Raw genomic sequence first — 115,343 nt, forward strand, 5'->3', positions numbered from 1 at the left:
TAAATTGTTATTTTATAAGCGAATTGACTTCGCAATGTTTAATTCTTACAACCAAGTTGTAAGTTCCTTACACATCATCGATTATCAATCTTATTCAGTTTTCAAAGATCTACCTTTTAATATCAAGCGTTGTCTCAATTGACAACTATTTAATATTACCAAATTATCAACACTGTGTCAATAACTTTTTTTATTTATTTCGTTGATGAATGTTTTCACATCAACGTTTGTCGCTCATCGACAACAATAAATATTATGCCATCTTGTTAACGTAAAGTCAACAGTTTTTTTATTGATTTTTTAACGTTTTAACGAGGTTTTTGACCGCCTCATCAACAGCAATATTTATATTATCAAAATATCGACACCGCGTCAACATTAATTTAAAAATAAAAAGGACGACTTTTAAAGTCGTCCTTTTGTTTTGAAACTATTTTAATTCAGGTGCGTCTGTCTTGTATAAGTTCAAAGTATCTTTCTTCTTCAACTTATTCAATAGATCAGTCTTCTTCTTTTTATCCATTTCCTTAAGAAGCTTCATTCCGTCAGCGTACTTGTAACTGTATGACTTCTTATCTACCTTCTTGAAGTCCTTAGGGTTGTAGAAACGTAGTAAGTCACCTAGCACTACCTTATCTGACAGAGATAGTTCAGTTGTAACGTGGTTTTGCATCTTCTTGATTTCAGCAGCTTGCTTCTTGTTTGGTGTAATTTGTTTACCAGTCTTAGTTAGGTATACACTTCCACCTACTACTGTGTATTCTGGAGATACAAAGTCTCCGTTTCTGAATGCAACAACTTGGTTTCTCTTCTTAGATAACAAGTCATTACCGAATTGGATAGTATTATCATCCTTTACCCCTAATAGATGTAATAGTGTTGGTAATACGTCAATTTCTCCACCGTAAGTGTGGTCAATTCCACCCTTTAGTCCGTCCATGTGAATCATGAATGGAACCTTTTGGAATTGCGCTAAGTCGAAGCTGTTAATAGACTTCTTGTGTAGTAATTGAGCAATAGCTGGTCTATGGTTGTTTGAAATACCATAGTGGTCACCATATAGCACAATCATACTGTTCTTCATTAAACCTGTCTTAGTTAGGTAATTCATAAATTCACCAAAGGCTTGGTCTAAGTAGTGAGCAGTTTGTACATATGGATCAACAGTATTGTCACCAGTCTTAGTTGCTGGGAATGATACGTTTTGCTTATCCAATTCATATGGATAGTGGTTAGTTAATGTAATTAGTTTTGCATAGAATGGTTGTGGTAATTGTTGGATGTATTGTGCAGCATCCTTGAAGAAGATCTTATCCTTCAAACCATAACCAACACTGTATGATGGTTTTTCAGTGTAGTAGTTTGAATCAAAGAAGTATTGGTATCCCCATGACTTGTATGCATTATCTCTATTCCAGAAACTAGGCACATCCCCATGGAATGCAGCAGTACTGTAACCCTTTTGAGCTAAAATAGCTGGAGCAGCTTGGTATGTGTTTTGAGTACCATAAGTAACCATTGCTGATCCTTCTGGTAGACCGAATAGTGAGTTTTCTAACATCATTTCAGCATCAGAGGTCTTACCTTGTGCTACTTGGTGGTAGAAGTTATCAAATGATAATGTATTTTGGTTATGGTAGAACTTGTTTAGGTTTGGAGTTACTTCCTTACCGTCAACTTTGTAATCAATTAAGAATTGTTGGAAACTTTCCAAATGAATGATAAAGACATTCTTACCCTTAGCCTTACCGTAGTATTCAATATTAGACTTACTACGATTATGCTTTAGATATGTAAGGACACTATTTAAATCAGATGGTTTAGCTTCAGCTCTAGTTTCACTTTCCTTGTGAGTTTGATATGCATTAAATGCTGCATATTCATTTAAACCAAGGTACTTAACAATGTAGTTGTTATCAAAAGTTCTTGTTAATAGACCTGATCTATCTGCATTAGATACACCAAATTCAGCAAACATCAATACTAAGGATAAGATGGTAATTGCAAAGGCATTTCTCTTCTTAAATGGAGCATGGTCAACCTTAATTACTCTGAATAGTAGTAATAAAATCAATACAATGATATCGATAAATACGAAGAAATCTAATGGATGTAAGATTTCAGCTAAACTCTTACCAAGGTTGTTTTGAACAGTACCTGAACCCTTAATGATTCCAAATGATAGGAAGTCAGAGAATTCACGGTAGTATAAAACGTTGGCAAAAATCCAAATTGATTCGATTAAATCAATGATAATCATTAGCCAGTATGCTAGCTTACCTCTAAAGTACAAAGCAATCCCAAAGATTAGTAATGCAGCTGGTAGTGGGTTAACAGCCAATAGGAATTGTTGAATACCACCCTTTGCACCTAAGGTAAAATCAATACGGTATGAAATATATGTTTTTAACCAGAATAAGGCCACAATTAATACAAAAAAGCCAAATTTTGTATTAAAGAACCTTCTGGTGTTCTTAATATGACTAGACATTTCTATGCCTCCAAAATAAAAAATATAAAGTGTTAGTAAATTTACTTATCAATCTTATTGGGACGAATAAAGAATGCTACCGCCCCTAAAATCATTCCTAAGTAATAAGTTATCAAGCGCCAAGCAATTAACGCGAGAATTAACTTCGTGTTATTGGTGATAAAACTCTTGAACAGTGTTTCAAAACTGTACTCTGCTCCCCCAGCTCCTCCTGGAATTGGGAATAGTGAGATTATCATAAAGATTAATACGTGTAAGCTAACAATCATGATGATGTTAACTTGATCAAATCCTAATGCCAAGATGATGAAGTATGGAATTAGGTAGTAGAAAGCTAGTTGGAAGAAAGTAATAACAATAATCTTTAACATTAGCTTCCATTGTTTAGCGATTCTGATGCTTTCCATATGGAATGTATCTATTTTGTTGTCTAACATCTCTTTGAATGAAAGATACTTTTCATCCTTCATAAAGATTTTAAGTGGTTTTACCAAATTATCAACCAGTTTCTTAGTAAATGTATACCAATACATGATTAATAACAAGGCGACAATTACAAATAGGTGAACGAAGAAGCCGAACAGTACCAGCCAAGCCAGATAGTGTAGCTTTTCTTCCACATATTGGAACCCGACAATAAGACTCAAAATGAAATTAATCACTATCATGGTTTGAAAGACAACAAACTTCATCAATAACGTTGAACCGGCCTTACCAGCATCCACGCCCGTTTGAACCATTACATATAGTTGACCTGGTTGTCCACCTGATGAGAATGGTGTGATTCCGTTGAATAGTTGTTCTACCAATGGGACTCTAATTGCATCCCACCAAGTAAAGTGATCAACTTGGGTATCAACGATTGTCTTAGTAACCACCGCTTCTAGTCCTAGGTATAGCAACATACATAGGAAGGCAACGGCAATCCACCACCAATTAATAGTAAAAAAATCTGCAATCAATACATCCATATTGATATCTCTGATGAAATACCAAAAAATCAGTATTCCAATTAGAAACATCATAAAGAACGTTATTACATTTCTCTTCGACATTACTATCCCTCTTTTATCTGACCTTTATAGAATTTATGCCAAATTGAAGCTAGATGATCTTCTGAATAGTAATCAGATGCAGCTAGTGCTTTATCAGACAATTCTTTTAGTTCATCTCGATTATCAATTAAGCGATGTAAACTATCATTCATTTCTTCAAAAGTAGTAAACGGTTCATAGTAACCACTGATGATTTCTTTATATAAATCTAAACTTCTAAGCATTACTGGAGTTCCACAGGAGAATGCTTCCAGTACTGACATTGGGAACAATTCGTTAAATGATGGTAGTAAGAATAAATCAGCAACGTTGTAGTATTGAACTAATTTATCACGATCCACAATTCCTGGGAATTTTAGGTTTGCGGGGGGATTATCTACCAATAGTTTTAAGTTCTTGTATCCATCAGTAATTTTACCAAATGAAAAACCACCTGCCCAAATAAATTCGACATTTGGGTTTTCTTCTGCTAGTTTGGCAAAATCAAGGATTCCCTTTCTAGTTTGCACCTGACCAGTTCCTACTACTACGAATTTATCTTTATCAATACCAAGTTCTTTTCGAGCAGCAAGCTTTTCGTCTTCGGTGAAAGGATAGAATTCCTTTTTGCTAACGAAGTTTGGAATGTAAGTAATTTTATCACGATTAATCCCATATGCTTCCAACTTAGGTATAAAAGTTGGATTAACTACTACAATATGTTCCATTCGTTTGTAAAACGCAATTACATACTTATAAAAAATCCATTTGATTGGCTTGGGTAGACTCAAGCTTCCTTCCAGTGTTTCTGGTAGAAAGTGTACGTACCCAATTCTTCTTCCACGTTTCTTTTGGAAAGTAGAGAAGTAATATCTTAGATTAATTGTATGGTAGTGAGTAATATCAGATTTCTTTGGATCATTGATTTCAATGTCAAACTCATCTGAAAAACGCTTTTCCATTAATTTAATTAACTCTAGATAGGCACTACCAACTCCTTGTCCCTTTACCTTGTCGGCAGTTGAAAACATATCTATTTTTATCATAAATCCTCCTAGTCGCTTATCCCATTATCATCGCTAAATTCTTTGTTGAAATCTAATTGGGCACTCTTATAAAAGGCCACAATTCGATTGGCAAAGTTTTCAGATGATATTTCATGTAACTTAGTTCGTCTAAGTTCTTCCTTTGATTGATCTGGTTTAGCTTTAGTTTGATTCAAGTATTCCAACACGCTTGAAACATAGCCATCTTTATTTGAGAAGGTCATCCCTAATGCCTTATCACTTAATAGGTCCTCAGTATATGGACTTGATGCAACCACTACCTTCACTCCGGCAGCCATTGCTTCAATATAAGTTAAACCTTGTGATTCAGAATTAGATGTCGATACAAACAAGTCGGCATCTCGGTAATATTTATATACCTCATCGTTGTTAATTTCACCAACAAATTTAACGTTGGCATTTAGCTTCATGTCATCGACTTGTTTTTTCAAGTCATCTCCGGCTGGACCATCTCCCACAATTACTAATTGGGTTAATGGTTTGTCAGCCAAGATTGTTGGCATGCAGTTAATTAATTCTTTGATGTTTTTTTCGTAAGCCAAACGACTCACTGATAATAACACAGGAGCGTCTTCATCGACCCCTAAATATTTACGTAAATCAAAATCAGATTGAGTCGCAAATTTATTGATATTAATTCCGGTTGGGATAATCCTAATCGGACTCTTTACCCCGTATCTAACTAATGTATCTAGTACTTTTTTACTTGGCGCCACTACCCCTGACATGTTGTGACAAAATGCTAAGGTTGCATCTTTAACATGTACCGGTCTTAATAGCTTACCCTTGGCTACGTAATGTAAGTAGTCTTCATACATTGTGTGATAAGTATGTACACATGGGATTCTTAAGAACTTCGCCACGAACTTACCGATAATTCCCATTGAGAACTCAGTCTGTGTATGAATAATGTCCAAGTTAAGTTTCTTAGCAATTTGATAAGCTTGAATCATTCCCCTTACCGCGATTCTGCGGTCAGTAAAAGAAATAAAGGGGATACTGGAAAATCTAAAAATATTCTTTTCGTATGTGGCCTTATCAACGTGAGGATCAGTTGTAGTAAAGATATACACCTGATGACCATCTTTTTCCAATTGATCTTTTAATGTCTTAATGGATGTGGCAACCCCACTGACCTGTGGAAAATAAGTATCCGTAAAAATTCCAATATTCATAGTAGCACCTCCTTTTCTTTTATTATTAATTATTTGTAATTATATTGTTTTGCTGTTTGCATTGCAAACTCATGTGAATGCCATAATTCCCTATTTTAATAAAAAAAACGAGCCAGAACAATTCTATCGAAGTAGTTGTTTCCATATTCGTTCAATAATGACAATGAACTATTATGACAACCAAACATAAAATATTTCTGACTCATTATTTTAATAGACGTACCATATATAACTTGTAATTAATCAGTTAATCCTTCATCTTTGAATGACTTTGCAATTGCTTCAATTGCGTCTTTTTCATCAGGACCATCAGCAATAACAGTTACTTCGGCGTTTTGACCAACACCTAATGACATAACACCCATGATTGACTTTAAGTCAACAGTGTTGCCAAGGTATTCTAGTTTTAATTCTGATTTGAATTTAGTAGCAGTTTGAACTAAAAGTGTTGCAGGACGAGCATGGATTCCAGTTTCAGAAACAACTTTAAATTGACGTTTTTCCATTTTGAAAATCTCCTTTTATTCTTATACTAATTTTAGAATATCAATTAATGTGATAAAACTCAACATTTTTAACTATTGGTACCACTATCAGATAGGTAAGTATACGTAATTACACCGTTCTGATCGGCCTTCCCTATCACGCGCTTTCTGGTATCAAAGTTCATATATGAAACTTGAAACTCAGCGAACTCGTCGGGTTTGACTACCAATTCTTTGATTTTGTTGTCTTTTAGGTCATTTAATAATTCAGTATAATTCTTATCTGCGATAATTATATTCCCTCTTTCAATATATATTATATACGATTGCTACTAATTAAAACATATCATAATTAAAAAATATGAAAAAAATAGCCATTATTTTAATCTAATCAAATTGCTTGCACTAAATTTACGATGAGTTATAATATTTTTACAAATGGTCAGTAAAGGTCAAAATAATCTTTAACCATTTAGTTGTTTTCAGAAAGGAGCAGTCGTATGAAATGTGAAAACTGCCATATAAATGAGGCAACCATTCATTTACTCGTCAATTTCAATGGCGAAAAAAGACATATTGATATTTGTCAGGACTGTTACCAAAAATTGAGTCAGCAATCCGAACAATATCGTAATAACGGAGGTGTTGATATGATGAATGATCCATTTGGTTTTAGTAGCTTAGATGACTTATTTAACGCGATGAATCAAAGCAATCAAAATTCTATCCGCCGTCCTGAGAATAATCAGCAAAAAAATAACAATAACAACAATTCCAACTCTGTGTTAGCAAAGTATGGATATGATTTAACCGACTTAGCAAAAAAGAACAAGATTGATCCTGTTATCGGTCGTGATAAGGAAATCGATCGTGTGATTGAAATCCTAAACAGAAGAACCAAGAATAACCCTGTTCTAATTGGTGAAGCCGGTGTTGGTAAGACTGCTGTGGTCGAAGGACTAGCACTAAAGATTGCTCATCATGACGTTCCAGATAAGTTAAAGAACAAACGTGTCATCAGATTAGATGTTGTATCCATTGTTCAAGGAACATCTATGCGTGGTCAATTCGAACAAAGAATGCAAGAACTAATCAAGGAAGTTCAATCCAACAAGAACATCATTTTATTCATTGATGAAATTCATGAAATTATGGGTGCTGGTAATGCCGACGGTGCCATGGATGCAGGAAACGTTTTAAAGCCTGCTTTAGCTCGTGGTAGTTTCCAATTAATTGGTGCTACTACCTTAAATGAATATCGTGGTATCGAAAAGGATTCAGCACTTGCTCGTCGTTTCCAAACTGTCCAAGTTGATGAACCTTCATTAAAACAAGCACTTCATATCTTAAACGGTATCAAGGGGCGTTACGAAAAGTATCACCACGTTAAATACAGTGATGATGCCATCAAGGCTGCGGTTTACCTATCAAACCGTTACATCCAAGATCGTTTCTTGCCAGATAAGGCCATCGACTTAATCGATGAAGCTGGTTCTAAACTTAATATCAAATCAGACGTTAAGTCACCTGACGATTTAAAGGAAGAACTAAGCAAGTGCGAAAGCGAAAAAAAGGATGCCCTACAAAAGGAGGACTATGAAAAAGCCGCCTTCTATCGTGATAAGATTGAAGAACTTAACTACAAGTTAAAGGACTTCGACGAATCCGATAATACCTACCCTACTGTATCTACGAAGGATATCGAAGGAATTATCGAATCAGTCACCAAGATTCCTGTTGGGCAATTGCAAGAACAAGAACAGGATAATTTAAAGGACTTAGACAAGAAACTTGCTGGTAGCGTGATTGGACAAAATCAAGCAATCGAAAAGGTTGCTCGCGCTATCAAACGTAATCGAATTGGTTTCAACGGAACCGGTCGTCCAATCGGATCATTCCTATTTGTAGGAACTACCGGAATTGGTAAGACTGAACTTGCAAAGCAATTATCTAAGCAACTATTCGGTTCCAAGGAAGCAATGATTAGATTCGACATGTCCGAATACCGTGAACCACATTCAATTTCCAAACTAATCGGTTCTCCTCCTGGCTACGTTGGTTACGATGAAGCCGGTCAATTAACCGAAAAGGTAAGAAGAAATCCTTACAGTCTAATTCTTTTCGATGAAATTGAAAAGGCTCACCCAGACGTTTTACACGCCTTTCTCCAAATCCTAGACGATGGTCGTTTGACCGACTCTAAGGGAAGAACCGTATCATTCAAGGATACTGTCATCATCATGACAAGTAACGCCGGTACCGGTGCTTCCACTGCTAGTGTTGGTTTTGGTGCCGAAGCTAATAACAAGACTCATTCGGTATTGAATAAGTTAGGTGATTACTTCAAACCAGAGTTCCTAAACAGATTCGATGATATCGTCGAATTTAACCAACTAAGCAAGGATGACTTGAAGAAGATTGTCAGCTTGATGCTAGACAACGTTAACAAGATGCTTGAAAACCGTGGTATCACCATCGATGTTTCTGATGCTGCCAAGGATAAACTAGTCGAAAAAGGTTACAACCCAGAAATGGGTGCGCGTCCACTTCGCCGTGTAATCCAAGAAGAAGTTGAAGATAAGGTCGCTGACTATTATCTAAACAACCCAAGTAGCAAACACCTAAGCGTTGAGGTCAACGATGAAAACAAAGTATTCGTTAACGCAAAATAATTGAACAGATATAAAAAACAGCTAAGACTTATTCTTAGCTGTTTTTTTAACTTTTTTTGTACTATCATATGTTAATATGGTTATTAGAGAGGAGGAAAAGGTATGTTTCATTTTATTCATGACATCATTCGTTTGTTTAAACCCAAACGTCAACCAGATGAACAACAAGCAAATGACTTCACAGATTTCACAACGCAAACCGTTGATGAACCCGTAGAAGCCCATGCCGATAATATTGAAAAAAACCCTTCTCCTTCTCCTAAACCAAGGGCAAAGATGACTATCTACTATGTAGATGAAGATGGTCACTATCTTCACGAGTTCAACGTAATCCACGGGTTCGTCGGTGATCCAGTCAGTTTCATCATCCCCGATTTTGATCACTATGTTTTATTCAAAATAATGGGTGTTTCCACCTACATGCAAAAAGAAGATAACCAAGTCACCCTTCAATATAACCGATTGAATGGAAAACCAGTTAATATTTTCTTCATTAACTATGATACATATTCAATGATTCGTCTTCCTCAAATGGCAATCGGTAAATATAACAACGAATTTCAAATTAACATCCCAGAACTATCTGGTTTTAAACTAATCAACTATTCAGGCGATTCAAATGGTATCTTTGATGACTATATGAAGCATTTAATCATCTACTACCGTCGAAATGATTGGCACAGCGTCCAAAAGGACACTTTCTACATTCGTTTAAGAGAATACACCAGAGTCTACAGTGATACTAATGGTGATGTGCTTCACGTCTTATTACCAAAGAAAAGTATTTGGAAGGTATTCTATCAAGTCACCACTGACGACGCTCTGTGGTTAAACATCGGGCCAAACCAATGGATTGTCGATAGAAACTTCTACAGAATGCAATATCCATTCGCAAAAGAGTTAACCAACACAGATTCTTGGAAAATTAAAAAGGTGCACTACACTGCAACGATTGAAAATGATAACCACCAGAGCGTGGCTGTTTACAACTTCCCTTACGGTAGCTGTATCGGATTCTTGCACAATGGTAATTCCTTCTTCGTTACCCAGGAAATTGTTGATCAAAACAATGTCCAATGGGTCGAAATTAATAATCTTCACTACATCGTTTCCGATGACGTAAAAAAGAGCTTAGATAATATCTAAGCTCTTTTTGTTTTATAGTTTTGAAGTAAGTTCTACATCAGGATACTTTTCCTTAAACCAACGTTCAGCAAATGAGTTTTCGAATAAGAACAATGGATCACCATGACCATCTTTTACCAAGATGTTTCTAGATGAAGACATCTTTTCGTCTAATTGGTCTGGGTTAATCCAACGAGCAGTCTTGCTACCCATTGGTTCCATTACAACTTCAGAATTGTATTCGTTTTGCATTCTGAATTGGAAAACTTCGAATTGAAGTTGACCCACGGCACCTAGGATGTAGTCACCGGTAGTGTAAGATGTGTAAAGTTGAACCGCACCTTCTTGAACTAGTTGTTGGATTCCCTTGTGGAATGATTTTTGTTTCATAACATTCTTAGCAGAAACCTTCATGAATAGTTCAGGTGTAAATTGAGGTAACTTGGTGAACTTAACATCACGTTTATCAGAGTAAATGGTATCACCGATTTGGAAGTTACCAGTATCATATAAACCAATGATGTCACCAGCTACGGCATTTTCAACGTTTTCACGAGTGTTAGCCATGAACTCAGTCACGTTAGATAGACGTAGTTTCTTTTGGTTTCTTTCCAAAGTAACGTCCATACCACGTTCAAACATTCCAGAACATACACGCACGAATGCAATACGGTCTCTATGCTTAGGATTCATGTTAGCTTGAATCTTAAAGATGAAACCAGTGAATTGTTCATCTTCAGGTTCTACTTCAACGTCGTTTTCAGTTTCGTGTTCACCTGGTTTTGGCGCAAAGTTTAGATATGCATCTAAGAAAGTCTTTACCCCAAAGTTAACCAAAGCTGAACCGAAGAATACGGGAGTTTGTTCACCATTCTTAATCTTTTCTTCGTCGAATGGATTACCCGCTTCAGTGATTAGATCCATGCTTTCTTTAGCATCTTGGTAAACACTGTCATCAGCTAACTTGTTGTCTTCTAACAAGTTACCGTCTTCATCCAATGGTAAGTATGGATTGTTTTCATCTTCTGGACGGTATAGTTCGACACGTTTGTTGTATCGATCGTATAGTCCTCTTAGAATTTTTCCAGAACCGATTGGCCAGTTCATTGGGTATCCTTCGATTCCCAAGACATCTTCTAGTTGACTGATTAATTCCATTGGGTCTCGACTATCACGGTCAAGTTTGTTCATGAAAGTAAAGATTGGAATTCCACGCATCTTACAAATTTGGAATAATTTCTTAGTTTGTGGTTCAATCCCTTTGGCAGCATCAATAACCATGACTGCAGAGTCAACGGCCATCAAAGTACGGTAAGTATCTTCTGAGAAATCTTGGTGCCCTGGGGTATCCAAGATGTTGATACGCTTACCAGCGTAATCAAATTGCATCACTGAACTAGTAACGGAAATTCCACGTTTCTTTTCAATTTCCATCCAGTCAGACTTTGCAAAGTTACCTGACTTCTTAGCCTTAACAGTACCGGCTTCACGCACAATTCCACCAAACAATAGTAATTGTTCAGTAATTGTAGTCTTACCAGCATCCGGGTGAGAGATGATGGCAAAAGTACGACGTTTATCAACGCTTTGCTCTATTTTTTTATTACCCATTATTCGAATCCTTCCGTTTTATAATATATAAATACAATTGTAACATATTAAAACAATCTTCCATATGTGAATTAAAAAACATCCCCGATTAAATCGAGGATGTCTTTTTTATTTCTTCCAATCGTCTTCGTCAGTAAGACCTAAGTCTTTCTTGATCTTAGAAGTTGAAATACCTTCAGTTCTTGGTAGGTAAACGACTTTACAGTAGTCCTTTAGGAAGTCGAACTTGCCTTCCCAATCATCTCCCATAACGAAGATGTCGATGTTGTTATCAACAACGTCTTTAATCTTTTGGTCCCAGTTGTTTTCTGGAATCACGTGATCAACGTAACGAATAGCTTCTAAAACATACTTTCTGTCTTCGTATGAAGTGTAAGCCTTCTTACCCTTTTCAGCGTTAAATTCGTCGGTAGAAACACAAACTGTTAAGTCGTCCCCTAATTCCTTGGCACGTTTTAATAAACGAACATGACCCTTGTGTAGTAGGTCAAATGTTCCATAAGTAATTACTTTTGTCATATTATCTCCTGCTTTGTCTCTCTTTGTTTTTGCTAACTCATTTGTGTGATTGTTCAATCATCCAAATACTGTAGATGTATTGCACGACCACTTTCACAACGGCATATAGTGGAATTGCTAGAATCATTCCCATTAAACCAGCAATATTTCCGGCAGCCATTAAGATAATTATAATGGTAAGTGGATGAATATTCAAAGACTTTCCGATTACATTTGGATAAACCAAGTTACCGTCTAGTTGTTGAACAATGATTACCACGATTACCACCCATACTAATTCACTGATACTGGTAGAAAGTGCAACGAATACTGATGGCATAATTCCAATGTATGGACCAACGTATGGAATAATGTTACAGATTCCGGCAAACACCCCTAGTAGTAGTGCATACTTTTGGCCGATTAGAACGTATCCGATGGATGTAAATACACCAACGAATAAACATTCAATCATTTGACCACCAATGTAATGAGAAATGGTGTCACTCATCTTGCCTAATAGTTTGATGGTTCTACGACGACTTCTTGGTGGTAGCATCTTAGCGATGTTTGGAATCATCTTGTGACCATCTTTTAACATGTAGAACAGTACCACTGGAACGGTAATCATCACAATCACGGCTGAAGCAGCGGTTGAAATAATTGATCCGACACTAGAAGTAATTCCACCTAAGCTGTGTTGGAAGTAGTTGTAAACGTAATTTTGTAAAGAAGAAATGTATTCAGATGAATAGAATTTCTTAAAGATACCCTTTTGACTGTGCACTTCCACATAGTGGTTAATGTCGTCTGCAATCTTTGGTAGGTTCGTAACCAGGTTGGTTACCTGGGTTACCAAACGTGGTAGAAATGATGAAAATACATATACGATTATTCCAATTAGAAATATGTATACAATCAAAATTGCCCAGTTACGGGAAATTCTTTTGGTTTTACTAATTTTGATTTTCATTAATAGGTTAACCACTGGGTTTAACATGTAGAACAATACCCCAGCGATTAGGATTGGCATGAATACTGCTGAGATAAACATCCCAATTGGGCTGAAAATAAACTCAAGTTTTGTACATATCCAGATAATGCTTACGACCAGTAGCAACTCCACTGTCCATAGTACTATCGAGGAATTTTTAATTTTATTAAACATATTCGAAACCTCCAATAACCATTATACCATTTTATTCATCCATATTTTTATCATCTATGAATGAATTGATATCATCCATATCAAAACCTTTACGGTAAAGTGCTTGCTTGGTCTTCATGACTCTTTGCATCCCATCGTACTTACGATTACGATGCCAAATCTTGTCACCTTGTTGTCTCAATAAGTCCATTTGGTCTTCTTCATCGACTTGAAAGTCCATGTCCTCCATAACGCTTAAAACAACGTCGGTTGGATAACCCTTCTTCATCAATGCTATTTTGGTTTTATCCAAACGGTTCTTATAAGCGTCACGTTTATGCTTTTTGAAAATTTTGTCGGCTTGAATTTGGCAGTTTTCAACCATTTCTTCGTGTGAATAGAAGTTATTCAAGGCGTTTTCAATCAAGTTTTCGTTGATTTGTTTTTCCTTTAGCTTATAAAAGACGTTGGATGGTCCCTTATCCTGCTTCTTTACTTCTGTTCGCACGTAACTGTCAGCGTAGCTTTGATCATTGACCAGTTTTAATTCAACTAGCTTTTGCATGACTGCAGCAATGTGTTGTTCGTTTTCACTATAGGTTTGCAGTTTCTTTACGACTTCGTTTTCAGTTCTTAATTGGTGGGATAAGAAGTTAATCGCCTTACTGTAAAGTTTTGAAATATCATCGGCATTGACTAGCTCTTCTTTTAGCTCGTCGTCGATTTCCATTCCCTTAAAGATACGATATTTAATCATTACGTTTTCACTGATTGGAAACGCGTATACCCCGTCTACATAAACATTAAAACGCCCTTTTCTTTTTTGGGCTTCAATCATGGTGATTTTAGATGCCATTACTCTCACTCCTTTATTTAACATCCCATTTTACATTTGGTATAATTAGTTATCAGATTGCGAAAGGACGTATATTACTTTGAAAGCACATGTAGTTTTTGCAACCATCACAGGTAACAACGAAGACGTCGCTGATATCGTTACTGAAGGCCTAGAAGATTTAGGCGCTGAAGTTACCCAAACCGAAATTTCACAAACAGATGCGCAAGATTTTGAAGATGCAGATATCTGTGTCGTTTGTGCATACACCTACAACGAAGGTCACCTTCCAGAAGAAGGATTAGACTTCTTCGACGACTTAGGTGACTTAGATCTTTCAAACAAGGTCTTTGGTGTTGCCGGTTCTGGTGATATCTTCTACGAAGAATTCTTCAATACTTCAGTTGATGACTTCATCAACCAATTCAAGAAGACTAACGCCACTCAAGGTTTTGAAGGTGTTAAAATCAACTTGGAACCAGATGAAGACGATATTGAAAAACTTGACGAATTTGCCTCAAGTTTAGTTGATACTTACAAAAAAATAAATGGTTAAAAAGAAAATCGTTGATGTTTATCAACGATTTTTTTGTTTTGCAATCTTATCTCTTCTTGTTTGGAATAAATGATTTGATGCTAGGCTTTCTACCCTTAATCTCGACGTTCTTCACATCTTGCACGGATGCATTAATGACAGCCCCTAAAATCAATATCATCCCAATAATGTATAACCAAAGCATTAAAATCACAAAGGTTCCCAATGCTTTATAGGCATCGACACTACGAGCGAAGTAGTGAAGATAAATGGAGAATCCTTTGGATAGACCAATCATACCGATTGTCACAATCAATGATCCCATCCAAACATAACGCCACTTGGTGTTTACGTTTGGCACGAAATAATACATCAATAGCACCAATAGGAATACCCCAATGATGGTCAATGGATATCTCAACAGGATAAATAGTCCCACATTCATCTTGGATAGTCCCATTAGGTAAGCTGAGTAGCTAATGATGACCTTTCCAAAACCAAAGAATAATAGAAAAATCCCTAACGATATTACCAACAATAGCATCCAAATAAACGAAACAATTCGATTCATCAGATTACTTTCGTTTTTTATTCCATACGATGAGTTAACCGCACGTTGAAACGCTGCTAAGGCTCGACTGGCTGACCATATGGCCACGATTAACCCGATTGACAACTTATCGGCATTGGCACCCTTCAAGGCGGAAATAACGATTGGACTAACTGTCTTGAAAACCGTTGATGGTAACAATGGTTCTAGATAGTCTAGGATTTCGTATTGGTTAACGTGTAACAATTCCAGTAGGTTTCCAACAATGATGGTCGCTGGAAATAGTGATAGCAAAGAATAAAAGGCAATCACAACTGCTGAATCGGATACGTTTGATTCTTTATAGTGCTTTTTTATGACTAGGAAGAAATGCTTCCATTTTCTAGCGGTGTCTTTATTAAGCTTCATTATGATCACCACTTAGTTTATTAGTAGCAAACACTTCTTTAATCGCTTCTAGGATTTGCTTAGAAGCAGTTCCATCCCCATATGGGTTCTTGGCAGTGGCCATCTTCTTGTATTCTTCTGTATCGTCTAGTAATTGGTCAATGCTTGCACTAATCTTTTTTGGATCAGTTCCCACAAGCTTAAGGGTTCCTGCATCGACTCCTTCTGGACGTTCGGTCGCTTCTCTTAGTACCAATACTGGTTTACCTAATGAAGGAGCTTCTTCTTGCACCCCACCTGAGTCAGTCATGATGAAGTGACTGCGCGCTGCCATGTTATGGAAATCAACCACATCCAATGGTTCGATTAAGTGCACGCGGTTCACCCCATCGAAAACGCTGTGAGCGACAGATTGAACTGCTGGGCTCAAGTGAACTGGATATACGACTTCGATATCCTTTCTGTTCAATACTTCGTTTTTGATTGTTTCAAATGTACGACGCATTGGTTCACCTTGGTTTTCACGACGGTGCATGGTTAATAGAATAATCTTGTGGGTCTTATCGATATCATCTAACACGCTGTGGTGATAGTTTCTATCAACGGTTTGTTTTAACGCATCAATTGCGGTGTTCCCCGTAATATAGATACGGTCTTCTTTTAGGTTTTGTTTTAATAAATTCTCTTTACTTAATTCAGTTGGTGCAAAGTACACATCAGAAAGAATGTCGGTCATTTGACGGTTCATTTCTTCAGGATATGGTGAGTACTTGTCCCAGGTTCTAAGGCCCGCTTCAACGTGACCCAGTGGAATTTGGTGATAAAATGCGCTGACAGCAGCGGCAAAAGTGGTTGTGGTATCACCATGCACCAAGATGATATCTGGTTTGGCTTCGTTAATAATACTGTCTAGTTTGTTAATGACAGTGGTTGTAATTGAACTTAATGTTTGTTGTGCTTTCATTACGTGTAAATTGTAATCAGCTTCAATATGGAAAATATCCATAACTTGATCTAGCATTTCTTTATGTTGGCCAGTCAAAACTGTGATGGGTTGAAACTCATCTAAATTATTTTTCATTTCTAGAATGATTGGAGCCATCTTAATAGCTTCTGGACGAGTTCCAAAGATGGTCATCACTTTAATCGGTTTTTTCAAGATTATGCCTCCACAAAAAAGTATATTTATCTAATTATAACAAAATAATGCCGCGGTTGCCGACCTAAATACATCTTAATAAAAATTTAGTGCTATCTATGAAAACCTTTTTGAAGTATTATGATAAAATATAAATAATTATGGATTAATGAAGGAGGTTACAATTATGGAAACTATTGGTTTAATTGTACCCTGTTATAATGAGGAACCTTCCATTAAAATCTTTTATGACGAAGTCGAACGTGTCTTCAGCGAAATGCACGCTAACCACGTTGACTACAATCATGAATACTGGTTTATTAATGATGGTTCTTCTGACAACACTTTAGAAGAAATTAAGAAGTTACGCGAAAACGATGAAAACGTTCATTACGTATCATTCTCACGTAACTTTGGTAAGGAATCTGCAATGTCAGCTGGATTAGAAAACGTTGGTGGTGACTATGTCGCCGTTATGGACGTGGACTTACAAGATCCACCTGCACTACTTCCTCAAATGATTAAGTACATAAAAGAAGACGATTACGACGTCGTTGGCTGTGTGCAAAAGAGTAGAAAACAAAACTTTGTGAGAGCTTTCCTATCTTCAAGTTTTTACAAGGTTATCAATAAAATGTCTGACGTTGAAATCAAACAAAACGTTAGAGATTACCGTCTAATGACTCGTCAATACGTTGACAATGTTTTGAAATTAACTGAATACAACCGTTTCACTAAGGGAATCTTTAGTTGGGTCGGTTTTAAAACTAAATACATCGAATACGATGGTGTTGAAAGAGCTGCCGGTGAATCGCACTGGTCTCTATACCAACTACTTGAATATTCATTGGAAGGAATCGTCGACTTCTCAGATGTCCCACTTAAAGTGGCAACCTGGGTTGGTGGTGTTTCATTCTTCCTATCATTGATTGGACTAATCTTTGTTATTTTAAGAGCTATTTTATTCGGCGGATCCGTATCTGGATGGCCATCACTAGTATCAATTATTCTATTAATCAACGGTGTTCAACTATTCTGTCTAGGAATCGTTGGTAACTACATCGGAAAGATTTACTTAGAAACAAAGCATCGTCCTAAATATATTGTGAAAGAGAAGAAATAATGAAAAATTTGTGGAATAAATACAAACAAGTAATTGCTTACTTGTTTTGGGGTGTATTAACCACTGTTATCGACATTGCCGTTGCATTAGTGCTTTATCACCTAGTACCAAACATGTATGTATTCTGGAACACATTTATCGCTTGGGTAGCCAGCGTATTATTCGCCTACTTCACCAACAGAAAATGGGTATTTGAATCAAAAGCAAGTACCGCAAAAGAATACATTTCCGAAATGATTTCGTTCTTCCTTGGCCGTGTGGCTTCATTAATTTTAGAAGAAATCATCCTAATGATTGGTGTTAACATCATCAGTCAAAATAACTTTGATTTGCTAAAAATCTTTGGTCAGATTGTTGTAATTGCCTTTAATTACTTCTGGTCCAAGTTCGTGGTTTTCGTTAACCACAAAGAAAAATAAAAAAAGCGATGAGATAAATTTTATCTCATCGCTTTTTTCGTATCTATATTTATTAGTGAATGAATAGACTTAATAGAAGTACCATCAATAATCCAGTTACGGAAATGATTGTTTCTAGCACAGTCCAAATCTTCAATGTTTGTTTTACGTTTAAGTCAAAGTATTCTTTGAACATCCAGAATCCAGCATCGTTAACGTGTGATGCGGCAAGTGATCCGGCACCAATTGCTAGTGCCATTAATACGGGACTTACGCTCATTGAGTGCATTAATGGAGTTACTAGTCCAGCAGCAGTCATACCTGCAACAGTAGCTGAACCTAATGAAACACGTAGGATAACAGCGATTAACCAAGCCAAAATGATTGGTGATAGGTTGGCGTGGCCCATTACGTTTTGAACAGCTTTACCAACACCACCATCAATTAATACTTGCTTGAATGCTGATCCACCACCGATAACCATTAGTAGCATTGCGATTGACTTAATGGCTTCAGTAACAGTGTTTGTGATGTCTTCCATCTTCTTACCGCGGTGGAAGCCCATTGCCCAGATAGCAAATAGTAAAGTAACAATCATGGCGATAACTGGGTTACCAAACATAGCAACAACAGCACCAATACCATGTGGATTTTCAACGGCTTTACCACCGTTAAATACCATGTCGTAAACAGTTGAAATAGCCATTAGGATAACTGGTAGTAATGAAGTAAATGCGGCAATTCCAAAGCTTGGAGTGTCTTTTAAATCATACTTCTTCATCTCACCAAAGGCTGGTAGAGAAGTCTTAACAACGAATGTTTCTGGAGCAACCTTTTTAGCAATCTTTGTGTATAGCGGACCGGCTACGATCACACAAGGAATAGCAACGATAATACCTAATAGAAGTGTTTGACCAATGTTTGCGCCTAAAGCAGTAGCAACTGCAGTTGGAGCAGGTTGTGGTGGTAGGAATCCTTGAGTAGCTGATAATGCAGCTGCCATTGGAATACCTAGGTAAACGAATGGAACTTCAGCTTCAAGTGCAACGGCGAATACGATTGGAGTTAATAGAACCAATCCAACTTCGAAGAATAATGACATACCGATGATAAATGAAGCAACAACAATTGCGAATTGAAGTTTCTTTTTACCGAATAGATCGATTAGTGTTCTGGCAATTCTGTAAGAACCACCGGCATCAGCAACTAAACGACCAATCATTGCTCCAAATCCAAAAACGATAACTAGTTCCCCCAAAGAACTTCCGATACCGTTTTTAATGGAAACAGCAATGTGTGCTGGGTTCATCCCTAAACCTAACGCAACAATAACAGATGTAACAATTAATGAAATAAATGTATTTAATTTACATTTAATGATTAGGAACAAAAGCAATAATATTCCTAATACCAATACAACAAATGGCATATTTTAATACCCCTTCTTTTATTAAAAATATTTTTTATGTTTCATGAATGTAAGCGCTTTACTTTTCCGTAGAAATAATATAACATACTTCTTGGAAAATGAAAACGATTTCATTACACTTTTTAAAACATAGTCCCTAATAAATATGTTATATTACTTTAGGCGTTTTAAAACTTAAGATTTATTTAAGTTTAAATGAAATTCGCTTGTTTTCTAACCATGGTAACTTTACTTGTGGTAAATTGTTAATTATAGAAATAATATATAAGGATAAGGAGGACACGCTTTGAACGCTGTTGCTTTATTAATTGGACTAGGTCCAGTTCTAGGTTGGGGTCTATACCCTACAATTGCTTCATTATTTGGAGGCAAACCTACTAACCAAATTTATGGTTCCACTCTAGGAACACTTATTTTCGCTGCTATTTTTCTTTTAATCTCAGGTAAGTCAATTCCGACTGGTATGGATTTTGCACTAGCATTACTATCAGGTGCTGGTTGGGCTTTCGGACAAATCATGTCATTTAAAGCTTTTGAATTAGTTGGATCATCAAGAGTAATGCCTATCACCACTGCGTTACAATTAATTGTAACTGCTCTATGGGGTGTATTCGCATTAGGTAACTGGCACTCAGAATCACACCGTATCATTGGTTTCATTGCTTTACTAGTAATCATCATTGGTGCTACTATGACTGCTTGGCAAGAAAACAAAGATACTAAGGGATCTGCTGACTTAAAGAAAGCAATTGGTCTATTAGTAATCGGTGTTATTGGTTACTGGGGTTACTCAGCTGCACCACAAGCATCAAGTCACTTAGACGGTATGCATGCGTTCTTCCCACAAGCTCTTGGAATGTTCTTAGTTGCTGTTGTATACTGCTTGTTCCACGTTAAGAACAACAATGTATTTGCTACTAAGTCTTCTTATCTACAAATCATTTCAGGTTTCTTCTTCGGATTTGCAGCTTTAACTTACCTAATCTCTGCAGAACCTAAAATGAATGGTCTAGCTACTGGTTTCGTGCTATCACAAACTTCTGTTGTATTAGCTACCCTAACTAGTATCTACTTCCTACACCAAAACAAGACTAAAAAAGAAATGGTTGTTACAATAATCGGTTTAGTTATCATTATTCTAGCAGCTGCAGTTACTGCATTCTTAAACTAATAAAAACCAAAACAAAAATCCCGCTTGGAATATCCAAGCGGGATTTTTTTATTGTAGTACGTATCCGAATCCACGAACCGTTTTAATTTCAACGTCGTTTCCGGGTAAGTCTTTGAGCTTATCTCTAACGTGACTAACGTGCATATCAACGATTCGAGATGATATAAATGCATCCCCATCGTCTCGATCTTCACGCCAGACACCGTTAAAGATTTGTTCTCTACTTAATACCTGGTCATGATGTCTGATTAGGTAATAGAAGATGTTAAATTCCTTCGGTGTGAAGTTTAAAACCTCACCCTGATACTTTACCTGGAAATGCTTCAAACTAATCTCAAAGTCCTTAAAATGCTCTTTGCGCTTAGCCTTGTCGGTATCCTCTAACATCTCATCGTAAATTTTGACACGTTTTAATGTTCTTAATATGATTCTTTGGGCGTCAACGTAATCACTGAAGTAATCGTTGACCCCTAATTCAAAACAATCTCTTTCTTTTTGATCATCATAGTGATCATCAAAAGTAACAATAGGGCCTGAGAATGTCTTAGTAACTTGTTCAATCAGCCTTTTGACGTGATTAAAGTCATCAAAGATTGATAAATCGATAATGACCGCAAAGACGTTATCCTTCTTAGCCATGATTTCGATATCTTCATCATCACTAACGCTGTTAACAAAATATTCATCTTGCAACGCCAATTGACTTACATCAGCGGCTAATCTTAATTGTTTTGTTACTAGCAACAGACTTTGCATCCCATCTAAACCTCCCTATTTTGGATTGTTTTTTAGTTCTTTGGCAATCAATTCTGGTTCAATCTTACCAGGGTTCAATTCGACAATCTTACCAGTAGCATTATATACAATCCATTCTGATAAGTTAACGATATGATCTCCAATACGTTCTAGGTAACGAACTACCATTAGGTAGATAGTTGCTAATTCAATTTTATCACTATTCTTTTCCATTTCAGCAACGATTAGGTTTTTAGCTAAAACAAACTTCTTATCGATTAAGATATCTTCTTGAGCGACTAGTTTAGCAGCTTCTTGATCAGAATGAACGTAAGCATCTAATGATGATTCTAGCATTCCCCTAATCTTTAAGGCCATTTGGTTAATGGCTTCGTTAACTTCTGGAATACGACTTTCTGTGTTAATACGAAGAGTTTCTCTGGCGATTGATGATGCGTGATCCCCAATTCGTTCCAAATCAGAACTAGCCTTTAATAAAGTGATGATTGAACGGAAGTTAGAAGCAACTGGTTGTCTTAAAGCAATTAAGTTTAGTGCTTCTTTTTCTAAGTCCACTTCTTCGTCATTAACCTTGCTATCGCGATTAACAATTTCGGTAGCTAGTTTTTGGTCGTTTTCAGTGAAGGCCTTGATTGATTGGTAAATTTGATCAGACACATTAATTCCCATCTTCATGTAGGTCTTTTGTAGTACTTTTAGTTTGTCGTTAAATGTTTGACTCATAATCAGCTCTCCTATCCGAATTCTCCATTTAAGTAGTCACTAGTTTGTTGCTTGTCAGGATTTAAGAACATCTTAGAAGTCTTGTTGTATTCGATTAAATCCCCGTTTAGCATGAATGCTGTCTTATCAGCAATTCTTGATGCTTGTTGCATGTTGTGAGTAACGATGATGATTGTAAAATCTTTCTTTAATTCTAACAGAGTATCCTCAATCTTGGCACTTGAGATTGGGTCTAGCGCACTGGTAGGTTCATCCATCAAAATAATCTTAGGTTTTACCGCCAACACTCTGGCGATACAAATTCTTTGTTGTTGACCACCTGAGAATGATAATGCGTTCTTGTTTAAGTCATCCTTTACTTCGTCCCAAACAGCAGCTTGCTTTAGACTCTTTTCAACTACTTCGTCTAATACCTTTTTGTCCTTAACACCGGCAATTCTTAGGCCATATGCCACGTTGTCGTAGACGGAGAAAGGAAATGGGTTTGGTTGTTGGAATACCATTCCGATTTCTTTTCTTAATTCGGTCATGTCAGTAGTTGGTGCATAGATGTCTTGATCACCAATTTTAAAACTACCAGTAACTGTTGTGTTGTTTCTTAAGTCATTCATACGGTTTAAACATCTTAGAAATGTTGACTTACCACAACCGGATGGTCCGATTAAAGCAGTGATTTCGTTTTGTTCAAACTCGATGTCAAAGCCATGTAAAGCTTCCTTTTCACCGTAGTATAAATGAACGTTTTCTGTTTTTAAAATAGAAGTCATGTAATTCACCTACCCGAAGTTTCCTGAAATGTAGTCTTCTGTTGCTTGCATCTTTGGTCTGGTAAAGATGTGAGAAGTCTTGTTGAACTCAATTAAGTGGCCTTGGTGGAAGAATGCTGTGTAATCACTCATTCTAGAAGCCTGTTGCATGTTATGAGTAACAATGATGATTGTGTATTTTTCCTTCAAACGGTTTAGTGTATCTTCAATCTTTGAAGTTGAGATTGGATCAAGCGCTGATGCTGGTTCATCAAGTAGTAACACATCTGGTTTCATGGCAATCGCACGTGCGATGCATAAACGTTGAGCTTGACCACCTGATAGTGATAGCGCGCTTTCGTCTAGTTTGTCCTTTACTTCATCCCATAAAGCGGCTTCTCTTAGACTGGTTTCAACACGTTCGTCTAGCTCCTTTTTGTCCTTGATACCATGCTTTTTAAGTGCAAAAGTGATATTTTCACGAATTGACTTAGCAAATGGGTTTGGACGTTGGAATACCATTCCGATATGCTTTCTTAATTCATAAACGTTAATCTTGTCGTCGTTGATGTTAACGTCTCGGTACATAATATCGCCGTCGACAGTCGCCACGTTGTCATTCATTCTGTTGATTGAACGTAAGAAAGTGGACTTACCTGATCCTGAAGCACCAATCATGGCAGTTACTTTAAAACGAGGAAATGATAATGATACGTCAAAAATTGATTGGTGTTCACCATAAGAAACGTTTACATGGTGAGCTTCAATTGCGTTTTCGACCGCGAAGTCACGTACATATTGTTGATTTAAATTGTAGTTTTTCATGTTAAACCTTCCTTACTTACTAGAAGTCATTTTCTTGTACAAACGGTTTCCAATCCAGTGCGCGAAAATGTTAAATAGTAGAATTACAATAATTAATACGGCTGATGATCCACTTGAAATGGCGTTAGCATCAGGAGTGATTCCTTCTGAGTTAACCTTCCAAATATGAACGGCTAGTGTTTCTGCCGGACGTAGTGGGTTTAAGAAACTAGTGTCTGAGAAGATGTTCCAATTAGTGTAATCCACGAATGGAGCACTTTGACCGGCTGTGTAAATCAATGCAGCAGCTTCACCGAATACTCTACCGGCACTTAGGATAATCCCTGTGATGATTCCAGGAACTGCGGCTGGTAGGATGATACCAGTGATGGTCTTCCATTGTGATAGACCTAATGATAATCCAGCTTCTCTTTGTAGTGATGAAACTGATTCTAGTGATGTTTCAATGTTTCTTGTTAATAGCGGTAAGTTGAAGAATGTAAGTGCAATCGCACCTGATAAGATTGAGAATCCCATTCTCATTTGAACAACGAATAATAGGTAACAGAATAGTCCCACAACAACTGATGGAAGAGAACTTAATACTTCGATGGTTGTCTTAATGATTTCAGTAAACCAGTTTTTAGGAGCGTATTCAGCTAAGTAAATTCCGGCACCTAAGGCAATTGGAAATGAAATGATTAATGTAAGAACTAATAGGTAAATTGAGTTAAATAGTTGATCTCTAATTCCCCCACCAGCTAAGAATGATTGAGCTGGGCTGGTTAAGAAGTGCCATGAGATGTGAGGCACACCGGTTACTAAAATGTAACCAATTAAGGCTGCTAGAATTGCAACGACTAGAATTACTAGACCGTAAATCACACCGGTCGCAATTTTATTAACTACTTTTGGATTCATAATTAGAACTTACCTCTCTTTCCAATTAACTTAACCAAGATGTTGAAGAATAGTGACATTAGAAGTAGAACCAAGGCTAATGACCATAGGGCATTGTTGCCTAGAGTTCCCATGACAGTGTTACCAATTCCGGTAGTTAATTGACTGGTTAATGTTGATGATGGTGTAATCAAGTTCTTAGGCATCAAGATGGCGTTACCAATTACCATTTGTACGGCTAAGGCTTCACCGAATGCTCTAGCCATTCCAAAGATGATGGCTGTTAAGATCCCTGGAGTTGCTGATCTTAAAATAACTTTGTAGATTGTTTGCCAACGAGTGGCACCTAAGGCAAGTGATGCTTCAGATAAATGCTTTGGTACGGCGTTTAGACTATCAACTGTTAGTGATGTGATGGTTGGTAACACCATTACGAACAATACTAATGTTGCTGATAAAATCCCAAAACCAGTTCCACCGAATAAAGTTCTTACGATTGGAACGATAATAGTTAATCCAATAAAACCGTAAACAACTGAAGGAATTCCAACTAGTAATTCGATAACAGTTTGTAGGAATCCGCGACTCTTCTTAGGACCGATGACTGTCATGTAAATACCAGCGGCAATCGCAAATGGTGTGGCAAGTAAGGCAGATAGGAAAGTAACACTGAATGATGTCACAATCATAGGTAGTGCCCCTACTTCTGGCTTACCATCTTTTCCGATGGTTGAAGGTGACCAATCTTTTTTACTGATAAAGTCCCACAAGTTAACGTGGTTGTCAGTAAAGGTAGAAATCCCTTTTGAGATGATGAAGTATAAAATCAAAGCCACCAAGATGACAATTGCTGAAATACTGATAAAACTTAAAGTACGACCAAATTTTTCTTGGCGTGTTTCCTTGGATGGCATTAATATTTTCTTATTAATTTCCATGAGTCTTCCTCCAATTAGTTGATTACTTTGTTGTTAGCATCCCTTTTCACTTTCATATCGCTGATACTAATGTAACCTAATTTCTTTACTAAACCTTTTTGTACTTCTTCTGAATTCATATATGCCAAGAACTTCTTAGTGTTATCACTAACCTTCTTAGCTGTGTACATGTGTTCATATGACCAGATCTTCCAAGCGTTGGTTTCAACGTTTTTATCAATTGGTTTTACGTTATCAATTGATAGTGATTGGATGGTCTTGTCGACAAACGAGAATGATAGGTAACTGATTGCTCCAGGAGTGGTAGCAATGATTCTTCTAACTGTTCCGTTTGAGTCTTGTTCCTGTGCCTTTACGGTGCTGTGGCCGTCCATCACATTTGCTTCAAATGTATTTCTGGTACCACTACCCTTAACACGGTTAATAACTTCGATTGGTAGGTTCTTACCACCAACTTGTTTCCAGTTGGTAATTTTTCCTTCGAAAATCTTTTGTAAATTTTTCATGCTGATGTTTTTAACTCCAACACCCTTGTTAACAACGGGTGTGATTCCGACTACCGCCACTTGATGATCGACGATGTCTTTGGCTTTAATTCCCTTTTGGTTTTCAGCAAACACGTCTGAGTTCCCAATTGTAACGGCTTTTGCTTGTAATTGACTCAAACCGGTACCAGAACCCCCACCTTGAACTGTAATTGAAAGTCCTTTGTGGTCCTTTTGGTAATCGTTTGCTGCTTCTTCTACTAACGGTTGTAAAGCAGTTGATCCAACCGCTGTAATTTTATCGTTTGACGCAGAGCTTACTCCACACGCAGTTAGTACTGTTCCAGCGAATAAGACTGCCGATGTCATCATCGCTAATTTTTTAATTTTTATCATAATACAATCATCCTTTTTTAATTTACAAATATAAGTATACCGATTTAATGTAAATCTAATTTAGATTTTTTGTAAATTTTATGTAAATTTTAGAAATTGGTACAAAAAAAGAGACCAGTTTTATTAAACTGATCCCTTGTAATTAGTTTATTTTACGATTTTGTTGTTACTGTCTTTGGTTACTTTCATGTCTGAAATGCTGATGTAACCTAGCTTGTTAACTAAAGTCTTTTGAACTTTACCAGATTCAACGTACTTGATGAACTTAGAAGCGTTCTTGTCAGCCTTCTTTGGTGTGTACATGTGTTCATATGACCAAATCTTCCAAGCGTTGGTTTCAACATTCTTGTCTGTTGGGGCAACATTGTCAATTGATAGTGGTTGAAGACTACTGTCAATGAATGAGAATGCTAGGTAACTAATTGCTCCAGGGGTAGTCGAAACAATCTTCTTTACTGCACCGTTAGAATCTTGTTCTTGGGTTTGGATAGCTGAAGCACCCTTCAAAACGTTACTTTCGAAAGTAGCTCTAGTTCCACTTCCCTTTACACGGTTGATAACATCAATCTTTTGGTTCTTACCACCAAGTTCTTTCCAGTTGGTAATCTTACCAGTGAAAATCTTCTTTAGGTTTTCTAGTGAAATGTTCTTAACACCAACACCCTTGTTAACAACTGGTGCCATCCCAACTACGGCAACCTTGTTATCTGTTAACTTGCTAGCGTCAATTCCACTTTGGTTTTCGGCAAACACATCTGAGTTACCGATTGAAACACTCTTGGATTGAACTTGGCTTAATCCTGTTCCAGATCCGCCACCTTGAACAGAAATGTTAACACCTGAATTATCCTTTTGGTAATCCTTTGCAGCTTGTTCGACTAATGGTTGTAAAGCAGTTGAACCGACAACTGATACATCCCCGCTAGCTTGTGAACCGCTTGTGCTACCACAGGCAGCTAATAATGAACCTGAAACTAAAACAACTGAAGCAATTGATAGAACCTTATTCATTTTAATCATATCAATATCTCCTAACCAATATTTTATGTTACAAGCTTAGTATATCGATGGTTTGTAAATTTAAAGTTATTTTAATGTAAAAGTTATGTAAATATAAAAAAAGTACTCACTTTTAAAAATGTGAGTACTTTTTTATGACCCCACTCGGAATCGAACCGAGATCAGCCGCTTAGGAGGCGGTCGCCCTATCCAGTTGTGCTATGGAGTCATTAAACGACAATTAATATTGTCGCATTTTAGTAAATTATTGTAAAGTTCTTTAACCCTGCTTGTTGTTGTTTTTACGCCATTTGTTACGCATTCCCTTGTTCTTGGTATGCTTGTTTTTCTTAACGCGTTTTTTAGGTGCTGGGTTAGAAACCACTTGTTTTTTAACCTTCTTAACACGAGGCTTGCTTGACTCATCCTTAGAAGATTTATCGTTATTAGCTGTTTTTTCTACCACTTCAACGACTTTTTCGGCAGTCTTCGGAACAGACTTTACAATCTTATTCTTATAGAAGTAACTTGGTTGGAAGTCAAAATCATAATCAGATAATAAGTTCTTCAAATCTCTTAGGTCATGGTCATCACCAAAGTTAATCACCATTCCGTCTTCACCCATACGACCAGTTCTACCAACACGATGAACATAGTCGATGGCTTCATCAGGTAAATCGTAATTAACAATTGCCGGTAACTTTGCAATATCCAAACCACGAGCGGCAACATCAGTGGTTAATAATAACTTGATACGTCCCAATCTGAAATCGTCCATCGCCTTTTGACGCTTGGTTTGATTTTGATCAGATGTTAGTTTGGCCACACCTTGATAGTGATTATGAACAAAGAAACTATAAGTCTTATTCAAATCAACTGTTTGGTTGAAGAATACTAATGCTTTGAACCCAGCAACGTGTTGCAAACGTGCCAACATCTTGTTTCTATTCTTACGTAAGACATTCATCATGCCGTGTTCGACGTGACCTTGGGTCTTGTCTTCAGCACGGACGTCAACCTTTTTGATGTCACGGTTACCAAACCAACCTGATAATTGATCTAGAATTGGTGTCGCTGTAGCTGAGAAGAATTCCAATTGAACATCTGACATCATGGAAGAAACAATGTCTCTAACCGTGGTCAAAGTTTCACCTTGTAATAGGTCGTCAGCTTCATCAATTATAATAGTAGAAAAAAGATGTGTTTTTAACTTTTTGTCATCAATTAAGTTCTTGATTCTACCTGCAGTACCAACGATTACTTCAGGATGCTTCTTCAAGCGTTCCATTTGACGTTTGATGTTGGCACCACCAGTTAAAGCCAACACTTTCATTCCACGCAAATTAGCCCAGTTTCTAGCTACCTTTGCGGTTTGAATTGCTAGCTCTTGAGATGGTTCGATGATTAGTAATTGTGAACCACCTTCAGGTTCTAGAATTTCGATACTTGGAGTTAAAAATGCAACTGTTTTTCCAGATCCGGTTGGTGATAGTCCTAAGACACTATCATGGTTCTTGATAATTGGATAGACACGCTCTTGAATCAGCGTCTGTTTATCATATCCAAGCTTGTTAAAATACTTTTGAAATTGTTCTAACATTCTGGGTTCCCCTACTTAAATTCGAATTAATATATGTTCTATTTTAGCAAATATCTTCATTAATATCGATGTTTATTAACGGTCTTGATTCTTCAATAGGTACTGTTGCCAACCTTTCTTGTTACCATTAAAGGCAATTTGATTAACATAGACGTTTGAACCATCAATATTAATTTTCCTATTATTCTTCACTTCGATAAAATTGGCCCGTTTATTATTAACGTTTCCGCTAAAGAACTGCACATCATGTTCTACTTTCTCGTCTAATCGATTGAAGACACTCGTGCTACTTCTTACAACTACGTTGGTGTCATAGTATTTATGAACCATGTAAATGAAATCAGAAAGTCGATGAACTTGATCATCAGATAAAGGTGAAATCACCTCTACTAATGGCGGTAATGTTCCGTAATCATCGCCAACTTCTCGTGTAAAGTTCTTCAATTGATCCTTAATCGCCGTTTGTGTACTAAAAACGTGGTAAGAACCAACTTGCAAACCCGATCCCTGGCTGCGTTGAAAATTATCACTAAAGTCATCATCTGTATATGTGGCACCTTGACTGGCACGAATATAGACAAATTTTTGGCCGGTATTGGCTAAAGTCACAAAATCAATGTACCCATTAGATTGGCTAATCATGATTCCCTTAACTTGATACTTATTAATCATATTATTCTCATAGTTTTGATATGAAACATAGCTAAAGATGGAACCAAATAACACAATTAAAATTGCGATTAACCATGCATATTTTTTGAAAAACTGGCCGTATTTTTTTGTAGGCTTTGGTTTTTGATGATACAAAGACATTCTGGTATCCATTCACTCACCTCTTTTGTACAATATCCTTATTATAATCATAATGACTGCAAATTACTATAAAACACGTTAAAACACTTGAATCGACCATTTGTTTTCAATATAATGAAAGCGGTAACTAAATAAATTAGTGATGACTTTTTATGTGGATTTTATTATAATAGTTAACATTATTAAAAAATAAATTAAGTCTCTCTTTTTAGATCGAAAGGAAGTTATGTTATGAACTACATCATTGGTGTTGATATTGGAACAACCAGTGTAAAAACTGTTTTGTACGATACCGATGGAGAAGTTAAGGGATACTCAAACGATGGTTATCCTTTATACCAAGATACTCCAGATATGGCCGAAGAAGATCCAGAAGAAATCTTCTCTGCCATGCTTGCAGGTCTAACTGAAGTTTTACGTAAGGCTGACCTAAAGAATGGTACATTGAAGGGTATCTCATTCTCATGTGCTATGCACAGTTTGATTTTACTTGATGAAAACCACAAACCATTAACTCGTGCTATTACATGGGCTGATAACCGTGCCGTTAACTACGCTGACCAACTAAAGGAAAGCGGTAAGGCTAAGGAATTATACGAAAAGACTGGTACTCCAGTTCACCCTATGACTCCTCTAACCAAGTTAATGTGGTTGAAGAATGAAAGAAAAGATGTATACGACAAGGCTGCCTACTTCGTAGGTATCAAGGAATACATCCTATACAAACTATTTGGTGAATTAAAAGAAGATTACTCAATTGCCAATGCTACTGGTATGTTCAACATCTTCAAGATGGATTGGGACGAAGAAGCACTTGAATTAACTGGTGTATCACGTGACCAACTTCCTGAATTAGTTGACACTACATACCAATTCAAGGGACTAAACAAAGCTTACGCTAACGTAATTGGTATCGATGAAGATACTCCATTCGTTATCGGTTCTTCAGATGGTCCATTAGCTAACCTTGGTGTTAATGCTATTAAGCCAGGTGTTCTAGCTGTTACAATTGGTACTTCTGGTGCCGTTCGTGTCGTTACTGACAAACCTGTTATTGATCCTAAGGGTCGTGTTTTCTGTTACTACTTATCAAAAGACAAATGGGTTGTCGGGGGACCTGTTAACAACGGTGGTATCGTCTTCCGTTGGGTAAGAGATCAACTATGTGCACCTGAAAAGGTTACTGCCGAACAAATGCACATGGATTCATACGACCTATTAACTGAAATTGCTTCACAAATTCCAGCCGGTTCTGATGGATTACTATTCCACCCATTCTTAGGTGGTGAACGTGCTCCTATCTGGGACGCTAACGCTCGTGGTTCATTCTTTGGTTTAACTCGTATCCACACTCGTGCTCATATGATTAGATCAGCTTTAGAAGGAATCGTATTTAACCTATACACTGTTAGTCTTGCCCTAGAAGAAGTTATTGGTAAGCCAACAAGTATCCAAGCTACTGGTGGTTTTGCTCGTTCAGAACTATGGCGTCAAATGTTAGCTGACATCTTCGAACAAGATGTTACTATTCCAGAAAGTTTTGAAGGTACTGCTTTAGGTGCTGCTACATTAGGTATGTACTCATTAGGTATCATTGATGACCTAGAAAAGGTTAAGGACTTCGTTGGAGTAACTAACGCCCACAAGCCAAATCCTGACAACTACAAAGTTTACCGTGAATTAGCTCCTATCTACATTCGTTTGAGTCGTCAACTTCAAACTGAATACAAGAACATTGCTGAATTCCAACGTAAACACGATGTTGAAAGCGAAGACAAATAATAACTAATATTATTTACGAAAAAGGTTGGGTGTCTATTTAGACCCCTTCCTTTTTTATATTAAAAATTATCTAGGAGGATATTCGTCATGCATGAAAACGAATTAAAACGTGGAATCGGCATGATGGCTGCTCTTTCAACAGTTATGGGAACTGTTATCGGTGCCGGTGTGTTCTTTAAGACCGCCAGTGTTGTTAACAGTACTCATTCATTTACCCTAACCGTTTTAGCATGGATTGTTGGTGGATTACTAACTATCTGTGCCGGTTTGACTGTATCTGAATTAGCAGCTGCCATTCCTAAGACTGGTGGAGCCATCAAGTATCTTGATTATACTTATGGTCCGCTTACTGGTTTTTCAATGGGTTGGGCCCAAATTTTGGTCTACTACCCTGCCAACATTGCCGCTGAAGCAATTATTTTCTCAACACAATTAATTAACCTATTCCATTTAAACCCAAACATCCTAAACCCAATGGCAATCATTGTGGCATTGAGTGTGTTATTCATTAACTTATTGGGATCAAAGATTAGTGGAAACGTTCAAACAGTTGCCCTTATTTGTAAGCTAATTCCAATTATTCTAATTGCTATTTTTGGTCTATTTATTCCTGGTGCTGTTCACGTTTCATTCTTACCAATTAGTCCAAGTGATCACGCTAATGTCTGGACTGCTTTTGGTTCAGGTTTACTAGCAACTATGTTTGCTTACGATGGTTGGATTGGTGTTTGTGACGTTGCCGGTGAAATTAAGAACCCTAAGAAGAACTTACCAAAGGCTATCATTATCGGTCTAAGTTTGATTATGGTTATCTACACATTGGTAAACGTTGCCTTCCTAAAGACACTTCCAATTGACCACATCGCTGGTAACCAAAACACCGCTTCAGAAACTGCTATCAAGCTATTCGGTGAATTCGGTGGTAAGTTAGTTACTATCGGTATTCTAGTTTCTGTTTACGGTTCATTAAACGGTTACACCCTATCAGGTATGAGAATTCCTTATGCCATGGGTCAAAGCAAGTCACTTCCATTTAGTGATTGGTTCGCTAAACTTTCAAAGAAGACTCGCGTCCCTTACACTTCTGGAATCTTCCAATTTGTAATCGCAATTCTAATGATTTTTGCTGGTAGTTTTGACCTATTAACTGACATGTTAGTGTTCGTTATGTGGATCTTTAACTGTCTACTATTCGTTGCCGTATTCAAGCTTCGTCGTAAGGAACCAGAAATGATTCGTCCATACAAGGTGCCATGGTACCCAATCGTACCAATCATCGCCTTAGTTGGTGGTATCTTCATCCTTGCCGAAACATTGATTACTCAAACTGGTTTGGCATTAATCGGATTACTATTAACATTAATCGGTATCCCGGTTTACTACCTACAACAAAGACATTTGAAAAACAGTAAATAATAAAAAAGCATTCGATTAAGTTCGAATGCTTTTTTTCGTATTAAATTATTGTTTAAATCAATTTTAATGGACGTTGCGTCTATTTATATTAATGATAAATAAAGTTCCTAATATAGCGATTATTTGCCATGTGTGATGTAATCTAAGATTGCATACATCACTTGTTTGTTTTCTTTTGGAACTGGTTTAGCTAAGATATCTTCATTGGTTTGATTCAAAGCTGATCCTTCAACGTACTTGTTGTCGTTGGTAACAATCTCTCTGACTTCGTCGGTACCTAATTCAAAGTGGAATTGTAAACCAACAATTCTATCACCAATGATGAATCCTTGGTTTTCCACCAAATCACTGGAGAATAATAATTCACCGTTCTTTGGAATTTCAAACATTTCACCGTGCCAGTGCATTGCAGTAAGCTTGTTGTAAATTCCAGGAATGCGTTCTGATCTTAAGTATACTGGTGCCCATCCCACTTCCTTGGCTGTTGAAGTGGTAATCTTGGCACCGAATGTTTTAGCAATTTGTTGCGCACCAAAACAGGCACCATAGATTGGAACGTCTTTTTCAGCAAGTTCTCTAATAATATCGCGTTCGAATTCAATCCAATCAATATCATCGTTAACACTCATTGGACCACCCATGATAACTAACATATCTGTTTCATCTACCTTTGGTAGGATACCAAATTGGTATGGATGGTAAATATAAACATCATGTCCCCTGTCATGTGCCCAATCCAAAATCGAACCTGGTCGTTCGTTTGGAGTATGTTGAATAATATTAATACGCATAATTTTTCGCCTACTTTTATATTTAATTTTTTATGTTTTTAATAAAAAGTAATATATACCTAAAATGTGGGAAGTGCAAAAAAAGACACCTGGAGAAGTGTCTTTTTAATTAATTTTTATCAGTGTAAAAGCTACCAATTTTATATGTAGTAACAGGTTGGACATAATATTGGTATTTAGCAACAAGGTCACATATCTTATCACCATTAATTAAAGTAATCACTCTTGTTCCTTGTCTAGCGACTTTAATTGCTTCTCTTGTAAAGTCTGAGGTGGTAATAAAAATACCAAACTCCGCATTATATTTATCCATTGCGCCTCTAAACTTATCAATTTCAGGTGTTGAAACTTTGTTTTCCCATCTTTTAGATTGTAGTGCAACTCTAGTAGTTCTAAAGTCGTCAGATGTAATGTATCCAAATCCATCTAATCCACCGTCAGCAACATATTGGATGCCAATTTCATCATCGATATCGACCCCCATTTGCTTTAATAAGCCTCGGCTAAATAGTTCAAACTTTTGTGGGCTCATACTTATCAATGCATTCAATAATTGGTCTCTCCAAGGTTCATTATCTACTGAATCATCATCAAGATCATCAACAATTTCATCAACCTTAGCCTTCGATTTCTTATCATTATTCAAAAATGGCAATACATCCCTACTTCTGGAAAAGTTATTCAGGTCAACAGTTCTTCCACTTTCAGACAATTCTAAAACTCTATTATCTTCAGTTATAAAATAGCCTGATTTTATTAACTTCTTAACCGCATGATTAAATAGGTATTGGAAAGGATGATATTTAGCGCCAGATTTTTTTGAAACCTTTACTTTGTCGACTTCGTCTTCAGAAAATACATCAGAATTATCTCTAATTTCACCCCTAATTTCTTTTCGGGTCATTTTCCCTCCGAGAGTTTGCATAACTTTTAGGGCTTCTATCATTGCCTTTTCTTCTTCAATATCCTGCTTAGTTTTAGACATAAGAAAATGCCTCCATGTTTTTTATTATAAGTTTAATTATAAAGCTTAGATTAACTGTTAACAATGTCAGTTAATGAGAAATAAAAAGACACCCTGTCGCAGGGTGTCTTTTTTCTTACCTATTTCTTTTCAAATACAGTCACTGATTCAACGTGAACAGTTTGTGGGAATTGGTCAACCGGTTGAACTGGTTGAGTAATTTCATAACCGTATTCAGCTAAACGACGAGCATCACGTACTAATGTTGATGGGTTACATGATACATAAACAATCTTCTTAGGTGCTACTTGAGCAGCACTGTCGATGAATGATGATGCAAGTCCCTTACGTGGAGGATCAACCATGATAACATCTGGTTTCAATCCTTGCGCTTGCCATTTTTCCATTTGATCTTCTGCACTACCTGTTACAAAAGTAGTGTTATTGATGTGGTTCTTTTGAGCGTTAATTTTAGCATCTTCGATGGCTTCCTTAACGATTTCCACACCGTAAACCTTCTTAGCATGTTCAGCAACGGCTAATGAGATAGTACCGATACCACAGTAAGCATCAATTACTGTTTGAGTACCATCTAGTTGAGCCTTTTCAATTGCTAGAGAGTAAAGCTTTTCAGTTTGTTCCGGGTTAACTTGATAGAATGAGTTCAATGAAATAGCGAACTTCAATCCAAGTAACTTGTCTTCGATGTACTTCTTACCATCTAGGCAAACAGTACTCTTACCTAACAGACCGTTACCATCTGACAAGTTGATGTTTTGCATGATACTTGTTACTTCTGGTAAGGCTTCCTTGATTTCACGAACAATGATATCAACCATCGGAATCTTCTTGGTACGAGTAATCAAACCAATCATCATTTCGTTAGTGTAGTGACCTCTTCTAACCATGATGTTTCTAATCACACCACTGTGCTTAGTTTCATTGTATGGTTCGATGTGGTACTTACGTAGGATGTCTCTAACTACTACGATAGCCTTGTCGATTTCAGGATCTTGGATGTAGAAATCTTCAATGGTTACTAAGTCGTGTGAATGCTTACGGAAGAAACCAGTTTGTAGTTTTCCATTAATTGAGCGAACTGGAATTTGTGCCTTATTTCTGTAATGAGTTGGGTTATCCATCCCAATAGTTGGCAATACTTCAACATCCATCTTGGACTTATCGAAAAGTTCTTGGATTTGGTGTTGTTTGAATTCCAATTGTGCATCGTATTTTAGATGTTGTAATGGAGCGATTCCTGTACGAGTGTAGTTTCTGTCGATGTTTTCTACACGATCTTCTGACTTAGTTAGTAACTTTTCTAACTTTGCGAAACCAAAGTTTTGGTTAACTTTGATTACCTTAATCAAAGCTTTTTCGCCTGGAAGAGTGTCTTCAATAAACAAAGGATAATCCTCAATCTTGGCTACTCCCAAGCCTTGGTAAGTCAAGTCGACAATATCGACTTCATATTCTTCGTTCTTTGTAACTGGTGCTTTAAATTTCATATTTACCCCTTTTTCTAAACAAAAAAGTTTTGTTGTAATCTTCTAAAATAATCATACAACAAAACTTTTCGTTTTTAAATTCTACTATGATAATTTATCAACTTTATCGACGAATTCTCTTTCGGCCTTTTCAGCATCAAAACTGATAGACTTCTTTGGCATTTCATCGACATTAGCAAACATTTCGATGTGTTGCTTTAAATCAATAAACGTCATTGGTGCGTCGCCACCATATTCACCATCCAAGTTAATTTGCATCTTGTCTTCGACAGGATTAGCAACTAACTTGCTGGTCTTCTTGTAAATGATTCGAGGGTCATTGATATGGCGACCACCACTTAAGACTTTAGCAAGTAGTTGAACAATTTCAACGATGTTACTGGTCTTAACAATAATCATTGTAAACTTACCATCATCTAACTTGGCGTCAGGAACGATTTGTTCCAAGCCACCGATTGAGTTAGTCATAGCAAGTAAAAACATTGAAGCTTTACCTTTGAATTCTCCACCATCATATTCAAGATCCATTTCAATTGGCTTAATTCTTGGAAGCAATTCAGCTCCACGAACTAGATAAGCCAAGTAACCAAAAATGGTCTTTAAATCTGAAGGAACATCGTAGGTTAATTCGGTTAACAAACCTCCACCAGCGATATTCATGAAGTATTTTTCTCCAGCTTTACCAATGTCCATGTTGAAAGTTTGACCTTTCAAAACAACTTTGGCCGCCTCAATTGGATTTTCTCTTGGAATATGCAATGCACGGGCAAAGTCATTGGTAGTCCCAGCTGGAATAATTGCTAGCTTAGGACGTTTTTCTAGTGGTGCAATCCCATTAACTACTTCGTTAATAGTTCCATCCCCACCAGCAGCAACAATCAAGTCAAAACCATCTAATGATGCTCTCTTGGCTTCATCGCGTGCTGAGTTAGGTTTAGGAGTGGTTGCGTATGCACTAGTTTCATAACCAGCTTCTTCGAAAACAGCGAGAATATCAATCAGGTTGCGTTTCAAAGCCTCACGGCCAGATGTTGGATTGTATATTACACGTGCCCTTTTTTGCATTTCCAAATTCTCCTAAACTTTATTTATTAATGGATGCCATTAATAACTTGTTAACAACTTGTGGGTTAGCTTTACCACGAGTTTGTTTCATAATTTGACCAACTAAGAAACCAATAGCACGGTCTTTACCATTATGGAAGTCTTCCACAGATTGTGGGTTGTTTGATAGCACTTCATCAATAATTGGTTGTAGTTGTGCTGGGTCTGATAATTGAACCATTCCGTTGTCTTCAACGAACTTCTTAGGTTCTTTACCTTCAGTAATACCCTTGAAGACTTTCTTAGCCATCTTAGATGAAATAGTACCGTCTTCAATTAGCTTAATCATTGTAGCTAAGTTTTCTGGTGTAATTTCAGTTTCAGATAGGTCTTTTTGTTCATCATTCAAGTAAGCGTTAACGTTAACTTGTAGGTAGTTAGATGCCATCTTAGGATCTGCACCTAATTTAATCATGGCGTCGAAGAAGTCAGCCATTTCCTTAGTTTGAGTAAGAACCATTGCATCGTAGTCCTTCAAACCAAAGTCGTTAACGTAACGTTGACGACGACTAGCTGGCATTTCAGGCATTGAATCGTTGATTTCATTAATCCATGCATCTGTAATGTCTAGTGCTGGTAGGTCAGGTTCTGGGAAGTATCTGTAATCATCCGCACCTTCCTTAACACGCATTAAGACAGTTTTACCAGTTGTTTCATCGAAACGTCTAGTTTCTTGTTGAATTTCGCCACCAGCCATGATTACACGTTGTTGACGTTTTTCTTCGTATGCAAGACCTTTTCTTACGTAGTTAAATGAGTTCAAGTTCTTTAATTCGACCTTAGTACCAAATTCTTTTTGACCGTATGGGCGGATTGAAACGTTAACGTCCACACGCATTGAACCTTCTTCCATCTTAACATCAGAAATTCCTGTAAATAGGATTCTTTCACGTAAAGCTTCAAGGTAAGCATATGCTTCATCAGGTGAAGCGATATCTGGTTTTGAAACAATTTCGATAAGTGGAGTACCTTGACGGTTCAAGTCAACGTAAGAGAACTTGTTTCCGTGGGTATTCTTACCAGCATCTTCTTCAATGTGCATTTCTTCGATACCGATTTTCTTCTTCTTACCGTCTACTTCGATTTCAATCCAACCATCATGCGCATCAGGAGTATCCTTTTGTGTGATTTGATAAGCCTTTGGATTATCTGGGTAGAAGTAGTTCTTACGATCAAAGTGAGGGTGTTTTTCAACTTCAGCATGTAATGCTAAAGCAGCCATAATACCTGATTTAACGACACCTTTATTGGTTGATGGTAATACCCCTGGGTATCCCCAATCAATTACGTTGGTGTTTAAGTTAGGATCAACCCCGTATTGTACGGGAGATGGACTGAAAATCTTAGAGTTAGTCTTTAATTCAACGTGGACTTCTAGTCCAATTGTAGTTTCAAAGTTCATTATTGTGCTCCCCCCATCTTTGGATCTTGCTTATGGAAATCAGTGTTTTGTTCGAAAGCGTAAGCAGCTTGGTATAGAGTTGATTCATCAAATGGCTTACCGATTAATTGCATACCAATTGGTAGTCCGTCTGAGAAACCTGCAGGAACTGACATTCCTGGAAGACCTGCCATGTTAACAGGAATGGTTAAAATATCATTCATGTACATAGCGATTGGATCTTTTTCATCCTTCAAGCTGTAAGCTGGAGTAGGAGCTGTTGGAGTTAAGATTACATCGTAATCTTGGAAAACCTTCTTGAAGTCGTTAATGATTAAAGTACGAACTTCAGCGGCTTTCTTAAAGTAAGCATCAAAGAAACCAGCTGATAGTGAGTAAGTACCAACCATGATACGGCGTTTAACTTCATCACCAAAACCTTGTGAACGACTCTTAACGTATAGTTCTTCTAGGTTCTTAGCATCTTGAGATCTGTAACCATAACGAATACCATCGAAACGTTGTAAGTTTGATGATGCTTCTGAAGGAGCAATGATGTAGTAAGCTGCTACACCGTACTTACTGTTTGGAAGAGACACTTCTTCAACAGTTGCACCTAATTCACGGTACTTATCAGCAGCGGCTAGAATAGCGTCTTGAACATCCTTATCAACACCTTCACCTAAGTATTCCTTAGGTAAAGCAATCTTCATACCTTTAACACCCTTATCGATGTTTGCAGTAAAGTCAGGAACTTCTTTGTTTGAACTTGTCATATCATGTTCATCTTTACCGGCAATGGCATTTAGAACTACGGCGTTGTCCTTAACAGTTCTAGTCAATGGACCAATTTGGTCTAAACTTGATGCGAATGCAATTAATCCCCATCTAGATACACGACCGTATGTTGGTTTCATACCAACGATACCGTTAAATGATGCTGGTTGTCTGATTGAACCACCAGTATCTGAACCTAGTGATACTAAGACATCCCCTGCAGCAACAGCTGCAGCAGCACCACCTGATGATCCACCAGGTACCTTGTCTAAGTTCCATGGGTTCTTAGTCTTACCATGGAATGAAGTTTCGGTTGAACCACCCATGGCGAATTCGTCCATGTTGGTCTTACCAATGTTGATAGTGCCAGCTTCTTTCATCTTAGCAACAGCCGTTCCATCAATGATTGGTTTGAAGTTTGATAGCATCTTTGAACCTGCAGATGTTAATACACCCTTGGTTAGCATGTTATCTTTCATTGCAACTGGAATACCTGATAATACGTTATCTGGATCAATTCCGGCCTTATCAATTTCTTGGGCTTGCTTAATTGCATTTTCTTCATCGAAAACGACGAAAGCGTTAATATCTTCATCGTTCTTTTTAGCATTTTCAATTGTTTGTCTTGTTAATTCTTCGGCGGTAATATCACCATTAACCAGGCTTTCGTGAATGCTAAAAATATCTTTTCCTAAATAGTCCATCTTCACTAGTCCCCGCTTTCATCAATGATTGTAGGTGTTCTAATTAATCCGTCGGAAACGTCTGGTGCATTATTCAATAGTGCATCCCTTTGTCCCCAATTATCAGCAACATCTTCTCTCATAACGTTAATTTGATCAGTAACACTAAATGTTGGTTCGACATTGCTAGTATCTACATCATTTAAGGAATCAAAAATTCCCATGATACTACCTAATTGGTCAGTAAAGTATGGTAGTTGTTCATCGGTTAATTCCAACTTAGCCAATGATGCAACGTGACTTACTGTCTCTTTACTAATTTTTTCAGACATCGTTGTTCCCTCTTTCTTATATATATTGATAATACGCTACCAGTATTTTAACACATTCACATTAATAACTGGTAAAAACGTGAGTATAGAAATTCTTTGATCCAGTTTTTCTTGATAGGAAGCTTTGAATTCCTTCTGAAGAAGAAACCTGGATATCAATTGGAATATTGTTTGGTAAGTACTTCTTGGCCGTAGAAGCGACGTATTGGGTGAAACTAATGATTTCACTTTGTCCATAGAATTGTGTGGTGATGTTAACGTGTAAGCCACGTAGAGTTCCGTCAACGTAATGTGCTTGAGCGGTAACACCACTTAAGTTAGGGAAGAACTTTTGCACTTGGTTCTTGAAGTTTTCAAAAGCATCTTCGTCATTACTATTAACTTCACTAGTTGAACTATCTGGTAAGACATAGTTCTTAATATCTAATGACTTCCAGTTATCAACACTAGTTGTTCCAGCCTTGTTAACTGAGTATGAGTAGAAGTTACCACCTACTAGACTATCGTTAGATGCTTGTTTGTATAACGCAATCACGATTGGAATGTTCTTTAAGTCTTTCTTTTGTCTTAAACGTTGTAATACCTTATCAGCAATTTCCTTACCTTGTTTTTCAATATCACTATCGCTTAATTTCTTTTGGTAGACAGCACCATAAGCTTCCTTACGGTAGTAGTAAACAGAATTAATTCCAAGACCAACCGTCATCCCCTTAATCTTTAAAGCGCCATGACTTTGTTCCATGAAATCTTGTTCATCCATTTGTTGTAAGTAAAGTGGTTCTTTGGCGTCACTACCCGCTGGGTTTAAACCATCAGGGTTATTCTTACTCTTACGACCCAACCAATCTTCGGCAGTACTAGTATCGATGTATTGGCCTTCTTGTAAGATGTATGTATCTGTTGGGAATTGATCCTTTGAGATACTTAGTAATCCATTTTCAAAACCTTTTAGATTTAATTGGTTATCATTTTGTTGAACGGAAACCCCTCTGGACTTACTTGTTAAGTAGTGGCCATTCTTAATTACACCTTGATAATAATTGCTACTAGTTTGGGAAATAACTTTAGTACCAGATGAGCTGCTACTATCATCGTTGCTTCCACAAGCTGCTAACACTAATGCACTTAGTAGTGCTACAAATAAAACGTTTAATTTTTTCAATTTGCTTTCCTCCACAAATTACTTAGTTTCATTAACTACAGCAATAAAATCTTGTTCGGTCCATACATCTACACCAAGGCTTTGGGCCTTTGTTAGCTTGCTTCCCGAATCTTCACCGGCGATTAAAACATCGGTCTTCTTAGAAACACTTCCGGTAACTTTAGCTCCGTGGTTTTCCAACCATTCACTAGCCTTTGGACGTGTCCATTCTGAAAGCTTTCCAGTTAGGACCATTGTCTTTCCAGCAACTGGTGAATCTGAATTATCGATATCAGATTGGGACGCTCCTAGATATTGCATATTAACACCCAATGATTTGAACTCATCAATTAGTTTTTGTGCTTCCGGATTTTCGAAGTAAGTAACAATGCTATCAGCGATTGTTTGACCCATTCCGTTAATCTCAGCAATATCGTTAGCACTTGCTGCCATTAGCTTATCCATGTCACCAAAGTGTTCGGAGATACTTCTAGCGGCCTTAGCACCGACGTGTCTGATTCCAAGACCAAATAATAATCTTTCAACAGAATTACTACGGCTATTATCGATTGCAGATAATAAATTCGTTGCAGATTTGCTACCAAATTTATCTAAAGTTTCAAGTTCTTCTTGAGTTAGCTTATACAAACTTGCAGCATCGTCTAGCATATGACGATCAAAAAGTTGTTGAACAATTCTAGGTCCCAATCCATCAATATTCATCGCATTCCTAGAAGCAAAGTGATTAATTTGTTCACTCAATTGAGCTGGACACTTTGGATTAATACATCTCAAAGCAACTTCATCATCCAAATGAACTAGCTTGTCACCACATGATGGACAAGTGGTTGGAATGACATATTCCACACTGTCATCTGGACGTTTGCTTGGGATATATTCAGAAATTTCTGGAATGATATCTCCGGCCTTGTGCAACTTAACAGTGTCACCAATGCGGACACCCTTTTCTTCTAAATAATCGGGGTTGTGCAATGATGCCTTGGAAACCTTGGTACCGGCTAGTTGAACTTCATTCATGATGGCAGTTGGTGTAACAACACCAGTTCTACCAACTGTCCATTCGATATCTAGTAATTTAGTTTCAACTTCTTCTGGTGGGAACTTGTAGGCAATCGCCCACTTTGGAACCTTCACAGTGGTTCCGATTTGTTCTTGTAAAGATAAATCATTTTCCTTAATAACAATTCCATCGATACCATAGCTTAGTTCATCACGACGCTGTGTGTAATATTCGATGTAGTCATGAACATCATCCATGTTCTTAATCACACGGTATGTGGGATTAATGGTGAAACCCAAATCCTTAAGTTCCTCCAACAATCCAGCTTGGGTATTAGTTTCTAAATCATCGTAATTTGCAACGTTGTACATAAAGGTACTTAGTTTACGATGCGCGGTAACCTTTGAGTCTAATTGTCTTAGACTTCCAGCTGCCGCGTTACGTGGATTGGCGAAAACTGATTCACCATCTTTTTCACGTTGTTCATTTAGTTTTACAAAAGATGACTTAGGCATGTAGCATTCACCACGCACCTCGATGTCGATTGGACGAGTCAACTTTTGTGGAATTGATTCAATCGTCTTTAGGTTGTTGGTGATGTCTTCACCAATTGTTCCGTTTCCACGAGTTGAACCTTGAACTAAAATCCCGTTTTCATAGCGAAGTGAAATTGCTAAACCATCAATCTTTAATTCGCAGTTGTACTCGGTGATTTCTGGATAGTTCTTATCCAAGCGGTCGATGAAGTCCTTTAGTTCTTCTTCAGAGAAGACATCCCCTAAAGAAAGCATTGGAATTTCATGATTGACCTTATTAAAACCAGGTAAGGTTTGTCCCCCAACGTTTTGGGTTGGTGAATCACTAGCGATTAAATCAGGATGGTTAGCTTCGATTTCTTGAAGTCGACGGTAGCTGATATCATAAACATGATCTTCTACACTGGGACTATCTTCTTGATAGTATTGACGACTCCAGGTCTTTAGTTGGTCTTTTAATTTATTGTATTCAATTTGAATATCGTTACTTTGATCAGTCAATTAGCTCACCTCTATTGAACTTTTTGAATTGGTGCGAATGCAGCTAATAGTCTCTTTAATCCCTTGTCTGGGAAGGCAATATCTAGTTCCATATCTTCACCAGTACCGTTAACCTTAACAACAGTACCAGTTCCCCAGGCCTTGTGTTCGACCTTGTCACCAACAGTCCATGCCTTCTTGTCAGCACCAGTTCCTTCAGGCTTTTGAACCTTCTTAGCTGGTTGCTTGTATGCACGTTGTTGTGCAAAACGCGCATTACGTTGGTTTCTATTTGAATCAAATGGTGTCTTTACAGTACTGCTTTGTGCAAAGTTGTTTTCTGATTCAATTAATTCAGGTGAAATTTCGTTTACAAAACGAGATTCAGGATTAGTTTGACGACGACCATATAACATTCTTGAGAACGCGTTGGTTAAGAATAGTTTCTCTTGCGCACGGGTAATTCCCACGTATGCTAAACGACGTTCTTCTTCTAGTTCCTTTTCATTTTCCATTGAACGACCTAGTGGGAAGATTCCTTCTTCCATTCCCATTAAGAATACGACTGGGAATTCTAGTCCCTTGGCAGCGTGAAGTGTCATTAGGGTTACTTGTGGAGAATTTTCTTCAACGTCGTCTTGTGCGGAAACTAAGGCTAAATCTGCTAAGAAGTCGGTTAATGGTTCGTTACCATCTTCGTTGTCTTCTTCGCTTCTGTTGGTATCGAATTGTTGAGTTACTGAAATAAATTCTTCAATATTTTCAATTCGTGCCTTGTTTTCAAGTGAGTTAGTCTTCTTTAGTTCAGCTAGGTACCCAGTGTCATCCAATACGTGTTGGGCAACATCAGTTACGCTACCTTCTTTGGCAACCTTTTGAATCTTAGTCATCACGTTGGCAAAGTCGTCAATTGAGTTTCTAGCACGACTTGAAAGTGTGTTATTTAAATCAACGTTCTTAGCAGCTTCTAGCATTGACCAACCGTTTTCACCGGCGAAAACTCTTAGTTTATCAACACTTGATGCACCAATTCCACGTTTAGGTTCATTGATGATACGTTCTAAACTCATTGAATCACTTGGGTTAGCGACTAGTGTTAGGTAAGCCAAGATGTCTTGGATTTCCTTTCTGTCGTAGAACTTGTGTCCACCAACAATGTTGTATGGAATGTTTGATTTTAGAAGTGTTTCTTCAATGATACGTGATTGAGCGTTTGTACGGTATAGGATAGCAAAATCGTTGTATGAATAATGCTTTTCATCCATAATCTTTTGAATTTGGGTAACTGCGAAACGCGCTTCATCAATTTCACTTTGGCCACGGTAGTATGAAACCTTGTCCCCTTCTTTGTTTTCGGTCCAAAGGTTCTTGGCCTTTCTAGCAACGTTGTTTTGAATAACGTCGTTAGCAGCACTTAAGATGTTCTTAGTTGAACGGTAGTTTTGTTCAAGTAATGTTGTGTGAGCATCGTTGTAGTCATCTTGGAAGTTCAAGATGTTGTTCATGTTGGCTCCACGCCAACCATAAATACTTTGATCAGAATCACCAACAACACAAATATTTCTGTACTTCTTAGCAAGCATAGTAACAAGTTTATATTGCGCTTCATTGGTATCTTGGTATTCATCAACGTGAATGTATTGGAATTTGTTTTGATAGTATTCCAATGTTTCCTTGTCAGATTCAAACAATTGGATGGTTAACATGATTAAATCATCAAAGTCCAATGCTTGGTTTCCGTGAAGACGTTTTTGGTATTCTTCATAAACCTTTGATACAGTTTCTTCAAATGGACTGTTATGGTCAATTGATTCACTGTATTGAATTGGGTCTAATAAATCATTTTTAGCGTTTGAAATAGCTGAAAGAATTGCTCTTGGGTCGTTCTTCTTAGGATCAATATCGAAGTCCTTTAGAATTCTCTTTACCAAGGTTCTTTGTTCACTACTACCGGCAATGGTAAATGCACGGTTAAAACCAATCTTATCGATGTGTCTTCTTAAAATTCTGACACATAGAGCATGGAAAGTTGAAATCCAAACGTCGTTTCCACCGTAATCTAGTAGGTTAGAAACACGTTCTTTCATTTCACGAGCTGCTTTATTGGTAAAGGTAATTGCTAGGATATTCCATGGCAATACGTTTTTTTCTTCGATTAAGTAAGCAATGCGATGAGTTAAGACACGGGTCTTACCACTACCTGCACCGGCCATTATCAATAGAGGACCTTCGGTACATAATACTGCTTCTTTTTGTTTATCATTCATTCCTGAAATTAAATCGTTTACTGGCACAAAAAACACAATCCTCTCAAATTTATATATAGTTTAATTATATCATAGCTGGGCATATTTTCATTTAGCACCAAATAAAAAAGTCGGCAAATTATGCCGACTCTTTTTAATCTTCTACAAAAGTGACTTTGTCGTTATCTAGTGATTTAATTCTGGCAAGTGATTCTAGATGAATCCCTGTCTTTTCAATCAAATCGTGGCCCTTTTGGTATGATTTTTCAATTACAATACCAATTCCATTAACTGATACATTAGCTTGCTTTGATACGTCCAATAATCCTTGAACGGCTTGGCCATTGGCTAAGAAATCATCAATGATTAACAGACGGTCATTGGGTTGAATAAATCTTTTATCGATACTAATTTGGTTGCTGGTTTGTTTAGTGTATGAATATACCTCACTAGTATATACGTCATCTGTTAGTGTTAAACTTTTATGTTTTCTAGCAAACACAACTGGGACATCCATGTATAATCCAGCCATTACTGCAGGAGCAATTCCGGAAGATTCAACAGTTACGATTCTAGTAATGTTGTCGTCCTTAAATAGTCTGGCAAATTCCTTACCCATTTCAGCCATCAATCTAGGATCAACCTGATGGTTTAGAAATGCATCAACTTTTAATACATCCCCTGGTAGTACACGACCGACTTCTTTAATCTTATCTTCCAGTAGTTTCATTTGATGTTCCTCCTGTAGTGGTAGTTTGTTTATCATATTGATATAGCTTGTATTTACGGATGATTTCAATAATCTTATTGCGATATGTTGGATCTGTCGCATATCCGTCAACTTGTAGACCCTTGGCAGCAGCAACGTAATTATCTGAGTCAATTACATCCTTATACTGATTTGGGTTCCAATCAGTCCCATTTACGAGCAATAACGCGTGGCTTTCGACTGACTCGGACCAACTGTTATATACTCTAAAACGACCAGTGATGGTGATAAATTGGCCGTTTACGAACTCTTGGGTAGAAAGATTCACAGATGGTTGGTTTCCAGACGCTTTAACACCGTATAAGTTATTATATTGACTAGATAATTGACTAGTTCCCCAGTTTGACTCAAGGATTGCTTGGGCCAAACTGATACTAACTAGGATGTTGTAACGCCTTTGCACATCATTTGCAGCCGGTAATAAAGAATTGATAAACTTACGATGCTTCTTTAACACATTCTGTTGTGTATATGAATCATACGTGTAAATTCGATCAAATATCTTCATTCCGACTGCGAATAACAGCACGCCAACGATTAAAATAAAAATAAGACATCCAAAGTTAGATGTTTTCTTCTTTCTTCTTTTTCGATATCTTCTTTTACTCACAGAACCTCTCCTTATATTATTTAATATTCTAAACTATTCGCTAAAAAAAAGAAAATCAAATTTTAACTTAAATATTGTTTAATTGACAAATGACTCATTTTTCTGTAATTTTAAGGTATAAGTTAGGAGATGTATGCTTTTGGTAAAAGATAAATTAACAAGCAATGACAAATCACCATTTGATGTTGGTGACCAAGTTTCATTCATGCTAGAAAAGAAGAAATTCCAAGGAATCATTGAAAAAGGATACAACAACTCATACATGATTGGTTTCCAAACTACCGATCCTGCATTAGAGGACAAATACCACGGAAAGATCGTTATTAACAACAAGAACATTACCATGGTAAAAGAAGGACCTCACAACTCAAAAGGGAAAAACAAAGATAGTGAAGCCGACGAAAATTAATAAAAAAGCACTGATGACATTAGTCATCGGTGCTTTTTTTACGTATTTTCAATAGTGGTGAACCAATCACTGGTACCAATGCACCAGATAGAATGGCTTCCACTAGTCCGTTGGTTGCTGCTACGAACAATAAGTATGGTAGTAATTGATCAACATTAATTTGGTAAATATTAAATGCATCCCCACGATAGAATACATAGATTAATCCTAACACCACAATGGTATTAACTAGTGAACTAACAAAACCAGTGATTGCCATGTACATACGATATGGCTTGTTAGGTTTGTATAGACGTTTGAAAATTAATCCAGCGACTAAACCAACTAGAATTCTTGGTAGAACAGAGACTAGTGGGTTGGTAAATACATAGATTGCTAAAGGACTGGTTGGCCACCAGAATGCACGGACAAATGTGATTAATCCCCAAACACCACCAACAATTGCACCATCTTTAGTGCCAAGCAAGATTGCAGCTAATACAACTGTGATTGGAATGATGGTAACGCTAAGTGGTCCAATTGGAATGTTTCCCAATCCAGGGATACTTGTTTGTACGATAATTATTGCGATAAACACGGATAAGATGTTCATCTTATAAGCTTTATTTCTAATGATTATCATCTCCTCTTTGAGATTTTACTTTCATATAAAACAACATTGAATATTAAACACTATTTTAATTAATAAGTCCACTTATGTATAAAAAAAGAACTTCCACACGGGAAGTTCTTTTGAAAACAAAAAGATAAGTGTATCTTAACGTTTTGAGAATTGACCAGCTTTACGAGCTTTCTTAAGACCTGGTTTCTTACGTTCTTTCATACGAGCGTCACGAGTTAATAAACCGGCACTCTTTAATGAAGCACGGAAGTCAGGATCTACTTCTAGCAATGCACGAGCGATTCCGTGACGAGCTGCACCAGCTTGTCCTGAGAAACCACCACCGTTAACATTGATTAAAGCATCGTAGTTACCTGATGTTTCAGTAACATTGAATGGTTGCATTACCACTGCTCTTAAGTTAGGGAATGGAATGTAATCTTCAATATCCTTTTTGTTCATAACAACTTTACCAGTACCGGGTACTAAAATTACTCGGGCTACTGAGTCTTTACGACGGCCTGTGCCGCGATATTGTACTTGAGCCAATTAAGTTTCCTCCTTAAATTAGGTTATTAATGTCTAATACTTCAGGGTTTTGTGCTTGGTGAGCATGGTTAGCATCAGCGTATACGTGTAAGTGTAGTAATTGCTTGTGAGCTAATGTACCACTTGGTAGCATACCTTTAACTGATGTTTCAACTAACTTGTCTGGAGTATCATTTAACATTTGACCAGCAGTTTTTTGTTTTAGACCACCTAAATAACCTGTGTGGTGGGAGTATAGCTTATCGCTAGCTTTACGACCTGTTAATGCAACTTTTGAAGCATTAATAACAATAACGTTATCGCCAGTATCTACATGAGGTGTAAATGTTGGCTTGTTTTTTCCTCGTAAAATAGAAGCAACGACAGTTGATAGACGACCTAAACTGATATCAGTTGCGTCAATGATGTACCACTTGCGTTCTACTTCACCTGGTTTTGCCATATATGTTGTACGCACTTTAATCTTCCTCCATGTTTCTGTGTTTGTTCGACACCAATATAAGTTTCCGGGGCTTATTGTGGGGCAAACAATACCATGCTTTATACTACAATTTTTTAATTATAAAGTCAACCTAAAATCATCTTTGATGATGAGGTAGTTTTGTAGGATGAGCAGGATCATCTCCCTCATAGTATACATGTTTTAAGTATAGTCCGCTAGCGGGAACCGTTCTTCTTGCTTCAGTACGATCCTTAACTTCGTATAGTCTTAAAATATCATGTACATCCCTTGAACCTGAACCAATTTCAACTAAAACCCCTACCATGATTCTGACCATGTTATATAGGAAACCATTACCGTAAAATTCGAATATCAATTCATTTTCTTTTTCATCAATTCGACATTTTGCTTCGTAGATGGTTCTGACATTGGTTCTAGCTGATGAACCTGACGCAACAAAACTAGTAAAGTCATGTTCACCAATCAAGTCCTTTAGCGCAATGTTAATCTTGTCGATATCAACCGGGAATCTCCATTGAGCTGTATATCTACGTTTAAATGGATTACGGAATTCACCCATATCCATTCGATACATGTATCGCTTACCTGATACATCGTATCTAGCGTGAAAGTCGCTTGGGACCTTTTCTACCTTTTTAATTTGAACATCCAAAGGTAGCATACTGTTCAATGCCTTTAGCATGTTTTCTTCAGGAAGGTCGTATGGAAAGTCAAAATGAACGACCTGTCCCAATGCATGGACCCCTGCGTCTGTTCTACCGGATCCATAAACAGTAATCGCTGGGTCCGGATTTTTGGCCATCTTATTAACAATCTTGGTTAAGATTCCTTCGATGGTTCTTTTCTTTGGCTGACGTTGAAACCCATAAAAGTCGGTTCCATCATAAGCCATCGTGATTTTATAACGATATGACATTTCTATTATCTAACTCCTATATATAAATATAACTATCGCCATGACTAAAATTAATAGCATGCATACAAAATCATTTGGTTTCCATTTAAATGTATGAAAGTGAGAACGTTCCTTGTTAGTCTGATATCCCCTTGCTTCCATCGCGATACTTAAATCATCGGCATGCTTAAAGGCACTGACAAACAAAGGTATCAATAATGGGACAAACGCCTTAACACGTTTGATTAGTCCCCCATCACCGAAGTCGACACCACGAGAACGTTGTGCATCCATGATTAATTTAGTTTCATCCGTTAAGGTTGGCACGAATCTCAATGAGATTGAAATCATCAAAGAGAAAGTTTCAACCGGGAAATTAAATCGCTTTAGTGGTTTTAATAACGAACTAATACCTTGTGAGATTTCAAGTGGTGATGTCGTTAGTGTCAACACAGTCGACATCGCAATGATTAGCATAAAACGAATCGTTAATACGATTGCGTTTAAAATTCCATAGCTTGTTAGTTTAACAATTCCCCATGAGAAGTAAACGTGACCACCTGATCCAAAGAATACCTGAATCATGACTGTGAAGATAATTACCCACAGCATTGGCATTAATCCCTTGATGAAGTATCCAAAAGAACACTTTGATAACAAGACGAATAACAACACAGTTGCTGCCATCACGACGTATGTAATTAAATTGTTGGCAAAGAAAACCATGATGATATAGGCAAATGCGATTAACATCTTGGCGGCTGGATTCATTTTATGAATTAGTGAGTTACCAGGAAGGTATCTTCCAAATATAAAGTTATTCATCCTTATCTTCATTCCTTAATTTATTAATGATGCCGTTAATTAATTCGTCCGCGTCTAAAGATAACTTATCAAGTTCTACACCTTTATCAGCCAAATCCTTGGTAATCTTAACAGTCTCAGGTACTTGTAAATCATACTTGTTCAAGAAATCCACATCCGTGAATAGTTCGTCAGGATAACATTTTTTAACAACCTTACCGCCACTCATCACGACTACTCGATCAGAGTATTTGGCGACGTCATCCATTTGGTGACTAACTAAAACGATTGTCATGTTTTCTTCTCGATTAAGTCTTCTAATCAAGTCGAGGATATATTGTTGTCCCTCTAAATCTAAACCAGCTGTTGGTTCATCTAACACTAGGATTTCTGGGTTCATTGCTAAAACTCCAGCAATCGCTACCCTTCTCTTTTGACCACCCGATAAATCAAATGGTGACTTCTTCAATAGGTCATGGTCTAAATGCACCAAGTCAGATGCATGCATCACAGTATCGTTTAGTTCGTCTCCGGTAACGCCAAAGTTACTTGGACCAAAGGCAATGTCTTCCTCCACTGTTTCCGCAAACAGTTGTTGTTCTGGAAACTGGAATACCATGCCAATCTTTTGACGGAGTGGCTTTAGGTGCTTGTTATTAGTACGACTTGTGATTTCCTTATCACCAATTGTGACACTACCACTAGTTGGCTTTAATAAGGCATTGATGTGTTTAATCAATGTCGATTTTCCACTACCAGTCTTACCGATAATTGAAACAAAAGAACCACTCTTTATCTTCAATGAGACATCTTCTAGAGCATGAAATTCTAATGGCGTGTTTTCTTGATATACGTGGCTTACATTTTTGAATAATATTGCGTTATCCATTCTACAATCTCCTCGTCATTCAAATAGTCATCAGAAATATCAAAGCCCTCTTCCTTTAATCTCAAACGTAGTTGTTCTGAGAAAGGTAGCTTCAAACCATATTCCTCGACATTGTCTAATTCAGTGAATAGCTTTTGTGGAGTGGTATCTAATACCATCTTACCGTCACGAATTAGAATCGTACGATCTGATTTTTCGATTTCGTTAATATCGTGTGAAATCGATAATACAGTTAGATTATACTTTGTTCTAACCTCATTAATCAAATTTGTTATTAAGTATTTTGCTTTTGGATCTAACATGCTAGTGGCTTCATCCAAGATAATAATCTTTGGATTCATGGCTAGAATCCCCGCAATGGCAACACGTTGCTTTTGTCCACCTGACAATCTTGTTGGGTCCTTTTCAGCATAGTCCAACATATCAACGTCAGTTAACGCCTTTTCAACCGCAGCCTTCATCTTATCCTGTGGCATGTTTCTGTTTTCTAAACCAAATGCGATATCATCTTGCACCGTTGATGCCACAAACTGGTTGTTAGGATCTTGGAAAACAATCCCAATTCTATCTCTTATGTCATTAACAGTATCTTCGTTTAATTCAATTCCATCAACTTTGATACTGCCGCTTTGGGCCTTTAATAAACCATCTAGTAAGCTAATTAGTGTCGATTTTCCACTACCGTTTTTTCCGATAATGGATACCCATTCACCTTCATTAATATCAAAGGATAAATCATTTACAGCAAAGTTGGTTGAATCAGTATATTTAAATTTTAGGTTTGATACATTGATAATCTTACTAGACACTTCATTCACCCCGTTTAAAATTATGTATAAAAAAATCACTAATAGGCTATTGATGCGAAGCAAAGCTCCATTCAAGCTAGACTTGGGGCTTGCCCATCATCATAACGCTTTATATCAATAGCCCTAGTGATTTGTTGTTACTATTTAATTAAGTTTACGATTAATTAATCAACTAATTGTAAAATAACCATTGATGCACCGTCACCACGACGAGGCATAGTCTTTAGAATACGAGTGTAACCACCGTTACGTTCTGCATACTTAGGAGCAATTTCATCAAATAGCTTTTGTAATGCAGTAGTAACAGTTACGTCATCACCATCTTCTTTAGCGTCAGCAACTACGTTTTGTAGGAATGCTGCAGCTTGACGACGAGCATGAAGATCTCCACGCTTACCAAGAGTAATCATCTTTTCAGCAGTTGAGCGTACTTCTTTAGCACGAGCTTCAGTGGTCTTAATTTCACCGTTTACTAACAAGTCAGTAGTTAGGTTACGTAGTAATGAACGACGGTGTGCACTAGTACGTTGTAATTTACGGTAACTCATAAATGGATATCCTCCTTTATACTAATCTTCTTTACGCAATGACAATCCAAGGGCTTCTAACTTATTCTTTACTTCAACAAGTGACTTACGTCCTAAGTTACGAACCTTCATCATGTCTGCTTCGCTTTTGTTGGTTAATTCTTGAACAGTGTTGATTCCTGCACGCTTCAAACAGTTGTATGAACGAACTGATAAGTCCAATTCTTCAATTGTCATTTCAAGCATCTTTTCTTTGTGTGTTTCTTCCTTTTCAACCATAACTTCAGTGTTCTTGGCTTCATCGGTAAGATCAACAAACATAGCAAGATGGTCGTTTAGAATCTTGGCTGCTAAACTAATTGCTTCACTAGGAGTGATGGAACCATCAGTCCAAACGTCAAGAGTTAGCTTATCAAAGTCAGATCTTTGACCAACACGTGCGTTTTCAACTTGATAATTAACACGTTCGATTGGGGTATAAATGGAATCAACTGGTAAGACACCGATTGGCATTCCATCATTACGAGCCTTATTCTCATCAGCAGAAACATATCCGCGACCCTTGTTTGCAGTCATTCTCATGTGGAATGTAGAACCTTCAGCAACTGTAGCGATGTGTAAGTCTGGATTTAAGACAGTTACATCACCATCAGCCTGAATGTCTCCAGCAGTTACTTGAGCTGGACCTGTAACATTGATTTCCATTTCTTTGTCTTCGCCATCTTCGGCATCCAACTTCAATGAAATCTTCTTAACATTTAAAATAATTTGAGTTACGTCTTCTACAACACCAGGTACTGTAGAAAATTCATGTAAAACATCATCAATTTGAATGCTAGTTACGGCTGCACCAGGTAAAGATGAAAGTAAAATTCTACGCAACGAGTTTCCAAGAGTTGTTCCGTATCCACGTTCTAGTGGTTCAACAACAACTTCTCCATAATTATCAGTTTCATCAATCTTATGAATATTAGGTTTTTCAAATTCAATCATTCTTATCTTCTACCCCTTTCAAAACGCTCTGAGTTAAATATTAATTAGTCCATCATACAGAGATGAGAATAAATTAAACTCTACGACGCTTTGGAGGACGAGATCCATTATGTGGAACTGGAGTAACATCACGAATAGCAGCAACTTCTAAACCAGTTGATTGAAGTGCACGGATAGCTGATTCACGACCTGAACCAGGACCTTTAACAGCAACTTCAACAGTCTTCATACCATGTTCCATAGCTGTCTTAGCAGCGGCTTCTGAAGCCATTTGTGCAGCAAATGGAGTTGATTTACGACTTCCACGGAATCCTAAAGCACCAGCAGATGACCAAGCAATTGCATTACCTTGCATGTCGGTAATCATAACTAATGTGTTATTAAAAGTAGAGTGAATGTGAGCAACACCAGATTCGATGTTCTTCTTTACTCTACGCTTACGAGAACCTTTCTTTTGAACCATGATTTACTAACCTCCTTTATTTATTATTTTTTCTTACCAGCAATAGTTACTTTTTTACCCTTACGAGTACGGGCGTTGTTCTTTGTGTGTTGACCTCTAACAGGTAAACCACGACGGTGACGCATTCCACGGTAAGAACCAATTTCTTGAAGCTTCTTGATATTCATTCTTACTTCACGACGTAAGTCACCTTCAATTTTGTAATTGTCAACAACTTCACGGATTTTATCTTCTTGGTCTGGAGTTAGATCACGAACACGAACATCTTCTGAAACGCCAGCCTTTGAAAGGATTTCAGCAGCTCTGCTTTGACCGATTCCAAAGATGCTAGTTAGACCAATAACGATACGCTTATCACGTGGTAAATCAATTCCGGCGATACGAGCCATTCAAACACACCTCCTGTTTATATAAAATTACTTACCTTGTCTTTGTTTATGTTTTGGATTTGAGCAAATGACCATAACACGGCCTTTTCTCTTAATTACTTTACAATTTTCACACATTGGTTTTACTGATGGACGAACCTTCATTATATAACCCTCCTATACTTCAAGACAGTATCCTTACTTATAACGGTAAGTAATACGTCCCTTGCTTAAATCATATGGTGACATTTCAACTGTGACACGATCACCAGGTAAAATACGAATGTAATGCATTCTAATCTTACCGGAAACGTGAGCTAAAATTTCGTGACCATTTTCTAGTTCAACACGAAACATAGCATTTGGTAAGGTTTCGCTAACCTTACCTTCAATTTCAATAACATTATCTTTAGACAAAGAATTTTCCTCCTCGAAAAATACGATTACTACATAAAGGTAGCCAAATGCCAAGATATTATCGACAAAGACCGCCATGTAGCTAATCGCAAATACACATGGGTTAGTTTATCACACAAACATACTTCCAGCAACAAATGCTAGCCGCAGAAGCAATTACTAGAATTGCTTAAGTATTTTGTCAATGTCTTTAGTAACATCATCAATATCTTGACCACCATCAACAGTGAATAATAAATCACGTTCTTTGTAAAAATCAATTAATGGTGTATTCATCTTGATGTTTACATCTAAACGATTCTTAACTGTTTCAGGCTTGTCATCACTACGTTGATAAAATTCATGGCCACCACAAATATCACAAGTATCTTCAACTTTTGGCATTTTGTATAGCTTGTGGTAAGTGGCACCACAGTTCTTACAAATAAATCTACCAGAAAGTCGATCAACAAGAACTTTAGGGTCAACGTCAATATTTATAACAGCATCCAATGGACGATCAAGCTCTTTACAAATTTCTTGTAAAGCATTTGCTTGTTCGATAGTTCTAGGAAAACCGTCTAACATATATCCTTTTTTAGTATCATCTTGTGCAAGACGATCTTTAACAATTCCACATGTTACATCATCAGGAACCAAGTTCCCTTTGTCAATATATTGTTTTGCCTTTAATCCCATTTCAGTTTGGTCTTTTATAGCGGCACGAAAGATATCTCCAGTAGAGATATGTGGAATACCATAATTTTCAATAATGGATTCAGCTTGTGTACCTTTACCAGCTCCAGGAAGCCCCATTAAGATTAAGTTCATTGACATATTTAATTACCTCCATTCACACTTTTATAAATCATTTGGACGAGGTGATTGAATGAATCCAACATATTCTTGTTTCATCATTAAACCACGAATTTGTCTAATTGTTTCGATGGCAACACCAACAACAATTAGTAAACTAGTACCACCTAAACCGATGGATTCGTCTAAGCTCCAAACGTTTTGTGCAATTAAAGGAATTAAAGCAACAATTCCTAGGAATAGGGCTCCAACTACGCTAAGTCTCATTAAGACTTTTGATACGTAAGTTTGAGTTCCATTTCCTGGCCAAACACCTGGAATATAGCTTCCTTGTTTTTGCAAGTTTTCTGAAAGTTTTTCAGGGTTAACTTGAACAAAAGCGTAAAAGAATGTAAAGACAACAATTAATACAGTGTATAAGGTAGCACCTGAAAGAGTTTGCATATTAAATACGTTACTCAATACTTGGTACCAACCATCACCAGAATGTTTACCTGCAAAGAAAAGCAAGATTGCTTGTGGTGTTGAGATAAACGAACTGGCGAAGATAACAGGGATAACACCGGCAACGTTAACCTTTAAAGGTAGGTAACTATTGTCACCCGCGCCTGTTTCTCTTCTAGTATATTGAATTGGAATCCTACGTTCAGCTTGTTGGAACCAGGTAACAAAAGTAACAATTATTAGAATTACAACGAATAGCGCAGCTAAGAATAAGATAGAAGGCCATAATTGTGAAGAAGTATCTCCAACGATGTATTCCTTATATAATTGTTGAACTCCTGTAGGAATTCTTGCGATAATACCGGCGAAGATGATCATTGAAACACCTTGACCGATACCACGATCAGTAATCATGTCACCCATCCAAGTTGTTAACATTGAACCACCGGTTAAAATTAAACCGATACTCAAATAAGTAGCAGGACCAGGATTTTGAACAAGGTTCAAACTGCTTAAAGTGTTAAATCCGGCTGTAATTCCAATAGACTGCACGAAAGCAAGAAATACTGTAAGTATTCTGGTAACTTGGTTCAACTTACGTCTACCCACGTCACCTTGTTTGCTCCATTCAACAAAACGAGGAACGATGTCCATTTGTAATAGTTGAACGATGATTTGCGCAGTAATATATGGTGAAACACCCATAGCAAATAGTGAATAGTTAGTTAATCCACCACCACTAAAGGTGTTTAAAATGCTAACCAAGCCAGATGAAGCAACGCTTTGGAGTGCTTTAGCATTTATACCAGGAACTGTAATATAAGCACCTAATCTAAAAACAATCAATACTCCCAAAGTAAACATGATTTTATTTCTAATATCTTTTACCTTAAAAGCGTTTTTCAAGGCTGATAGCATTTAGATCACCTCGATCTTACCGCCAGCATTTTCGATGGCTGATTTAGCAGCATCAGAAAATTTGTTAGCCTTAACAGTTAGCTTCTTGTTAAGTTCACCGTTACCTAGAATCTTAATTCCATCCTTGGCACTCTTAACGATACCAGCTTCCATTAAAGTTTCTGGTGTAACTTCAACACCGTCGTCAAATTGATCTAAAGTAGATAAGTTAACGATAGCGTATTCCTTACGGTTAATGTTAGTGAAACCACGCTTAGGAATTCTACGGTAGAAAGGCATTTGGCCCCCTTCGAATCCAACACGTGTCTTACTACGAGCCTTTTGACCCTTTTGTCCACGACCAGAAGTCTTACCTTTACTTCCTAATCCACGACCTAGACGTTGTCTTGATGAACGTGAACCTTCGGCAGCTTTTAATTCATGTAATTTCATTTGAAGTGCACCTCCTTGTTATTTATTACTTAACTTGTTCAACTTTAACTAAGTGTGCGATATGGAACAATGCTCCACGAGTTGCTTCGTTGTCAGGTTTAACAACAGTACTGTTAATACGACCTAAACCTAGCGCCTTAACAATTTTACGTTGTTTGGGGAGACGGTGTTCTGCACTGTGAGTTAAAGTAATCTTTAATTGAGCCATCTTCTAACCCCTCCTTATTCTGCTAAATGTTGAGCAGAAACGCCACGTAAAGTAGCAACTTTTTCTGCACTCTTCAATGCTTTTAGTCCTTCAAAAGTAGCACGAATAGCATTGATTGGAGTATCTGAACCTAAACGCTTACTTGTAACATCGTCAATACCAGCTAATTCCATAACTGAACGAACGGCACCACCAGCGGCAACACCAGAACCTTCTTCAGCAGGTTTTAACATGATCTTACCACCACCATAAGTACCGATAATTTCATGAGGAATAGTAGTACCAACCTTAGGAACACTAATTAAGTTCTTACGACCATCTTCAACAGCCTTACGGATAGCATCTGGAACTTCTTGAGCTTTACCAGTACCGAATCCGACGTGACCATTTCTATCACCAACAACAACTAAAGCAGCAAAACGTAGACGACGTCCACCTTTAACAACCTTAGTAATACGGTTGATTGATACGACAGTATCTTCAAGTTCTAATTTATTTGGATCAATAAATTCAGCCATTGCGGTTATTCCTCCTTTTATTAAAATTCTAGTCCGTTTTCACGTGCAGCTTCAGCAAGAGCTTGTACACGTCCATGGTATAAGTAACCACCACGGTCGAAAACAACATTTTTAACATTTTTTTCAACGGCACGTTTGGCAACTAAAGCACCAACATATGATGCTTGTTCAGTCTTGTTTGAACCGTTAACTTCTTTGTCTAGAGTTGAGGCACTAGCAAGCGTAACACCCGCTACGTCATCAATAACTTGAGCGTAGATGTTTTTGTTAGAACGGTAAACGTTCAAACGTGGGCACACAGCAGTACCAGAGATTTTGTTACGGACACGCAAGTGACGACGTTGACGTGTCTTGTTTTTATCTGGTTTATTAATCAAAATAGTCACCTCTTAAATATTAATTAAAATAGTTAAGCAATGAGATCTAACTCATTACTTACCTGTCTTACCTTCCTTACGACGTACAACTTCGTTTTCGTAACGAATACCTTTACCCTTGTAAGGTTCAGGTGAACGAACAGCACGAACACGAGCTGCAAAGTCACCAACGTGTTCTTTGTTGATACCGCTGATAGTAATAGTTAAACTATCTGGAGTTTCAACCTTAAGATCATCATTGATTTGCATTTCAACAGGGTTGGAGTAACCAACGTTTAATTCTAGGACAGAACCTTTAGCTTGAGCACGGTAACCAACACCGACTAGCTTAAGTGTCTTAGTAAAACCATTTGATACACCTTCAACCATGTTGTTTAAGTTAGCACGCATAGTACCGTGCATTGCACGGGTCTTGTTATCGTATCTAACTGCTGGTTCAAAAGTTACAACGTTATCATTAACGTTCATCTTGATAATTGGTGAGAATTCACGAGTTAGTGAACCCTTAGCACCTTTAACAGTTACGTTGTTACCTTCAGTTGATAATTCAACACCTTCAGGTAAAACAATCTTTCTGTAACCAATACGACTCATTTCATTACACCTCCAATTCAAGCAAAAAGTATTACCAAATGTAAGCTAATACTTCTCCACCAATTTTTTTAGCACGAGCTTCTTTATCAGTGATAACACCTTCAGAAGTTGAGATAATTGCAATACCTAAACCATTTAATACCTTAGGAATTGAATCAGATTTTACGTATGAACGTAGACCTGGTTTTGAAATACGCTTCAAACCAGTGATAACACGTTCATTGTTCTTACCATATTTTAGGAATACGCGGATAACGCCTTGTTTGTCGTCTTCAACGTATTCAACATCGCGGACGAAACCTTCACGTTTTAAGATTTCAGCAATGTTGTTTTTGATTTTTGAAGCTGGAACTTCAACTGAATCGTGACGAGCCATGTTGGCGTTACGAATTCTAGTTAATAAGTCAGCGATTGGATCTGTCATGGACATTAACGTAGACCTCCTATCTAATTATAGTTAATTTTACCAACTTGCCTTCTTCATACCAGGGATTTGGCCTTTGTGCGCAAGATCTCTGATGCATAGACGGCATAAATGAAACTTCTTGTAAACTGAATGAGGTCTACCACAGCGTTCGCAACGAGTGTAATTTCTTGTTGAGAATTTAGCAGGACGTTCACTTTTTACAACTAATGCTTTTCTAGCCATATTATTTATACCCTCCTATTATTTTGCAAATGGCATACCGAATTGAGTTAACAATTCTTTGGATTCTTCGTCAGTGTTAGCAGTTGTAACAATAACGATGTCTAATCCACGTACACGGTTAACGTTATCGTAGTTAATTTCTGGGAAAATTAATTGTTCACGAATACCTAGAGTGTAGTTACCACGACCGTCAAATGAACGGTTGTTAACACCATGGAAATCACGAACACGTGGTAATGAAACGTTAACTAACTTGTCTAAGAAGTCATACATACGTTCACCACGTAGAGTAACTTTGGCACCAATTGACATACCTTCACGTAAACGGAAGCCGGCGATTGATTTCTTAGCCTTAGTTACTAGAGGTTTTTGACCAGAAATTAGAGTTAATTCTGAAACAGCTTCGTCTAAGTTCTTAGCGTTAGTAACAGCGTCACCAACACCCATGTTTAGAACGATCTTTTCAATTTTTGGAGCTTGCATAACTGAAGAGTAGTTAAACTTTTCAACTAATGCTTTTGTAATTTCATTTTTGTACTTTTCTTGTAAACGGTTTGACATGGAAAGGTATCCTCCTTTCAATTAAATTTTAATCGATTGATTTGTTTGATTTTTTAGAAATACGAACTTTCTTACCATTTTCAATTTTGAATCCAACCTTAGTTGGTTCGTTAGTTGATGGGTCAATTAACATAACGTTTGAAACATGAATAGGAGCTTCAACTTCATTAATGCCACCTTGTGGGTTAGCTTGTGAAGCTTTTTGATGTTTCTTAACAATGTTAATGCCTTCAACGATTACGCGATCTTTTGAAGCGATAGTCTTGGTAACAGTACCTTCTTTACCTTTATCCTTACCACTAATAACGCGAACTTTGTCACCGGTTTTAATAAACATTTCTTGGCACCTCCTTGGTTGACATTGATTAATTAAAGTACTTCAGGGGCTAGAGAAACGATCTTCATGAATTCGTTGTCACGTAGTTCACGCGCAACTGGTCCGAAAATACGAGTTCCCTTTGGACTTTTATCATCTTGAACAAGTACGGCAGCATTTTCATCGAAACGGATGTATGAACCATCTGCACGACGTGATACTGACTTAGTTCTTACGATTACAGCCTTAACAACGTCACCCTTTTTGACAACGCCACCTGGTGTTGCTTGTTTAACAGTAGCAACAATGATATCACCGATACCTGCATATCTTCTGCTTGATCCACCTAAAACTTTAATAGTTAAAAGTTCACGAGCACCTGAGTTATCAGCAACTTTCAAACGACTTTCTTGTTGAATCATTAGCTAATACCCTCCTTCCGGTATTTACTCAGAATACGATAAAATTCTTATGTTAGATAATAACAGCTTTTTCAACGATATTAACTAGACGGAAATTCTTAGTAGCTGATAGCTTACGTGTTTCCATAATTTCTACAACATCGCCCATTTTAGCTTCATTGTTTTCATCATGAGCCTTGTACTTCTTTGAGTACTTAACACGTTTTCCGTAAGTAGGATGTGTTTTGTAAGTTTCAACAACAACAGTGATGGTTTTGTCCATCTTGTCTGAAACAACACGGCCTCTGTAGACCTTACGCATATTACGTTCCATATTACATTGACCTCCTATCGTATTCTATTTGTTTAGTTCTTGTTGACGCAAAGCAGTTTTGATACGTGCAATGTTCTTACGAACTTGCTTCAATCTTGCAGTGTTTTCCAATTGACCAGTAGCTAATTGAAAACGAAGGTTGAATAGTTCTTCTTTATAGCTTTGTTCTTTTTCATGCATTTGAGCAGTGGTTAGTTCATTAATTTCTTTAGCCTTCATTTGATTCGCCACCTACTTCCTCACGTTTAATAATCTTTGTTCGAACAGGAAGTTTAGCTGAAGCTAAACGTAAAGCTTCTAGAGCAACTTCTTCAGAAACTCCACCAACTTCGAATAGGACTTTTCCACGTTTAACTGGAGCAACCCATCCTGCTGGAGAACCTTTACCATTACCCATACGAACCCCTACACCTTTTTCAGTGTATGACTTGTGAGGGAAAATCTTAATCCAAACTTTCCCACCACGCTTCATATGTCTTGTCATAGCAATACGACAAGCTTCGATTTGACGGTTAGTGATCCAATGTGAATCGATTGATTGTAAACCAAATTCACCGAATGAAACAGTGTTTCCACCCTTTGAATGACCACGTAACTTACCACGGTGTTCACGACGGAACTTAACACGTTTTGGTACTAGCATGTTTATTTCCCTCCTTTATCGTTTTCTTGAGCATCGTTAACTGCTTGTGGTAAAACTTCACCACGGTAGATCCAAGTTTTTACACCAATTGATCCGTAAGTAGTGTGAGCTTCTTCCCAAGCGTAGTCGATGTCTGCTCTTAGTGTATGCAATGGAACAGTTCCTTCAGCGTATGCTTCCACACGTGACATATCTGCACCATTTAGACGACCAGCAACTTGAGTTTTGATACCCTTAGCACCGGCACGACGAGAGCGTTGCATTGATTGACGCATTGCACGACGGAATGCTACACGGCCTTCCAATTGACGAGCAATGTTTTCACCAACAAGTTTTGCATCTAAATCAGGTTTCTTGATTTCGATGATGTTGATGTGAACTCTCTTACCTGTTAAATTGTTTAATTCTTTACGAAGATTTTCGACTTCTGATCCGCCTTTACCGATAACCATACCTGGTTTAGCAGTGTGAATTGAAACGTTAACACGCTTTGCAGCACGTTCGATAACAACTCTTGATACGGAAGCGTCAGCGAGTCTCTTACTAATGTATTCACGGATTTTTAGGTCTTCGTTAAGATCGTTAGCAAAGTCAGCTTTTTCAGCGTACCATTTTGCGTCCCAATCGCGAATAACTCCGACACGTAATCCAGTAGGATTTACTTTTTGACCCACGGCTAATCCCTCCTATTTTTCTGATACTACAACTGTGATATGACTAGTACGTTTGTTGATTGGAGAAGCAGAACCTTTTGCTCTTGGACGGAAACGTTTTAAAGTTGGTCCTTCGTTAACAAAAACTTCGCTTACTACCAAGTCTTCACGATCTAAATCAAAATTATTTTCTGCATTTGCTACAGCTGACATTAAAACTTTTGAAACAACTGGTGAAGCTCCTCTTGGAGTGAACTTCAAGATTGCAGCTGCTTCTGAAACGCTTTTACCTCTAATAAGATCAACTACAAGGCGGACCTTACGTGCGGCAATGCGAACAGTTCTAGCAGTAGCTTTTGCTGATGTAACTTGTTCAGCCATTTGTTATCCTCCTTGCTTAAACAGTTTTCTTATCGTCGTTTCCATGTCCATGGAAAGTACGAGTTGGTACGAATTCACCTAGTTTGTGACCTACCATATCTTCTTGAATATATACTGGAACGTTCTTTCTTCCATCATAAACAGCGATAGTGTAGCCAATGAAACTAGGGAAGATTGTTGAACGACGTGACCATGTCTTGATTACGTCTTTCTTGTCTTGGTCTTTTTGAGCATCGATTTTCTTTAAAAGATGCTTATCGGCAAAAGGTCCCTTTTTTAAACTACGAGACATTATGAAACCTCCTCTTCAAAATCTGTATAGGGAAGTGTATACCCGAAGGTATAACTTAGTTTATTACATCTTTGATCCCTTACGACGGCGAACGATGAACTTGTTGGAACGAGCCTTCTTACTACGAGTCTTCTTACCAACAGTCTTCTTGTGCCATGGTGATAATGGTGATGGGTAACCAACTGGAGCTTTACCTTCACCACCACCATGAGGGTGATCGTTAGGGTTCATTACAGAACCACGAACGTGTGGACGTTGGCCCTTGTAACGGTTACGACCAGCTTTACCAATGTTAACTAATGAGTGTTCTTCGTTACCAATGCTACCAATAGTTGCACGGTTTACTGAAAGAATCATACGAACTTCACCTGATGCTAGACGAACTAGTACGTATTTTCCTTCCTTACCCAATAGTTGAGCTGAAGTACCAGCAGAACGAACTAATTGTCCACCCTTACCTGGTTTTAATTCGATATTGTGAATAACTGTACCTACAGGGATATCCTTTAATGCTAATGCATTACCTGGTTTGATATCAGCGTTTGGTCCTGATTGAACCTTGTCGCCAACTTTTAGACCCTTAGGTGCTAGAATGTATGACTTGATACCGTCAGTGTAAACAACTAACGCAATGTTAGCAGTACGGTTTGGATCGTATTCGATAGTCTTAACGATACCATCAACGTCGTCATGGTTACGCTTGAAATCAATAATACGGTATTGATTCTTGTTACCACCACCACGGTGACGAACAGTCATATGACCATAGTTGTTACGACCAGCAGTGTGTGACTTAGGAGCCAATAATGACTTTTCAGGTTTTGAAGTAGTCAAAACACTGTAGTCAATGCTAGTCATGTTACGACGACCATTACTGGTTGCCTTGTATTTTTTAATAGCCACGGTGTTTTCCTCCTAAATTGATATTTTATTTATTGCTAAATAAGTTAATTTCTTTTGAATCATTTGATAAAGTAACGATCGCTTTACGACGCTTCTTAGTGTAACCTGAGAAACGACCTTGGCGCTTTAGCTTACCTTTAAGATTCATAATATTTACATTTGCAACTTTAACATCAAAGATGTCTTGAATTGCGTTCTTCACTTGTGTTTTAGTTGCTCGTAAGTCAACATCAAAAGTGTATTTCTTTTCGTCCATCATAGCAGTTGATTGTTCTGTAATAACGGGACGTAGGATAATATCACGTGATTCCATTATGCGAGCACCTCCTCTACTTGAGAAAGAGCAGCCTTTGTGATGACAATCTTGTCACTGTTTACAACGCTCAATGTGTTTAAACCTTTAGCTGAAACGATTTCAACGTTCTTTAGGTTACGAGCTGATAATACAGCGTTCTTGTTGTCTTCTTCCAAGACTACTAATGTCTTAGTTGAAGCATTTAGCTTGTTTAGTGCTTCTGAGAAGTCTTTAGTCTTAGGAGCATCGAAGCTTAATGAGTCAACAACTACGAAGTTGTCGTTAGCAACCTTTTCTGATAGAACAGACTTGATAGCTAGACGGCTAACCTTCTTTGGTAAGTGGTAGCTGTATGAACGAGGAGTTGGTCCGAAGACAATTCCACCCCCACGCCATTGTGGTGAACGGATTGAACCTTGACGAGCACGTCCAGTACCCTTTTGACGCCATGGCTTCTTACCACCACCTCTAACAGCGCTTCTGTTCTTTACAGCGTGTGTACCTTGGCGCATTGATGCTCTTTGCATCAAAACAACGTCAAATACAACACTGTCGTTTTGTTCGATAGCAAAGATTTCATCGTTTAATTCAACGTTTCCGTTCTTGCTACCATCTTGTTTGTATAATGCTACGCTTGTCATTTATGGTTCCTCCTTTCTTATTTTTGTGATCCGCGAGCTGCAGATTTAACAGTTAGGAATGACTTGTTGGCACCAGGAACGTTACCCTTAATTAGGATTACGTTGTTGTCAACGTCAGCCTTAACTACTTCAAGATTTTGAATAGTAACTTGCTTGTTACCCATTCTACCTGGTAATTTCATACCCTTAGTAACACGGTTGATAATTACACCAAGTGAACCAGGACGACGGTGGTATCTAGAACCGTGAGTTTCAGGACCTCTAGCTTGACCATCCTTATGAATGTTACCTTGGTAACCATGACCCTTTGTGATACCTGTTACATCTACGATGTCACCGGCTTCAAAAATGTCTGCCTTGATTTCGTCTGCTACATTGTAATCGCTAAGCTCAACATCTCTGATTTCTTTAATGAAGCGCTTAGGATTTGTATTTGCTTTTGCTACATGACCTTTTTCTGGTTTGTTACTTAAAACATCACGTTTGTCTTCGTAACCAAGTTGGATAGCGTTGTATCCATCAGTTTCAGTTGATTTAGTTTGTAGAACAACGTTTGGAGTTACATCTACAACAGTAACTGGTACTAATTCACCGTTTTCAGTGAAAACTTGAGTCATTCCGACTTTTCTACCTAAGATTCCTTTTCTGGTCATGAGTACACCTCCGATATATTGTAATTTTGATTAATTATAGTTTAATTTCGATATCAACACCGCTTGGTAAATCAAGCTTCATTAGTGAATCAACTGTTTTTGGTGTTGGGTTTAAGATGTCGATAAGACGTTTGTGAGTCAACATTTCAAATTGTTCACGTGACTTCTTAAACTTATGTGGTGAAGCTAGAACAGTATAAACAGTTCTATCTGTTGGCAATGGAATTGGACCAGAAACACTAGCACCAGTTCTTTGCGCAGTAGCCACAATCTTTTCAGCTGATTGATCTAAAGTACGGTGTTCATATGCCTTTAAACGGATACGAATCTTTTGCTTTGCCATTATTTTCCCTCCTCGTCTGTATTTTAAATACGACTAACTCCGTGGAAATTACCGGCGCACCCTTCATGACAAAGTGGCCGGGTGTGTCGCAACCTCCCACATCAACGCTTTTCTCATATCTGCTTGAGAGCATACTAATCCCTCGAACAGGTACTTGTATATAATACTAGATTTTCTGCGGTGTTTCAAGGGTTTTCACTCATTTTATTGAAATTATTTTTAAATTTTTTAATTCAAACTTTTTTCAAAAAATTGAAATTTTTTTATTTTTTCTTCCATATTATGTTTATTCGATCATAAAACTAAATTATCAAATCAAATAAAAAAACAAAAAAATATTATTAAATTTATTTTTTATCTATATTTATAGAAGAAATCCCATTTTTTATGAATAATTTTTTTATGTACAAAAAAAGAAGCGTTGAAATTAATCAACACTTCTTAATTTAGAAACACTAATTACTTGTTTCCACCGTTCTTTTCAATAATTTCTTCTTGAACTGCGGCTGGAACTGGTGAGTAGTGATCGAATGTCATTGAGAAAGTACCTCTACCTTGAGATGCTGAACGCAATGTAGTTGCGTAACCGAACATTTCTGATAGTGGAACCATAGCATGGATTAGTTGAGCTTTGTTTCTAACTTCCATACCGTCAACGTTACCACGACGTGCAGTAACTTGTCCCATAACATCACCCATGTATTCTTCTGGAACCACGATATCAACTTTCATGATTGGTTCTAGGATAACTGGGCCAGCTGACTTAGCAGCATTTCTTAATGCTAATGATGCAGCAACCTTAAATGCAGCTTCTGATGAATCGACATCATGGTAACTACCATCATATAACTTAGCCTTAACGTCAATCAATGGGTAACCAGCAAGAACACCGTTTGCCATTGATTCTTTTAGACCTTGTTCAACTGAAGGAATGTATTCACGAGGAACAACCCCACCAACGATAGCATTTTCGAATTCGAAACCTTTACCAGTTTCATTTGGAGTAAATTCAATCCAAACGTCACCATATTGACCTTTACCACCAGATTGACGAACGAATTTACCTTGAGCCTTAGTTGGCTTAGTAAATGCTTCTCTGTAGGCAACTTGTGGTTGACCAATAGTAGCTTCAACCTTGAATTCACGTTTCATACGGTCAACGATGATGTTCAAGTGAAGTTCACCCATTCCGGCGATAATAGTTTCACCAGTTTCGTTATCAGTTTCAGCCTTAAATGTAGGATCTTCTTCTGATAGCTTTTGTAGGGCAATGTTCATCTTGTCTTGGTCAGCTTTAGTCTTAGGTTCAACAGACACAGAAATAACTGGATCTGGGAATACCATTGATTCTAGGTGTAATGGGTGCTTTTGATCAGTTAGTGAGTCACCAGTAGTGGTGTTCTTCAAACCGATAGCGGCAGCGATATCACCAGAGAATACTTCTGGGATTTCAGTTCTATCATTTGAGTGCATTTGTAGTAAACGACCAACACGTTCACGTTTGTCCTTAGTTGCGTTAAGAACGTATGAACCTGATTCTAGAGTACCTTGGTATACACGAATGAAAGTTAAACGACCAACGAATGGGTCAGTTGCAACCTTAAATGCTAGGGCAGCAAATGGCTTGCTGTCATCAGCCTTAAGTTCAACATCTTCACCTGATTCAGGGTCAGTAGCCTTGTATGGACGAACATCAAGTGGTGATGGTAAGAAGTCCAATACGGCGTCCATTAACATTTGGATACCCTTGTTCTTGAATGCTGAACCAGCTAATACTGGGTAGTATTCTAGGTTAAGAGTACCTTGACGGATGGCAGCCTTGATTTCAGGTACAGAAATTTCTTCACCTTCAAGGTATTTTTCCATGATTCCGTCGTTGATGTCAGCAAGTGATTCGATTAAGTTAGCACGTGCTTCATCAGCTTTTTCTTTGTATTCGTCAGGAATATCAACGATATCGTAGTTTGAACCATTTTCATCTAGATCGTAGATGTATGCTTTCATTTCTACTAAGTCGATAACACCTTGGAAAGTGTCTTCCTTACCGATAGGAATTTGGATAGCGTGTGCGTTAGCATCTAGACGTTCGTGTAGAGATTCTACAGAAGCTTCGAAGTCAGCACCTAGCTTATCCATCTTGTTAGCGAATACGATACGAGGAACTTCGTATTCTGAAGCTTGACGCCAAACAGTTTCTGTTTGAGGTTCAACCCCAGCAGCAGCATCCAAGATAGTAATTGAACCATCTAGAACACGTAGTGAACGTTCAACTTCGGCAGTGAAGTCCACGTGTCCTGGTGTATCGATGATGTTGATACGAGTATCTTTCCAACGTGCAGTAGTAGCAGCTGAAGTGATAGTGATACCACGTTCTTGTTCTTGTACCATCCAGTCCATTTGTGAAGCACCATCATGAGTTTCACCAATTTTGTGGATTCTACCAGTGTAGTACAAGATACGTTCAGTAGCAGTAGTCTTACCGGCATCAATATGAGCAGTGATACCGATATTACGAGTTTTTTCTAATGGGAATTCACGTTTGTTAGCCATTATAAAAAGTTTCTCCTCTCAAAAATAAATCTCTTTTGTAAAAAAGTGGCTAATATAATAACACATTAGCCACTCAATTAAATGTACAAATAAGTTTGTACGTTTATTTTACCAACGGTAGTGAGCAAATGCACGGTTAGCTTCTGCCATCTTATGAGTGTCTTCACGTTTCTTAACTGAAGCACCTGTGTTGTTAGCAGCATCCATAAGTTCACGACCTAGGCGTTCAACCATTGTGTGTTCACCACGTAGACGTGCGTAGTTTACGATCCAACGTAAACCTAGAGTAACACGACGGTCAGGACGTACTTCGATAGGAACTTGGTAGTTTGATCCACCAACACGACGAGCCTTAACTTCTAGTACAGGCATAACGTTGTTCATAGCTTCTTCGAATACGTCAACTGGGTCATTTCCAGTTTCTTTCTTAATAAGATCAAATGCACCATATAAAATTTCTGATGCAGTTCCTCTCTTACCATCTAACATCAAACGGTTAATTAAGCTTGAAACCAATTTTGAGTTGTAGATTGGATCAGGAAGAACTTCACGTTTTTGAACATTTCCTTTTCTTGGCATTTAAAAATCCTCCTTGTTTTCTTATAGCGGAATAAATGTTTTAGTCTTTAGGCTTCTTAGTACCGTATTTTGAACGACCTTGACGACGGTCAGCAACACCGGCAGTATCTAGAGCACCACGAACGATGTGGTAACGTACCCCAGGTAAATCCTTAACACGACCACCACGAATTAAAACAACACTATGTTCTTGAAGGTTGTGACCAATACCAGGAATGTATGCAGTAACTTCAATCAAGTTTGAAAGTCTAACACGGGCGTACTTACGTAGAGCTGAGTTAGGCTTCTTTGGAGTCATAGTACCAACACGGGTAGCTACTCCACGTTTTTGAGGAGCAGGGTTGTTAGTTTGCTTCTTCTTGTAACTGTTGTACCCATGGTTTAAAGCTGGGGCTTTTGATTTAGAACTTCTAGAATGACGACCTTTACGTACTAATTGGTTAATAGTAGGCATCTAAAAATTCCTCCTTCCAATAAAATTTATTTTTAAGTCCACACATCCAGGTGGTTCTTTTTTATGTAAAAGTTCACCGGATGAATAAGCACTTAATAATATTATCACGACGTCTCATTTGTGTCAATGAAACTTAGGAATTCTTTCGTAAATAATATTGGAGGTTTTAAATATGTTTTTATTCATTTTATTTATCCTGGGTTCTTCCTTTGGATCGTTTCTCACTGCCCTATTCTATCGACTAGAACATCAAGAAAATCTACTCGGATTTTCTCATTGTGATGTCTGCAAACATCCACTAGAAGTGATTGATTTAATCCCTATCTTCTCTTATCTACTCAATCATGGTAGATGCAGGTACTGTCATAAGACCTACTCGAGTTTCTCGTTTGTAAACGAAGTGTTCTTAGGCACAATCTTTCCATTAATATTTATTGAAACCAGAAGTATGCTGCCATTGCTTATCATTGTTTATCTTTTCTACTTAAGTCTAGAAGATATGCACAAGCAAATGGTTTCAAGTATTATTCTACACTCACTGCTATTAATTGTTTTTATTTTTGCTCTCCCCTTCTCTAGAATTTTGATATTAATGCCAATTTATTTTTTCTTCTACCTTTTAAACTACAACTATCACTTCATCGGTGAAGCAGATATCGATCTGTTTGCGATTTTGTTTCTGTTAACCGGTAATCATATTCTATTAATTATCTTTGTAGCCAGTCTCTTTGCCTTAGTCGCCTATCCGTTTATCAAACAAGTCAGCGGTAAAATCCCGTTTATTCCATTTATATATCTATCCTATTTGATGTTTCTATGTATAAAAAAATAGCAACCGCTATTCAGCGATTGCTATTTTTAAGTTGTAAATTATTGGTTATTTACGTCTTCTTCATTCATACGTTTTTCAATTTGGCTAATTGAGTAAACGTCGTTTGAATCAACTTTTGGTGATTCTTGTTCTTCAACTTTAGCGTTGATTTCACCGTAAGTCTTCATTCCAGTACCAGCTGGAATTAGCTTACCAATAATAACATTTTCCTTAAGACCAACTAATGGATCGTTCTTTCCACGGATGGCAGCATCTGTTAGAACACGAGTAGTTTCTTGGAATGATGCAGCTGATAAGAAACTGTTAGTTTCTAGGGCAGCCTTAGTAATACCTAAGATAACTGGACGTGCAGTTGCTGGAATCTTACCAGAAATAACTGCGTCAGCATTAGCTTCCTTAAAGTCGTTAATATCCATTAAAGTACCTGGAAGAACGTCAGTGTCACCTGAGTCCATGATTCTTACCTTACGTAGCATTTGACGAACCATGATTTCAGCATGCTTATCACTAACTTCTACCCCTTGCATACGGTAAGTCTTTTGAACTTCACTTAGCAAGTATACTTCAGTTGATAGTGAGTCACGAACCTTGATTAGTTCCTTAGGATCAATTGAACCTTCGTTAATAGCTTGTCCACGACGGATGAAGTCACCTTCAGCCACGTTCATACGAGCATTAATTGGAACTTTGTAAGTTCTAGTGTCGGCGTCACCCTTAACAGTAACTTCCTTCACTCTTTCAGCAGGGTTTTCTTCAATTAGAGATACAGTACCTGTAACTTCAGTAATTTCTGCTTTACCTTTAGGGTTTCTAGCTTCGAAGATTTCTTGAACACGAGGAAGACCTTGTGTGATATCGGCGTTACCAGCAACCCCACCGGTATGGAAGTTACGCATAGTTAATTGAGTACCAGGTTCACCAATTGATTGAGCAGCAACAGTACCAACTGCTTCACCAACTTCTACAGGTGAACCAGTAGCTAAGTTACGACCGTAACATTTTTCACAAACCCCGTGAACTGTGTTACAAGTGAATGCAGAACGAATTTCAACTTCTTCAATTCCAGCAGCTTCAATTGCTTCAGCTTCAGGTTCGTTAATCATTTGGTTATGCTTAACAATTACTTCACCAGTTTCTGGGTTCTTAACTGTCTTCATAGCATATCTACCAATGATTCTATCGTATAGAGGTTCAATCATTTCGTTACCTTGCTTCAATGCAGCAACGATAACTCCACGGTCAGTGTTACAATCTTCTTCTCTGATAATAACGTCTTGAGCCACATCAACTAGACGACGAGTTAAGTAACCTGAGTTGGCAGTCTTCAAGGCAGTATCAGTCATACCCTTACGGGCACCGTGGGTAGAAATGAACATTTCAAGAACTGATAGACCTTCACGGAAGTTAGCAGTGATAGGTAGTTCCATGATTTCACCATTAGGTGCGGCCATCAAACCACGCATACCAGCTAATTGAGTAAAGTTAGAGATGTTACCACGGGCACCAGAGTCACTCATCATAAAGATAGGGTTTTGAGGATCGAAGTTCTTCAACAAGTCGTTTTGAATTTCATCCTTAGCATCACTCCAGATACCGATAACTCTTTCGTAACGTTCTTGGTCAGTAATTAAACCACGACGGAATTGTTTTGTAACGTTTTCAACTTTTTTGTGTGAATCAGCAATAATTTGAGGTTTTGACTTAAGGTCAGTAACATCAGTGATACCAACAGTTAAACCTGACTTAGTTGATTCGTTGTAACCTAAGTCCTTCATTCTATCTAGTAGTTGTGAAGTTTCAGTTACCTTGTATTGCTTGTAAACTTCAGCAATGATGTCTGATAAGAAACCTTTCTTGAAGGCACCGTTTAGAGGGGCATTCTTCAAGTGTTCATGGATATCTTCACCAGGTTCTAAGAAGAAACTGTCAGATAAGTGACCATGTAGGTTAGTATCAGTTGGTTCGTTCAAGTATTGGAATGTCTTTGGAAGAATACCGTTGAAGATAATCTTACCAATAGTTGTTACCAAAATCTTGTCCTTTTGTTCGTCAGTGAATGGCTTTTCGCTCATTGATGAAGCGGCAATACCAACACGAGTGTGCCAGTGAGTTAAACCACTTTGGTATGAAAGTTTAGCTTCTTCAGGTGTGTTGAAGATCATACCTTCACCTTCACGGCCTTCTTCTTCCATAGTTAGGTAGTAGTTACCGATAACCATATCTTGAGAAGGAGCAACGATTGGGTTTCCATCACGAGGGGCAAGAATATGAGTAGCAGCTAGCATCAATAGTCTTGATTCAGCTTGTGCTTCGTCTGATAAAGGAACGTGGATGGCCATTTGGTCACCATCAAAATCGGCGTTGTAAGCTTCACAAGCTAATGGGTGAAGACGCATTGATTTACCTGAAACCAATACTGGTTCGAATGCTTGAATACCTAATCTATGCAATGTAGGCGCACGGTTAAGTAATACTGGATGTTCCTTAATTACGTCATCCAATACATCGAATACTTCTTCATCTTTACGTTCGATTTGACGTTTAGCAGACTTAATGTTTGAAGCACTACCACGTTTTACAAGTTCTTTCATAATGAAAGGCTTGAATAATTCCATGGCCATTGGAACTGGAAGTCCCATTTGGTTGAACTTCAAGAATGGTCCAACATCAATAACAGAACGACCAGAGTAGTCAACACGCTTACCAAGTAAGTTTTGTCTGAAACGACCTTGCTTACCTTTAAGCATGTGTGATAGTGACTTAAGTGGACGGTTACCAGGACCGGCAACAGGACGACCACGACGACCGTTATCGATTAAAGCATCAACAGCTTCTTGTAGCATACGTTTTTCGTTTTGAACGATGATACCAGGAGCATGTAGATCTAACAATCTCTTTAGACGGTTATTTCTGTTAATAACACGACGGTACAAGTCGTTTAAGTCAGAAGTGGCGAAACGGCCACCTTCTAGTTGTACCATTGGTCTTAAGTCAGGTGGAATAACTGGAATTGCTTCCATTACCATCCATGACAAGTCATTACCTGATTGTAGGAATGCTTCTAGAATATCTAGACGTCTAACCGCTCTAACACGCTTTTGACCAGTAGCCTTCTTTAGTTCATCTTTTAGTTCAGCAACTTCTTTATTGATATCAACATTGTTCAATAAAGTTCTAATTGCTTCAGCACCAATCTTAGCTTCGAAACGGTTACCGTATTCAAGTTTCTTTTCACGGTAATCTTGTTCTGAGATTAGTTGCTTGTTTTCTAGTGGAGTATCACCAGGATCTGTAACAACGTATGAAGCAAAGTAGATAATTTCTTCCAAAGCACGTGGGCTCATGTCTAATACAAGACCCATACGACTTGGAATTCCTTTGAAGTACCAAATGTGAGTTACTGGAGCAGCTAATTCAATGTGACCCATACGTTCACGACGTACTTTAGCACGTGTAACTTCTACTCCACAACGATCACAGACGATACCCTTGTATCTAATACGTTTATATTTACCACAAGCACATTCCCAATCCTTTGTAGGACCGAAAATTCTTTCGTCGAATAGACCATCTTTTTCTGGTTTTAAAGTTCTGTAGTTGATAGTTTCTGGCTTTTTAACTTCACCAAATGACCAACTACGAATTTTATCAGAAGAAGCTAATCCAATTTGCATGCTTGAAAATTTGTTTACATCGACCAATGGATAGTCCCCTTTCTTTATTCCTTAAAGTTGGTGTTTGCTTTGTCGTCTTGTTCAGACTTTTCTTCATCTTTTTCTTCTTGTTCTTTCTTTTGCTTTTCAGCTAGTTTGCTTAAAGCATCAACGTTAACAACACCGTCGTCTTCTTCGCTGTCTAAGTCACGAAGTTCGATTTCTTGGTTGTCTTCGTTAAGAACCTTCATGTCTAATCCTAGAGCTTGAAGTTCTTTTACAAGAACACGGAATGATTCAGGAACACCTGGCTTAGGAATTGGTTCACCCTTAACAATAGCTTCGTATGTCTTAACACGACCAACAACGTCATCTGACTTGTAAGTCAAGATTTCTTGTAGTGTGTATGCGGCACCATAAGCTTCTAGGGCCCAAACTTCCATTTCACCAAAACGTTGTCCACCAAATTGTGCTTTACCACCAAGTGGTTGTTGAGTAACTAGTGAGTAAGGTCCAATTGAACGAGCATGGATCTTATCGTCAACCATGTGAGCAAGTTTCAAGTAGTGCATTACACCAACTGCAACACGTTTATCGAATGGTTCACCGGTTCTACCATCGTAAACAACTGACTTACCGTCTGAAGCCATACCAGCTTCCTTAACAGCGTCCCAGATATCTGAATCACGAGCACCATCGAATACCGGAGTACTTACGTGGATACCTAGTTTTCTAGCAGCCATACCTAAGTGTAATTCAAGAACTTGTCCAATGTTCATACGTGAAGGCACACCCATGGGACTCAATAGGATGTCAATTGGAGTACCATCTGGTAAGTAAGGCATATCTTCTTCAGGAATAACAATGGAAACAGTACCCTTGTTACCGTGACGACCAGACATCTTGTCCCCTACTTGGATCTTACGTTTTTGAGCAATGTAAACTCGAACCATCTTGTTTACACCTGGTGCTAATTCATCACCATTTTCTCTAGTGAAGACCTTAACGTCTTGAACGATACCGCCACCACCGTGAGGTACACGTAGTGAAGTATCACGGACTTCTCTAGACTTTTCACCGAAGATAGCATGTAGTAAACGTTCTTCAGCTGATAATTCTGTTACACCCTTAGGAGTAACCTTACCAACCAAGATGTCACCATCATGTACTTCAGCACCAATTCTGATAGTTCCTTCTTCGTCAAGGTTTCTTAAAGCGTCTTCCCCAACGTTAGGAATTTCTCTAGTCATTTCTTCAGGTCCAAGTTTGGTATCTCTAGTTTCTGATTCGTATTCTTCAATATGAATTGAAGTGTATACATCTTCTCGAACTAATCTTTCTGAAATACCAATGGCATCTTCGAAGTTGTAACCTTGCCAAGTCATGAACGCAACAACTGGGTTTTGACCTAAAGCAAGTTCTCCGTTTTCCATTGAAGGACCGTCAGCTAGAATTTCATCAGCGTCAACCTTGTCGTTTACACGAACGATTGGACGTTGGTTGTAGTTCTTACCACCGTTTGAACGTTGGAACTTCATTAGCTTGTAAGTATCTAATGAACCGTCTTCTCTTCTAACACGTACTTCGTCAGCGTCAACGTATTCAACAGTACCTGGGTGTTTACAGATTAAAGCAACACCAGAGTCATGAGCTGCCTTGTATTCGATACCAGTACCAACTAGTGGCGCATGTGGGTTAACCAAAGGAACAGCTTGACGTTGCATGTTGGCACCCATCAAGGCACGGTTGGAGTCATCGTTTTCCAAGAAAGGAATACATGCAGTGGCAACTGAAACTACTTGCTTAGGAGAAACGTCCATGTAGTCAACGTTTTCAATCTTAGTTTCAATATTGTTTGACTTGTATCTAGCCATAACAACATCGTTCTTGAATGATCCGTCTTCATTTAATGGAGAGTTAGCTTGAGCAACTACGAAGTTATCTTCTTCGTCAGCTGATAAGTAATCAATCTTATCAGTTACTTTGTGAGTATCCCATGATACACGACGGTAAGGTGTTTCCACGAAACCGTACTTGTTAACCTTAGAATAACTTGAAAGTGAGTTAATCAAACCAATGTTAGGACCTTCAGGAGTTTCAATAGGACAAATACGACCATAGTGAGTGTAGTGAACGTCACGAACTTCATATCCGGCACGGTCTCTGGTCAAACCACCAGGTCCCAATGCAGATAGACGACGTTTATGAGTTAATTCACCCAATGGGTTAGTTTGGTCCATGAATTGTGACAATTGTGATGAACCAAAGAATTCCTTAATTGAAGCTACTACAGGACGAATGTTGATTAATTGTTGTGGAGTAACAGTAGTAGTATCTTGAATTGACATACGTTCTCTTACTACACGTTCCATTCTTGCTAGACCAATTCTGAATTGGTTTTGTAGTAATTCACCAACAGAACGGATACGACGGTTACCTAAATGGTCAATATCATCAGGTTCACCAATTCCTTCTTGCAAGTTGAAGAAGTAGTTGATAGCAGAAATGATATCTGCTGGAGTGATGTGATGGTAATCCAATGAGATGTTGTCGTTTCCAATCATGTTAACAACATGATCTGGATCTTTTTCTGATTGTACTTTGATGATTTGCACAGTCATTGGTTCTGGAACAACTGATTGTTCTGAAGGGTTGAAAGTGTATGCCTTGAAGTCTTCGCGGTCCAAGTAAGGAGCTAATTCCTTCATGACATTCTTATCAATTACAGTACCCTTCTTAGCAATAATTTCACCAGTATCTGGATCAGCTAAAGTTTCAGCAAGGGTTAATCCTAGTAAACGAGTCTTTAGGCTTAACTTGTTGTTAGTCTTGTATCTACCAACAGGAGCCATGTCGTAACGTTTTGGATCGAAGAAACGAGTAGTCAATAGGCTACGAGATGAATCAGCAGTCTTAGGTTTACCCGGACGTAGACGTTCGTAAATGTCCTTTAATGCTTCTTCAACACGTGAATCTTCAGTGTCTTTGTGGACATCTTTTTCAAGAGTCAATGAAAGACTATCATTGCTACCCAAAATTTGAGTAATTTCGTCATCTGAACCGAAACCTAATGCACGAACTAGTTCAGTAATTGGTAGCTTTCTAGTTCTATCAATACGAACGTATGATAAGTTCTTTGCGTCAGTTTCGAATTCCATCCAGGCACCACGGTTAGGAATTACAGTAGTACCATAGCTGATACGTCCATTCTTGTCTTCTTCTTTGTGGAAGAATACACCAGGAGAACGAACTAATTGTGAAACAATTACACGTTCTGCCCCGTTAATAATGAAAGTACCTTGATCAGTCATCAATGGGAAATCGCCAAAGAATACATCTTGGGTCTTAATTTCACCAGTTTCATGATTGGTCAATTTCAATGTAATATGAAGTGGAGCTGAGTAGTTAGCCTCATGATCTCTTGCTTCATTAACAGTGTACTTAGGTTCTAATAATTGGTAATCAACGAATTCTAAGGATAGTTTTCCTTGGAAATCATCAATTGGCATAATGCTGTTAAACATTTCACGCAAACCTTCATCTAAGAACCACTTGTATGAATCGGTTTGAATTTCAATTAAATTAGGTAAATCAAGAACTTCCTTGATTTGAGAGTAACTTCTACGAATACGGTGTTTACCATATTTAACTAAATGTCCTGCCAAGTTCTTCACCCCTCCAAAAATTTCTACGCAAGTGAAATATTACAATTGTGTTACAAATGCATTTTTTTACCCTTTTTATCTAAAAATGAGCAAAAAAAAACCAAAATAAGCAATTCAAATTGAAGCTTATTTTTGGTTAATATAGGCGTGTCTGACGGACAATAGATCGCCGACACACATTTCACTTCGTAGTTATATATCTGTATGATACTCTCGAAGGTATATAAAGTCAAGATTTAGACAATAAAAAAGAGGGATGATTCCCTCTTTTTTATTATGCCTTAACGGCTTCTTTTTTAGTGATTGTAATCTTGCCTTTAGATGCTCCAATTGAAACGTCATCCCCTGGTTTAATTTCACCAGAAAGAATTTCTTCAGAAACTTTATCTTCGACATCGTTTTGCAATGCGCGACGAATTGGACGAGCACCGTATTCAGGATTGAAACCATTCTTAGCAATCAATTCGATTGCTGCTGGGGTCATCTTCACGTTGATGCCTAAGTCGTGAACTCGTTTCAACAAATCGTTAGACATTAATTTAACAATTTCTTGAACTTGTTTTTCGTTTAGTTCGTGGAAGATGATTGTTTCATCGATACGGTTTAAAAATTCTGGTCTGAAGAATCTCTTCATTTGTTCTTCGACTGTCTTTCTCATTAGCTTGTAGTTTTCATCGTCATGATCTAGTTCAGCACCAAAACCAACAGTCTTCTTATCACGTAGTGTTCTAGCACCTAAGTTAGAAGTCATTATTAAGACAGTGTTTCTAAAGTCGACATGTCTACCCTTAGAATCTGTTAGGTATCCATCATCTAATACTTGTAGTAGCAAGTTGAAGACATCTGGATGAGCCTTTTCTACTTCATCGAATAGAACAACTGAGTATGGATGTTGTCTTACCTTTTCAGTCAATTGGCCACCTTCATCGTATCCAACGTATCCTGGAGCTGAACCAACCATTCGAGAAGCGGATTCTTTTTGCATGTATTCTGACATATCAATTCTGATAATGTCGTCCTTTGAACCAAACATTTCTTCAGCTAAGTCCTTAGCTAATTCAGTCTTACCAACACCGGTAGGTCCTAAGAAAATGAATGAACCGATTGGTCTGTTTGGATCCTTGATACCACTTCTAGCACGTCTAATTGCACGTGATACAGCAGAAACGGCTTCGTTTTGACCAATAATCTTCTTGTGTAGGATTGATTCTAGGTTAACCAAACGCTTGCTGTCAGCCTTGGTCATCTTAGTTACTGGAACACCAGTCCATTCTGAGACAACTTTAGCGACATCTTCACCAGTTTCTTCGATATCGAAGTTGTGGTCTTCTTGACGTTGCTTTTTGATATCAGCGGTTTCTTGACGCTTAGTCTTTAGTTCTTCTTGTAGTTCTTGTTCCTTTTGACGAAGTGAAACAGCATCTTCGAAGCGTTGTTCTTCGATGGCGCTTTCCATTTGAGTACTGTATTCGTTGATTTTGTTTTCTAGTTCTTCTAATGGATTGTTTTCGTCTAGGTTATTGATTTTAACCATTGCAGCAGCTTCATCCATCAAGTCGATTGCCTTATCAGGTAGGAAACGGTTGCTGATGTATCTGCTTGATAAATCAACGGCCTTTTCGATTGCGTCATCGGTAATCTTTACTTGGTGATGGCTTTCGTACTTAGGACGAATTCCCTTTAGAATTTCGACAGCTTCATCTCTAGTAGGTTCATCAACTGAAACAGTTGCGAATCTTCTAGCCAATGCACCATCTTTTTCGATGTACTTTTGGTATTCATCCAAAGTAGTAGCACCGATTGTTTGAAGATCTCCTCTAGCAAGTGCTGGCTTTAGGATGTTAGACGCATCGATAGCTCCTTCAGCACCACCGGCACCCATTAGAGTGTGTAGTTCGTCAATGAATAGGATTACGTTACCTACTGACTTGATTTCACTGATAATCTTCATTAGACGTTTTTCAAACTCACCACGGTACTTAGTACCAGCGACTAGAGTTCCCATTTCAAGCATCATGATCCGTTTGTTTTGCATGTCTTCTGGAACTTGTCTGTGAGCAACCTTTAATGCCAAGCCTTCAACAACGGCAGTCTTACCTACCCCTGCTTCCCCGATTAGCACTGGGTTGTTCTTAGTACGACGACTAAGAATTTGAATTACACGTTTGATAACATCGTCTCTACCAATAGTAGGATCGATTAGACCATCCTTGGCTGACTTAGTAAGGTCAGTCGCAAGTGAGTCTAATGTAGGAGTAGTTCCGTTGTTGCGAGCTGCTTTAGTTCCTGGTAGTGGAATGTTCTTTGAGTTTGAACTTGAATCACCTGGAAATCCCATCTTACGTAATAGTACCTTCTTTACCTCATTTACTTCGACCACGTTTAGTGCCACTAGAATTCTAGCAGCTAAAGTGTCTGGAGTATCTAGGATGGCAAGTAATAAGTGTTCTGTTCCTATCTTAATTGCACCGTATTTCTTCGCAATTTGACCAGATAAGGTCAAGATTGCTTCAGCCTTAGGTGAGTATGGTAGGTATGTGTCCTTGTCTGAATCTGTTAGGTTACCGTATCCAACCAAGATTTCCATTTCGCCTTTAATATCATCTTCGTGAACATCGCATTGCTTTAAGGCTGACTTTGCGATGCCGTTATCTTCCATTGATAAAGCTAGTAATAAGTGTTCTGTCCCAATCCCTTGGTGGCCAAACACTTTGGCTTGTTCTTGTGCCAAAATCAATACGTTCTTTGCGCTTGGAGTAAAAATGTTATCCATATCGTGCCTCACTTTCTAGCTTTTGTATCTTAAATGATCAAGTATTGCGACCATTATATTCGCTCTAATTTCATTTTCAAGTAGTTTGTTGCCGACAGCTAGTGTCTGCTTCTTAATAGATGCTAACACTAAATCAGCTTCATTGTCAGTAATTAGATTATTTAACACCAAAGTGTTGATAATTGCCTTACCTTCACGTTGAGTTAAACCGTCGCCAATGGCATTAATCAGCGTATCTAAAATATCTATATTATCAAGCAGCTTCACCTTTTCAATACGAATGTATCCACCGCCTCCACGCTTACTTTCGACTACGTATCCATTTTGAATGGTAAACCTAGTCTTAATAACGTAGTTAATTTGTGATGGAACCACATCGAAATGGCTGGCAATATCAGATCTACTTATTTCGACTCTCTCGTCTTCAGCAATCATTTCCTTTAAATACTTCTCAATAATATCTGAAATATTCTTACCCTGCATAATACCACCTCTTTCTTTGACTAATTCTGACTATAATTATACGGACTTATATTGAAAATGCAAAGATTTTTAACGAAAAACAAAAAAGAGAAAACAAATTAATGTTTTCTCTTTGGGTTATATTATCGGGAAGACAGGATTCGAACCTGCGACCCCCTGGTCCCAAACCAGGTGCTCTACCAAGCTGAGCTACTTCCCGAAAATAAAAAAATGCACCCAGTAGGAGTCGAACCTACAACCTTCTGATTCGTAGTCAGACACTCTATCCAGTTGCGCTATGGGTGCATAATAGTATTAAATTATTTGAAATGCCGAGGACCGGGATCGAACCGGTACGGTTATCACTAACCGCAGGATTTTAAGTCCTGTGCGTCTGCCAATTCCGCCACCCCGGCAGAACTATGCAAAAGCGGAAGACGGGATTCGAACCCGCGACCCCCACCATGGCAAGGTGATGTTCTACCACTGAACTACTTCCGCATAATGCCGACTAGATGATTCGAACACCCGACCTCTTCATTACTAGTGAAGCGCTCTAGCCAACTGAGCTAAGTCGGCAGCAATTATGCAAATTGCAAATGCGGGCGAAGGGATTCGAACCCCCACTTCCATAAGGAAACTAGAACCTAAATCTAGCGCGTCTGCCAGTTCCGCCACGCCCGCATGATTATATTAAAATGTATATGGCATAGAGCCAATGAGCCGTGGCAGGTTCGAACTGCCGACCCTCTGATTAAAAGTCAGATGCTCTACCGGCTGAGCTAACGGCTCATATGGAGGATACAGGGCTCGAACCTGTGACCTCCTGCTTGTAAGGCAGATGCTCTCCCAACTGAGCTAATCCTCCATGAGGTCTTTCAAGTTATCTCTTAACAAGACAACTATTTAATAATATCATTTCTAACAAGCAATGTCAACAAGAAATTTTACTTAATTGTTGATATGACTCGCTTCTGAGCCGTTCTCTTTAACTCAACAAAAAATATTATATCTAAATTTCTGCTGTCTGTCTACCCCTTTTTTCAAAAAAATAAAAAAGCGACAATCTTTAGATTATCGCTTTAGTTATAACTATTCAATTAGTCTTCTTTTTCAATCTTAGTCTTACCACCCATGTATGGTTGTAGTACTTCTGGAATGTTGATTGATCCATCTTCATTTTGGAAGTTTTCTAGGATAGCAGCTACAGTTCTACCAACAGCTAAACCAGAACCGTTTAGAGTGTGAACGTATTGTAACTTGCCGTTTTCATCCCTGTATTGGATGTGTGCACGACGTGCTTGGAAATCGGTTGTGTTTGAACAACTTGAGATTTCACGGTAACGACCTTGTGCTGGCATCCATACTTCGATGTCATGAGTCATTGCAGCAGTGAAACTCATGTCACTAGTAGTTAGTGTAATTACGTGGTAAGGAATACCTAACATCTTCAATAGGTCTTCAGCGTGTGCAGTAATGCTTTCTAGTGCATCCCATGATTGTTCAGGCTTAGTGAATTGAACCATTTCTACCTTATTGAATTGGTGTAAACGAATTAAACCTCTAGTATCTCTCCCGGCACTACCAGCTTCTGATCTAAATGCTGGTGATAGTGCAGTGAACTTAACTGGGAGTTTGTCTGCATCCATTACTTCATCTCTGTAGTAGTTTACCAATGGTACTTCGGCAGTAGGAATCATTGTTAAATCACTGTCAGCGATTTCGAAACCGGCCTTTGTTTCCTTAAACTTAGGGAATTGACCAGTACCAAACATTGATGCTGAGTTCACCATGTATGGTGGTAATACTTCCTTGTAACCAGCCTTAGCGTTTTGGTCTAAGTAGAAGTTGTAGATGGCACGTTCTAGTTGTGCACCTGCACCCATGTAGTAAACAAAACGACTACCAGCAACCTTAGCACTTGCTTCGAAGTCTAAGATGCCTAGTTTTTCACCTAGGTCCCAGTGATGGTTTGGTTCGAAGTCAAACTTACGAGGTTCACCGTATTTTCTTAGTTCAACGGCACCTTCTTCAGTCAAACTAACTGGAACTTCATCGGCTGGAATGTTTGGTAAGTGTGCAGCCAAGTCTTGTTGATCTTGTTCAACCTTTTCAAGTTGTTCATCTAATTCCTTAACTTCCTTACCTACTTGTTGCATTTCAGCAATGGCATCAGCAGCGTCTTCCTTGTTACGCTTTGCTTCCGCAATCTTCTTTGATACTTCATTCTTCTTAGCTTTTAATCCTTCACTTTTTACGATTAGTTCACGACGCTTTTCATCGTAACCTAATAGTTCATCGATTGTTTCAGCTTTGATATTTCTAGTAGCTAACTTTTCCTTAACCCAGTCAGCGTTTTGACGAATCATTTTCATATCTAACATAGTAAATACCTCCAATTTTGCAAATAAAAAAGAAGACCTCCATCCATTGGGACGAAGGTCTTCTTTTCGCGGTACCACCCAAGTTCTTAGCACATGCTAAACACTCGTTTGGAGATAACGGTCACCTGCCGTGTAGCATTACCTACCCGCTTTTGCGTATGCCGGAATTTCGACTTGCAATTCACACCAACCATTGCATCTCTTTACTGTCTACTTAAAAACATACCTTGCGTTTATTTGTTGACTCAATAATATTATAAAAAAATGTGATTGGCAACTATTTTAAGTTCAATTCAGCAATTTTTTCGTCAATTTGTTTTAGAACTGCTGCTAAGTCTTCATCGTTTTCGATAAAGTCAAACTTGTCACCGTCAATTTGCATCTTAGGAGATAAGTCGTAGTTGTCATACCAGTCGTTATAACGACTATTTAAGTCTTGGTAATAGTTGTATAGTTCTGGATCTTTATCAACTTGTTCATAACTTCTACCACGTTTTTTGATTCGTTTTAACATGGTATCGAACGAAATGTTGATGTGGATTAATAAGTCAGGATTTTTTTGGTTCAATGAACCAGGAATTTCTTCCATCATATTTTCCAACAACGAATCGTAGATATCAGCTTCAGTTGAAGTAGCACGTTTCATATCAGCATTCAATCTAAATAGTAATGAATCTTCGTAGATAGAACGGTCCATAACGCTTAACTTTTCGTTGTGGGCCTTTTCAATATTGTTTAGGCGAGTATTTAAGAAGTAGATTTGCAATAAAAATGCATACTTCTTAGGATCCTTATAAAACAAAGGAAGAATTTCGTTATCGTCCACTGATTCGTAATATCCTGTTGAATCAAGATGAGCAGATAGGATCTTAGTTAAAGAGGTTTTTCCGGCTCCAATGGTTCCAGCAAGTACTATCATAATAATCTCCTTAATTTCGTTTTCTAATATACTATTCTAATACATTCAGGTCGTTTTGAATATGAAGAAATTGATGGCAAACAAAAAAGATGCCGTTAAAACAGCATCTTCATTATATTATTTTTCTTCGTCTTTTAAATCAGAAGGAGATACATCAACCTTGTCTAGCGGAATTAGATGAGTCTTGTACTTAATCTTGTAACCAATGTATAGGATTAATACAAGTGGTACTGAGATGTAAGTAATTCCGATTTGTTCCCAATCCCAGTTAGCAAATGAGGTTACGTTTTGACCACAGATAACCAGGATACATAGAATTAAAGTAATGATTGGTCCAATTGGGAACCAAGTAGCATGATACTTCAATTCGTCTAGTGAATGACCTTGCTTGATGAAGGCTCTTCTGAAACGGTAATGTGATAGTGCAATTCCGACCCAGGCGATAAAACCAGTAAGACCAGAAGCGGCAACTAACCATAGGTAAATTTGTGGACCTTCGATACTTGTAATGAAAGTAAGTAAGGCAATCACAGTAGTTACAGCTAAAGCACCAACAGGAATACCGCGACGATTAGTCTTACCCATAGCTTTAGGAGCGAATCCTTGGTGAGCCATTGAGTAAAGCATTCTAGTTGAAGCATACATTCCTGAGTTAGCTGATGAAATAACTGAAGTTAAGATAACAGCGTTCATAACAGAAGCAGCGGCAGCTAAACCGGCACGCTTAAATACGATTGTAAATGGACTAATTGCAACATCGGTGGCACTTGATCCCAATAAATCAGGGCTAGTGTAAGGGATAATTGCACCAATTATGAAGATTGCTAGGATGTAGAATAAGATAATTCTCCAGAAAACATCCTTGATGGCACGTGGAACGGCTTCTCTTGGGTTATCTGATTCACCAGCAGTAATACCAACCAATTCAGTTCCTTGGAATGAGAAACCAGCGACAACGAATACCGCTAAAATCATTGGAATACCACCAACAAATGGGGCTTGTTTATATGTGAAGTTAGATAGACCAATGTAGTGGCCACCCATAATACCAAAAATAGTCAAAACACCAACAGCTAAGAAGATAAAGATTGTAATAACCTTAATCAATGACATCCAGAATTCTGTTTCACCGAATGACTTAACTGATAATGCGTTCACACAAAGGATTAGTGCTAAGGTAATCGCACTGAAAATCCAACCTGGCATGTGTGGTAACCAGAACTTCATTACTAATGCTGCAGTTGAGATATCAACGGCAACGGTAATGGCCCAGTTGAACCAGTAGTTCCAACCCATCGCAAATCCAAGAGCTGGGTCGACGTACTTACCTGCGTAAGCCGCGAATGAACCAGAGACAGGTGTGTTGGTTGCCATTTCACCTAAACTGGTCATTAAAAAGTAAACCATCAGTCCCATTAATAAATAAGCAACTAATGCTCCACCAGGTCCAGCTTGACTAATAACTGAACCAGAGGCAACGAATAGACCGGTACCGATTGAACCACCTAAGGCAATCATAGAAACGTGTCTAGTCTTCAAGCCTCTCTTTACACGATTATTTGAGTTTTCACTCATGATGTATTTCACCCTCTATAAGTATTTCTAAGAGGTGCCGATAATAACTAAAAAAGTCCCTTCCTGTAAACACAAGAAGAGACCATAATAATTTCTTTTAATTATTGATCACAAAGCACTCCGTGGAATTAACCACGACAGTCTCTAGCCTCTTAAGCTAGAACCCAACGAACTCGTCTAATAAAGGAAACGGTCGTTTCGGCAGGCATCCCCTTTCACCTTCAATCATAGTCGCTTTATCGACTCATGATGGCTACTCTTGTCAGCTGCGCCTCTTCTTAGATTTCTAGAATATTATATATTAATGTGGACTTGATTACAATACTATTTTACTTTCATTTCAAAAACGAGATTGTCATCGTATTCATCCACCTGTGAAAAACCTAAACTGTACAAAACTTTTTGTGAAGGTAAATTACGGGCTTCAACTGTTGCTTCAACTACCTTTACAGATGCCTTCAAATGATTTAAAACTTCGCCCAATGCATATGTCATGTATCCACGCTGTTGATAACTTGTGTTAATAAAGTAACCTAATTCGATATTTTCGTAATCTGGTTCAAAGTTATACCCAATTTCCGGAAAAATATTGATAATTCCAATTAGTTTTCCACCGTTGATAAGTCGAATTGCATATGTTTTATTCGTATCATTTTCAGATTCAAATAACATGTGGGCCTTTCTTTCATCGTTAACTGGCTCAAAGCCGGTATTTTTTGCTAGTTTTTCGTCTCGCATCATTTCATAATAGTCGGCAAAGTCATCTGTGCGTAACTCAGTTACTGCCACTTCTTTTTTTGGTGAATTGTTCTTTTCATCCACAATCATTATCTCCTTGCGTTAAAATGTATGTAAAACATATTTGAGAGGTGCTTACATGAGAATCATCAGAGAATCGATTCGTCAAAACTCAAACGCTTTTCTTCAAGGATATCTTAAATCTGCAGATGTGCAAACTAATCAATACAAATATCCTGCCGTAATCGTTGTTCCCGGTGGATCTTACACCCACATTTCACTCCACCAAGCGGAAAGTTTCGCACTTAATTTTAGTGCCAACGGTTACCAAAGTTTCTATCTAAGATACACATTCGAACAAGAAGCAATGCCACTAATGCCAAATCCACTAGAGGAATTGTCCAACAGCATTAAATACATTCGAGAACATGCCAATGAATTCAATATCGATGAAAACCGCATCGTAATTGCCGGCTTCTCCATTGGCGGTCATATTTGTAGTCTCTATAATGACTTTTACCACACCGATTGGATGCAAAAACTAGCCGGTGTGGATAACGCAGATATTTTAAAACCAAACGCGGTTATCTTAAGCTACCCTGTGACTAACTTAACCTGTGGTTTCCCCAAGGATAAGGAAAGTATCCTAAATTGGGTATCAGATGACCAACAAGTAAAATCTGACGAACACGTTTCATCTAAAAACATGCCAACATTTATCTGGCACACCGCCGACGATCCATTCGTTCCTGTGGAAAACGCACTTAAGTATTCCATCAAGTTAAATGAATACAATGTGGATAATGAATTACACATTTTCCACCACGGTCCTCACGGAATGGGACTCGCCAATAACATTACATCCTGGAATGAAGACTCCAATAACGCCCGTGTCGCCAAGTGGTTTGACCTAGCCATCACCTGGTTAGACGAAATCTGGGGAAAATAAAAGAACTGATGAATTTCATCAGTTCTTTTTTATTATAGGTATGAATGTAAAACTGGACGCCAGTGTTGTTTTAATCTTGGCGCATATCTTACATATAACATTTCAGATACTTGTACCCAAGTGTAGCCGATAACTACGGCACCAACAGTGTCTGTTGGGAAATGGGCATTTAGATAAATTCTAGATACCATTACCAATAGTACAAATAGGAATGTTAGTACATATAGTAATCTTCTGATTAAGTTACTTTGGATATGTGGAAGAATGACAATCCATACAACCGCAATGACGATGAAGATACCTAATACGTGTCCACTTGGGAAACTAAATCCGGTATCAGATGCGCTGTGGAATACTGGACGATCACGTCTAACAATGTTTTTAACGATGAATCCAATTACGTCAGCACCAGCTAAAGTAAAGATTCCCCATAGAGCTTGAAGCTTAAACTTGAATCCCCACATAAAGAATGCCAAAACGAAAATCCAGATGATATCCATCTTGGGACTAGCTAAAGTGGTAGCCATGTGCATGATTGTATCCTTCAATCCGCCAGTAGTTTTTTGGATTTGACCGATAAAGATTGAGTCAAGAAATCTTAGGTACCCTGAGTCAATCATTACCGATGCAGTAATAAATAATGATAAAACTAACCCAACGAAAAGTCTAATGCCGCGGGTGTAATCCTTATCGATGATCATAATGCATCGATCCTCCTAATCACTTTTTAATGCCATTATACCACAGCTAACGCTATTCTTAAGGGTATTTTCTAATTTTAGAACTTGGAATAGGTGCAATGAAACTAATAATTGTTATAATATTAAGTAATTTATAATTTTAGGAGGAGCTATAAATGATTGAAACAGTCATTCTAATGATTGTCATCGGTGTCCTAGCGGGTATCGGTGGCGCTGTCCTAGGATTGGGTGGTGGAATTATCGTCACCCCCGTCCTAACACTCTTCTTCCATTTAGATATTAAATACGCCATTGGGGCCAGTATCGTTGTGGTTATCGCCACTAGTTCTGGATCTACTATCGCTTATCTAAAAGATGAAGTTTTAAACTTACGTGTTGCAATGTTTTTAGAAATTGCCACTACTATTGGTGCACTATCTGGGGCCTTACTTACAGGAATTCTAGAGCCTAAATACCTTTACATACTATTTGGACTATTACTACTATTCTCAGCATTTAATATGGTCAAGAAATTATTGAACAAAAACAAGTCCAATCTAAGCACCAAAGATGATAAATTAGCTGAAAAACTTCGTCTTAACTCAAGTTACTACGATAAGGCTGAAAAGAAACAAATCGACTACAAGGTGGAAAACATCCCCGGTGGTCTATCCGTAATGTTTGGTGCCGGTCTTGCTTCCGGTCTGCTAGGAATTGGTTCAGGTGCTTTCAAGGTAATCGCTATGGATACCTTCATGAAGATGCCTTTAAAACCATCAAGTGCAACTAGTAACCTAATGATGGGAGTTACTGCAGCAGCTTCTGCAACTGTTTACTTCTTCAACGGTTCAATCTTGCCACAAATTGCCGTGCCATTAGCACTAGGAATTCTAGTCGGTGCGACAATTGGTTCTCGCATCATGCAAGTGCTTCCTGCTAGATGGATTCGTATTATCTTTGTCCCTATCATGTTCTACATCGCATGTAGCATGTTATACAAAGGATTCTAGGAGGTTAGATCATGAATACACAACAACCAGCAACTAAAGAAGAAATGAATCGTATCGAATTAGTAATCGGAAAGATTTTACGTGTCGGTGTTGTCATCTCAGCTACCATCATGATTATTGGTCTACTATTACTTCTAATCACCGGTAAATCTGGATATGCTCACGACGCCTTCCCTACTACTTTCAAAGCAATCTTTAGTGGGATTGCGACATTAAAGCCATATGCGATTATGATGCTTGGAATCTTCTGTCTAATCCTTACTCCCGTATTACGAGTAATCGTATCAATCTATTCCTTCTACAAGGAAAAGGATATGCTATACGTTTGGATTACCACTTTTGTTCTAATCGTTTTAATCATCAGTTTCTTCTTCGGATAAAACGCAAAATAAAAAGCAACGAGATTATCTCGTTGCTTTTTTTGTTCTCAAATATGTTTTCAATCTTAAGTATAGTTGGTTTAAAAATTCCGCAAACAAGAAACCTGATGCGATTCCACCAGCGATGAAGATGACTTGGATCAAGTTGGACTTGGCTAGCGCATAGTTACCAATTGCTAGACACTTCATAACTTGATAAGCCTGTCCCCCGGGAACTAGTGGCACCAACGCTGGAATGTTGAAAATAATAACTGGCATCTTTTTGTAGCGCGATGCGAAGATACTCAATATTCCAACAGTGAAGGTTCCTAAAATATCTGCGGCTAAGTATCCGCCCATGTGAACGTTGACGGTATGAAAGACTAACCAGCCAATCAAACTAACGATTCCGGCCATGTTCAATGCTTTTCTGGGTAGATTAATTAATAAACCAAATCCGATGGTGGCGAAATAAACGCACACACTATAAACAATTACGGTTACCAATATAAATCACCCCAAAATCTTAATTGCCATTGCCACACCAAAGCCTAATGCACAGGCGCTCATAATCGCTTCAATCCCTCTAGATGGTCCCGATACCAAGTTACCGGATAACGTATCTCTTACCGCGTTGGTAATTGGTACTCCGGGAACTAGTGGCATCAAGCCCCCGATGATTAAATCATCGGCACTCTTTGCGATGCCGGCTCGAATAATTAAAATCGACATAAAGCCGATACAAATCGCCGCAATAAATTCATTTAAGAAACGAATGTCCGTGTAGTGATCGGTCAAACAATATATGCACCAACCCAACATCCCAACGAATCCGGCTGCCCAGAAATCGGTGTAGTTACTTCTAAATACCACTTCTAGAGTGGAACTAACCATAAAAGCACCAATCATTTGAAGCCAGAATGGGAATGGTCTAACATCCTTATCCATTCGTTTTAAACGGCGATAAAATTCACCAAGTGAGATTTTCTTATCAGCGAACTGACGAGAGTAATCATTAACCGTTGATACCTTCTCCAAATCAAACGTTCTTTTATCAATTGCTGTGACCTGCGAACCCATGTCAGGCGTTGCTGACATGATAATCCCAGTCAAAGTAACGTACGCCCTAGCCTCGGTAGCCCCGGCATTTCTTGAAATTCGATCAATGGTATCGGTGACTCTGACCATTTCAGATCCATTTTCAATCATAATCTTTCCAGCAAGGAGACAGGTCTCAACGACTAACTTACTTCTTTGTCTTTCGTTCAACCATCTCACCTCCGTGTCATCTAATGTTTTTCTAATTATAACATTGATTATGATGATAATAAAAAAGACTGAATTTTTCAATTCAGTCTTTTAATTAATCAGCATTTCTTATAAATACGTAGTGAGAAGCCTTGTAGCTAATGTCACTTTCTTGATTATCAGTTAGATTTTGGACTGTTACCGGTCCTTCAAATGGTGAATGCTTAATTACCTTAAGCTTGTCGCCAATATCTAATTGAATGTCGCCTAAATATGTTAGTAGGTCGTGATTATCGATGAAGCGGTCAACAACAACTGTTTCGCCGTCATCGGCATCATTTAATAGGCGATGGCTATCTTCTTTATAGTGTCCTGACATGTTTGGAATAACTCCTCCATGTGGACAGTGAGATGGGTTCCCCAATTTTTTGTACATTGCTTCTAGCAATCTACCACTGGTAGAATGTTCCAACACTTCAGCTTCTTTATCAACATCTGGAAGTGGATATCCTAGTTCGTTTACTAAAAAACTTTCCCAAATACGGTGTTTTCTAACTAGGACTTCAGCTAACTTGATTCCGTCGTCAGTTAAGGACACTCCAGAGTATGGTTCGTGTTCAACTAATCCTTCATCTAATAGCTTGTTAACCATTTCAGTAACTGATCCTGGTGCAATGTCCAAACTAATGGCAATCCTCTTGTTGGATACCTTTTCTTTGGTTCCACCTAGCTCAAAAATAATTTTTAAATAGTCCTCTTTTTTTGGGGTCATTTTTATATCCATGTCTCCTAAATTCAAATCTACTAAAGAGTATCTTACAACTTTATATACTATTTTACCATTTTTATTTCTATTTTTCGGGGAAAATTATATAATTAGGGCGAGATATTAAATATTAATATCTACGATACGAAAGTGAGGCGTTTTTATGGGAGAAAAGTTATTCCATTTCGATGAGCTTAGCGAACAAGCCAAAGTTATTAGTATCAAGTCATTCAGCGAATTTTATGTTCGTTGTTACAGAAGCCAAAACATGGAGATTTTAAGTCAGGTTCCTGACCAATCAATGTTATGGCAAATCAATCAGGAGGTCTATCGCAACAAGTTCGAATCTTTAGAACATGCTGCTAAGGACACCATCATTTATTGTAGTCATAGCTATGCCAAGTTATTGGGCGAATTAGATATGCAATACTTCGCCAATGGTAATAGTGAAATCACTTGGAAAGAGTGGTATGACAGACAATTTGTAGCTGCTCCTCACGGGGTATAATTTAAAAGGCCGTTTTTCAAAACAAAAAAGACTCTTTTCGTTTTGAAAAGCGTCTTTTTTTGCATAAAATTGTAAAATAAACTTTACATTATTTTTTATTAGTTTATAATCATTTGTAAAGTTAACTTTACATGATATATGAAGGAGGAAAATATTGTTAAATAATTTAGAAAAATTGCGCAAAGTACGAAAAGTTAATCAATCCGAATTTGCTGAGTATTTAGGTGTTACTAGACAAACTATCAGTTCACTTGAAAACGGTAGATACAATCCATCAATTATTTTAGCAATTAAAATAGCAAGATATTTTAATGTTGCTGTAGAAGATATATTTATATACACGGAGGAAGATGAAAATCATGAAAAAAAATAATAAATCAATTAACTATCCAGAAATTATAATTTTTGCCCTTATTTTACTAGGTTTAGTGTTACTATATTTGAAAGTATTCCCCGATTCCATGAAAAATGCAATCATTACAGTTACTGGACTATGCATGGTTACTTCACCACTAAGATCAAAGAAACTAGTTGATAATGATGAAAGAAATAATTATATAGACTTAAAATCAAAAGCTTTTGCGTATAATCTATCTAATGTAATTTTCGGTGCATTGATTATTATATTTAGCTTCATCCATGCTCCATTCATAATTTTGTTATTTACGCTTATTGGCTTCTTAATTTTACAAGCCAGTGAATTACTAGCATTTTCTTACTACCATAAAAACAATTAAAAAAAGACGCTTTTCGTTTTGAAAAGCGTCTTTTTTTATTTTATCGATTAATCAATATCGTTTCTGGAATCGAGATATAAATCCTCTTTCTTCCCGCGTTCCACTTCGGCTTGAAGTGTAACGTGTTCGATGCCGTACTTATCATGTAAAAGTTTGGCAACCGGATCATAAATCTTTTCGGCCTCAGAAATTAGCATGTCTTGCATGTTAATGTGGGCTGAGAATACGATGCTGTTTTCATCTACCGACCAGATGTGAACGTGGTGAACTCCGGTGATTCCTTCAATGTTCATCATATCCTTTTGAATTGCATAGCAATCCACCGTTGGTGAGCCCTGCATCAAAATCTTAACGGTCTTTTTGATGATTGGGTATGCTTCAGCTGAAATGTATAGTGCCACGATGATGGTGATGATTGGATCGACTAGCACCCAATCGAATAACTTAATTAAAATTCCACCTAGGATAACACCAAGTGAAGCTAAAGTATCACTCAATAGATGTAGATATGTAGCTCGAATGTTTAGGTTATGCTTTGAACCACGACTTAGTAGTAGTGTGGATAACAAATTAGCAACTGTCGAAACCACAGCAACAATTAGCATTAAGTTTCCGTTAATCTGTTCTGGTTTAAATAGTTTTTGCACCCCTTCGACGATTAAGACAACGGAGATAATCACTAGAAATAGTGAATTTAAAAACGCTGAGATAATCTGAGCTCGCTTGTATCCAAAGGTATTCAATTGATTTTGGGGTCTTTGACTAATTCGATGCGCATAATAACTACCGACTACTGATGCCGAATCCGCAAAATTGTGAAAAGCATCTGATAATAGTGACAAACTTCCTGAAAAAACTCCCCCTAAAAACTCAATTAAAGTAATTAATGAGTTTAAGATTGTCACTGTAAAGAAACGACGTTGCGACATGGCGTTAACATCGTTATGTTCATGTTCGTGCATGATGACACCTCCTCTGTTCAATTTCATTATACCTTTTGTCTGAAAACAAAAAAAGCTGATTTAAAAAAATCAGCTTAGGCAATTAACATTGGTTGTTTAATTACTCTTTCGTATGCGTAGTTCATTACGACGTTTGATGGATCTGTTGCAGAGATTGGAACTACTCTGCCGGTTTCTACAAAGCCAGCTTTCTTGATGACATGTTGCATGCCCAAGTTAAGTGGGTTTGTGTCAATACGAACACTTTGAACGTTGTCCATTTTTTCCACTGCATTGAAGATGCCTTCAAATAACTTTTGAGCCAATCCTCTGCCGTGGTGTCTGTTGGAAACTGCAACGCGGTGAATTGATAGGTAAGGGCCGTCAGTCAACCATTGACCATCAAGATTTTCGTAACTAGTGTCTAGTCCGTCAATCACGGCAGCTGTGCCTAAGATTTCACCATCTTCTTCAAGTACAACAGTCCATCCGTTTACGATGTCGTTCATTAATGATTCTGCATTTGGGTAGCCTGTTTGCCATTGGTTCACACCCTGTTTGGCAAGCAATTCCTTCCCTTCGAAAATAATTTGTTCAATTGCGTTAAAATCTTCGATTTGTGCTCTTCTCATTAACATGATCTAAGCCCCCCTTTTTGTGTTTGATTTAAATATTTAGCATTTTAGCGACTAGAAAATATTACCACCATTTTTCCAAAAAGCAAAGACTTTTTTACAAAAAAATGGACTTTTATAAAAACTCTCATAAAGCCCATCATGACGCACCTTGAGAACACGTTAAAAATGAAAGATTTTAGTCCTCAATCATTCGCCAATTTCCTTCAGCTGCTTTGGAAATTTGGTTTAAGAAATGAAGAACTGAGGCCGCTCTTTTTTCATCATGTTCGTTTAAAATATTAAGTCCCTTTCCAGAAACCATTGGTTCTCCTAATGAGAAGTTACCATCTTGTAGACTACCTTCTGAGAACGCTACGACTGTTTCACCACTTTCGATTTCAGTGATGATGAAGAACATTGAGAAGTCATCGTCTTCCTTCATGTATGCAGGCATTGCCCAGATGTTGTCGGCAATTTCTTGCATTTCTTGATCCATGAATTTGTAGTACTTGTGATTGTCTTGTGTAACTGGTGTTTCTAGCACAAACATCATCTTGTTGAAGACGTCTGCACCTAATTGAATGTTATCTTCCATTATTGATTCTCCTGTTGTTTTAGTTTTTCTTTTAATTTAGTGTTTTCGTCACGCAACTTGGCTAGCTCACTTCTAACTTCACCTAGGATTTGTAATTGTAGTTTTTCAACTTCCAAATCATGAGGCAATTGGTTTTGAGTTAAGTGATCTAGCTTAGCGTGAATAATTCTTAGTTCATGTTCTGACTTTAAGTTAACATGAAAATCATTTTCTGAGTGCAAACGGTCACGTTCAGCGGCACGGTTTTGACTCATCATGATGATTGGTGCTTGAATTGCTGAGAAACAACTCAAGAATAAGTTCAATAGAATGTATGGATATGGATCAAAGTGGACACCGAAGAGTGCCAAACCATTAATGACCATCCAAATAATCAAAATGACGATAAAGATGAAGATAAAGGTCCAACTACCACCAAATCTAGCGACCGCATCGGAAATCTTTTGACCAAAGGTTAGGCTTTGTTGTAAGGCTTCGTTAACATCTCTGATTTCATAGTTATCGCTTTGGAGTGCCTTGGTTAGTTTACGATTAATCTTTTGACTTTGTTTTAAGTCAGCGTTGATTAATGAGTCCACCCTAGACATTCGATACTTCAATAGATGGTGAGAACAGATAAAACTGGTGACCTTAGCTCCTGGATAATCAGACTTGACCGCATTGGAAATCGGTTGAGCCAAGTCTCCTAGGTAGAAACCTTCATCAGAATATAGTTGTGCATCATCGACAATACAATGTACTAATTTGGCTTTTTCAGTCATTATGATCCTCCTTCACCACAGATTTCATATCCGCTGGTAATTCAATTTCAAAAGTACGAACTTGATTTGCTAATTCATCATTAAACTGTAAGTAGTAAGCGTGAAGTGCTTGGCGGTCAATGCCCCTATCAAGTGGGCCTTGGTATAATTCATCCCCCAATAGTGGATGCCCTAGTGATGTCATGTGAACTCTGATTTGATGAGTTCGACCAGTGTGGAGTTTCAAACGCACTAATGTGGCATCATCAAATTCTTCGACCTTCCAGTATTCGGTCTTGGCCTTTTGACCGTCTTCGATAACCTCTCTTCTAAAGTTGTCACCGACACGACCGATTGGTTTATCAATCATCCCGTGATCATCTAAACCGGTACCGTCCACAACGGCATAGTACATCTTATCAATCTTGTGTTGGGCCACCTGTTGGTTAGCTAGACTATTGGCCAAACGGTTCTTGGCGACCAAGACAATCCCGGATGTAAAACGATCCAATCGCGTGATTAGGTGCGGTCTCAAATCGGTACTACCCTGTTTTTTCAAATAGCCCTTAATGCGGTTGACCAACGTATCGACACGATTAGATGGTCCTGGTACACTGGTTAGACCAGCTGGTTTGTTCACCACCAGCCAATTATCATCTTCATAGATGACATCGATTGCTTCATCGCTGAATGCAACCTCATCATCACTTGTTTCCGGTGGAAAGATTACCGTCACTTCATCGCCCACGGCAAGCTTATAATCCAAGCCAACTGCGTTACCATTCACTAGAATTGTCCCAGTTGATTTAACATCATTATACATCCGATGAGAGACGCCATGGGCACCTAAGAACTTCTTGATACCAGCATTTTGTTCATCTTGATTTTGCCATGTGAATTGCACAATAATTTCCTCCGAGTTGTATTAATTACCATGTATGTTATATTAACATACTAGAAAAGCAAACTCATATTATTAATGGAAAGAAGATACATATCATATGTTAGATTATAGTGAACAAAATAATTGGGAGAATGACTTTGGTAACCGCCAATCACCAATTATGCTATCAACTCATGACAGTCAACATTTTGCTGATTATCTGCCAATTCATGCCAATGAGTTCTACCAATTAAATACAGAAATCGATGACCACACTACCATTCGTTTGACAGGAATGGGCTATGCCACCATCTTTAATCGTGACTTTAAGTTCAAACAGGTGCACTTTCACGCCCCAGCAGAACATATCGTCGACGGTAAGGTTAATCCGATTGAAATTCATCTTGTTCATGAAAATGAAATCGGTCAAACCGTTGTGGTGGCAGTATTTCCTACCTTAGGCAATGCCAATTCTGAGTTACAAGATATCATCAATAACTTTGAAGAAGGCAATCGCCACAGTGTATCATTAAAACTAACCAACTGGATTTCCAGTCTATCTACAGGTTTTCACTACCAAGGATCACTAACCACACCACCTTTAACCGAAGGGATTGAATGGTTAGTCATCGATAATTCCAAACTAACGGTGAGTCCAAAGCAAGTCGATTGGTTCATCGCTCAATTTGGTAAAAACAATCGTGATTGCCAACCACTAAACGAAAGAAACGTTCAATATTACAACAAATAAAAAGAAGCCGTAAATGCGGCTTCTTTTTTAGATTTCATCAATTTCACGTAGTAGCTTTTTGATTTGACCCTTTTGTTCAGCGCTTGGTTTACCATCACTGATGTTTAAGATATCTAGGATCTGTTGACCATCATTAATGACGTCTTCTGTCTTAGAATTCATGTTCTTTAGATAAGCGGTCATTAGGATGGTTTGTAAATGTTCCATCGCATCATCGTCGCCGTTCATCGCACGTTTTCCCATACGATGAATCAACATCTTAACGTTGCGTAACTTACGCTTATTTTCAACGTGTTGGTTGTAGTAAGGAAGAAATAATGCGACTACGACTGAAGATGCTTCGGCAATCGCTGCGACCCATTCTGCAATTTCTCCACTGTGCATATGTAAACCTCCTTTATTTATTTGTATCTATATTATTTGTTTAAATACTTGAAAACTTGTTGGCCAGCTTGGCGACCAAAGACGACGGTTTCGGCGATTGAGTTACCACCGATACGGTTGTTACCGTGCAAACCACCCGATGTTTCTCCCGCCGCAAACAAACCATTGATCACGTCATCGTTATCGTCTAGGACTTGGGTGAAGTGGTTAATCTTAATTCCACCCATGGTGTAGTGAACGGCTGGCGCAATGTGAATGGCCATGTAATCTGGATGGGTTAATTGACGACTCATGCCAGTGGTACGACCTAGGCCATCCTTGCCGCTTTCAACAGCTTGGTTCCACTTAGCAATCGTATCTGCTAATGTCTTTTCGTCAGCACCAATCTTTCCGGCTAGTTCTTCGATGGTATCACCGTGAATAACCATTCCCATGGAATCGTAGAACTTCACCGCTTGGGCGTGGTTAACGACTTCTTCATCTAAGATTAAATATGCATGCTTGGTATCTTGTTGGTTGATTGCGTCGGTCACCTTTTGTCTGGTGTCCAATTCGTTAACGAAACGTTCACCCTTGGTGTTTACCAGGATGGCACCTTCGCCACGAATGGCTTCACCAATTAAGAATGCGTGATCGTTGTCCTGTTGAACGGTTGGATGGACTTGAATCTTGTCCATATCGACCAATGCGGCACCAACGTCGGTAGCTAGTTTCAAACCATCACCGGTTGCTCCTTCTTGGTTAGTGGTACGGTAGTGAGTCAAGTCATCACGGTATTGACCGATTAATTGCTTGTTAGCACCAAAACCACCGGTAGCTAGAATAACCGCGCTGGCATTGATTGAGTGTGCATTGCCATCAGCATCCTTGACTTCGACACCTGAGATGTTGGAACCATTCTTATCAATCTTTGTAACATCAACATTGTTGTAGACTTCAATGCCCATCTTTTCGATGATTTGTAGGAAACTAGTGACCAAGTAAGCACCGATTGGAGCTTGTGAGCTTGGGCGGTGTGTACGCTTAGTATTCATCGCACCGGTAATCGTTAAGTCATCTAGTTTGATATCATGTTGAGCTAACCAATCAACGGTTAACGCAGCGTGTTCAGTAAAGTATTTCAATAAATCAACGTTATTTTGTTTACCACCACCGATATATGTATCGTTGTAGAAGTCTTGGAAACTATCTACCACGTGGTGTTGTAATTGAACGGAAGTTTCAGCAGCATTCATTCCAGAAGAAGCTCTGGTTGAGTTACCACCTAACTTGTCCATCTTTTCTAATACGACTGGTTTTAGACCCAGTTCTGCAGCTTGAATTGCACTAATTAATCCTGTGGCACCTGAACCAACGATTGCTACATCATAATTTTCCTTTAGTTCTTTGATGTCATTTGGATGAAAAATATATTTAGCCATAACCAAACCTCCTAATGTCATTATTTTAGTACAAAAAAAGCATTGTCCAAAAGACAATGCTTTAATTAGTTCAAAATTATTTAGTAAAATCGATAACCATTCTACCAACAATCTTACCGTTCTTCATTTCGTCGATAACATCGTTGATTTCTGATAGCTTTCTAGTGTGAACGATTGGCTTAACCTTACCTTCAGCACCGAATTGGAAAGTTTCACGTAGGTCTTCTCTAGTACCAACTAGTGAACCTTCAACGTGGATTCCGTTTAATACAGTTTGGGCAATGTTTAGGTCCATGTTACCTTTTGGTAGCGCAACGGCAACTAAGTGACCGTCTGGACGTAAAGCATTGATAGCTTGATCAAAGGCGATTGGGTTAACAGCAGTGATAACTGAAACGTGTGCACCACCGTTAGTTTCTTCCTTAACCTTTTCTGATAGGTTTTCAGAACGGTAGTCGATACCCTTCTTAGCACCTAATTCTTCGGCCTTTTCTAGGTTGTTACCACGAGCAACGGCGATAACGTTAGCACCGAAAACGTTATTGGCGAATTGAACACCTAGGTTACCTAAACCACCGGCACCTACCATTTCAACCCATTGACCTGGCTTAGTGTGACCAACTTTTAGTGCCTTGTACATAGTAACACCGGCACAAGTTAGTGAAGTAGCTTCGATTGGGTCCAAACCTTCTGGAACCTTAACAGCGTACTTAGCATCAACAATTACTTGTTCAGCCATAGCACCGTCAACAGTGAAACCAGCATTCTTAACTTCACGACATAATGTTTCTCTACCACTTAGGCAGTATTCACAGTGACCGCATCCCTTGAAGAACCAAGCGATTGATACACGATCACCAATTTTTAGATTATCTACATCATCGGCAACTTGAATAACTTTACCTACACCTTCGTGACCGATAATACGGCCAGCTTGGTCACCAAAGTCTCCGTTGGCAACGTGTAAGTCGGTGTGGCATAAACCACAGTATTCAACTTGAACTAAAGCTTCACCATTTTCAATTGGGCGAAGTTGAACATCTTTAACATCTACATATCCATCTGAGTTGTCTCTTACTACTGCAGCTTTCATTGATAAAATCTCCTTCATAAATACAAACTTGATATTGTTTTCACATATAATGTAACACCTTATTGTCCGATAATAAAGCGGAAAATAATAAATTTTTAATGACATTTTTATCATTTAACTCTAAGATTGTGAAAGATATCACTATTCATAAGGGCTCTATCATTTTTTAAAATTTTTATTCTAATTTATTTTTCTGTGGTAACGCTTGAACAAATGCCATCATTAAAATTAATGCCCCACCGATTAATTCGACAAAGGTCAACTTTAGATGCAGAAATGATACGGATAAAATCGCAGCAGTTAGCGGTTCAAATGAACTTAAGTTTCCGGTCACCGCAGGTTCTAAATAGTTTAGACTCGCAACGTAGAATAAGTATGCGACCATGGTTCCTACGATTGTAATGAAAATCAATTCAAATATTAATGTTGGATTGATGTTTATGTGTGGTGTGTCGATAACGACAATTGGTTGAATCGGTAAGCTACCAAGTAACATCGCCCATCCACAGACTAATCTTGGATCGTATTTATTTAAGAGTTTGATTGGAATCAGCGTACAGTTTGCACCCGCAATTCCAGCAGCGATTCCAAAGAATAGTCCCAACTTGGAGATGGTTAATGATCCAAAATCACCTTTTGTCGCTAGTAAATATGTACCAGCTGCGGCTAAAATAATTGAAATAACATCTAATCTGATAGGCAATTTTTTCCTCGAAATTGAATAATAGAGGATAATAAAGACAGGGGCAGTAAATTGTAGGACGGTTGCGGTCGCTGCGTTCCCGTACCTGACTGCTGATAGGTAGCAAACTTGTGACATCAACATCCCAAAAATCGCAAAGCTAATTAATAAGAGCGCTTGGCTCTTGCTATGCCAAATCGTAAAGATGGAGCCACCAACGGTAAACTTGTATAACAATAATAGTAGAATTCCCGCTAAAAACATTCTAATACCGACGACCCAAAGTACAGGTACATGTTGTGTTAAAAACATGTAGTCAGCGAGTGTTCCGGAAGCCCCCCATGAAATGCTACCTACAATTACCAATAAAAGCCCAATTAACTTTCCCTTGCCTGCCATAATTAGCCCCCTTAATTTATATTAATGATTACAATACATCTAATCTATCTCTAATGCAATTTTAATTTACATATTGTTACTTTTTTCAAATTAAAGCAAACTAGTTTTAAAGAACAGGAGATCATGAATATGACAAGTAAATATAAACGAATCGTTGTCAAAATTGGGACCAGCTCCATCATCAATTCTGATAACAGTATTAATATGAAAACAATTCACACGTTATCATCCGTGTTGAGTCAATTAAATCAAAACGGCCATGAGGTGATGTTGGTTACTTCCGGTGCCGTTGGTGTCGGTATGAACACCATTGGATTAAAGACGCGTCCTACCGACATTGGAAAACTACAAGCTTTGTCCGCCATCGGTCAAAGTGAACTAATGGATTTATACTCCGATAGTTTCAAGGAATCAGACCAAACCGTGGCGCAACTACTATTAACACGTGACGTGGTTGACTATCCTAAGAGCAGTGAAAATGTACTTAAAACCATTAACACCCTTTTAGATGATAAGGTCATCCCCATCATCAACGAAAACGATGCCGTCTCAGTCGACGAATTCAATCACCAAACTAGCTTCGGTGAAAACGACCAATTAGCAGCCATCGTGACTAACTTTGTCGATGCTGACCTACTAATCATCCTATCCGACATCGATGGATTGTTCGATGCCAACCCGAAGGACAATCCGAACGCAAAACTACTATCATGGGTACCAGAAATTAGCGATGACTTGATGCAAGTTGCCGGTGGCCACGGTTCACAATACGGAACCGGTGGTATGCAAACCAAACTAAACGCCGCAAAAATCATCTTAGATAACCACCGTAAGATGGCAATTCTAAATGGTGATAATCCAGCAATCATCAACGACTTCATTTCTGGTCGCCCCGTTGGTACCTACTTTGGTGCCGAAGCTATGGAGGGTCGTACAAATGAATAAACAAGAATTAATTCAATTAGGCAAAAACGCTAAAAAAGCCAGCTTCCAATCAGCTGGCCTATCTACTACTACTAAGAACGACATCTTAAAGCAATTCGCCAAGGCAATTGTTGATAAGACCGATGAAATTATCGCTGCCAACCAAAAGGATTTACAAAATCCTCAAATCGAAGCCAAGTTCATCGACCGTTTAAAACTAGATAAAAAACGCATCTCTGACATGGCCAACGGCCTAATACAACTGGTCGGACTAGCTGATCCTACCGCTAAGATTGATGGCGGATGGGAAACTGAAGACGGCCTTAGAATCGTCAAACAACGTGTCCCACTTGGTGTCGTCGGTATTATTTATGAAGCCAGACCAAACGTCACAATCGATGCCGCTGGTCTTTGTTTCAAATCCGGTAACGCCGTCATCCTCCGTGGTGGGAAAGAATCAATCAACTCTAACGTCGTTTTGGCCGATATCTTACGTGATGTCTTAAAACAAAACGACTTAGATGAAAACATGATTCAAGTCATCGATGATCCATCGCATGAACTTGCTCAATCATTCATGGAACTAAACGACTACGTCGATGTCCTAATCCCCCGCGGAAGCGCCCGCTTAATCCAAACCGTATTAAGCAATGCAACCGTACCAGTGATTGAAACCGGTGCTGGTAACTGCCACATCTACGTTGATAAGGATGCCGACAAACAAATGGCACGAAACATCATCATCAACGGCAAGGTGCAACGCCCTTCCGTATGTAATGCCACCGAAAAGGTATTAATTCATAAGGATGTCGCTGATGACTACCTACCAGACATCATCAGTGATTTACGCGAACGCGGTGTTGAAGTCCGTGGTGACGAAGCCACTCGCGCAATCGTAGACGACGTTATTCCTGCCACCACAGATGACTGGGACACTGAATACAATGCATTAATCATCTCCATTAAGGTGGTTGATTCCAGACAAGCAGCCATTGATCACATCAATGAACACGGAACTCACCACTCTGAAGTAATCGTTTCTAACGACTATGCTGCGGGAGTTTCATTCCAACAACAAGTTGATGCTGCTTGCGTTTACGTCAACGCCTCATCTCGTTTCACCGATGGTTTCGAATTTGGTTTCGGTGCCGAAATAGGTATCTCAACTCAAAAGCTCCACGCCAGAGGCCCAATGGGTCTAGAAGCATTAACTTCATATAAATACGTTATTAATGGTGACGGACAAACAAGAAAGTAAATAAAAAAGAGCTCAACAACAATCGTTGAGCTCTTTTTTGTGTTTATTTAATTTTCATAACGTCGTGCTTGTTCGCTGTAATTACGCGGTTACCTTTGATTAGGTAAAACCCTTTATGACCTTTCTTCACAATCTTGTAAACCGGAATTTTTGTCCCCTTCTTTTCCAATTTACGACCAGATTTGTGTAGCGCAATGGTCTTGTATGAATATACTTTATTAGCCTTTACATCAATCTTGAATAATTGCTTAGCTTTTTTAACAACCTTCTTAGCAGTCTTTCTTGTGTACTTGTTATGACCACTGGTAGCTGGAATCTTCCAATTAGCTTTACCTGCTTTCGCATCTTTTAATTCCTTCACAGCGGCTTGGTATTCCTTCTTAGCGGCAGCTAAGGTTGCTTGGTCAACTTTCTTAACTGTGACAGTCTTTCCTCCATAGCTTTTAGCTTTGTCTTGAAGTGCTTTTAGTTGGTCAGTGTAATATTGAACGTATTTCCCACATGCCTTATTCCATCCTTGAGCATTCGCGATTTGAGCATCGTTATCTTGAGATGCATATTGTGCAGTATAGAAATCTGTTAAGACTTGTTGGTATGATGGGTCGTTATCACTTGTTGCGTTCACCTTTGCATTTGCAGCATCTAATTGCTTTTGTAATACTTCTTTTTGGTCTAAGTAATATTGTAAATCCTTTTTTGCTGATGCCAATGAATTTTGTGAGTTAACTATGTTGTTTTGAGCATCAGTAATTTGCTTTTGCAAATCAGCAGGAATACCACCTTGCACTTCAGTAACCTTTGTCCCCTTACTTAACTTGTCAAATTTTGCTTTTGCAGCGTTAACCTTGTTTTGTGCAGCTTGAATATCACTCTTAGCATCCGCATGCGCTTGAGTGCCTCGTGTTGTGACAACACCAACCCCCAAGATGGCACCTGCTGCCATTGCAGTCATTAATGCTTTGTTCATATTAATATCCCCCCAGATATAAAACATATGTATTAATTTAATTACTTATAAATAATACCATTAAAAAGATAAAAATAAGAAAACAATAAGAGTATTAATCTTTTCTTAACAAAGCAAGACACATATATACAAAAAGAGCTCAACAGCAATTGTTGAGCTCTTTTCATTTAGGAACTTATTATTCCCATTCAATTGTCGAAGGTGGCTTACTAGTAATATCATATACTACACGGTTTACCCCTTCTACTTCATTTGTGATCTTAGTTGAGATTTCTGATAAGACATCCCAAGGAATCTTAGCGAAATCAGCAGTCATTCCATCAATGGAATTAACGGCACGGATAGCGATGGTGTAGTCGTAAGTACGACCGTCACCCATCACACCAACACTTCTAAAACCAGGTAGAATGGTGAAGTATTGCCAAATATCCTTATCTAATCCAGCAGCGGCAATTTCGCGACGTAGGATGTAGTCACTATTTCTAACAATTTCTAGCTTGTCTTCAGTAACTTCACCGATAACACGAATCCCTAGACCAGGACCTGGGAATGGTTGACGCCATACTAAGTAGTCAGGCATACCCATTTCTTCACCCAAGCGTCTAGTTTCGTCCTTAAATAATGAACGAACTGGTTCAATTAGTTTGAATTGTAAGTCTTCTGGTAGACCACCAACGTTATGGTGAGACTTGATAGTTTCAGCAGTGTTAGTACCACTTTCAATAACGTCAGTGTATAGAGTACCTTGAGCCAAGAAATCAACATCCTTAAGTTTCAAAGCTTCTTCATTGAAGACTTCGATAAATTCATTACCGATAATCTTTCTCTTTTGTTCAGGATCAGTAACACCGGATAACTTGTCTAAGAAACGTTTGCTTGCATCAACTTGGATGATGTTTAGACCAAACTTACCTTCTAGACTATCCATTACTTCCTTCACTTCGTTCTTACGAAGTAGACCGTGGTCAACAAAGATACAAGTTAGTTGATCACCAATGGCCTTATTCAATAACACACCTGTTACACTTGAATCTACCCCACCGGATAGACCTAAGATAACCTTCTTGTCGCCAACTTCTTCTCTGATTTGCTTGATTTGTAAGTCAATAAAGTCATTCATTGACCAGTTAGCTTCTGCGCCACAAACGTTAAACACGAAGTTCTTTAGGATGTCAGTACCGTACTTGGTATTTCTAACTTCCGCATGGAATTGAATTCCATAGAACTTTCTAGCGGTATCTTGCATTGCAGTAATTGGGCAACCTTCAGCAGTTGCCACATTTTCAAAGCCATCTGGAACCTTACGAACAAGGTCTCCATGACTCATCCAAACTGGTTCTTCCTTAGGCAAATCTTTGAATAGTTCCGCATTATCAGAGGTAATGTCGATGTCAGCGTGACCATATTGTCCATGGTCTTCTCCATCAACTTGTCCTCCACCTAGGTTATATGCCATTAGTTGCATACCATAACAAATACCTAGAATTGGAATATTCATTTCGAAAATTTTAGGATCAACAGTTAATGCATCTTCTGCATACACACTGTTAGGACCCCCAGAGAAGATAATCCCTTTAGGGTTAAAAGCCTTGATTTCGTCGATGGTCATATCATGGGGCTTTAGTTCAGAATATACACCAAAATCACGAATACGACGGGTGATTAATTGATTGTATTGACTTCCGAAGTCAAGCACCAAGATTTTATCAAACGATGATAAATCCATTTCAGCCAAACCATTCACTCTCCAATCATTAAATTGTATTTATCATACATAGAAAAATGAATGGCGTCAAATTAAATCTAGTACTTTCTAAGCAAAATTTTATCGATACGATGGTTGTCCGTTTTGTGAATAATTAGGTCCGCCCTAGTCTTGGTAGGCTTAATATTTTCCAACAAATTAGGTAAATTAATTTGTTGCCAAACATCCTTGGCAGTCTCGATGGCCTTCTTACGATCGGTGTGAGCCATTTCGTAGTAGTAGTTAGATGGATTTTGGAATGCGGTATCCATTAGCTCTTCGAAACGTTCGATGTACCATTGTTCAATCAAGTCATCATCGGCGTCGATATAGATGGAGAAGTCGGTAAAGTCGGAAACGTAGATTTGTTGGTTACTTGGTAGTTGTAACGTGTTAATCCCTTCGATAATCAAGACGTCTGGTTGGTCAATGATATCGAACTTATCTGGAATGATGTCGTAGACGTCGTGTGAGTATACCGGTGCTTTGACGTTGTGTTTTCCTGACTTCACTTCGTTTAAGAAGTTAATCAATGACTTCATGTCGTAACTTTCTGGGAATCCTTTTCTGTCCATAATGCCACGACGTTTTAACTCAGCGGAATTGTACAAGAATCCATCGGTAGTGATTAATTGGATTTTCTTGTCTTCAAAGTATCTTGATAGTAATACTTCAAGTAGTCTGGCGGTAGTAGACTTACCAACGGCCACACTTCCGGAAATCCCGATGATAAATGGCACCTTACGGTCTTGTTTATCCAAAAAGGCGGTCTTGGTCTTTTGCCATTGGTTGAAGTTTTGGGTACAAAGGTCCAACAAATGAACGATGGGAATATAGACGTCGCGCACGTCTTGGATGGAAATCTCATCGTTAAAGGCCTTGATTTGTTTTAGCCCGTCGGTAGTAACGGGAATCGAGCGTAACTTGTATAAGTCCTTCCACTCGTCTTTCTTAAATGCGTAGTAATTGATTGGATCTGACAATTTTACGCCTCCGTTCAAATAAAAGTAGTACGTCCATAATACCACCGAACATCTTAGAAACGACATAAAAGCGCCTAATCCCTATGGATAGGCGCTTTTATTTGTTACTAATTGCGATTATTGTAAATCATATAAATCGCTAGGCACAACATCAAACAAATGAGTTGGCTTTCCTTCAGCGATAATTGTTAGTTCATGCATGGCACGAGTACAGATTGTGTAAACCAATTGACGGTCTGCTTCGTCACCAAAATGTTTGTCATCTGCGTCAAACATAACCACAGAGTCAAATTCTAGCCCTTTAGCAAGGTAAGCAGGTATTACTAGGGTTCCAGTAGTCAAGCGTTGGTTTTCGGTCTGTATAAGCGTATTTTTTACGTTTCTGTCGTCTAATTGTTCGGATAATAACTTCGCATCAGACAAAGTTTTGACAATAATGGCTGTTGTATCGTGTTTTTCCATATCATTATCGATTCTAGCAACTAATTTATCGAGTGCGACATCCCTATTTTCTACCACTTGCATGACTGGTTTGTCCCCGACACGCGCGAATGATTCGATTTGGCTACCGCCTTCTAGAATGTGCTTAGTGAAGTCAGTGATTTGTTCAGTTGAACGGTATGACTTAGTAAGTTGCACGACGTTAGTCTTTTCAGGATCAAACATGGTTGATAGTTCTGATAGCAATGTATGACTATTTTCATGAGTGAAGATAGCTTGGTTCAAATCCCCTAGTAGTGTGAAACGAGCACGTGGGAAAGTGAACTTCATAAATGCCATTTGGAATGCGGTGTAGTCTTGGACTTCATCAATGAATAGGTACTTGATGTCGGTCTTAGGACGTTTACCTGAGATACGGTCGAATAGGTATAGGTATACTGAAACATCTGACATTGAGATGTGACCGTTCTTCATTTGGTTGATTGAAGTATCAACTGACTTGACCCAGTCTTCCTTGGTTAGGTCGTACTTGGATAAGTCGATTAGGTTTGGCACGTTTCTTAAGAAATGCACTAGTTGGTTGTTAACCCCTAGGAAACGACCGTGGACGATTTGTTTTCTAATACGCTTAAATGCACCGATAACGATGTGTCTTGCTAGGAAGTCGAATTCCTTATCAGCATTTTCGAATTCGTCTGGATGGGCGTTTTGCACGGCTTGAATTTGTTCTCTACTCAAGTCTTGCACAGCTTGTTCTACCCATGGTTTCTTCATTTCGACTTTGACACGACGGTTCAAAATCTTGATTAAGCGTTCCTTGGTAGCATCTAGACGGTTTCTTAGGTTGTAATTTTCATTGAAACTGTAATAAATTTCTGCGATTTGTTCCTTTGAGATAAAGATATCGCCTTGGAACTTCAAGTTCTTGAACTTCATGTCTTCACTGTTCAAGTGGTTAGTGTAGGCAGTTTCAGCCTTGAAGAATTCTAGACTGTTCTTTAGGTTATTAATGTTTCTTAGTTTCTTGTCTTCTGAATTATCTTCTTCAAAACGTTCTGAAAGAGTTTCAACCTTAAACTTAGGGACACGCAAACTACTGTATTGGTAGTAAGTCATTTGCACCATGTTTTGTTCACCCAATTCAGGCAAAACTTGATTGATGTAATCGTTAAACAATTGGTTAGGTGAGAACAATACGACTTGCGCTGAACTTAGTTTTCCTCTGTATTGGTACAATAGGAAAGCGACACGTTGCAATACTGCTGCGGTCTTACCAGAACCAGCGGCCCCTTGCACGAATAACAAGTCAGACTTGGTATCTCTGATAATTTTGTTTTGTTCTCTTTGGATGGTAGTAACGATACTCTTCATCTTGGTATTGGACTTACCATTTAGGTTATCCAATAACATTTGATCTCCAACCACTTGGTCGGTATCAAAGATGGTTTCAATCTTGCCATCCTTGATTTGGAATTGACGTTTTAAAGTCACGTTTACGGTTTGTTCACCCATTGGTGTGTGGTAGGTCAATTTACCAATTTTGCTATCGTAGTAGATACTCGAAATTGGAGCACGCCAGTCATAAATCAAGTAGTGATCTGGACTATCGGCAAAAGAACCTAAACCGATATAAATAGTTTCTGCCTTGTGTTCGCCTTCTTCTTCGAAGTCTAGACGAGCAAAATAAGGACGTTCTTGCATCTTGGCAAGCTTGTCGTATTCCTTAGTTGCATGTTTCCAACTATTTTCACGTTCTTCTAGCATTTGTTGTTGTTGGCGAATGGAGACTGATGTTTCCATCATTCCAGAATAAGTACTGGTCTTCAAACGCACATCATTATAGAAGTTTTTATTGATATCGTGTTCATCTTTTTCGGCACGATTTATTTTCTTAACGGCTTCAGCTTTGGCAACTTCGACCTTGGCTAAAACATCATTTAAGTGTTTTTGTTCTTGTTCTTTAATTGATTCAGACATTTGAGCTACGCTCCTATCTTAAAATTTGGTTATTAATTCTAGCACATATATGATAGAAAGAAAAGTCATCACAGACTTAACCTAATCTTTTCTCTACCTCTTCCATATATGATAAAATGTAGGCATACAAATATGTCAGGAGGTTTTTTCTGATGATTAACATTTATCTTGTTCGTCATGGACAAACTTATTTAAATAAATACAACCGTATTCAAGGAATCGCTAACGCCCCTCTTACTGAAAAGGGAATTGCCGATGCCATTGATGCCGGAAAAAGATTAAGTTCAATTACATTCAATCACGCATATTCCAGTGATATGCCTCGTGCTTTTGATACTGGAAAATATGTATTGCAACAAAATCCCTCAGATATTGAAGAACCTATTGCAGATAAAGCTTTCCGTGAAGAAAACTTTGGTTACTTTGAAGGAAACGATAGCGAAGCTGCATGGCACCAAATTGGTGGACCAGACGGCATGGACAATTATGCCAAGATGATTAGCAAACTAGGTATGGGGGGTACAGCCGATTTAATTGCTGCCCACGATCCATACGGTGATGCTGAAAACAATCAAGACTTATTGAATCGTTTCATCCCTGGCTTAAAGAAAGTCATTCAAAACGCTAACGACGGTGACAACATCATGATTGCGGCTCACGGTACCATCATCAGATGGGCTGTTGACCAATTCAAGGATGACACCATCGACGTTTCCGAACCAATCGAAAACGGAAGTGTTTCAAAGCTAGTATCAAATGCTGACGCCAGTGAAATCAGCGTTGAATACTACAACAACTTAAGTGAAAACGTCTAATCAACGTAAAAATAACCGTTACTTAACAAAGTAACGGTTATTTTTTTAGCTGTTTAGCGATCCTTGTACATTTGAATTTCGTCATCGGCAGCACGAACATAATGGTTAGGAGCAATTTCAACTAACTTACGTTGCTTTCCGTCACTTTCAACACTTGCATCGTAATCTACGATCTCACGTTGTCTTTCAAATTCAGGGTCCGGTACCGGAACAGCTGAAAGTAAACTTCTAGTGTAGTCGTGTAATGGATGAGCATATAGTTCATCGGCATCAGCGATTTCTAACATACGACCATAGTGCATGACACCGATACGGTCACTAATGTATTTAACCATTGATAAATCATGGGCAATAAATAAGTATGTTAGCTTACGTTTCTTTTGTAAGTCCTTAAGTAGGTTAACTACTTGGGCTTGGATTGACACGTCCAATGCTGAGATTGGTTCATCGGCAATGATGAACTTAGGTTTAACAGCTAAGGCACGGGCAATCCCAATTCTTTGACGTTGTCCACCAGAGAATTCATGCGGATATCTATTGGCATGTTCTTTGTTCAAACCAACAGTTTCCAATAATTCTTCGACTTGGGCATCACGATCAGCCTTGTCTTTGGCTAAGTGGTTAATGTCGATACCTTCTGCAATAATGTCTTTAACCTTCATACGAGGGTTTAATGATGCGTAAGGGTCTTGGAAGATAGTTTGGATATCACTTCTGAATTCTTTTTCATCTTTTTTAGTCTTTAATTTTGAAACATCTTTACCTTCAAAGATGATTTCGCCGCCTGTTGGTTCATACAAATGACTAATTGCACGACCTGTGGTTGTCTTTCCGGAGCCAGATTCACCAACTAGTCCGAAGGTTTCCCCTTCATGGACATTGAAGGTAATATCATCAACAGCTCTAACTTCGTCTTTACGACCAACGTTAAAGTATTGTTTTAAATTCTTTACTTCTAAAATTTTTGGTGCATCTTTATCTAACATATTGTCACCACCTATCCTTGTTTAGTATTTTTAAAGTGTTCTTGACGCTTTACGATGTCAGCTGGTGGAGTCACCTTAGGAGCTCTATCATCTAACAACCATGTTGCTGCGTAGTGAGTGTCAGAAACTTTAAAGAATGGTGGTTGTTCAATTGTGTCAATCTTTAATGCATACTTATTTCTAGCAGCAAATGCATCCCCTACTGGTGGTTCCAATAGGTCTGGAGGAGTACCTGGGATTGATGGTAATACATCTTCGTCAGTATCCAAAGTAGGCATTGAACCTAATAATCCCCAAGTGTATGGGTGCTTTGGATTGTAGAAAATTTCATCAACAGTTCCGTATTCAACGATTTTACCCGCATACATAACTGCAACACGATCAGCCATTCCTGCAACTACCCCTAAATCATGGGTAATGAAGATGATTGAAGTGTTAATCTTAGTTTGTAATTCCTTCATTAATTCCAGAATCTTAGCTTGGATGGTAACGTCCAACGCAGTGGTTGGTTCATCAGCGATTAAAATTTCTGGGTAGTTTACTAACGCAATCGCAATCACGATTCTTTGTCTCATCCCACCAGAGAATTGGTATGGGTAGTCATTGATTCGTTCTTCGGCATTAGTAATACCTACAAGTTTCAACATTTCCAAGGCTTTAGCCATTGCTTTTTCTTTGGATAAACCTTGGTGAATCATTAGTGGTTCAGCAACTTGACGACCAATCTTCATAGTTGGGTCTAATGAAGTCATTGGATCTTGGAAGATTTCAGCAATCTTGCTACCACGTAATTTACTTAATTCTTTTTCATCTAGTTTTAAAATGTCTTGGCCATCGAATTCGATGCTTCCGTCGACAACATCAGCGTTGGTTGCGTTCAAACCCATAATGCTTCGAGTAGTTACTGATTTACCAGAACCTGATTCCCCAACGATTGCTAGGGTTTCACCCTTCTTCAAATCAAAACTAATGTCACGAATGGCTTGAACAGTACCCGCGTAAGTTTTGAAATTAATTGATAAATTTCTAACTTCTAGGATGTTTTCCTTGTTTTCCATTCTTGTCACCTACTCTCTTGATTTAGGGTCAAATGCATCTCTTAGACCATCACCTAAAATGTTGAATGCAATCATTAATAATGAAAGAACGATTGCTGGAACCCACATTTGATATGGTAAGAATTGGAATGACTTTTGACCGTTACTAATCAAAGTACCTAATGAAGCTGCTGGAGCTGGAACCCCAATTCCGATAAATGATAGGAATGCTTCGAAGAAGATAGCACTTGGAATAGTGAACATAGTATTAATAATGATCACTGAAGTTAAGTTTGGTAATAAGTGCTTGAAAGCAATCTTAAATGAACTTTCACCCAGCGAACGTGCAGCTAGCACGAATTCTTGACTCTTTAGTTCAAGTGTTTGAGCACGAACTAAACGAGCCATGTTGATCCAACTGGTAAATGCAATCGCGATGATGATTGCAGGAATACCAGGTTTTAATACCAATAGTAGAAGAATCATAACAACTAGGTTAGGAATTGATAGTAGGATTTCGATGACACGTTGCATGAAAGTATCAACTTTTCCACCAATCCAACCTGAGATAATTCCGTAAGCAACCCCGATAGTTAAATCGAAGAAAGTTGCAACAACGGCGATTAATAGTGAAATTCTAGTACCGAATAATGTTCTTGCGAACAAGTCACGACCTAAGTAGTCACTACCTAACCAGAAGTGATGGTTAGCAGCGGCACCAGTATAGGCGTTAACACGTGCTCCACCTTGCACTAAAGTTCCGTTAAATCCAGGAATGTCAATTCCAGGAATACGTGGTGGTAAGTTGTTTAAGTTTGGATGAGTTGAAATGCTGCTGAATGCAGGAATCAATGCTGATCCAAATGATACGACAAATAAGAAAATCAAAATGTATAGTGAAATCATTGCCGCTTTGTTTTTCTTTAGGCGACGCCATGAATCCTTCACAAAAGTAAGAGAAGGAGCCGCAATTTTTTCATTATCTAAATGTGCACCATCTGATAATGGTTCAAAGGCGTCTTTTGGTAGTTGTTTTGCTTTATCTGCCATTTTATTCTCTTCCCCCTGCTACTCTGATTCTTGGATCGATTATTCCGTATACGATGTCGGTGATTAATAATACGACACATAATAGGAAACAATACATAACTGTAAGTCCCATGATTGTTGGGTAATCGTTAGTTAACACTGAGTTAACGAATTGTTCACCAATACCTGGAATTGCGAAAATGTTTTCAACAACTAGTGATCCAGTCATGATGTTTACGGCCAATGGCCCGATGATTGTTACCAATGGGATTAAACTATTTCTTAGAGCATGGTGGTAAATAATACCGAATTTGCTTAGTCCCTTGGCTCTTGCTAGTTCAATGTAGTCTGAACTTAAAACGTCAACCATTTCAGTACGTACGAAACGTGCTGATTCGGCTAATGGCATTGCTGCCAATGCTAATGTTGGAAGAATTGTGTATGCAAATCCACTCCAACCGGCGATTGGTAGTAATCCCCACTTCAAAGCAATTACGTATTGTAGTAATACTGAGAAGACGAATGATGGAATTGAAATTCCTAGAATTGAGATGATAGTCGTTGAAGTATCAACCCAAGTACTCTTCTTGATTGCCCCGATAGCACCAACAATGATACCAGCGATAACACCGACAACCATTGCTTGAGCACCCAATAGAAGTGATGGTCCCATACGACTTGAGATTAGGTATGAAACTGGTTGATCACTGAATTGGAATGATGTT

General features: G+C 38.2%; 122 protein-coding genes, 9 tRNA genes and 1 riboswitch (1 of these 132 running past the window's edge). Of the genes, 20 read left to right on the forward strand and 111 right to left on the reverse strand.

Annotation, left to right across the window (positions count from 1 at the left end; all coding sequences use genetic code 11):
• Positions 1–430: 430 nt before the first annotated feature.
• From RZ78_RS04760 to RZ78_RS04780, 5 genes are all read right to left on the reverse strand, one after another.
• Positions 431–2,491, reverse strand: a complete 2,061-nt coding sequence (locus tag RZ78_RS04760; protein WP_054608292.1) for an LTA synthase family protein — start codon at positions 2,489–2,491, stop codon at positions 431–433.
• A gap of 41 nt (positions 2,492–2,532) precedes the next feature.
• Entirely contained in the window at positions 2,533–3,546 is a 1,014-nt protein-coding gene (locus tag RZ78_RS04765; protein ID WP_054608293.1) for a lysylphosphatidylglycerol synthase transmembrane domain-containing protein, read from the reverse strand.
• Positions 3,547–3,548: 2 nt separating this feature from the next.
• Positions 3,549–4,571: a glycosyltransferase family 4 protein gene (locus tag RZ78_RS04770; protein WP_054605698.1), complete on the reverse strand. Its 1,023-nt coding sequence runs from the start codon at positions 4,569–4,571 to the stop codon at positions 3,549–3,551.
• Between the two features lie 8 nt (positions 4,572–4,579).
• Entirely contained in the window at positions 4,580–5,767 is a 1,188-nt protein-coding gene (locus tag RZ78_RS04775; RefSeq protein ID WP_054608294.1) for a glycosyltransferase family 4 protein, read from the reverse strand.
• Positions 5,768–6,006: 239 nt separating this feature from the next.
• Positions 6,007–6,273, reverse strand: a complete 267-nt coding sequence (locus RZ78_RS04780; RefSeq protein ID WP_034531608.1) for a phosphocarrier protein HPr — start codon at positions 6,271–6,273, stop codon at positions 6,007–6,009.
• Between the two features lie 479 nt (positions 6,274–6,752).
• Between RZ78_RS04780 and RZ78_RS04785 the strand changes: the two genes are divergently transcribed.
• Entirely contained in the window at positions 6,753–8,924 is a 2,172-nt protein-coding gene (locus RZ78_RS04785) for an ATP-dependent Clp protease ATP-binding subunit (RefSeq protein WP_054608295.1), read from the forward strand.
• Positions 8,925–9,026: 102 nt separating this feature from the next.
• Positions 9,027–10,070 (forward strand): MucBP domain-containing protein, encoded by a 1,044-nt coding sequence (locus RZ78_RS04790; protein WP_054608296.1) that lies wholly within the window; start codon positions 9,027–9,029, stop codon positions 10,068–10,070.
• Positions 10,071–10,082: 12 nt separating this feature from the next.
• Here RZ78_RS04790 and RZ78_RS04795 read toward each other — a convergent pair whose 3' ends face one another.
• The 4 genes from RZ78_RS04795 to recX form a co-directional block, all read right to left on the reverse strand.
• Positions 10,083–11,660 carry a peptide chain release factor 3 gene (locus RZ78_RS04795; protein ID WP_053791907.1) on the reverse strand — a complete coding sequence of 526 codons (1,578 nt, stop codon included), beginning with the start codon at positions 11,658–11,660 and terminating at the stop codon, positions 10,083–10,085.
• 108 nt (positions 11,661–11,768) lie between these two features.
• The gene (tagD, locus tag RZ78_RS04800; protein ID WP_034531602.1) at positions 11,769–12,179 is read right to left on the reverse strand and encodes a glycerol-3-phosphate cytidylyltransferase; all 411 of its coding nucleotides are present in this window, start codon (positions 12,177–12,179) and stop codon (positions 11,769–11,771) included.
• A gap of 37 nt (positions 12,180–12,216) precedes the next feature.
• On the reverse strand, positions 12,217–13,326 hold the full coding sequence (locus tag RZ78_RS04805) for an AI-2E family transporter (RefSeq protein ID WP_054608297.1): 1,110 nt from the start codon (positions 13,324–13,326) through the stop codon (positions 12,217–12,219).
• 31 nt (positions 13,327–13,357) lie between these two features.
• A complete protein-coding gene (gene recX, locus RZ78_RS04810; protein ID WP_054608298.1) occupies positions 13,358–14,161 on the reverse strand; it encodes a recombination regulator RecX in 804 nt (267 codons plus the stop codon).
• Between the two features lie 79 nt (positions 14,162–14,240).
• On the opposite strand from recX, the gene RZ78_RS04815 reads away from it, so the two are divergent.
• Entirely contained in the window at positions 14,241–14,696 is a 456-nt protein-coding gene (locus RZ78_RS04815; RefSeq protein WP_176589797.1) for a flavodoxin, read from the forward strand.
• 46 nt (positions 14,697–14,742) lie between these two features.
• On the opposite strand, the gene RZ78_RS04820 is transcribed toward RZ78_RS04815, so the two are convergent.
• Positions 14,743–15,633, reverse strand: coding sequence for a YihY/virulence factor BrkB family protein (locus RZ78_RS04820; protein ID WP_054608299.1), 891 nt, complete (start codon positions 15,631–15,633; stop codon positions 14,743–14,745).
• Entirely contained in the window at positions 15,623–16,750 is a 1,128-nt protein-coding gene (gene wecB / locus RZ78_RS04825; RefSeq protein WP_054608361.1) for a non-hydrolyzing UDP-N-acetylglucosamine 2-epimerase, read from the reverse strand. Before wecB ends, RZ78_RS04820 begins: the two co-directional genes overlap by 11 nt.
• Positions 16,751–16,937: 187 nt before the next feature.
• Here wecB and RZ78_RS04830 point away from each other — a divergent pair, with 187 nt between their 5' ends.
• Positions 16,938–17,873, forward strand: a complete 936-nt coding sequence (locus RZ78_RS04830; protein ID WP_034531593.1) for a glycosyltransferase family 2 protein — start codon at positions 16,938–16,940, stop codon at positions 17,871–17,873.
• Entirely contained in the window at positions 17,873–18,292 is a 420-nt protein-coding gene (locus RZ78_RS04835; RefSeq protein WP_081006912.1) for a GtrA family protein, read from the forward strand. The genes RZ78_RS04830 and RZ78_RS04835 overlap by 1 nt, the downstream gene beginning before the upstream one ends.
• A gap of 52 nt (positions 18,293–18,344) precedes the next feature.
• Here the strand turns inward: RZ78_RS04835 and RZ78_RS04840 are convergent, their stop codons facing one another.
• Positions 18,345–19,700 (reverse strand): gluconate:H+ symporter, encoded by a 1,356-nt coding sequence (locus tag RZ78_RS04840; RefSeq protein WP_034534841.1) that lies wholly within the window; start codon positions 19,698–19,700, stop codon positions 18,345–18,347.
• Between the two features lie 286 nt (positions 19,701–19,986).
• Between RZ78_RS04840 and rbsU the strand changes: the two genes are divergently transcribed.
• Positions 19,987–20,871, forward strand: coding sequence for a ribose/proton symporter RbsU (gene rbsU / locus RZ78_RS04845; RefSeq protein ID WP_054608301.1), 885 nt, complete (start codon positions 19,987–19,989; stop codon positions 20,869–20,871).
• Between the two features lie 48 nt (positions 20,872–20,919).
• Here the strand turns inward: rbsU and RZ78_RS04850 are convergent, their stop codons facing one another.
• The 11 genes from RZ78_RS04850 to RZ78_RS04900 all read right to left on the reverse strand — a co-directional run bounded on the left by RZ78_RS04850 (position 20,920) and on the right by RZ78_RS04900 (position 30,043).
• Positions 20,920–21,627, reverse strand: a complete 708-nt coding sequence (locus tag RZ78_RS04850) for a response regulator transcription factor (protein WP_054608302.1) — start codon at positions 21,625–21,627, stop codon at positions 20,920–20,922.
• Positions 21,628–21,642: 15 nt separating this feature from the next.
• A complete protein-coding gene (gene phoU, locus RZ78_RS04855; protein WP_053791912.1) occupies positions 21,643–22,350 on the reverse strand; it encodes a phosphate signaling complex protein PhoU in 708 nt (235 codons plus the stop codon).
• Positions 22,351–22,361: 11 nt separating this feature from the next.
• A complete protein-coding gene (gene pstB, locus RZ78_RS04860) occupies positions 22,362–23,117 on the reverse strand; it encodes a phosphate ABC transporter ATP-binding protein PstB (RefSeq protein WP_034534864.1) in 756 nt (251 codons plus the stop codon).
• Between the two features lie 9 nt (positions 23,118–23,126).
• Positions 23,127–23,921, reverse strand: a complete 795-nt coding sequence (pstB, locus tag RZ78_RS04865) for a phosphate ABC transporter ATP-binding protein PstB (protein WP_053791913.1) — start codon at positions 23,919–23,921, stop codon at positions 23,127–23,129.
• 12 nt (positions 23,922–23,933) lie between these two features.
• Positions 23,934–24,821, reverse strand: a complete 888-nt coding sequence (gene pstA, locus RZ78_RS04870) for a phosphate ABC transporter permease PstA (protein WP_041152894.1) — start codon at positions 24,819–24,821, stop codon at positions 23,934–23,936.
• A gap of 2 nt (positions 24,822–24,823) precedes the next feature.
• Positions 24,824–25,738 (reverse strand): phosphate ABC transporter permease subunit PstC, encoded by a 915-nt coding sequence (gene pstC / locus RZ78_RS04875; RefSeq protein ID WP_054608303.1) that lies wholly within the window; start codon positions 25,736–25,738, stop codon positions 24,824–24,826.
• A gap of 14 nt (positions 25,739–25,752) precedes the next feature.
• A complete protein-coding gene (locus tag RZ78_RS04880; RefSeq protein WP_054483903.1) occupies positions 25,753–26,610 on the reverse strand; it encodes a phosphate ABC transporter substrate-binding protein PstS family protein in 858 nt (285 codons plus the stop codon).
• A 156-nt stretch (positions 26,611–26,766) separates the two neighbouring features.
• Entirely contained in the window at positions 26,767–27,630 is an 864-nt protein-coding gene (locus tag RZ78_RS04885) for a phosphate ABC transporter substrate-binding protein PstS family protein (RefSeq protein WP_054608362.1), read from the reverse strand.
• Positions 27,631–27,774: 144 nt separating this feature from the next.
• Positions 27,775–27,847 (reverse strand) — tRNA-Arg (locus RZ78_RS04890).
• A 51-nt stretch (positions 27,848–27,898) separates the two neighbouring features.
• The gene (locus RZ78_RS04895; RefSeq protein WP_054608304.1) at positions 27,899–29,218 is read right to left on the reverse strand and encodes a DEAD/DEAH box helicase; all 1,320 of its coding nucleotides are present in this window, start codon (positions 29,216–29,218) and stop codon (positions 27,899–27,901) included.
• Positions 29,219–29,293: 75 nt separating this feature from the next.
• Positions 29,294–30,043, reverse strand: a complete 750-nt coding sequence (locus RZ78_RS04900) for a GH25 family lysozyme (protein ID WP_054608305.1) — start codon at positions 30,041–30,043, stop codon at positions 29,294–29,296.
• 219 nt (positions 30,044–30,262) lie between these two features.
• On the opposite strand from RZ78_RS04900, the gene gntK reads away from it, so the two are divergent.
• The gene (gene gntK / locus RZ78_RS04905; protein WP_053792862.1) at positions 30,263–31,813 is read left to right on the forward strand and encodes a gluconokinase; all 1,551 of its coding nucleotides are present in this window, start codon (positions 30,263–30,265) and stop codon (positions 31,811–31,813) included.
• 87 nt (positions 31,814–31,900) lie between these two features.
• Positions 31,901–33,229, forward strand: coding sequence for an APC family permease (locus RZ78_RS04910; RefSeq protein ID WP_034531575.1), 1,329 nt, complete (start codon positions 31,901–31,903; stop codon positions 33,227–33,229).
• Positions 33,230–33,348: 119 nt separating this feature from the next.
• Here RZ78_RS04910 and RZ78_RS04915 read toward each other — a convergent pair whose 3' ends face one another.
• From RZ78_RS04915 to RZ78_RS04970, 12 genes are all read right to left on the reverse strand, one after another.
• On the reverse strand, positions 33,349–34,020 hold the full coding sequence (locus RZ78_RS04915) for a type 1 glutamine amidotransferase (RefSeq protein WP_054608306.1): 672 nt from the start codon (positions 34,018–34,020) through the stop codon (positions 33,349–33,351).
• A gap of 109 nt (positions 34,021–34,129) precedes the next feature.
• A complete protein-coding gene (locus tag RZ78_RS04920) occupies positions 34,130–35,005 on the reverse strand; it encodes a restriction endonuclease (RefSeq protein WP_054608307.1) in 876 nt (291 codons plus the stop codon).
• 119 nt (positions 35,006–35,124) lie between these two features.
• Positions 35,125–36,492: a 23S rRNA (uracil(1939)-C(5))-methyltransferase RlmD gene (gene rlmD / locus RZ78_RS04925; protein WP_054608308.1), complete on the reverse strand. Its 1,368-nt coding sequence runs from the start codon at positions 36,490–36,492 to the stop codon at positions 35,125–35,127.
• A gap of 84 nt (positions 36,493–36,576) precedes the next feature.
• Positions 36,577–37,557, reverse strand: a complete 981-nt coding sequence (locus tag RZ78_RS04930) for a diacylglycerol kinase (protein WP_054608309.1) — start codon at positions 37,555–37,557, stop codon at positions 36,577–36,579.
• A 19-nt stretch (positions 37,558–37,576) separates the two neighbouring features.
• The gene (gatB, locus tag RZ78_RS04935; RefSeq protein ID WP_034531560.1) at positions 37,577–38,998 is read right to left on the reverse strand and encodes an Asp-tRNA(Asn)/Glu-tRNA(Gln) amidotransferase subunit GatB; all 1,422 of its coding nucleotides are present in this window, start codon (positions 38,996–38,998) and stop codon (positions 37,577–37,579) included.
• Complete coding sequence (gene gatA, locus RZ78_RS04940; protein ID WP_054608310.1) at positions 38,998–40,458, reverse strand: Asp-tRNA(Asn)/Glu-tRNA(Gln) amidotransferase subunit GatA; 1,461 nt, start codon at positions 40,456–40,458, stop codon at positions 38,998–39,000. The genes gatB and gatA overlap by 1 nt, the downstream gene beginning before the upstream one ends.
• A 5-nt stretch (positions 40,459–40,463) precedes the next feature.
• Positions 40,464–40,769: an Asp-tRNA(Asn)/Glu-tRNA(Gln) amidotransferase subunit GatC gene (gene gatC, locus RZ78_RS04945; RefSeq protein ID WP_041152907.1), complete on the reverse strand. Its 306-nt coding sequence runs from the start codon at positions 40,767–40,769 to the stop codon at positions 40,464–40,466.
• A gap of 61 nt (positions 40,770–40,830) precedes the next feature.
• Complete coding sequence (locus tag RZ78_RS04950) at positions 40,831–41,931, reverse strand: CamS family sex pheromone protein (RefSeq protein ID WP_081006913.1); 1,101 nt, start codon at positions 41,929–41,931, stop codon at positions 40,831–40,833.
• Between the two features lie 18 nt (positions 41,932–41,949).
• Positions 41,950–43,968 (reverse strand): NAD-dependent DNA ligase LigA, encoded by a 2,019-nt coding sequence (ligA, locus tag RZ78_RS04955; RefSeq protein WP_054608311.1) that lies wholly within the window; start codon positions 43,966–43,968, stop codon positions 41,950–41,952.
• 11 nt (positions 43,969–43,979) lie between these two features.
• The gene (gene pcrA / locus RZ78_RS04960; RefSeq protein WP_155451849.1) at positions 43,980–46,241 is read right to left on the reverse strand and encodes a DNA helicase PcrA; all 2,262 of its coding nucleotides are present in this window, start codon (positions 46,239–46,241) and stop codon (positions 43,980–43,982) included.
• A 106-nt stretch (positions 46,242–46,347) separates the two neighbouring features.
• Entirely contained in the window at positions 46,348–46,923 is a 576-nt protein-coding gene (locus tag RZ78_RS04965; protein WP_054608312.1) for a xanthine phosphoribosyltransferase, read from the reverse strand.
• Positions 46,904–47,470, reverse strand: coding sequence for a glycoside hydrolase family 73 protein (locus tag RZ78_RS04970; protein WP_081006920.1), 567 nt, complete (start codon positions 47,468–47,470; stop codon positions 46,904–46,906). Before RZ78_RS04970 ends, RZ78_RS04965 begins: the two co-directional genes overlap by 20 nt.
• A 241-nt stretch (positions 47,471–47,711) precedes the next feature.
• On the opposite strand from RZ78_RS04970, the gene RZ78_RS04975 reads away from it, so the two are divergent.
• A complete protein-coding gene (locus RZ78_RS04975; protein WP_054608314.1) occupies positions 47,712–47,981 on the forward strand; it encodes a hypothetical protein in 270 nt (89 codons plus the stop codon).
• A gap of 19 nt (positions 47,982–48,000) precedes the next feature.
• Here RZ78_RS04975 and RZ78_RS04980 read toward each other — a convergent pair whose 3' ends face one another.
• From RZ78_RS04980 to rpsL, 39 genes are all read right to left on the reverse strand, one after another.
• Positions 48,001–48,603 (reverse strand): ECF transporter S component, encoded by a 603-nt coding sequence (locus RZ78_RS04980; protein ID WP_054608315.1) that lies wholly within the window; start codon positions 48,601–48,603, stop codon positions 48,001–48,003.
• 135 nt (positions 48,604–48,738) lie between these two features.
• A complete protein-coding gene (rpsI, locus tag RZ78_RS04985) occupies positions 48,739–49,131 on the reverse strand; it encodes a 30S ribosomal protein S9 (RefSeq protein WP_034531546.1) in 393 nt (130 codons plus the stop codon).
• 13 nt (positions 49,132–49,144) lie between these two features.
• Positions 49,145–49,588 (reverse strand): 50S ribosomal protein L13, encoded by a 444-nt coding sequence (gene rplM, locus RZ78_RS04990; protein WP_034534424.1) that lies wholly within the window; start codon positions 49,586–49,588, stop codon positions 49,145–49,147.
• A gap of 121 nt (positions 49,589–49,709) precedes the next feature.
• A complete protein-coding gene (gene truA / locus RZ78_RS04995; RefSeq protein WP_054608316.1) occupies positions 49,710–50,510 on the reverse strand; it encodes a tRNA pseudouridine(38-40) synthase TruA in 801 nt (266 codons plus the stop codon).
• Between the two features lie 9 nt (positions 50,511–50,519).
• Positions 50,520–51,314, reverse strand: a complete 795-nt coding sequence (locus RZ78_RS05000) for an energy-coupling factor transporter transmembrane component T family protein (protein ID WP_054608317.1) — start codon at positions 51,312–51,314, stop codon at positions 50,520–50,522.
• Complete coding sequence (locus tag RZ78_RS05005; RefSeq protein WP_054608318.1) at positions 51,307–52,182, reverse strand: energy-coupling factor transporter ATPase; 876 nt, start codon at positions 52,180–52,182, stop codon at positions 51,307–51,309. The genes RZ78_RS05000 and RZ78_RS05005 overlap by 8 nt, the downstream gene beginning before the upstream one ends.
• Positions 52,152–52,979 (reverse strand): energy-coupling factor transporter ATPase, encoded by an 828-nt coding sequence (locus RZ78_RS05010; protein ID WP_054608364.1) that lies wholly within the window; start codon positions 52,977–52,979, stop codon positions 52,152–52,154. The genes RZ78_RS05005 and RZ78_RS05010 overlap by 31 nt, the downstream gene beginning before the upstream one ends.
• Before the next feature lie 176 nt (positions 52,980–53,155).
• A complete protein-coding gene (rplQ, locus tag RZ78_RS05015) occupies positions 53,156–53,539 on the reverse strand; it encodes a 50S ribosomal protein L17 (protein WP_034531537.1) in 384 nt (127 codons plus the stop codon).
• Between the two features lie 21 nt (positions 53,540–53,560).
• Positions 53,561–54,511, reverse strand: coding sequence for a DNA-directed RNA polymerase subunit alpha (locus RZ78_RS05020; RefSeq protein ID WP_034531535.1), 951 nt, complete (start codon positions 54,509–54,511; stop codon positions 53,561–53,563).
• A 73-nt stretch (positions 54,512–54,584) separates the two neighbouring features.
• Complete coding sequence (gene rpsK, locus RZ78_RS05025; RefSeq protein ID WP_034531534.1) at positions 54,585–54,974, reverse strand: 30S ribosomal protein S11; 390 nt, start codon at positions 54,972–54,974, stop codon at positions 54,585–54,587.
• A 23-nt stretch (positions 54,975–54,997) separates the two neighbouring features.
• The gene (rpsM, locus tag RZ78_RS05030; protein ID WP_034531532.1) at positions 54,998–55,363 is read right to left on the reverse strand and encodes a 30S ribosomal protein S13; all 366 of its coding nucleotides are present in this window, start codon (positions 55,361–55,363) and stop codon (positions 54,998–55,000) included.
• A 27-nt stretch (positions 55,364–55,390) separates the two neighbouring features.
• A complete protein-coding gene (gene rpmJ, locus RZ78_RS05035; RefSeq protein WP_034531530.1) occupies positions 55,391–55,507 on the reverse strand; it encodes a 50S ribosomal protein L36 in 117 nt (38 codons plus the stop codon).
• 33 nt (positions 55,508–55,540) lie between these two features.
• Complete coding sequence (infA, locus tag RZ78_RS05040) at positions 55,541–55,759, reverse strand: translation initiation factor IF-1 (protein ID WP_034531529.1); 219 nt, start codon at positions 55,757–55,759, stop codon at positions 55,541–55,543.
• A gap of 159 nt (positions 55,760–55,918) precedes the next feature.
• Positions 55,919–56,569 carry an adenylate kinase gene (locus RZ78_RS05045; RefSeq protein WP_277813699.1) on the reverse strand — a complete coding sequence of 217 codons (651 nt, stop codon included), beginning with the start codon at positions 56,567–56,569 and terminating at the stop codon, positions 55,919–55,921.
• 30 nt (positions 56,570–56,599) lie between these two features.
• Complete coding sequence (gene secY, locus RZ78_RS05050; RefSeq protein WP_034531525.1) at positions 56,600–57,916, reverse strand: preprotein translocase subunit SecY; 1,317 nt, start codon at positions 57,914–57,916, stop codon at positions 56,600–56,602.
• Positions 57,917–58,348: a 50S ribosomal protein L15 gene (rplO, locus tag RZ78_RS05055; RefSeq protein ID WP_034531523.1), complete on the reverse strand. Its 432-nt coding sequence runs from the start codon at positions 58,346–58,348 to the stop codon at positions 57,917–57,919. It abuts the gene before it with no gap.
• Positions 58,349–58,373: 25 nt separating this feature from the next.
• Complete coding sequence (gene rpmD / locus RZ78_RS05060) at positions 58,374–58,556, reverse strand: 50S ribosomal protein L30 (RefSeq protein WP_034531522.1); 183 nt, start codon at positions 58,554–58,556, stop codon at positions 58,374–58,376.
• Between the two features lie 14 nt (positions 58,557–58,570).
• On the reverse strand, positions 58,571–59,074 hold the full coding sequence (gene rpsE, locus RZ78_RS05065) for a 30S ribosomal protein S5 (RefSeq protein ID WP_034531520.1): 504 nt from the start codon (positions 59,072–59,074) through the stop codon (positions 58,571–58,573).
• A gap of 20 nt (positions 59,075–59,094) precedes the next feature.
• Complete coding sequence (rplR, locus tag RZ78_RS05070; RefSeq protein ID WP_081006914.1) at positions 59,095–59,451, reverse strand: 50S ribosomal protein L18; 357 nt, start codon at positions 59,449–59,451, stop codon at positions 59,095–59,097.
• Positions 59,452–59,505: 54 nt separating this feature from the next.
• Positions 59,506–60,045: a 50S ribosomal protein L6 gene (gene rplF / locus RZ78_RS05075; protein WP_054608320.1), complete on the reverse strand. Its 540-nt coding sequence runs from the start codon at positions 60,043–60,045 to the stop codon at positions 59,506–59,508.
• 31 nt (positions 60,046–60,076) lie between these two features.
• On the reverse strand, positions 60,077–60,475 hold the full coding sequence (gene rpsH / locus RZ78_RS05080; protein ID WP_034531516.1) for a 30S ribosomal protein S8: 399 nt from the start codon (positions 60,473–60,475) through the stop codon (positions 60,077–60,079).
• Positions 60,476–60,508: 33 nt separating this feature from the next.
• Complete coding sequence (locus RZ78_RS05085; RefSeq protein WP_034531514.1) at positions 60,509–60,694, reverse strand: type Z 30S ribosomal protein S14; 186 nt, start codon at positions 60,692–60,694, stop codon at positions 60,509–60,511.
• Positions 60,695–60,712: 18 nt separating this feature from the next.
• A complete protein-coding gene (rplE, locus tag RZ78_RS05090; protein ID WP_034534416.1) occupies positions 60,713–61,255 on the reverse strand; it encodes a 50S ribosomal protein L5 in 543 nt (180 codons plus the stop codon).
• 28 nt (positions 61,256–61,283) lie between these two features.
• Entirely contained in the window at positions 61,284–61,592 is a 309-nt protein-coding gene (rplX, locus tag RZ78_RS05095) for a 50S ribosomal protein L24 (RefSeq protein WP_034531511.1), read from the reverse strand.
• 32 nt (positions 61,593–61,624) lie between these two features.
• A complete protein-coding gene (gene rplN / locus RZ78_RS05100; RefSeq protein ID WP_034531509.1) occupies positions 61,625–61,993 on the reverse strand; it encodes a 50S ribosomal protein L14 in 369 nt (122 codons plus the stop codon).
• 52 nt (positions 61,994–62,045) lie between these two features.
• Positions 62,046–62,306 (reverse strand): 30S ribosomal protein S17, encoded by a 261-nt coding sequence (gene rpsQ, locus RZ78_RS05105; protein WP_034531507.1) that lies wholly within the window; start codon positions 62,304–62,306, stop codon positions 62,046–62,048.
• Between the two features lie 24 nt (positions 62,307–62,330).
• Positions 62,331–62,525: a 50S ribosomal protein L29 gene (rpmC, locus tag RZ78_RS05110; protein ID WP_034531506.1), complete on the reverse strand. Its 195-nt coding sequence runs from the start codon at positions 62,523–62,525 to the stop codon at positions 62,331–62,333.
• Positions 62,515–62,949, reverse strand: coding sequence for a 50S ribosomal protein L16 (gene rplP / locus RZ78_RS05115; protein ID WP_034531505.1), 435 nt, complete (start codon positions 62,947–62,949; stop codon positions 62,515–62,517). The genes rpmC and rplP overlap by 11 nt, the downstream gene beginning before the upstream one ends.
• A gap of 2 nt (positions 62,950–62,951) precedes the next feature.
• Positions 62,952–63,623, reverse strand: a complete 672-nt coding sequence (gene rpsC, locus RZ78_RS05120) for a 30S ribosomal protein S3 (RefSeq protein ID WP_034531504.1) — start codon at positions 63,621–63,623, stop codon at positions 62,952–62,954.
• A 12-nt stretch (positions 63,624–63,635) separates the two neighbouring features.
• On the reverse strand, positions 63,636–63,983 hold the full coding sequence (gene rplV / locus RZ78_RS05125; RefSeq protein ID WP_034531503.1) for a 50S ribosomal protein L22: 348 nt from the start codon (positions 63,981–63,983) through the stop codon (positions 63,636–63,638).
• A 16-nt stretch (positions 63,984–63,999) separates the two neighbouring features.
• Positions 64,000–64,275, reverse strand: coding sequence for a 30S ribosomal protein S19 (gene rpsS / locus RZ78_RS05130; RefSeq protein ID WP_034531502.1), 276 nt, complete (start codon positions 64,273–64,275; stop codon positions 64,000–64,002).
• 63 nt (positions 64,276–64,338) lie between these two features.
• Complete coding sequence (rplB, locus tag RZ78_RS05135; protein ID WP_034531499.1) at positions 64,339–65,178, reverse strand: 50S ribosomal protein L2; 840 nt, start codon at positions 65,176–65,178, stop codon at positions 64,339–64,341.
• Positions 65,179–65,203: 25 nt separating this feature from the next.
• Positions 65,204–65,491, reverse strand: a complete 288-nt coding sequence (gene rplW / locus RZ78_RS05140; protein WP_034531498.1) for a 50S ribosomal protein L23 — start codon at positions 65,489–65,491, stop codon at positions 65,204–65,206.
• Positions 65,491–66,114, reverse strand: coding sequence for a 50S ribosomal protein L4 (gene rplD / locus RZ78_RS05145; RefSeq protein ID WP_034531497.1), 624 nt, complete (start codon positions 66,112–66,114; stop codon positions 65,491–65,493). The genes rplW and rplD overlap by 1 nt, the downstream gene beginning before the upstream one ends.
• A 17-nt stretch (positions 66,115–66,131) precedes the next feature.
• Positions 66,132–66,767 (reverse strand): 50S ribosomal protein L3, encoded by a 636-nt coding sequence (gene rplC / locus RZ78_RS05150; protein ID WP_034531496.1) that lies wholly within the window; start codon positions 66,765–66,767, stop codon positions 66,132–66,134.
• A gap of 34 nt (positions 66,768–66,801) precedes the next feature.
• Positions 66,802–67,110, reverse strand: a complete 309-nt coding sequence (rpsJ, locus tag RZ78_RS05155; RefSeq protein ID WP_034531495.1) for a 30S ribosomal protein S10 — start codon at positions 67,108–67,110, stop codon at positions 66,802–66,804.
• A 459-nt stretch (positions 67,111–67,569) separates the two neighbouring features.
• Positions 67,570–69,660 carry an elongation factor G gene (fusA, locus tag RZ78_RS05160; protein WP_054608321.1) on the reverse strand — a complete coding sequence of 697 codons (2,091 nt, stop codon included), beginning with the start codon at positions 69,658–69,660 and terminating at the stop codon, positions 67,570–67,572.
• Positions 69,661–69,768: 108 nt separating this feature from the next.
• A complete protein-coding gene (rpsG, locus tag RZ78_RS05165; protein ID WP_034531493.1) occupies positions 69,769–70,239 on the reverse strand; it encodes a 30S ribosomal protein S7 in 471 nt (156 codons plus the stop codon).
• Between the two features lie 40 nt (positions 70,240–70,279).
• Positions 70,280–70,693 (reverse strand): 30S ribosomal protein S12, encoded by a 414-nt coding sequence (gene rpsL, locus RZ78_RS05170; RefSeq protein ID WP_034531492.1) that lies wholly within the window; start codon positions 70,691–70,693, stop codon positions 70,280–70,282.
• 172 nt (positions 70,694–70,865) lie between these two features.
• On the opposite strand from rpsL, the gene RZ78_RS07615 reads away from it, so the two are divergent.
• The gene (locus tag RZ78_RS07615) at positions 70,866–71,525 is read left to right on the forward strand and encodes a prepilin peptidase (RefSeq protein WP_054608322.1); all 660 of its coding nucleotides are present in this window, start codon (positions 70,866–70,868) and stop codon (positions 71,523–71,525) included.
• 38 nt (positions 71,526–71,563) lie between these two features.
• On the opposite strand, the gene rpoC is transcribed toward RZ78_RS07615, so the two are convergent.
• The 16 genes from rpoC to RZ78_RS05255 form a co-directional block, all read right to left on the reverse strand.
• Positions 71,564–75,226, reverse strand: coding sequence for a DNA-directed RNA polymerase subunit beta' (rpoC, locus tag RZ78_RS05180; RefSeq protein ID WP_041152920.1), 3,663 nt, complete (start codon positions 75,224–75,226; stop codon positions 71,564–71,566).
• Positions 75,227–75,243: 17 nt separating this feature from the next.
• Positions 75,244–78,852 (reverse strand): DNA-directed RNA polymerase subunit beta, encoded by a 3,609-nt coding sequence (locus tag RZ78_RS05185; RefSeq protein WP_054608323.1) that lies wholly within the window; start codon positions 78,850–78,852, stop codon positions 75,244–75,246.
• Positions 78,853–79,117: 265 nt separating this feature from the next.
• Positions 79,118–81,616, reverse strand: coding sequence for an ATP-dependent Clp protease ATP-binding subunit (locus RZ78_RS05190; RefSeq protein WP_054608324.1), 2,499 nt, complete (start codon positions 81,614–81,616; stop codon positions 79,118–79,120).
• A 15-nt stretch (positions 81,617–81,631) separates the two neighbouring features.
• On the reverse strand, positions 81,632–82,099 hold the full coding sequence (locus RZ78_RS05195; RefSeq protein WP_054608325.1) for a CtsR family transcriptional regulator: 468 nt from the start codon (positions 82,097–82,099) through the stop codon (positions 81,632–81,634).
• Between the two features lie 125 nt (positions 82,100–82,224).
• Positions 82,225–82,298, reverse strand: a tRNA-Pro gene (locus tag RZ78_RS05200).
• A 12-nt stretch (positions 82,299–82,310) separates the two neighbouring features.
• Positions 82,311–82,384, reverse strand: a tRNA-Arg gene (locus RZ78_RS05205).
• A 24-nt stretch (positions 82,385–82,408) separates the two neighbouring features.
• Positions 82,409–82,494, reverse strand: a tRNA-Leu gene (locus tag RZ78_RS05210).
• A 13-nt stretch (positions 82,495–82,507) separates the two neighbouring features.
• Positions 82,508–82,579: transfer RNA gene (locus RZ78_RS05215), tRNA-Gly, on the reverse strand.
• A gap of 4 nt (positions 82,580–82,583) precedes the next feature.
• Positions 82,584–82,657 (reverse strand) — tRNA-Thr (locus RZ78_RS05220).
• 21 nt (positions 82,658–82,678) lie between these two features.
• A tRNA-Leu gene (locus tag RZ78_RS05225) sits at positions 82,679–82,762 on the reverse strand.
• A 35-nt stretch (positions 82,763–82,797) separates the two neighbouring features.
• Positions 82,798–82,870: transfer RNA gene (locus RZ78_RS05230), tRNA-Lys, on the reverse strand.
• 3 nt (positions 82,871–82,873) lie between these two features.
• A tRNA-Val gene (locus RZ78_RS05235) sits at positions 82,874–82,946 on the reverse strand.
• A gap of 232 nt (positions 82,947–83,178) precedes the next feature.
• Positions 83,179–84,462, reverse strand: a complete 1,284-nt coding sequence (gene serS, locus RZ78_RS05240; protein WP_054608326.1) for a serine--tRNA ligase — start codon at positions 84,460–84,462, stop codon at positions 83,179–83,181.
• A gap of 277 nt (positions 84,463–84,739) precedes the next feature.
• A complete protein-coding gene (locus RZ78_RS05245; protein WP_053791941.1) occupies positions 84,740–85,381 on the reverse strand; it encodes a deoxynucleoside kinase in 642 nt (213 codons plus the stop codon).
• Between the two features lie 117 nt (positions 85,382–85,498).
• Positions 85,499–86,956 carry an amino acid permease gene (locus tag RZ78_RS05250; protein WP_054608327.1) on the reverse strand — a complete coding sequence of 486 codons (1,458 nt, stop codon included), beginning with the start codon at positions 86,954–86,956 and terminating at the stop codon, positions 85,499–85,501.
• Positions 86,957–87,061: 105 nt separating this feature from the next.
• Positions 87,062–87,241, reverse strand: a riboswitch (Lysine riboswitch).
• A gap of 39 nt (positions 87,242–87,280) precedes the next feature.
• Positions 87,281–87,778, reverse strand: coding sequence for a GNAT family N-acetyltransferase (locus RZ78_RS05255; protein WP_054608328.1), 498 nt, complete (start codon positions 87,776–87,778; stop codon positions 87,281–87,283).
• Between the two features lie 55 nt (positions 87,779–87,833).
• Here RZ78_RS05255 and RZ78_RS05260 point away from each other — a divergent pair, with 55 nt between their 5' ends.
• A complete protein-coding gene (locus tag RZ78_RS05260; RefSeq protein ID WP_054608329.1) occupies positions 87,834–88,643 on the forward strand; it encodes an alpha/beta hydrolase in 810 nt (269 codons plus the stop codon).
• Positions 88,644–88,675: 32 nt separating this feature from the next.
• On the opposite strand, the gene RZ78_RS05265 is transcribed toward RZ78_RS05260, so the two are convergent.
• Complete coding sequence (locus tag RZ78_RS05265; RefSeq protein WP_054608330.1) at positions 88,676–89,344, reverse strand: phosphatase PAP2 family protein; 669 nt, start codon at positions 89,342–89,344, stop codon at positions 88,676–88,678.
• A gap of 155 nt (positions 89,345–89,499) precedes the next feature.
• Here RZ78_RS05265 and RZ78_RS05270 point away from each other — a divergent pair, with 155 nt between their 5' ends.
• Together RZ78_RS05270 and RZ78_RS05275 are read left to right on the forward strand one after the other, a co-directional pair.
• Positions 89,500–90,333, forward strand: a complete 834-nt coding sequence (locus RZ78_RS05270) for a sulfite exporter TauE/SafE family protein (protein ID WP_054604916.1) — start codon at positions 89,500–89,502, stop codon at positions 90,331–90,333.
• Between the two features lie 11 nt (positions 90,334–90,344).
• Positions 90,345–90,713 (forward strand): DUF1634 domain-containing protein, encoded by a 369-nt coding sequence (locus tag RZ78_RS05275; protein WP_034531479.1) that lies wholly within the window; start codon positions 90,345–90,347, stop codon positions 90,711–90,713.
• A 24-nt stretch (positions 90,714–90,737) separates the two neighbouring features.
• Here RZ78_RS05275 and RZ78_RS05280 read toward each other — a convergent pair whose 3' ends face one another.
• The 3 genes from RZ78_RS05280 to RZ78_RS05290 form a co-directional block, all read right to left on the reverse strand.
• Positions 90,738–91,199, reverse strand: coding sequence for a threonine/serine exporter family protein (locus RZ78_RS05280; protein WP_237756985.1), 462 nt, complete (start codon positions 91,197–91,199; stop codon positions 90,738–90,740).
• A gap of 6 nt (positions 91,200–91,205) precedes the next feature.
• A complete protein-coding gene (locus tag RZ78_RS05285) occupies positions 91,206–91,970 on the reverse strand; it encodes a threonine/serine exporter family protein (RefSeq protein WP_191978843.1) in 765 nt (254 codons plus the stop codon).
• A gap of 85 nt (positions 91,971–92,055) precedes the next feature.
• Positions 92,056–92,712: a metal-dependent transcriptional regulator gene (locus tag RZ78_RS05290; RefSeq protein WP_034531476.1), complete on the reverse strand. Its 657-nt coding sequence runs from the start codon at positions 92,710–92,712 to the stop codon at positions 92,056–92,058.
• A 157-nt stretch (positions 92,713–92,869) separates the two neighbouring features.
• On the opposite strand from RZ78_RS05290, the gene RZ78_RS05295 reads away from it, so the two are divergent.
• From RZ78_RS05295 to RZ78_RS05305, 3 genes are all read left to right on the forward strand, one after another.
• Positions 92,870–93,214 carry a hypothetical protein gene (locus tag RZ78_RS05295; protein WP_054608332.1) on the forward strand — a complete coding sequence of 115 codons (345 nt, stop codon included), beginning with the start codon at positions 92,870–92,872 and terminating at the stop codon, positions 93,212–93,214.
• A 154-nt stretch (positions 93,215–93,368) separates the two neighbouring features.
• Positions 93,369–93,587 carry a helix-turn-helix transcriptional regulator gene (locus RZ78_RS05300; protein ID WP_054608333.1) on the forward strand — a complete coding sequence of 73 codons (219 nt, stop codon included), beginning with the start codon at positions 93,369–93,371 and terminating at the stop codon, positions 93,585–93,587.
• An 88-nt stretch (positions 93,588–93,675) separates the two neighbouring features.
• Positions 93,676–93,951, forward strand: coding sequence for a hypothetical protein (locus RZ78_RS05305; protein ID WP_155451852.1), 276 nt, complete (start codon positions 93,676–93,678; stop codon positions 93,949–93,951).
• Positions 93,952–93,998: 47 nt separating this feature from the next.
• On the opposite strand, the gene RZ78_RS05310 is transcribed toward RZ78_RS05305, so the two are convergent.
• The 5 genes from RZ78_RS05310 to RZ78_RS05330 form a co-directional block, all read right to left on the reverse strand.
• On the reverse strand, positions 93,999–94,913 hold the full coding sequence (locus RZ78_RS05310; protein ID WP_054608335.1) for a cation diffusion facilitator family transporter: 915 nt from the start codon (positions 94,911–94,913) through the stop codon (positions 93,999–94,001).
• Between the two features lie 74 nt (positions 94,914–94,987).
• Positions 94,988–95,530 (reverse strand): GNAT family N-acetyltransferase, encoded by a 543-nt coding sequence (locus tag RZ78_RS05315; protein WP_034531473.1) that lies wholly within the window; start codon positions 95,528–95,530, stop codon positions 94,988–94,990.
• Between the two features lie 175 nt (positions 95,531–95,705).
• The gene (locus tag RZ78_RS05320; protein ID WP_034535177.1) at positions 95,706–96,104 is read right to left on the reverse strand and encodes a hypothetical protein; all 399 of its coding nucleotides are present in this window, start codon (positions 96,102–96,104) and stop codon (positions 95,706–95,708) included.
• A complete protein-coding gene (locus RZ78_RS05325; protein WP_054608336.1) occupies positions 96,104–96,865 on the reverse strand; it encodes a DUF1003 domain-containing protein in 762 nt (253 codons plus the stop codon). Before RZ78_RS05325 ends, RZ78_RS05320 begins: the two co-directional genes overlap by 1 nt.
• Positions 96,858–97,748 (reverse strand): RluA family pseudouridine synthase, encoded by an 891-nt coding sequence (locus RZ78_RS05330; protein ID WP_054608337.1) that lies wholly within the window; start codon positions 97,746–97,748, stop codon positions 96,858–96,860. The genes RZ78_RS05325 and RZ78_RS05330 overlap by 8 nt, the downstream gene beginning before the upstream one ends.
• Before the next feature lie 97 nt (positions 97,749–97,845).
• On the opposite strand from RZ78_RS05330, the gene RZ78_RS05335 reads away from it, so the two are divergent.
• The gene (locus RZ78_RS05335) at positions 97,846–98,478 is read left to right on the forward strand and encodes a carbonic anhydrase family protein (protein WP_054608338.1); all 633 of its coding nucleotides are present in this window, start codon (positions 97,846–97,848) and stop codon (positions 98,476–98,478) included.
• Positions 98,479–98,505: 27 nt separating this feature from the next.
• Here the strand turns inward: RZ78_RS05335 and RZ78_RS05340 are convergent, their stop codons facing one another.
• From RZ78_RS05340 to RZ78_RS05355, 4 genes are all read right to left on the reverse strand, one after another.
• Complete coding sequence (locus RZ78_RS05340) at positions 98,506–98,862, reverse strand: hypothetical protein (protein ID WP_054608339.1); 357 nt, start codon at positions 98,860–98,862, stop codon at positions 98,506–98,508.
• Positions 98,863–98,894: 32 nt separating this feature from the next.
• Positions 98,895–100,283: a flavocytochrome c gene (locus tag RZ78_RS05345; protein WP_054608340.1), complete on the reverse strand. Its 1,389-nt coding sequence runs from the start codon at positions 100,281–100,283 to the stop codon at positions 98,895–98,897.
• A 76-nt stretch (positions 100,284–100,359) separates the two neighbouring features.
• Positions 100,360–101,376, reverse strand: a complete 1,017-nt coding sequence (adhP, locus tag RZ78_RS05350) for an alcohol dehydrogenase AdhP (protein WP_054608341.1) — start codon at positions 101,374–101,376, stop codon at positions 100,360–100,362.
• Between the two features lie 175 nt (positions 101,377–101,551).
• Positions 101,552–102,457 carry a DMT family transporter gene (locus RZ78_RS05355; RefSeq protein ID WP_054608342.1) on the reverse strand — a complete coding sequence of 302 codons (906 nt, stop codon included), beginning with the start codon at positions 102,455–102,457 and terminating at the stop codon, positions 101,552–101,554.
• A 129-nt stretch (positions 102,458–102,586) separates the two neighbouring features.
• On the opposite strand from RZ78_RS05355, the gene proB reads away from it, so the two are divergent.
• Together proB and RZ78_RS05365 are read left to right on the forward strand one after the other, a co-directional pair.
• Positions 102,587–103,402, forward strand: a complete 816-nt coding sequence (gene proB, locus RZ78_RS05360; protein WP_054608343.1) for a glutamate 5-kinase — start codon at positions 102,587–102,589, stop codon at positions 103,400–103,402.
• Positions 103,395–104,639 carry a glutamate-5-semialdehyde dehydrogenase gene (locus tag RZ78_RS05365; RefSeq protein ID WP_054608344.1) on the forward strand — a complete coding sequence of 415 codons (1,245 nt, stop codon included), beginning with the start codon at positions 103,395–103,397 and terminating at the stop codon, positions 104,637–104,639. Before proB ends, RZ78_RS05365 begins: the two co-directional genes overlap by 8 nt.
• A 43-nt stretch (positions 104,640–104,682) precedes the next feature.
• Here RZ78_RS05365 and RZ78_RS05370 read toward each other — a convergent pair whose 3' ends face one another.
• The 4 genes from RZ78_RS05370 to helD form a co-directional block, all read right to left on the reverse strand.
• Positions 104,683–105,606, reverse strand: coding sequence for a hypothetical protein (locus tag RZ78_RS05370; protein WP_054608345.1), 924 nt, complete (start codon positions 105,604–105,606; stop codon positions 104,683–104,685).
• A gap of 178 nt (positions 105,607–105,784) precedes the next feature.
• Positions 105,785–107,332, reverse strand: a complete 1,548-nt coding sequence (gene guaA, locus RZ78_RS05375) for a glutamine-hydrolyzing GMP synthase (RefSeq protein WP_081006921.1) — start codon at positions 107,330–107,332, stop codon at positions 105,785–105,787.
• Between the two features lie 77 nt (positions 107,333–107,409).
• Positions 107,410–108,333: a type I pantothenate kinase gene (gene coaA, locus RZ78_RS05380; protein ID WP_054608347.1), complete on the reverse strand. Its 924-nt coding sequence runs from the start codon at positions 108,331–108,333 to the stop codon at positions 107,410–107,412.
• 117 nt (positions 108,334–108,450) lie between these two features.
• A complete protein-coding gene (gene helD / locus RZ78_RS05385) occupies positions 108,451–110,751 on the reverse strand; it encodes an RNA polymerase recycling motor HelD (protein ID WP_054608348.1) in 2,301 nt (766 codons plus the stop codon).
• Positions 110,752–110,903: 152 nt separating this feature from the next.
• Between helD and RZ78_RS05390 the strand changes: the two genes are divergently transcribed.
• On the forward strand, positions 110,904–111,566 hold the full coding sequence (locus RZ78_RS05390; protein WP_308438157.1) for a histidine phosphatase family protein: 663 nt from the start codon (positions 110,904–110,906) through the stop codon (positions 111,564–111,566).
• Positions 111,567–111,619: 53 nt separating this feature from the next.
• Here RZ78_RS05390 and RZ78_RS05395 read toward each other — a convergent pair whose 3' ends face one another.
• The 4 genes in view from RZ78_RS05395 to opp3b are tightly spaced (at most 11 nt apart) and all read right to left on the reverse strand, a layout consistent with a single transcriptional unit that may run on beyond the window.
• Positions 111,620–112,552: an ABC transporter ATP-binding protein gene (locus tag RZ78_RS05395; protein WP_054608349.1), complete on the reverse strand. Its 933-nt coding sequence runs from the start codon at positions 112,550–112,552 to the stop codon at positions 111,620–111,622.
• Between the two features lie 11 nt (positions 112,553–112,563).
• Positions 112,564–113,610: an ABC transporter ATP-binding protein gene (locus tag RZ78_RS05400; RefSeq protein WP_053795720.1), complete on the reverse strand. Its 1,047-nt coding sequence runs from the start codon at positions 113,608–113,610 to the stop codon at positions 112,564–112,566.
• A 9-nt stretch (positions 113,611–113,619) separates the two neighbouring features.
• Complete coding sequence (locus RZ78_RS05405; RefSeq protein WP_054608350.1) at positions 113,620–114,639, reverse strand: ABC transporter permease; 1,020 nt, start codon at positions 114,637–114,639, stop codon at positions 113,620–113,622.
• A 1-nt stretch (position 114,640) separates the two neighbouring features.
• Positions 114,641–115,343, reverse strand: the 3' portion of a protein-coding gene (opp3b, locus tag RZ78_RS05410; protein ID WP_053795722.1) for an oligopeptide ABC transporter permease. It continues 227 nt past the right edge of the window; only the last 703 of its 930 coding nucleotides appear in the window; its start codon lies beyond the right edge, outside the window; it ends in the stop codon at positions 114,641–114,643.

This window comes from Apilactobacillus kunkeei (genome assembly GCF_001308195.1).
Lineage (GTDB): Bacteria > Bacillota > Bacilli > Lactobacillales > Lactobacillaceae > Apilactobacillus > Apilactobacillus kunkeei_C.

What these genes read in the sequence shown, in the direction of transcription:
- RZ78_RS04840 (WP_034534841.1), bottom strand. Translation starts at nt 19,700, where the DNA reads ATGCCATTTGTTGTATTGGTATTAGGAATATTATTGCTTTTGTTCCTA.
- tagD (WP_034531602.1), bottom strand. Translation starts at nt 12,179, where the DNA reads ATGACAAAAGTAATTACTTATGGAACATTTGACCTACTACACAAGGGT.
- RZ78_RS05270 (WP_054604916.1), top strand. Translation starts at nt 89,500, where the DNA reads ATGATTGAAACAGTCATTCTAATGATTGTCATCGGTGTCCTAGCGGGT.
- RZ78_RS05275 (WP_034531479.1), top strand. Translation starts at nt 90,345, where the DNA reads ATGAATACACAACAACCAGCAACTAAAGAAGAAATGAATCGTATCGAA.
- RZ78_RS04850 (WP_054608302.1), bottom strand. Translation starts at nt 21,627, where the DNA reads ATGCAAAGTCTGTTGCTAGTAACAAAACAATTAAGATTAGCCGCTGAT.
- wecB (WP_054608361.1), bottom strand. Translation starts at nt 16,750, where the DNA reads ATGACCATCTTTGGAACTCGTCCAGAAGCTATTAAGATGGCTCCAATC.
- RZ78_RS05305 (WP_155451852.1), top strand. Translation starts at nt 93,676, where the DNA reads ATGAAAAATGCAATCATTACAGTTACTGGACTATGCATGGTTACTTCA.
- RZ78_RS04775 (WP_054608294.1), bottom strand. Translation starts at nt 5,767, where the DNA reads ATGAATATTGGAATTTTTACGGATACTTATTTTCCACAGGTCAGTGGG.
- guaA (WP_081006921.1), bottom strand. Translation starts at nt 107,332, where the DNA reads ATGGATTTATCATCGTTTGATAAAATCTTGGTGCTTGACTTCGGAAGT.
- RZ78_RS04830 (WP_034531593.1), top strand. Translation starts at nt 16,938, where the DNA reads ATGGAAACTATTGGTTTAATTGTACCCTGTTATAATGAGGAACCTTCC.
- fusA (WP_054608321.1), bottom strand. Translation starts at nt 69,660, where the DNA reads ATGGCTAACAAACGTGAATTCCCATTAGAAAAAACTCGTAATATCGGT.
- RZ78_RS05295 (WP_054608332.1), top strand. Translation starts at nt 92,870, where the DNA reads ATGGGAGAAAAGTTATTCCATTTCGATGAGCTTAGCGAACAAGCCAAA.
- rpmC (WP_034531506.1), bottom strand. Translation starts at nt 62,525, where the DNA reads ATGAAGGCTAAAGAAATTAATGAACTAACCACTGCTCAAATGCATGAA.
- RZ78_RS04965 (WP_054608312.1), bottom strand. Translation starts at nt 46,923, where the DNA reads ATGAAACTACTGGAAGATAAGATTAAAGAAGTCGGTCGTGTACTACCA.
- RZ78_RS04930 (WP_054608309.1), bottom strand. Translation starts at nt 37,557, where the DNA reads ATGCAAAAAAGGGCACGTGTAATATACAATCCAACATCTGGCCGTGAG.
- rpsG (WP_034531493.1), bottom strand. Translation starts at nt 70,239, where the DNA reads ATGCCAAGAAAAGGAAATGTTCAAAAACGTGAAGTTCTTCCTGATCCA.
- pstC (WP_054608303.1), bottom strand. Translation starts at nt 25,738, where the DNA reads ATGGAAATTAATAAGAAAATATTAATGCCATCCAAGGAAACACGCCAA.
- RZ78_RS04770 (WP_054605698.1), bottom strand. Translation starts at nt 4,571, where the DNA reads ATGATAAAAATAGATATGTTTTCAACTGCCGACAAGGTAAAGGGACAA.
- pstB (WP_053791913.1), bottom strand. Translation starts at nt 23,921, where the DNA reads ATGAAAAACTACAATTTAAATCAACAATATGTACGTGACTTCGCGGTC.
- RZ78_RS05260 (WP_054608329.1), top strand. Translation starts at nt 87,834, where the DNA reads ATGAGAATCATCAGAGAATCGATTCGTCAAAACTCAAACGCTTTTCTT.
- RZ78_RS04970 (WP_081006920.1), bottom strand. Translation starts at nt 47,470, where the DNA reads ATGAAGATATTTGATCGAATTTACACGTATGATTCATATACACAACAG.
- RZ78_RS05325 (WP_054608336.1), bottom strand. Translation starts at nt 96,865, where the DNA reads ATGACTGAAAAAGCCAAATTAGTACATTGTATTGTCGATGATGCACAA.
- RZ78_RS05340 (WP_054608339.1), bottom strand. Translation starts at nt 98,862, where the DNA reads ATGCACAGTGGAGAAATTGCAGAATGGGTCGCAGCGATTGCCGAAGCA.
- RZ78_RS05355 (WP_054608342.1), bottom strand. Translation starts at nt 102,457, where the DNA reads ATGGCAGGCAAGGGAAAGTTAATTGGGCTTTTATTGGTAATTGTAGGT.
- rpsQ (WP_034531507.1), bottom strand. Translation starts at nt 62,306, where the DNA reads ATGGAACGTAATATGCGTAAGGTCTACAGAGGCCGTGTTGTTTCAGAC.
- rpsE (WP_034531520.1), bottom strand. Translation starts at nt 59,074, where the DNA reads ATGGCTGAATTTATTGATCCAAATAAATTAGAACTTGAAGATACTGTC.
- RZ78_RS04920 (WP_054608307.1), bottom strand. Translation starts at nt 35,005, where the DNA reads ATGTCTAAAACTAAGCAGGATATTGAAGAAGAAAAGGCAATGATAGAA.
- RZ78_RS04900 (WP_054608305.1), bottom strand. Translation starts at nt 30,043, where the DNA reads ATGGATACCAGAATGTCTTTGTATCATCAAAAACCAAAGCCTACAAAA.
- RZ78_RS05390 (WP_308438157.1), top strand. Translation starts at nt 110,904, where the DNA reads ATGATTAACATTTATCTTGTTCGTCATGGACAAACTTATTTAAATAAA.
- RZ78_RS05085 (WP_034531514.1), bottom strand. Translation starts at nt 60,694, where the DNA reads ATGGCTAGAAAAGCATTAGTTGTAAAAAGTGAACGTCCTGCTAAATTC.
- RZ78_RS04790 (WP_054608296.1), top strand. Translation starts at nt 9,027, where the DNA reads ATGTTTCATTTTATTCATGACATCATTCGTTTGTTTAAACCCAAACGT.
- rplD (WP_034531497.1), bottom strand. Translation starts at nt 66,114, where the DNA reads ATGACAAGCGTAGCATTATACAAACAAGATGGTAGCAAGAACGGAAAC.
- gatA (WP_054608310.1), bottom strand. Translation starts at nt 40,458, where the DNA reads ATGGACTATTTAGGAAAAGATATTTTTAGCATTCACGAAAGCCTGGTT.
- RZ78_RS05020 (WP_034531535.1), bottom strand. Translation starts at nt 54,511, where the DNA reads ATGATTGAATTTGAAAAACCTAATATTCATAAGATTGATGAAACTGAT.
- RZ78_RS05335 (WP_054608338.1), top strand. Translation starts at nt 97,846, where the DNA reads ATGTTAGATTATAGTGAACAAAATAATTGGGAGAATGACTTTGGTAAC.
- RZ78_RS04980 (WP_054608315.1), bottom strand. Translation starts at nt 48,603, where the DNA reads ATGATAATCATTAGAAATAAAGCTTATAAGATGAACATCTTATCCGTG.
- rplF (WP_054608320.1), bottom strand. Translation starts at nt 60,045, where the DNA reads ATGAGTCGTATTGGTTACAGAAAGATTGTTTTACCTGAAGGTGTTGAA.
- RZ78_RS05290 (WP_034531476.1), bottom strand. Translation starts at nt 92,712, where the DNA reads ATGACCCCAAAAAAAGAGGACTATTTAAAAATTATTTTTGAGCTAGGT.
- RZ78_RS05370 (WP_054608345.1), bottom strand. Translation starts at nt 105,606, where the DNA reads ATGAACAAAGCATTAATGACTGCAATGGCAGCAGGTGCCATCTTGGGG.
- rlmD (WP_054608308.1), bottom strand. Translation starts at nt 36,492, where the DNA reads ATGAAATTTAAAGCACCAGTTACAAAGAACGAAGAATATGAAGTCGAT.
- rpsS (WP_034531502.1), bottom strand. Translation starts at nt 64,275, where the DNA reads ATGTCTCGTAGTTTAAAAAAGGGACCTTTTGCCGATAAGCATCTTTTA.
- RZ78_RS05400 (WP_053795720.1), bottom strand. Translation starts at nt 113,610, where the DNA reads ATGGAAAACAAGGAAAACATCCTAGAAGTTAGAAATTTATCAATTAAT.
- phoU (WP_053791912.1), bottom strand. Translation starts at nt 22,350, where the DNA reads ATGAGTCAAACATTTAACGACAAACTAAAAGTACTACAAAAGACCTAC.
- RZ78_RS05250 (WP_054608327.1), bottom strand. Translation starts at nt 86,956, where the DNA reads ATGAGTGAAAACTCAAATAATCGTGTAAAGAGAGGCTTGAAGACTAGA.
- RZ78_RS05315 (WP_034531473.1), bottom strand. Translation starts at nt 95,530, where the DNA reads ATGTTAATGAGAAGAGCACAAATCGAAGATTTTAACGCAATTGAACAA.
- rplE (WP_034534416.1), bottom strand. Translation starts at nt 61,255, where the DNA reads ATGTCAAACCGTTTACAAGAAAAGTACAAAAATGAAATTACAAAAGCA.
- rplQ (WP_034531537.1), bottom strand. Translation starts at nt 53,539, where the DNA reads ATGAGTTACCGTAAATTACAACGTACTAGTGCACACCGTCGTTCATTA.
- RZ78_RS05000 (WP_054608317.1), bottom strand. Translation starts at nt 51,314, where the DNA reads ATGAATAACTTTATATTTGGAAGATACCTTCCTGGTAACTCACTAATT.
- serS (WP_054608326.1), bottom strand. Translation starts at nt 84,462, where the DNA reads ATGTTAGATATGAAAATGATTCGTCAAAACGCTGACTGGGTTAAGGAA.
- RZ78_RS05045 (WP_277813699.1), bottom strand. Translation starts at nt 56,569, where the DNA reads ATGAACTTAATCTTAATGGGGCTTCCTGGAGCTGGTAAAGGTACACAA.
- rplV (WP_034531503.1), bottom strand. Translation starts at nt 63,983, where the DNA reads ATGGCTGAACAAGTTACATCAGCAAAAGCTACTGCTAGAACTGTTCGC.
- RZ78_RS04915 (WP_054608306.1), bottom strand. Translation starts at nt 34,020, where the DNA reads ATGCGTATTAATATTATTCAACATACTCCAAACGAACGACCAGGTTCG.
- rpmD (WP_034531522.1), bottom strand. Translation starts at nt 58,556, where the DNA reads ATGGCTCAATTAAAGATTACTTTAACTCACAGTGCAGAACACCGTCTC.
- RZ78_RS05320 (WP_034535177.1), bottom strand. Translation starts at nt 96,104, where the DNA reads ATGGAAGATAACATTCAATTAGGTGCAGACGTCTTCAACAAGATGATG.
- adhP (WP_054608341.1), bottom strand. Translation starts at nt 101,376, where the DNA reads ATGAAAGCTGCAGTAGTAAGAGACAACTCAGATGGATATGTAGATGTT.
- RZ78_RS05395 (WP_054608349.1), bottom strand. Translation starts at nt 112,552, where the DNA reads ATGTTAGATAAAGATGCACCAAAAATTTTAGAAGTAAAGAATTTAAAA.
- rpmJ (WP_034531530.1), bottom strand. Translation starts at nt 55,507, where the DNA reads ATGAAGGTTCGTCCATCAGTAAAACCAATGTGTGAAAATTGTAAAGTA.
- gntK (WP_053792862.1), top strand. Translation starts at nt 30,263, where the DNA reads ATGAACTACATCATTGGTGTTGATATTGGAACAACCAGTGTAAAAACT.
- RZ78_RS04835 (WP_081006912.1), top strand. Translation starts at nt 17,873, where the DNA reads ATGAAAAATTTGTGGAATAAATACAAACAAGTAATTGCTTACTTGTTT.
- RZ78_RS04895 (WP_054608304.1), bottom strand. Translation starts at nt 29,218, where the DNA reads ATGTTAGAACAATTTCAAAAGTATTTTAACAAGCTTGGATATGATAAA.
- RZ78_RS05265 (WP_054608330.1), bottom strand. Translation starts at nt 89,344, where the DNA reads ATGATCATCGATAAGGATTACACCCGCGGCATTAGACTTTTCGTTGGG.
- RZ78_RS05365 (WP_054608344.1), top strand. Translation starts at nt 103,395, where the DNA reads ATGAATAAACAAGAATTAATTCAATTAGGCAAAAACGCTAAAAAAGCC.
- truA (WP_054608316.1), bottom strand. Translation starts at nt 50,510, where the DNA reads ATGTCATATCGTTATAAAATCACGATGGCTTATGATGGAACCGACTTT.
- proB (WP_054608343.1), top strand. Translation starts at nt 102,587, where the DNA reads ATGACAAGTAAATATAAACGAATCGTTGTCAAAATTGGGACCAGCTCC.
- RZ78_RS05190 (WP_054608324.1), bottom strand. Translation starts at nt 81,616, where the DNA reads ATGGATAACATTTTTACTCCAAGCGCAAAGAACGTATTGATTTTGGCA.
- rplC (WP_034531496.1), bottom strand. Translation starts at nt 66,767, where the DNA reads ATGACCAGAAAAGGAATCTTAGGTAGAAAAGTCGGAATGACTCAAGTT.
- helD (WP_054608348.1), bottom strand. Translation starts at nt 110,751, where the DNA reads ATGTCTGAATCAATTAAAGAACAAGAACAAAAACACTTAAATGATGTT.
- recX (WP_054608298.1), bottom strand. Translation starts at nt 14,161, where the DNA reads ATGGCATCTAAAATCACCATGATTGAAGCCCAAAAAAGAAAAGGGCGT.
- RZ78_RS04765 (WP_054608293.1), bottom strand. Translation starts at nt 3,546, where the DNA reads ATGTCGAAGAGAAATGTAATAACGTTCTTTATGATGTTTCTAATTGGA.
- RZ78_RS07615 (WP_054608322.1), top strand. Translation starts at nt 70,866, where the DNA reads ATGTTTTTATTCATTTTATTTATCCTGGGTTCTTCCTTTGGATCGTTT.
- rpsM (WP_034531532.1), bottom strand. Translation starts at nt 55,363, where the DNA reads ATGGCTCGTATCGCCGGAATTGATTTACCACGTGATAAGCGTATCGTT.
- rpsK (WP_034531534.1), bottom strand. Translation starts at nt 54,974, where the DNA reads ATGGTTCAAAAGAAAGGTTCTCGTAAGCGTAGAGTAAAGAAGAACATC.
- secY (WP_034531525.1), bottom strand. Translation starts at nt 57,916, where the DNA reads ATGCTATCAGCCTTGAAAAACGCTTTTAAGGTAAAAGATATTAGAAAT.
- RZ78_RS04885 (WP_054608362.1), bottom strand. Translation starts at nt 27,630, where the DNA reads ATGAATAAGGTTCTATCAATTGCTTCAGTTGTTTTAGTTTCAGGTTCA.
- gatC (WP_041152907.1), bottom strand. Translation starts at nt 40,769, where the DNA reads ATGTCTGAAAAAATTAGTAAAGAGACAGTAAGTCACGTTGCATCATTG.
- rpsL (WP_034531492.1), bottom strand. Translation starts at nt 70,693, where the DNA reads ATGCCTACTATTAACCAATTAGTACGTAAAGGTCGTCATTCTAGAAGT.
- gatB (WP_034531560.1), bottom strand. Translation starts at nt 38,998, where the DNA reads ATGAACTTTGAAACTACAATTGGACTAGAAGTCCACGTTGAATTAAAG.
- RZ78_RS04820 (WP_054608299.1), bottom strand. Translation starts at nt 15,633, where the DNA reads ATGAAGCTTAATAAAGACACCGCTAGAAAATGGAAGCATTTCTTCCTA.
- rplX (WP_034531511.1), bottom strand. Translation starts at nt 61,592, where the DNA reads ATGTTTATTAAAACCGGTGACAAAGTTCGCGTTATTAGTGGTAAGGAT.
- RZ78_RS04805 (WP_054608297.1), bottom strand. Translation starts at nt 13,326, where the DNA reads ATGTTTAATAAAATTAAAAATTCCTCGATAGTACTATGGACAGTGGAG.
- RZ78_RS04780 (WP_034531608.1), bottom strand. Translation starts at nt 6,273, where the DNA reads ATGGAAAAACGTCAATTTAAAGTTGTTTCTGAAACTGGAATCCATGCT.
- RZ78_RS05005 (WP_054608318.1), bottom strand. Translation starts at nt 52,182, where the DNA reads ATGGATAACGCAATATTATTCAAAAATGTAAGCCACGTATATCAAGAA.
- rplO (WP_034531523.1), bottom strand. Translation starts at nt 58,348, where the DNA reads ATGAAATTACATGAATTAAAAGCTGCCGAAGGTTCACGTTCATCAAGA.
- RZ78_RS05245 (WP_053791941.1), bottom strand. Translation starts at nt 85,381, where the DNA reads ATGATAGTACTTGCTGGAACCATTGGAGCCGGAAAAACCTCTTTAACT.
- RZ78_RS05310 (WP_054608335.1), bottom strand. Translation starts at nt 94,913, where the DNA reads ATGCACGAACATGAACATAACGATGTTAACGCCATGTCGCAACGTCGT.
- rplW (WP_034531498.1), bottom strand. Translation starts at nt 65,491, where the DNA reads ATGGAATCACGTGATATTATCCTACGTCCCGTTATTACAGAACAATCA.
- RZ78_RS05345 (WP_054608340.1), bottom strand. Translation starts at nt 100,283, where the DNA reads ATGGCTAAATATATTTTTCATCCAAATGACATCAAAGAACTAAAGGAA.
- pstB (WP_034534864.1), bottom strand. Translation starts at nt 23,117, where the DNA reads ATGACTTCTATTTTAAAAACAGAAAACGTTCATTTATACTACGGTGAA.
- RZ78_RS04785 (WP_054608295.1), top strand. Translation starts at nt 6,753, where the DNA reads ATGAAATGTGAAAACTGCCATATAAATGAGGCAACCATTCATTTACTC.
- RZ78_RS05405 (WP_054608350.1), bottom strand. Translation starts at nt 114,639, where the DNA reads ATGGCAGATAAAGCAAAACAACTACCAAAAGACGCCTTTGAACCATTA.
- rpsJ (WP_034531495.1), bottom strand. Translation starts at nt 67,110, where the DNA reads ATGGCAAAGCAAAAGATTCGTATCCGTTTAAAGGCATATGAACACCGT.
- RZ78_RS04795 (WP_053791907.1), bottom strand. Translation starts at nt 11,660, where the DNA reads ATGGGTAATAAAAAAATAGAGCAAAGCGTTGATAAACGTCGTACTTTT.
- rpsH (WP_034531516.1), bottom strand. Translation starts at nt 60,475, where the DNA reads ATGTCCATGACAGATCCAATCGCTGACTTATTAACTAGAATTCGTAAC.
- RZ78_RS04910 (WP_034531575.1), top strand. Translation starts at nt 31,901, where the DNA reads ATGCATGAAAACGAATTAAAACGTGGAATCGGCATGATGGCTGCTCTT.
- pstA (WP_041152894.1), bottom strand. Translation starts at nt 24,821, where the DNA reads ATGAATCCAAAAGTAGTTAATAAAATTGCGACCGGTGTGATTTACGGT.
- rplN (WP_034531509.1), bottom strand. Translation starts at nt 61,993, where the DNA reads ATGATTCAACAAGAAAGTCGTTTGAAAGTTGCTGATAACTCAGGTGCT.
- RZ78_RS04760 (WP_054608292.1), bottom strand. Translation starts at nt 2,491, where the DNA reads ATGTCTAGTCATATTAAGAACACCAGAAGGTTCTTTAATACAAAATTT.
- rplP (WP_034531505.1), bottom strand. Translation starts at nt 62,949, where the DNA reads ATGCTAGTACCAAAACGTGTTAAGTTCCGTCGTGAACACCGTGGTAAG.
- RZ78_RS05195 (WP_054608325.1), bottom strand. Translation starts at nt 82,099, where the DNA reads ATGCAGGGTAAGAATATTTCAGATATTATTGAGAAGTATTTAAAGGAA.